The following is a 110,050-nucleotide window of genomic DNA, read 5'->3' on the forward strand; positions in this document are numbered from 1 at the left end:
GGAACAGGACATTCCCAACCTGTTTCGGCGTTTCGCGAGGCTGTCGGAGGACCGGCCGGGCAGTGGACTGGGGCTCTACCTGTGCCGCCAGATCGTGAGCGCCCACGGGGGAACGATCGGCCTGCACAACCGACCAGGCGGCGGCGCCGAAATTGAGGTGCTGTTGCCTGACGCCTCCATCGCTGCCGACATGGAGGGAGGCTGAACCCATGCGCGCCCTGGTGGTGGAAGACGACGAACTGTTCCGGCTGGGGCTGGAGGTCACGCTGCAGGGCTTCGCGGCAATCCACACCGTGACAGCCGTCAGCGACGGCGAGCAGGCTCTTGATCTGCTGCGTCATCAGACGTTCGACGTGATCCTGCTCGATCTGGGCCTGCCGGGTCTGGGGGGGTTGGAGACCTGCCGCCGCATGAGCGCCGAGCACGCGCAGATTCCCGTGCTGGTGATCACAAGCCAGGACGAACCCGCCTGGTGTCTGCGGATGGTGCGGGCCGGCGCCCGGGGCTACGTGCGCAAGGGAGTGGCGACCGCAGACCTGCTGCTCGCCATCCAGACGGTGCTGCGCGGCGCCTCCTGGTGGGACGCGGACGCCACCACGGCCCTGCGGGAGCTGGGTGCGGCAAGGGCGGAGGCAGGGGTCGATGGGGACAGTGGCGAGGGAGACCCGCTGTCCATGCTCACGCCCCGGGAGCGGCAGGTGCTTGAGGCGATGGCCCGCGGGCTGAGCAACCGGGAGATCGCCACGGAACTGGGCATCACCCTGGGCACGGTGAGAGTCCATGGCCACGCGATCATGCAGAAGCTGGGGGTGGCCAACCGCACCCAGGCGGTGTTGAAGCTGCTTCCCATCCAGGGCTCCAGAGGCTCATCCCGCCCACCTCACAGAACGTGAGATGGATTCCCGCCGGGCCCAGTGTCACGGTTCGCCGTCGCTTGGGGTCATTCGGTTGTCCTTGCTACGGGAAGCACGCAGCGTCAGGCACATGCTTTTCGAGCCATATCAGGATTAACCATTGTCGATGTCAAGGATTCCAAACTCATATGGTGGACCCTCTGCCATTGAAGCCTTTGATCGCTTTCGAGCGGGGCTGGTCGGGGATGTGCAGAACCCTCAACTGCGCCGTTTCGCCGTCTTCCTGCTTGCCGCTGGAGCCGGCCTGGTGCCTCTGATGGCTGGATCAGCCCACGCGGCCCTCGCCAAGACACCCACCGACGGCGCCGACACACTGTTGATGCTAATGGGTTCGGCGTTGGTGTTGGTGATGACCCCTGGCCTGGCGTTCTTCTACGGGGGCTTCACCCGAGCCAAGAACGTACTCAACACAATGATGATGAGCTTCTTCTGCATGGGGCTCGTCGGCGTTCTCTGGGTGGTGATCGGCTACAGCCTCTCCTTCGGCACAGGCTTCAACAGCCCCTTCATCGGTGGCCTGGAGTTCATGTGGCTCAACGGTGTGGGTGGTCCCTTGGGGGATGCTCCTCTGGCGGATGGCTTTGCGATCAGTGCCACAAGCTTTGCCCTCTTCCAGGGCATGTTCGCGATCATCACCCCCGCCCTGATCAGTGGCGCCCTTGTGGAGCGCATCAACTTCAAGGCCTGGTTCTGGTTTGTGCTGCTCTGGAGCCTTTTCATCTATTGCCCGATGTGCAAGATGGTGTGGGGCGGCGGATTCATCGGACCCTTCGGCTCCATCGGTGCTCTTGACTTCGCTGGCGGCACAGTGGTTCACATCTCCTCTGGTGTGGCGGCATTGGTATCTGCGGCCCTCATCGGTCCACGCAACGTCTGGCCGGATAGAACCCGTCCCCCGCACAACGTTCCCTTCATTCTTTTGGGTGCTGGCCTGCTGTGGTTCGGCTGGTTCGGCTTCAACGGTGCCAGTTATTTCGCTGCCAAGGCTGCTGGATTCTCCTTCCTGACCACCACCACATCGGCATCAGCCGCCATGCTGACGTGGTGCCTGATTGAGTGGTTCAAGGGTGGCAAACCCACCGCAGTGGGCGCAGCCACAGGTGCCGTGGCAGGGCTTGTGGGAATCACTCCTGCTGCAGGATTCGTTTCAATGGGCTCATCAATCCTGATTGGAGCGCTTACTACCGTGGCCTGTTTCACCGCCATTCAGATCAAAGCCGCCATCAAGTTTGATGATTCCCTTGACACCTTCATGGTGCACGGCGTGGGTGGCACGGTGGGCGCTCTGCTCACAGGAATTCTCGCTGTCAAGGATTATGTGCCTGCAGATTATTTCCCCCTCTCAGCCAAGATCCTCGAAGAGGGTGGCAACTTCGCCTTGTTCATCGCCCAACTGAAGGCTGTCGTATTCTCTTACGTGTTCGTTGGCATTGGCACTGCCATCATCATCTGGATCATTGGAGCCACCGTTGGTCTCCGGGTCAGCGCTGAGGATGAAGAGCGCGGCATGGACATCGTCTCCCATGGAGAGGAGGCCTACGAGCCCATGACGAACTAGCATGTCTACGTAGGTTGTCTGGAGTGGGTTGTCATGATTGGCCAGAGCCAGCGCAAGCTTGGCTCTGGCTTTTTCTTCTAGAGCATCCTGCGCTTCAGCCAGAGTTCTCTTCAGAATTTGAAGCCCTAACTGCCTGCCGTAACCCATCACCACATTCTCAACCATGAAAAAAGTCGAAGCGATCATCCGCCCAAGCAAAATCGATGATGTGAAAACAGCCTTGGTGAATGCCGGAATCATCGGCATGACCATCACCGATGTGCGCGGCTTCGGCAGGCAGAAAGGCCAGGTGGAAACCTATCGCGGTGCGGAATACACCATTGAATTCATCAGCAAGGTGAAAGTTGAAGTGGTCGTCGAAGACGACAAGGTGGACACCGTGATCGCCGCGATCTCTGGCCCTTCCCGCACCGGCGAAATCGGCGACGGCAAGATCTTCGTCCTGCCTGTGGAGGCGGTGGTACGCATCCGCACCTCCGAATCAGGTGCGGCTGCGATCTAACGCTCTCCTCTAAACCTGAGCCTACGATCCCTATCTGAAAGCGTCTGAGCAGACCCTTGACCAAGGATCCACGCGGATCAGGCACCCAGTCGCTCAGACGCCTGCTGATCGGAGCTCCGCTTCCCACCAGCGCCCACGCCGAGGAACGGCTCACCAACGCCGAAGCTCTCGCCATCCTCAGCTCCGACGCCCTCTCCTCGGTGGCTTACGCCACCCAGGAGATCGTGCTGGTGCTGGGCATGGCCGGGGCCGCCGCCTTGCAATACACGCTGCCGATCACTGGGTTGATCGTGGCCCTGATGCTGGTGGTGGCGATCAGCTACAGGCAAACCATCAAGGCCTATCCCCATGGGGGTGGCTCCTACCGGGTGTCGCACGACAACCTCGGGGTGATCCCCGGCCTCTGTGCCGCCGCTTCTCTCTCGATCGACTACACGCTCACCGTGGCGGTGAGCACGGCGGCAGGCATCGCCGCCCTCACCTCCTATTTCCCCCTGCTGGACGCGCTGCGCGAACCATTGTGCCTGGTGGCGGTGGCCCTGCTGATGCTCGCCAACCTGCGCGGCGTGCGCTCCACGGCCCAGCTGCTGAGCCTGCCCACCTTTCTGTTCATGGGAACGGTGTTCACCCTGGTGGTAGCTGGCCTGATCCAGTGGAGCCAGGGGTCACTCACCGCTCTGCCGTTGGCCGAGCAGAGCCAGCTGCTGAACGGCGCTCACGGCGCCTCGCTGGCGGCGCTGGGGCCGGTTCTGCTGATGCGCGCCTTCAGCTCTGGCTGCGCCGCCCTCACCGGCATCGAGGCGATCAGCGACAGCGTGATGGCGTTCAAGCCGGTGGAGTGGCGCAATGCCCGCCGCGTGCTCACCGTGATGGTGATCCTGCTGGCGTTGATGTTCAGCGGCATCAGCGCCCTGGCCACCGAGCTGGGGCTGGTAGCGCAGGACACCGGCCCCACCCTCCTGTATCAGCTGGGAGAGCGCATCTTCGGCAATGGCCCACTGCTGCTGTTGCTGCAGCTCACCACCCTGCTGATCCTGCTGCTGGCCGCCAACACCGCCTTCGCCGACTTTCCCCGCCTGGCCGCCTTCCTGGCCCAGGACGGCTTCATGCCGCGCCAGCTCGCCTCCCTCGGCGACCGACTCGTGTTCACCAACGGCATCGTGCTGCTGAGCAGCTTCGCGGCGGTGCTGTTGCTGGTGTTCGACGGCAGCGTGACCCGGTTGATCGCGCTGTATGCCGTGGGCGTCTTCGCCAGCTTCACGCTCTCCCAGGCCGGCATGGTGATGCATTGGTGGAGGGGGCGCAGCGCCGCCGAGGGCTGGCGAGGCAAGGCTCTGGTGAACGGGCTGGGCTGCCTGGTCACAGGTTTGGTGTGCGGCGTGCTGCTTTTCAGCAAGTTCACCGAGGGGGCCTGGCTGGTGGTGGTAAGCGTGCCGCTGCTGGTGAGCCTGTTTGTGGCGATCAAGACCCACTACGGCCGCATGGCCCTCCGCCTCGATCTCAGTCCTGGCGCCCCGCTCAGCCTGCCGCCGGCCCCCGCCCAGGGCGGCACCCCGGTGGTGGTGCTGGTGGGCGCGCTCAACCACGGCAGTGCCGATGCGGTGCGCTATGCCCGCAGCATCGCCGGCCCCCTGGTGGCGGTGCATGTGGATCTCGATGGCAGCGGCGCCGAAGCCTTCCGCCGGCAATGGAGCCAGCGGCTGCCGCAGGTGCGCCTGGTGGTGTTGCCCTCCCCTTACCGCTCCCTGGTGGATCCGATCACCTCCTTCGTGCACCGCTTCGAAGCGGAGCACAGCAAAGATCCCGCCAGCTTCTGCACCGTGGTGCTGCCCGTGTACGTCACGCGCCGCCCCTGGGAGAAGTTGCTGCACAACCAATCAGCGCTGAATCTGCGCCGGGCCCTGCGCAACGGCGGCACCCGGGTGGTCACCACCGTGGGCTTCTATCTCTGAGCCCACTCTGGGTGTGCCGGAATCTCCCTACCCTCTGCAGCAGCGCGCTCAGGCGCTTGATCCCATCACCTCTGCTTCCTTGCTCCTTCCTGCTCTGATCGCCCCCACCGCCCACCTCAGCCCTGGGGCGTTGTTCAGCCAGTCGTCGCTGTTCGGTTTCGGGATCGCCTTCAGCCCGCTGCACATCGCCGTGGTGGCGCTGCTGTTGCTGGGCCCTTTCCCGCTGCGGCGTTCCTTCGCCTACGTGAGCGGCTGGGCCATGGCCAACGGCCTGGCGATCCTCGCCCTGATGCTGGTGGGCGATCGCTTGTCCCTGGCCCTCAACCATGGCGAACAGGGGCAGGTGGTGGTTGACCTGGTGGGGGCGGTGGCCCTGCTGGGCATCGGCCTGTTCCAGCTCACCCCGGCGGCCGAGCTGGGCCACGAGGGCATGGCGGTGCGGCTGCTCAACCAGCTGCCCGATGTGCGCACGCCCTTGCTGGTGCTGATCGGTGCCACCAGCGCCCTGCTCACGCCGGAAAACCTGGTGTTCTATCTCAAGGAAGCGGGCCTGCTGCTGGTGAACCAGCCAGGCGTGAGCCGTGATCTGGAGCTCACCGGCGTGTTTGTGCTGGTGGCCAGCTCCCTGCTGCTGCTGCCACCGCTGGCCTGGATCGCCACCAGTGGCGGCATCCGCGAGCCGCTGCTGCAGGTGGAAGGCTGGCTGGTGCACCGGGCCGAATGGGTGGTGGGCGTGCTCGCCCTGCTGATCAGCGCCTACCTGGCCTGGGAAGGTCTGCACGGCCTGTGGATGCTGCAAGGAGCTGCGCCGCTTTGATCGCGACCGAGCCGCTGAGCACCCTGTCGGCGGTGCTGGTGGCTCTGGCCCTGGTGATCGTGGTCTCGAAGCTGCTGGGGCGCCTGCTGGCCCGCTTCGATCAACCTGCGGTGATCGGCGAGATCCTGGGCGGCATCGTGCTGGGGCCCTCCTTGCTGGGGGTGCTTGCACCCCAGCTGCAGCAGGCGGTGTTTTCCGCGGCGGTGCTGCCCCAGCTCAACCTGCTCTCCCAGCTGGGACTGATCCTGTTCATGTTTCTGGTGGGGCTGGAGGTGAACCCGGAGCATCTGCACGGCCGGATGCAACTGGCGGCGCGAATTTCGCTGGCGGGCATCGTGCTGCCGTTGCTGCTCGGGGTGCTGTTGGCCGTTGGTCTCGAAAGCGTGCTGCCAGGTCTGTTGCCGGGCGATCGCACCCTGCCGGGCCTGCTATTCATGGGCACGGCGATGGCGATCACGGCCTTTCCGGTGCTGTCGCGCCTGCTCAAGGAACGGGGGTTGCTGGGGCAGCCGCTCGGCCAGCTGGTGATCAGCTGCGCCGCCATCGACGACGTGGTCAGCTGGGTGTTGCTGGCGGCGGTGGTGTCGTTCACCCGCTCCGGATCGGTACTGGGCGCCCTGCCGGCATTGATCGGCACCCTGGCCTGGGCGCTGCTGCTGCTGCTGGGCCTCAAGCCGTTGATGCACCGGCTCGAGGAGCACTACCGGCGCGAGCGGCAGCTGAGCCCGATTCTGCTCTCAGTGCTGTTCGCTGGAGCGATTCTCTCGGCCGTGATCACTGACTGGATCGGTGTGCACTACATCTTCGGGGCGTTTCTGTTCGGCCTGGCCCTGCCCCGCTACGGCCCGCTGCTGCGCCGCCTGCGGCTGCACATCGAGGATCTGGTGCTCACCTTGCTGCTGCCGGTGTTCTTCGCCATCAGCGGCCTCAACACTCGGATCGCGGACCTCGATCAGCCGCTGTTGTGGCTGGCTCTGCTGGCGGTGCTGGCGGTGGCGATCGGCGGCAAGTTCATCGGCTGCTGGGCAATGGCCCGCCTGGGAGGGTTGCCTCCCCAGCAGGCCCAGGCGGTGGGCTGGCTGATGAACACCCGAGGGCTCACGGAACTGGTGATCCTCAACGTGGCCCTGAGCCTTGGGGTGATCAGCACCACCCTGTTCACGATGATGGTGGTGATGGCCTTGGTGACCACCGCCATGGCCTCTCCCCTGCTCACCCGGCTGGGGATCAGCCCGGCAGCATCACCCGGTTGATCACGTGCACGATGCCGTTGTCGCAGACGATGTCGGCGGAGAGCACGGAGGCATTCTTCACCTCGAAGGGCTCGGCGCAGCGGATCGGGATCGGGGCGCCCTCCAGGCTTTCCCAGCTGGGCTGATCCACCAGCTCACTGCGGCTGAAGGCGCCGGAGAGCACGTGGAACTTGAGGATGCGCGCGAGTTGGGGCGGGTTGTCCACCAGGGTCTGCACGGTGCCGGGCGGCAGGGCAGCGAAGGCGTCGTCCACCGGGGCGAACACCGTGAAGGGGCCAGGGCTCTCCAGGGATGCGGTGAGGCCGGCCACCTCCACCGCTGTGAGCAGGGTGGAAAACAGGCCGGCGCCTTTGGCGGTTTCGATGATGTTGGCCATGGCTGGGAGTGTCTAGCGGTAGTCCTGGGTTTGCACATCCCGGAGGCGGGCCTCAGGGCGAAGGAAGCGATCCATCTGGGCCTCGAAGAAGGCGCGGTTCGCCTTGAGGTGCTCCGGATCGGGATCATCGAGAGGGAACAGGAGGGCGCAGCGCAGCGCCTGGATCACCGCTGAGGTGACGTTGTACATGGAGCGCTGAAAGGTGATGCCCAGCTGCACGAGGATGTCGTCTTCGCCGCGCTTGTGGTTGCGGTAAAGCTCCACCAGATAGGGCGGCAGGAAGTGGAGCATGTCCTGCATCAGCAGGGTGGGCGGGATGCCGGCCGAACCCACCGGGAACACATCGGCATAGAGGATGCCGTAGTGGAAATCCGCCTGCTCCGACGGCACCTGATCGGCCTGGGCGTTGTAGCTCTTGGTGCCGCGGAAGGGGGCTGTGCGATAGAACACCGCCTCCACATAGGGCAGAGCCGCCTCATACAGCCAGGTGAAACCTTCCGATTTGGGGATGATCTCGATGCATTCACCACCGATGTAAACGTGGTGATAGATCGGCCGGCCCGCCACTGCAAAAATGCCGTTCACCAGGAAATCCATGGCGGCTGGCACACCAGAGAAGCCCCCTTCATCGTAGATGTCGCTCATCTCGAAGAACACCGGCGCCATCACCTCCCAGAACAGGCCGAGATTGGCGTAGTAGCTCATCTTGCGCACCTGCTCCAGGAACATCTCCGGGAACAGCTTGTGCAGGCCCAGCATCAGCGGATTGCCCTTGAAGTAAGCGAGGATCGCCCGCTCGGCGTTGGCCTTGTAGGCGTCACTCTCCAGGTAGTCGTAGAAGCGGCCGCCCATGCCCTGGTGCCAGAACATGGCATCCATGCAGGCCTCCGCGAACTCCATGTTGATGCGGTCGTGCCAGAGGTGATGGAGCAGCTTCGGCAGCTTGCCAGCTTCGCCCTTCTCCATGAACTCCAGCAGCTCCGGGTGGGCCGTGGCCGGCCCGCGCCAGATGCGCAGCTTGGAATCGTCGCCCGCGTAGGAATTGGGCAGGTCGAGGTACTCCTGGCTCGGGAAATACTTGAACGCCGGCAGGGGATCGAGGAACACCCGCTCGGCGATGTAGAGGAGATCGCGCCAGTAGAAGTCCATCGGCACGGCATAGGCCTTGTAGATGCCGATGATCTGCATCAGGTTTTCCGGCGTGTCCGGCAGCATCGAGCCGCCGGCTTCGAGGCGCTGCACCACCTCAGCGAAGGGGTGGGTGGACGGGGGCAGGGCGGTGGCGGGAGTGGTGACGGTCATGGCCGGAGAGCCAGCGGGGTGAGCAGGTGCAGGGGCGCCAAGGAGGCGATCGGTGGCAGTGCTGCACTCGGGGCAGCCATCGCCAGGGCGTTGATTGGCGGGCGGGAGAGGGCAAGGCTCCTGGTGGTGTCCTCACTCCAGCCCAGCAGGATCTGGGGCCAGAGGCCCGCCAGGATCACCAGGAAGGAGAGGGCCAGGGCCGGCAGCCGCTCCACCCAGGTGGTGCTCACGTAGTCGGCGGTCTTGTTGTCGAGGCGGCCGAAGCCCACCCGGTTGAACAGGCGCACCGCATACACGGCCGTGAGGCCCGAGGCCAGGATGCAACCGATCGTGGGCAGCGGGAACACCGGCCAGCTGCCCTGGAACACCACCATCTCCGCCAGGAAGCCGGCCTGGCCGGGCACACCTGCCGCTGCCATCAGGGCCAGCAGCAGCAGGCCCAGGGTGAAGGGGAGGCCCCGGCTGGGATTCATCAGGCCGGAGAGGGCGGCGATCTCGGTGGTGCCCGTTTTCGCCTCGATCTTGCCGACCAGGCAGAACAGCAGGGCCACGATCATGCCCTGGGCGAGGATCTGCGCGATCGCCCCCTGCAGGCTCAACGGCGTGGCGGCGGCCAGGGCCAGCACCAGCAGGCCCATGTGGCCCAGGGCACTGAAGGCCACCAGGCGGCGCATGTCCGTCTGGGCGATCGCGTTGAGGGCCCCATACAGGGCGCTGACCATGCCCACCACGGCAATCCACGGCGACCACTCGGCCCAGGTGTCGCCCAGCATGCCGATGCCGAAGCGCAGCAGGCCATAGGCACCCAGCTTCGAGACCACCCCGGCCAGCTGCATGGCCACGGGCGTGGAGGCCTGGCTGTAGGTGAGCGGCTGCCAGCCGTGCAGCGGAAAGATCGGCATCTTGAGGCCGAAGGCGAGCAGCAGCAGGGCCAGGATCCAGCGCTCCGCCCCCTCCGGCAGCACCGCCTGGGCCATGTCGGCGTAGGCGAAGCTGAAGCCATTGCGGTTGAGCAGGGCCAGGGCCAGCACGCCCGCCAGCAGGGCCATCCCCGACACCGCGCCATACATCAGATAGCGGATCGCAGCGGTGGCACGCCGCTCGCCGCCCCACACCGCCACCAGCAGGGTGGTGGGGATCAGCGTGATTTCGTAGGCCAGCACGAACAGCAGGCCGTTGCAGGCCAGGAAGGCACCGGTGAGGCCCACGTTGGTGGCCAGCACCATGGCGTAGAAGAAGCGCCGCCGCGGCTGGCTGATCGGCGTGGCGAACACCGCCATGAAGGAAAGAAGAGCCGTGAGGCCGGCCAGCGGCAGCGACAGGCCATCAAGGCCCAGGTGAAGCTCCAGACCAAGCTGGGGCAGCCAGACCTGGCGGAGTTCCGGCACCGGGTGGCCCGCCAGCCACAGCAGCATCAGCAGTTGCACCGCCGGAGCGAACACCGCCACCCGACGGGGCCAGGGCCCCGGCAAGGGGGCGAGACAGAGCAGCAGCACAGCGGCCAGTGGAAGCAGCAGAAGGGTGAGCAGCATGGGAGATCTCGGTGGTCTGCTTCAGAGGGAGAGGAAGGCGGGCGTGTGGCGGGTGAGGATCCACAGCCCCATCAACACCACCCCCACCAGCACGGTGAAGGCATAGGCCTGCACCCGGCCGGTGGTGCTGAGGCTGAGGCGGCGCGCCCCCTCCAGGGCCAGGTCGCCGCTGCGGTTGCTGAAGCCGTCCACCAGGATGCGGTCGACCCAGCTGCTGGTGGCCGCGAGCGCCACCACCAGACCCACCACGGTGCGGCGGTAGAGGCCTTCAGTGTGCAGGTCGGCGGCCAGCCATTCCTGCAGCCCGGCCAATGGTCCGGACAGCTTGGGCAGGTGCTCGGTGGAGAAGAGATAGAGCACCGACCCGGCCGTGATTCCCAGCAGCGTGGAGGCGAGCAGCGGCAGCGCCATCGGACCCCACTCCGCGCCGATGCCGGCGCGGTTGATCAGGATCGGCAGGTGCAGCACCAGGCCGGTGGCCACCATCGCCGGCAGCACCATCAGCCACAGCACTTCGGCGGAGCGCTTGGTGAACACCGAGGGCTTGCCGCCCCAGATCAGCCCGAAGATCCGCACCAGTGCGGCGCTGATCAGGCCATTGGTGAGCAGCACCGCGGCGGTGAGCAACAGCGGGGCCTGGCTGTCCGAGAGGCTGGCGGTCATGGCGCGCAGGGCGCCGAAACCGGCCAGCGGCGGCAGCCCCACCAGGCCGGCGCCACCCACCAGGAAAGCGATGCCCATCAAGGGGCGGCGCGACCAGAGGCCACCCAGCTGGGTGAGGTCCTGGCTCACGTTGCTCGACACCACCGTGCCCAGGGCCAGCAGCACCAGGGCCATCGGCAGCGGATACACCAGCAGCATGCGCCAGGCGGTGTCTCCGGCACCGGCGCCCACGGCCAGGAACAGCAGCCCCAGCCAGCTGCTGACCAGAAAGGAAACGGCCCGCTTGATATCGATCTGGGCCAGGGCGATCAGGGCGCCCACCAGGGCGGTGGTGCCGCCCACGACCACCAGGACGGCCTGCACGGTGGGGCTCACCGAGAGCAGCGGCTCAAGGCGCAGCAGCACCCAGGCCCCGCCCAGCACCACCACGGAGTTGCGCAGCACCGTGGAGGGGAAGGGGCCTTCCATGGCCTCGTCGAGCCAGAGGTGCAGCGGGATCTGGGCGCATTTGCCCATCGGGCCGGCGATCAGGGCCAGCAGGATCAAGGTGAGGCCGGGGCTGGGGGTGGCCTGTTCGGCCCAGGCATTCAGGGCGTTGATGTTCCAGCTGCCGGCCACCGGCAGCAGCGCCACCAGGCCGGCCAGCAGAACCAGATCGCCTACCCGCTTGGTGAGAAAGGCATCGCGTGCCCCCTTCACCACCAGCGACTGGTTGAACCAGGTGCCCACCACCAGGTAAGTGCCGAGCGTGAGCAGCTCCAGCACCACATAGGCGAAGAAGAGGGAATCGGTGAGCACGAGAGCGCACAAGCCCGCCTCAAACACACTCAGGCAGCCGAAGAAACGGGGCCATCCCCAGTCCATCTCCAGGTAACCGATGGCATACACCTGGGCCAGCACATGAATGCCGCAGATCATGGTCATGGCGATCAGCACGGGCGTGTTGATCGTGGCGTCGAAGCGGATCGAGAGGCCGGCGGTATCCAGCCATGGCCAGCTGCGGGTGAGCGCAGTGCCGCTGAAGGCGATCCAGGCCGCCAGGCTGTGCAGGAACGCCACCAGGTTGAACAGGAGGTTGATGTAGCCGGCGGGACGTGGACCGGTACGGGAGATGAGCCCGGGCACCCAGAGCAGGGAGAAGAACGCTCCCAGCAAGGGATACAGCGGAATCAGGAAGGCCGTCTCAACGAGGGACGTTGCAAAGGAGGCCGTCTCGGGCGGGGGGACGGTCATCTGATCGCGAGGCTTCCGGGATGATCGCGAACAATAGAGAGTGACCGTTAGCGGTTGGGGGGTGGATGAAGAGGTATTGCCAATGCCTGCGCCAAGCCAGCGTGATGAGTGGGCCAGCTGATGCGTGAATCGCTGGATCAGCGAGCAAGTTGATCCGCGGGCCCGATAACAGTCTCGGTATTTGTACTTAACGGGTTAACGGAGGGTGAAGGCAGCGAAGGCCTGCCACAGCGCCGCCGCCCCCAGTGGGAGGCCTGGCACCATCCCGGAGAGCAGAACGGCGGCCAGCATCAGCAGGATCAGCAGCAGGCGGGGATCCAGCTTCACCAGCCGCGCCTGGGGCGGCAGCAGCGGCGGTTTGGCCTAGACGCCTGGATCAGCCGGCGACGCGGCGCAGGCCGACGGCCGCCTGCGGTACCTCATGGCGGCTGATCTCGGTGTGGGAGGTATCCATCAACTTCAACATCCGGAGGCGCTGGAACCATTGACGGGTGGTGGGTGCGGTGTGCCCCCACCACAGAAACGTTGTGCCCCTGTTCCACCGCCTCTTCCACCGCGTTCTCGAGAGCCAGTGCCGCCGTGACATCCAGGTGGGACACAGAGCCGAGATCGAACACGATGCTCTTGCAGTCGGTGATCGCGTTGTGCTCCCGGGCGATCGCCTTGGCCACGACGAAGATCACGGCGCCGTTGAGCTGGAAGAGCAGCACCTTGCCTTCGCCCTGATCCAGCAGCACCTTCTCCTACGGGGTGAGATCAAGTTCGCCGTCGCCTGAGCCGATCGCCATCACACCCCTGGATGGCAGGGCATTCATGCTCTCGATGGTGAGCCTCAAGCGGCCTCTGCCCCCGAGGCCACCTCGAAGGCGAGCGCCATCGGCAGGGCGATCACGGCAGCGGTGACCCCACCGAACACGCCACCGCGGACGTTCTGAAGACTGATCCGGTTGGTGATGGCCACGCAGGAATTTCATTCTCTAAGCCATAACCGCAGGCCAAGGGCAAGGCTCCGGCTCCGGCCTGGGCCGCAGGGCATAATTGCGCCCTCAATCCGGTGTCCTCAGTGCTCAGCGTCGTCGAAATCATCGTGGGCATCCTGCTGCTGTTCGGCGGTGGCGAGCTGTTCGTGCAGGGGTCGGTGGCGCTCGCCCTGCTGCTCGGCATTCCGCAGCTGGTGATCGGCCTCACGGTGGTGGCCATGGGCACCAGCGCTCCGGAACTGTTCGTGAGCGTGCTCTCCACCATCCAGGGCGCCGACGACATTGCGGTCAGCAACATCGTCGGCAGCAACATCTTCAACGTGCTGGTGGTGCTTGGCTGCAGCGCCTTGATCCTGCCGCTGCGCGTTCACAGCCGTCTGATCCGGCGCGATGTGCCGATCCTGCTGGCGGTGTCGATGGCGGTGTGGGGCATGGCCTCGCCTGGGCGCATGACCTGGCAGGCGGGTTTGGCGCTGCTCACCGCCCTGGTGATCAACACGATCTGGGAAATCCGCACCGCCAAGGAGGAAGGCGACGCGGATGGCGAGATTGATGCAGACGAAGCCAAGGGCGGCTACCTTCCGGCCGGCATCAAACTGGCCGCCGGCCTGGGGCTACTGGTCTGGGGCTCCCAGATCCTTGTCAAAGGGGCCACGGCCATTGCCCTGAGCCTGGGGGTGAGCGAAACCCTGATCGGCCTCACGATCGTGGCGGCCGGCACCTCCATGCCCGAGCTTGTCACCTCGATCGTGGCGGCCTTGCGCGGCAAGGCCGATCTGGCAATCGGCAACGTGATTGGCAGCAACCTGTTGAACCAGCTGGTGATCCTCGGGCTCTGTGCCTTCATCTCCGGCAATCGCGGCCTCAGTGTGGATCCGGTGATGATCCACCGCGACTTCCCGATCATGGTGGCCACCACCGTGGCCTGCCTGCCGATCTTCTTCAGCGGCGGGGTGATCACCCGCCTGGAGGGCGGCATCCTGATCGGCCTCTACGGCCTCTATCTGGTTGAGCAGATCCTCCCGTATACCTACCCCGGCCTTGACGGCCCGATCGAGCGCTTCACCCTGATGGCCTTGATTCCTGCCCTGATCGTGCTGCTTGGCTGGCAGTCCATGAGCCACTGGCGCAGCACACGTCGCCAGCCCGGCTGAGGCCGGGCGGAGATGCGGCAGAGCTCAGCCGGCACTCAGCAGAACTGCGGGGGCACCCACGAGTGATCAGGCGGGATAGCAGCCCTTAAGCGGCTGTCCTGGTGGGTCCGGCAGGTTGGCGGATCAACCAGAGCTGGTCGCCCTGCACCCACAGCAACAGCAGCCCTGCGGGGGAGTGCACCGACACAGCGTGCGGCTGGCTGAGGCCCATGGCCTGGGCAGCCGCCAGGGGCAGGCGGCGCAGTTCCACCCCCTGAGGCAGGTCGGTCAGGCTGTCGGGCCTGTTGCTGGCCATCACGCCGGTCTCCCAGAGCAGCCGGTAGGGGCGATCGGCGTTGGCACCAAGCCGTAGGTGACGCCTGGCCAGGGCGGCGCTGGCAGCCTTCTGGCCCTCGTCCATGGCCGGGCGTTCCGCTGCCGCCGGCGGGGCGGCTGCGTCTGCGGCCGCGGCGTTTGAACCAGCAGCAGTTGGCGCAGCGGCCGCCCCGGCCTTGGTCTGCAGCTGGGCGACAAGTTCCAGGGCGGAGGCGGCGCTGGCCGGAAGGCCGGCGGAGGCAGCCGGCGGGACCCCCCAGGCCAGGCCGCCGCGGCCAGCGCTGCCTGCAGCGGTGCGGGAAGCCGGCAGCACCGGAGTGGCGGAACGGCGCGGGGTCGTTGGCCCGGCCTCGAGCGGCGGCGGCGGGGGCGGCAGCGGCAGGCTGTTGCCGAAGGGCAGATCGATCGTGCTCAAGCTGGCTGCCAGCGCCACGGGCTGACGGGCACCTCTGCTGAAGCGCAGCAGCTCCGGGGTGTTGTCGGTCACCGGCAGGCGCGGGGCCGGTGGGCGGGGACGCACCGTGAGGTTGCTGCTGGAGAGCCAGAGGGCATGGGCTCCCACGGCGATACCCACCGGCAGCAGCCAGCGGGAGGTGCCGATCGCCGCCAGCCAGCGCCGGTTGGCGCCCGCCCGCGCCCAGGCGGGCAGCGGGAGGCTGCGGCCTGCGGCAGGGGCCCGGCCTTCAGGAGGCAGGGGCTTGGGACGGGGAGGGAAGTTGAACGTCAAAGGGAAGCGCACTGGCATCGAGCAGGGGAAGAAATCGCTGCACCAATCCCCAGGAGGTGGTGGGGGAGGGAATCAGCCGCACGCGGGCCTGCGCGTTGATGCGGCGGGCCTCCTGCAGCAGGGCGGGCAACTGGCCCGGGTTGACCGTGCGGTTCCAGAGGCGCAGCCGCCCATCGGCCTCGAGGTGCAGCACCACCAGGCCGCGGTGGGCGGGCGCCTGGGCGAGCTGCTGAGGCAGCAAAAGCAGCGCCATGCTGAACAGGCCGAGGGCCGCCCCAAGCAGCGCCAGCCAGAGGCCCTGCTCACCGGCCGTGATCGGGCCGGCCGTCCTGATCCGCCGCACCGCCAGGGCTGGTGAAAGCCCCGAGAAGGGGTTGGCGCGCTCTGCTGGTCTCATAGTGGGCCCGGCAGGCGGTCGATCCACACCGGCTGGCGGCTGTGGCGACGCAGCCAGGCCAGGTCGCTGCTCACCTGCCTGCTGGAGCGGGCATCGGAGGGCAGAAAACGCACACCCTCTGGGTTGGTGGCGCCACCCAGCTGAGCCACCAGAGCCACTTCACTGATCGCGGCGCCATCGAGGTACCAGCTGCCGCTGGCGGCGCGGACCAGCAACCAGTGGGGTTGAAGGCCCTGAGAGGCGGTGGCGCGATGGCGCGGCTCCGGCTGCCGCAGAACAACGGGCAGGGCAGCCACGGCGGTGAGGGCGATCAGGTTGAGACCGGTGATTGCCAGGAGGCGGAAGGTCATGGGGCCTCGGCCGCAGCGCGCAGGCAGGCCAGCTCCAGGCGGCTGCGTTGCCATTGCCGCAAGCCCTGATTGGTGCGCAGCAGCACCGCAGCGATCAGGGCTACCACCAGGCCCAGCCAGGTGCTGACCAACACCTCGCCGTAACCCTGCACGCTGGCGCCGCTGGGCAGGGTCAGGTCGGGGCCGAGCTCAGCGAGCACACGCATCAGACCGCTGACGGTGCCGATCAGGCCCAGCAGGGGGCCGATCAAGGTGGCGGCTTCAAGCACGGGCTCACCCTGGGCCATCGCCAGCTCCAGCTGGGCCAGCTCAAGGCCTTCCCGTTGCTGGCGACTGACGCCTGCGGGCGAGGCCGAAAGGGTGTCGAGCAGGAGGCGCTCCTGGCGGGTGGAACTGAGACCCCAGCGCTTCCAGTAGCGCAGCCGCTCCACACCGATCGCCAGCACCACGATCGAGAGCAGCAGCAGGGGAACCATCACCGGACCACCGGCACGCAGCGCCGCGAAACCCATGCCGCCGCCCAGTTTCCCTTCCTTTGCAATGGCGAAACTAAGGGGCCGGGGGGCCGGGGCTGTGTCGTGCCAGAACTTGACAAAGGTGTGGGAACCCTTTACGCCTTTGGCGTGGGTTCCGCCTCATCCGGGAGACCTCTAGGCCGCGCTGGCCTTGCTGTTCGGAGGCTTGGGCGCGGGCTGGGCGGCGAGCTGTAAACGAGGACGCACAGGCTTCGAGCCAGCTGGCCCTCTTGCTGCCAGGCTGCTCTTATCCAATTGATGTTCCAATGACCACGATCTTCGCCGACAGCAGCTTCAGCATCGGGCGCACGCCGATGGTGCGGCTCAACCGGGTGGTGGGTGACAGCAAGGCCACCGTGCTGGCCAAGATCGAGGGCCGCAACCCCGCCTATTCGGTGAAGTGCCGCATCGGCGCCGCCATGATCTGGCAAGCGGAGAAAGATGGCCTGCTGGGAGTCGGCAAGGAGCTGATCGAGCCCACCAGCGGCAACACCGGCATCGCCCTGGCCTTCGTGGCGGCGTCCCGCGGCGTTCCGCTCACGCTCACGATGCCTGAAACGATGAGCCTGGAGCGGCGCAAGCTGCTGGCGGCCTACGGCGCCAAACTCGAACTCACCGAGGGCCGGCTCGGCATGACTGGGGCCGTGGGCCGGGCCCGCGAGATCGCCGCCTCCGACCCCGACCGCTACGTGCTGCTGCAGCAGTTCGCCAACCCGGCCAACCCTCAGATCCACCACGACACCACCGGTCCGGAGATCTGGACCGACACCGATGGCGCCATCGACGTGCTGGTGGCCGGTGTGGGCACGGGCGGCACGATCACCGGCGTCAGCCGCTACATCAAGAACACCCTGGGCAAGCCACTGGTGTCGGTGGCGGTGGAGCCGGTGAGCAGCCCGGTGATCAGCCAGACCAAAGCAGGCCAGCCGATCCAGCCCGGCCCCCACAAGATCCAGGGCATCGGCGCCGGTTTCGTGCCCGACAACCTGGACGTGGCACTGGTGGACCGGGTGGAGACGGTGAGTGATCAGGAGGCGGTGGCGATGGCCCGGCGACTGATGCGCGAGGAGGGAATCCTGGCCGGCATCTCCTGCGGTGCAGCCACGGTGGCAGCCCTGCGCCTTGCTGCGGAAGAGGCCTACGCGGGCAAAACGATCGTGGTGGTGCTGCCCGATTCCGGCGAGCGCTACCTCAGCTCCGTGTTGTTCGAAGGCGTGTTCGACGAGGCCGGGCTGGCGATCGCGGGCCGCTGAGCGGCAGCTGGGCCGGCGATGCGGGCGGCTTCCCGCCACCAGGCCCAGGCCTCGCGGTTGATCAGCAGGCCGATCAGCACCAGCACCACCATCAGCGCCACCTGATCGGGGCGTGAATCGGGCACGAGGATATCGGCGATCAGGTGCGGCAGGTTTGAGACGGTGTACACCACGCTGATCCAGAAGTGCAGCCGCCGCCATGGTCGCCAGCGGGCCGGATGGCCCGGATCACTGGCGGCATAGGCGATGGTGACCAGGCAGGCGAGCGGCACCAGGAAGTAGGCGAGCATCGCCCCGAACAGCAGCGGCAGCGCCGCCACCGGCACCTTGCTCTCTATTTCTGGTGACAGGCCATGGAACAGGGGCATCAGCCCCAGGTCGACATGGAACAGCATGGCCAGCAGCCAGGCCAGCCATAACCAGCGCAGACGCATGGAGCGGTCCACTGCGGGGAGCCGATCAGCCGGAAAAGAAAGTGGGGGCAAGGAATGCGCTGGGATCAGCAGCTTGCCATCAGGGGTGCTTGACTCGGCCATCGTCATCGCTCCCATCGCCGTTGTCAGCATCGCCATTCCTGGCCCATGCGGCCGCATGGGCGCCTTGGTTCGCAATCAGACCTGGCGCAGCGGTAACCAACGGCATGGCGTGGAGGTCTGAGCCATGAGCGCCTTTCTCACCGTTGCCTCAGAGCCGGCCGGTCTGATCACACTGCTGGTGTTTGCCGGCGCGATCGTGCTGTTCATCACCGGCTGGCTGGCGCCGGAGGTGACCGGTCTGCTGGCAGCTGCCCTGTTGGTGACCTTCAAGGTGCTCAAGCCCGATGAGGCGGTCCAGGGGTTCGGCAGCCCGGCCCTGATCACGCTGATGGGCCTGTTTGCCGTGTCGGCAGGGTTGTTCCGCAGCGGTGGCCTCGATCGCCTGCGGGCCTTGATCGGCTCCGATGCGGTGCGCAGCCCGAAGCGCATGGTCGCGCTCATGGTGGGCGTGGTGGCCCCGATCTCGGCCTTCGTGCCCAACACCCCGATCGTTGCCACGCTCCTGCCGGTTCTGGAGGGCTGGTGCCACCGGCGCGGCATCTCCCCCTCAAAAGTGCTGTTGCCCCTGTCCTTTGCCACGGTGCTGGGGGGCACCATCTCCCTGCTCGGCACCTCCACCAACCTTCTCGCCAGCGATGTGAGCCGCCAGCTCGGCTATGGCTCGCTGGAGCTGTTCAGCTTCACGGCGATCGGGATTCCGATCTGGCTGATCGGCTCGGCCTACATGCTGTTCTTCTCGGAGCGCATGCTCCCCGATCGGGGATTTGAAGGCGACGACCTGCTCGGCTCCATGGCGCGCGAAGGCTACTTCACGGACGTACTGATCCCGTTGGAATCGGAACTGATCGGACAATCGCTGCACAACAGCCGGCTGCAGCGCCGCTTCGACGTGGACGTGCTGGAGCTGCATAGGGGCAGTGAGAGCTTCACCGCCCCGCTGGCGGATCTGGTGCTTCAGGCCGGCGACCGGCTAATGCTGCGCTGCAATCGCGACAACCTGCTGCGCCTGCAGCAAGAGCACACAGTGACCCTGGCGCCGATCACCGATCTGGACGAAGACATCCAGGAACTGGCCGGGGCTTCCAGCACCTCCCCCCAGCGCGTGGTGGAAGTGCTTCTGCCTGATGGTTCTGCGATCGTCGGCTCCAGCGTGCGGGATCTGCGCTTCCGCCAGCGTTACAACGCCACCCTGCTGGCGGTGCGGCGCGGCAACCAGGTGCTGCGCGAGCTGCTGGGGCGCGTGCAATTGCAGGCTGGCGACGTCCTGCTGCTACAGGCCCCGCTCGATGCGATTCGCGGCATGCAAGCCAACAACGACCTGGTGCTGCTTGACGAATTGGAGAAAGACCTGCCCACCACCAGCCGTAAGTGGGTGGCGGTGGTGATTTCGGCACTCGTGATCCTGTTGCCGATGTTCAAGTTGCTGCCGCTGATGGCGGCGGTCCTGCTGGCGGTGGTGGCGATGGTGGCCACCGGCTGCCTGCGTCCCGGAGAGCTGCAACGCTCGATCCGCTGGGATGTGATCCTGCTGCTGGGCTCGCTCACCAGCTTCAGCGTGGCGATGCAATCCACCGGGCTGGCCGAAGCGCTCGCCACCGACCTGTTGCGCTCGATGCAGGGCTGGTCGCCCTATCTGGTGCTGCTGTCGGTGACGGTGCTCGCGCAGATTTTCACGGAGGCCCTCAGCAACGGAGCCACCGTGGTTCTGCTGATCCCGATCGCCACCGAGGTAGCCAAAGGGTTGGATCTGCCGCCGATGGCCTTCATCTTCGCCGTGATGTTCGCCGCCAGCCAAAGTTTCCTCACGCCGATCGGTTATCAGACCAACCTGATGGTGTTCGGCCCCGGCCGCTACCGCTTTCTCGACATGACCATCTACGGCCTGCCGCTCACCCTCACCCTGGCCGTGACGATGCCCTGGCTGATCTGCCGCCACTTCGGCATCTGAGCCCACACTGGAGGGAAGCGCCAAACCCTCCTGTGCTCAGCAAGCTGAACGAACGTCTGCAGCGCTGGGGCTTCAGCTGGAGCGGCTGGCGTGACAACCGTCGTGGTGAATGGTGGCTGGTGGCCCAGCTGCTGCTGATCGCCGCCCATCTGCTGCCGGCCACGCCAGCGCCCAGCCGCCTTGGCATCGACTGGCCGCTGCCCTTGCGGCTGGTGGGCCTGGCCCTGTTGGTCGTGGGTCTGGGGCTGGCCCTGCAGGCGTTCCTGAAGCTGGGCGACAGCCTCACGCCGCTGCCCGAACCGATGCCCGGTACCGCCCTGGTAACGGGAGGGCCCTACGGCCGCTGTCGCCATCCGCTGTACCAGGCAGTGTTGCTCTGCTCGCTGGGGATGGTGATCGCCCTGGGCAGCCTGCTGCACCTGTTGCTGCTGCTCGGCCTGGCCGCCGTGCTGGGGGGCAAGGCCCGGCGTGAGGAACGGGCCCTGTGCGACACCCATCCCGACTATCCCGCCTACCGGGAGCACACGCCGGCGATCGTGCCCTCACTCCCCTGGCTCGACTGGCGCTGAAGCGGTACGCAGGGCAAGACTCTCGCCTGCACCAGGTTTCAGGGCATCTCCGCCTCCGCCTGCAGGCGGGCGATCCCTCAACGGCGCCGCCAAACCTATCAGCCTAAAGCTGTTGTGCCTTTCTCCACATAAGTGTCAACATGCGACAGGATGTGCATGACGATCGGACTCTCCAGTTCTTCGTCCTGTTCTCACGCACTCAACAGGTGCGTCACCCACGCCAAAACGGCAAACATGACGCCATGATGGTTGGCGTTGCTAGGTATTTTGCGGAATGAGTGCTGCGGCCGATGGGCTAGTTGCAACCCCCCAGCTTCTGGAAGAACTCAGCCAGTTCTTTCGCCTCCTGAGTGAGCCGGCGCGGCTGCAATTGCTCTGCCTGTTGAAGACGGGCCCCCAGGATGTGGCTGCCCTGATTGCCTCCACCGGCTTCAGCCAGTCCCACATCAGCCGCCAGCTGAGCCAGTTGCAGCGGGCGGGGCTGGTGCGCTGTGAGCGGGAGGGCACCCGCTTGATCTACACCGCCGACGAGCCGCTGGTGGACGATCTCTGCATGTTGGTGATGGGCCGCCTGCGGGAACGGCTTGAACAGCAGCTTGAGCACCTGCAGGCCGCCTGATTCGTCGCCTCAGACCAACCGCGACCCGCTGGCCTTCAGTCGCTGGCGGGGATCAAACACCGCAGCGATCGTACGGATCAACCAGCGTCCTTCCGTGCTGACGCGGAAGCCATTGGGCTCCAGCTTCAGCAGGCCGTCGGCCTCCAGGGCCTGCAGGTCAGCCCATTCTGCCGCGAACCGCTGGGGGCCGTTGAGCGGCTCTGCTCCACCATGGGCGTTTATAGCTTTGCCGGTCTGATCCGCGCCGCCAAGGTGGGCAAAATCGACGCGAAAATCGCACATCAAGCGCTGAATGATGCGACGCCTGAGCAGTTCATCAGGATCCTCCACCACCAGCCCCCGCTCCACCGGCAGTTCGCCGGCATCCAGCGCCTTCAGATAGGCCCGGAGATCTCGCTGGTTCTGGCTGAACAGGGTGGGGTACTGGCTGATCGCCGTGACGCCGATCGCCAGCAGGTCGAGCTCCCCACCGGTGGTGTAGCCCTGGAAATTGCGATGCAGGCGGCCAGCCCGCGCCGCCACGGCCAGGCTGTCCTCCGCCAGGGCGAAGTGGTCCATGCCGATGGCGTCATAGCCGTGGCTGGTGAAGGCGTCATAGGCGCCCTGCAGCATCTGCACCCGCTCGCGCTGGCTGGGCAGATCATCAGCAGCGATCTTGCGTTGCAGCGGCAGTTGCTCGGGCAGGTAGGCGAAGCTGAACAACGACACCCGATCGGGCCGCAGCTCCTCCACGAGCGCGATCGTGGCGGCGAAGCGTGCGGGCGTCTGCAGCGGCAGGCCGCAGATCAGATCCACGTTCACGCTCTCGAAGCCCGCCTCCCGCATCCAGCCCATCGCCCGCCGCAGCTGATCGGGCGGCACCACCCGGTTCACCGCCGCCTGCACTTCAGGATCGGCGTCCTGAATGCCGAAGCTGATGCGGTTGAACCCGAGGCGGCGCAGGCCCAGCACCTCGTCACGGCTGAGAAATTCCGGATTCACCTCGATCGAGGCTTCCAGGCCGGGGTCCAGATCGAAATGGAGGGCGATCAGCGCCCAAAGCTCCGCCTGCTCGCTCACGCTCAGGTAATTGGGAGTGCCACCACCCCAGTGCAGCTGGCTGAGGCGCCGGCGCTGGCCCGAGGCCCGCTGGATCAGCGCCAGCTCCCGGCCCAGGGCCTGCAGGTAGGGGCCCACCACCTTCGAGCCGGCCTGGGTGGTGATCCGGTTGCAGCCGCAGTACCAGCAGGCATGGCGGCAGAAGGGGATGTGCACGTAGAGCGACAGGGGCTCGCTGCTCGGCCGGGCCAGCTCCGCCGCCAGTTCACCAGGGCCCACACCGGTATGGAAGCTGGCGGCTGTGGGGTAGCTGGTGTAGCGGGGCACGGGCTTGTCGTGCTTCAGCAGCAGCTGCAGCGGTTCGAGGCGGGCAGGAGCGGTGGTGGGCATGGGACGGGGGGGGCGCGCAGGAGAGGGTGAAGAAAGAGGGGAAGAATGGAAGAGGCAGCAGCCAGGGGCAGATGGCGCGGCGGGAGGGCCTGAGGCACGACATCCAACCGCCAGCTTTCGGGCTCAGGCGGCGCCCAGATCGCCCAGTTCGGCCAGCAGGCGCTGGGTGTCCTGGAAGGCCACCACCGCTTCTTCAAGCAGCTCGCCTTCTTCCGCCTCGCTCAGGTCGAGTTGCTCAAAGGCGTCGTGCAGGGCGGCCTTGAGCACCGGCAGCGGCTGATCGAAGGCCCAGAAGCGCACGGCAGGCAGGCCATGGGCCGCCAGGATGGCGTTGGCCTGCTGGGCCAGCTGTTGGCCGCCGGAGAGATCGCCGCCGTAGCGCACGTAGACGTGGGCCAGAAAGCGGTGCGGAGCCTGCTGGGCCAGGTCCTGCAGATGCTCGAGCCAGAGGGCGGCAGCGGCGGAGCGCGGCGTGGCGGGCGCTGCCGCCAGGGCTGCCGCATCGGCGGCGAGGGCAGCACTGCGGGCCAGCGCCGCCCAGGGGAAGTCGATCGCGCCAAGGGCCGCGGCCAGCTCAGGGCCCTGTTGCTCGATCAGGGCGTAGCCGGGGCCCAGCGCACGGATCAGGGCCGCCAGCTGCAGCGGGCTGGCCTGGCCGTCGAGCAGGGCGCGTGAGAACTCCATACCTTCGGCCTGGTGGTGGGCGGCGCCGATGCGGCCATGCAGACGGCGCACCCGCGGGCCGAAACCCTTGCGGGCCGCCAGGTCGGCGGGGCTGGCGTGATCGGAGAGGTCGCTCGGGGAGGTAGCGGGTAGGGAGGCGGACGCGGGGGCGAAGGCCGCGGCGGGGTGCGTGGTGGTCATGGCGAAGGCAACCGGGGCGGGGCCTGATGAGGCCGAACCAGCTAACGGTATCGCGCTACCGTTATGTCGTTGTTTCGTCGTTGCAGATTCGTTGCAACGTTCAGCACCCATGGCTGCCACCCCCTCCACTCCCCAGGTCTGCGGCGCAAGGCCGCTGCAGCTGCTGCTGGCTCCCAGCGGCCAGCTCAGCGACGACGGCCAGCTGCGGGAACTGATCGCCGAGCGGCGCGACCGGCAGGGCGCCAACGTGGAGCTGTGGTATCTGCGCCCGGCGGTGCTGGCGGCCCTGCTGCCGGAGCATGGCGCGGGTCAGGAAGCAGTGGTGGCCGCTGATCCGGCGGTGATCACCTGGTTGCAGCTGCGCTTCGGCGGCAGCGTGAGCACTGCCGTCCTCGATCCCCAGCAGCTGCACAACCGGGCCGGCGGGCTGCCGCCGCGGGCGCCGCTGGCGGCGGTGACGCTCTGAGGTCTCCGTTCAGGACCTCCACACCGAGGTGTCCAACGCGACAGCCAGACCCACCGGGCCGCTTCAGGGTCTGGTGGTGCCGCTGGCCCCTCGCGCCCGGATTCCGCCGACCGCCAGCCCCACGCCGTCTTCGCCTCACTCCTCCCTGGTGACCAGGGCTTCCGTCATGACCCTCAGCCCGCTCCGGGGCCCCCGCCAAGGGGTTCTGATCGATCGGCTCCGCCACTGGCTCGATGGCATCGGCCCGCGTTCCCTGCCGCTGGCCCGCCTGCTGGTGCGGCTGATTCCTGCCCGCTGCCCGTTCGAGCGCACCGTGGTGATCGCGGGCCACACCGTGCTGCACATCCCGCCGCTCTGCCAGATCAACCCCCTGTTCGATGAGCTGATGGCGCTGCGCTTCCGTGCCCTCTGCCGCCTGGAGGCCCACCAGCAAGGCCAGCAGGAACGGCATCAAGACCGCCAGCCTCAGGCCCGGCGGCAACACTCCTGACCCTGGCGAGGGCCACCGCGCTCAGCCTCAGGCCACTGGATTCACCCGCAGGCCACCGCCGCCAGGCGTGCGGCCAGGCGCGTGGCCTGGCGTGGGGCGAAACCGACCGCCTCCAGCGCCGTGCCCAGGCAGCCCATGAATTCCCCCACCAGCGCACTGGGATCGATGCCGATCACTTCCAGATCGCCGTGCACCTCCCGCAACATCGCCATCGCCACCGGCACCGCCCGCTCACACCAGCGGCTGAGCGGCGCCGCCACGGCAGGGAAGCGGGCCGCCAGCTGGCGCTCGCCGTAGTCGAGGTGTTCGGCCTCATCGGCCAGCACCGCCGCCGTGATCGGTGCGGCGTAGGCATCGGCCACCGGCAGATAGCAGCGGTAGGCGGCCACGGCAAAGCTTTCCACGATCAGGCACTGGATCACCAGAGCCCCCACCGTGTCCGTGGTGCTGAACGCCTCATTGAACAGGGCGCGCAGCGGCGCGAACAGGCGGCGCGCCAGGGGGAGATCGGGGCGAATCGCCAGCTGGCGGCCGCAGCCCACGAAATCCACGGCGTGACGGCCTTCCATCGCCGCCAGGCGCCGCAGCTCGTCGCCGTCTTCCGGCAGCAGCTGGGCCAGCTGGCGGAAATGGTGATCGGCCAGGCCCTCGCCCACGATCACAAGACCATTGATCCGCCCATAGGCATCGCGATACGCAGGGGTGAGCGCGGGAGCGGGCATGGTGACCTCAGGTGATGGAAACGGGAAGGGGGTGATGGCCAACAGGCTGCGCCTCGGGGGCACCAACAGCCGCCGGCTCTGGGGAACGGCCACCGACAGGCTCCGGCACAACAACAGCCGCCGGCTCCACCGGCAGCGGTTCGTTCATGGCGGCGCGGGCCGCCAGCCAGCGGTCTGAGGCGGGCATGGTCAGGCAGTCGTCGAACCAGGGGCCGCCCAGCGTGTAGTGCAGGATCTTTGGGGCCGCCGGCAGGGGCTGCACCCCCACCAGCACGTTCCATTCAGGCCGCAGCGCGCCGATCTGCTCGTCGGCCAGCCAGTGGAACTGATGCAGCTCCAGGCCCGAGGCGCTGTTCACCAGCTCCGGCGTGAGCGCCATGCAACGCGCGCAGTTGAAGAGCATCACCGACGACCAGTTCTTGCGGCCGTAGGGCGTCTGGGGCATGCCCTGGAACTTCAGCCCCTGCTCACACACGTGCTGGTGCTTCACCAACTGCACCGCATAGCGCTCGTCGCGCAGGGCCCAGAGCTCGGCGAGGTCCGCCAAGCAGAGCATGTCGGCATCGATGAACAGGGCCCAGCCCCGGTAGCCCGCCAGCCAGGGCACCAGGAAACGGCTGAAGGAGAAATCCGTGCTCTGGCGCGGATCGCGTTCCCGCTGGTACACCCCCGCCAGCTGATCGAGCCGCACCTGACCGATCAGCAGCGGCAGGCTGGAGCGGGCCTGAAAGGAATCGGCGAGCACGTTCACCGCCACCCGTTCCCGCGGGTCGTAGCCGATGAACACGCGCGGGATCTCGAAGCCGGCGGGTGTGTGGGTCATGCCCCCTCCGCCGGCACCATCGGCTGGCAGAACTGCCGCAGCAGCAGCCCGGCAAAGCGCAGCTTCAGGCCCAGCCTGCGCAGCAGTGCGCCCGGCTCCGTCTTGAGCGCCTGCATCTGCTGGAAGCAGGTGACCAGGCGGTCGCGCAGCTCCAGGTAACGGCTCTGCTCGAGGTCGAACACCCAGGGGAAGGCGCGGCGGGCGGTGCGGTTGGTCTGGCGCATCACCTCGGCATCGAAGCGGCGGGGATCCATGCCCAGCAGGCGGTAGAAATCGCCCCGCTCACACACGGTGAGGCTGTGGGTGAGAAACACCGACCAGAGGAAGAAACGGCTGAGCAACTTGCCGCGCAGCCCCTGCTTCAGACCGGGCCAGCAGCGGATCAGCAGGTTGAAGATGTCGCCGTGGCGGTTCTCGTCCTGGCACCAGGGCTCGAAGAAATCGAACAGCGGCGCAAAGGCGTTGTCGGGGTTGGCCTTGAGATGGCGGTCGATCAGGATGTAACGCCAATAGCCGATCTTTTCGGACAGAAACACGGAATAGAGCACCCAGCTGAGCGGGAACCAGGTGATCGGCCGCTTGGTGCTCAGCTTGGGCAGATCGAGCTCGATCCCTTCCGCCACCAGCGCCCGGTTGAGGAAGCCGGCATGGCGGGCTTCATCGCGGGCCATCAGCTGGAACAGGCGGCCCAGCTCCTGGCGTTCGGCCTGGAACAGGCGGCGGGAGAGCTCCTTGAACAGCAGGAAACCGGAGAACTCCGACACGCACGACCGCACCAGATAGCTCTCGTAAGCGGTCTTGGCTTCCGGGCTGAGAGCGCGCAGACGGTCGAGCGGGGCCTTGCGGTCGAAGTGGTCGCGGTTGTGATCGGCCTCCATCTCGGCGAGCATCGCCTCGAAGGCAGGCCGCTGCTGCTCCAGGTCGGTGCGGGCCGCCTTGTCGATCTCCGTGGTGTAAAAGCGGGGCGTCAGCAGGTCTTCGCGCAGGTGGGGGGCGGCCGGGGTGGCAGCGGCGGCGGGCTGGCGGATGGTGGCGGTCATCGGGAGGCGCTCGAGAGGGGGACAGGGGCGGCGGCGGCGCGGGCATAGGCGACGGCATCGGCGCCATGGCGATGCAGGTGGAACCACTCCTGCAGATCGAGCAGCCAGCCGAGCCGCTCGGCGCTGCCGGCGGGGGTGCAGCCTGCGAGCTCGGCGGCCTCGCGGTGGCTGTAGCGATGGCCGGGGCAGAGGCAGCCCACTTCGGCGAGCCAGCGCTCCTCCAGCCGCAGATGCAGACCCAGTGCCCGCACCAGCTGACGGCAGCAGGCAGTAGAGGCCTCGCCGTCGATCAGCTGCTCCAGCAGCGCCTCGATGCGGCTGTGCTGCCGTTCCAGCAACCGGCTGCGCTCTGACCAGAGCCGCGGCCAGGGCCGGTTGCGGCCGCGCCGCTGCCAGCGAACACGCTGCCGGGCGGCCGGCAGTGCTTCGGGGGCTGGCGGCAGGGGAGGCGCAGCAGGGGAGGGGGCGGGGAGCGTCAACACCAGTGGCATTGTTCAACGCTATAACGACATCGTGATACTAGAGGATGGCGGTCAGGCCGCAACCGTCCGGTTACAGGAGCCGGGGAGTCTCTGCACAGCAAAGATCGCGAGGAATGGTCAAGGCCGAGGGCGCCTGCTCTGGCCTGCGCAGGGCGTTCCGACAGCTCACGGCAGCGACGGCTACCGTCTGCCCACTCAGTCCCGGCAGACCGCCGGAAGACCCTGACTCCATGGCTCCCTTTCGTCTGCTTGAGCTGCTCATCCTGGGGGCGGTGCTTGCAGGTTTTGCGGGCTTGATGCTGCGCCGCAACCTGTTTCTCAAGATCCTGTCGATGGACGTGATGGGCTCCGCAGTGGTGGCCCTGTTCGTGCTGGTGGGGGCCCGCTCCGGCCTGCGCAGCCCGATCCTGCCGGCCAGCCGCACCGCAGCCATTGATCCGGGAACGCCCTGGGCCGACCCCATCCCCCAGGCAGTGATTCTCACCGCGATCGTGATCGGCCTTTCGATTCAAGCGTTGCTGCTGGTGGTGATCACCCGCCTCTCGCGCATTGATCCCAGCCTGGATCTGGCCAGCTTCGACACCGGTGGCCAGCGGTGATGCTCACCTTCATCCAGGGGCTGACGCTCACCTTGACGCCGCTGCTTACCACCAAGGCAATGGTGATCGCCTGGTTGCTGCTGCCGTTCCTGGCCGCCTTCCTGGCGGCCGTGCTGCCACCGCTGGCCCGTTGGCTGGCCCTGCTCTGCAGCCTGGCCACCACCGCGATAGCCGTGGCGATTCAGCTCGGCGGCCTACCCGGCAGCATCGAACTGCTCGGCGCCTACGGCGTGGCCCTGAACACCGATGCCGTCGCCGTGCCGTTCCTGCTGCTCAACGCCATGGTGTGCAGCGCGGTGGTGATCGACAGCTGGCGGCGGCCCCTGCCGGGCCCCTTCCTGTTACTGCTGATGGTGCTGCACGGCGGCCTGTGCACCGCCTTTGTGGTGACGGACCTGATCAGCCTCTACGTGACGCTTGAAGTGGTGGGGATCAGCGCCTTCCTGCTGATCCTGATCAGCCGTTCCGACCGCTCGCTGTGGGTGGCCCTGCGCTACCTGCTGATCGGCAACACCGTGATGACGCTGTTCCTGATCGGGGCTGCCCTGGTGTATCTGGAGCGCGGCAGCTTCCGCTTCGAGGCTGTGGCGAGCACCAGCAGCATCGCCGCCCTGGCCCTGATACTGGTGGGCCTGCTGATGAAGTCCGGCCTGTTCCTCTCGGGCCTGTGGCTGCCCGTCACCCATGCCGAGGCGCCGGCGGAGGTATCGGCCTTGCTCTCGGGTGTGGTGGTCACCGCCGGCATCGCCCCGTTGCTGCGCCTCAGCTACGGCGTGCCGGCCCTGGGCCCGGTGATCACGGGCGTCGGTCTGGCCAGTGCCGTGCTGGGCCTGATGTTCGCCCTCGCCGACGCCGATGCCAAGCGCCTGCTGGCCTGGAGCACCCTGTCGCAGATGGGGCTGGTGGCGCTCTCGCCGGTGGCCGGCGGCTTCTATGCCCTCAGCCACGGCACCGCCAAGGCGGCGATGTTCCTGGTGGCGCGCCGCTTCCCCGACCGCGCCCTGCAGGGCTGGCGGGAACGGCCCCTGCCTGCCGGGGTGTGGTGGCCGCTGTGCATCGGCTCGCTCTCGATCGTGGGCCTGCCGCCCCTGGCCGGCTTCACCGCCAAGGCGGGCCTGTCCGGTGCGCTCTCCCTGCCGCTCGAGGTGGCCGTGACGCTGCTGAGCATGGGCACGGCGGCGGCCTACGCCCGCTTCTGGGGCGCCCCGCTGATCCGCAGGCCGGCAAACGGCAGCAGTGCCAGCGGGGACACCCCTGAACCCGCCTGGTCTCTGGGGGTGATCCTGCTGGTGCTGGCGCTGGTGGTGATCGGCGCTGCGACCCTGACCTGGACCGACAAGCCCGTCAGCGCCATCGCCAAGAGCGCCCTGGTGCTGCTCGGCGGCTGGGGCCTCCACCAGCTGCTGGAAGGGGACGGCCTGCGGCTGCGGCTGCGGCTGCGGCTGCCCGAGCTGGAGGGCCTCTCCGACCTGCTCGGCGGTATCGGCGTGGTGGGCGCGGGCCTGCTCGTGATCCTGAACCGATGAGACGTCTCCTGCCACTGCTGCTGAGCACCGCCTTTCGGCTGGCGGTGTGGTGCCTGCTCACCAGTGATTTCAGCCGGCTCAACCTTCTGATCGGGGTGGTTGTGGCACTGCTGCTGCCGCGCACCCGCTCGCGGCCCCTGCCGCTGCGGCTGTTGCTGAAGGCAACGCTGCGCGCGCTGCTGGCGATTCCACAGGCCTACGCCGAGGCGTTCCGGCTGATGCTGGCGCCGGGGGTGGTGGAACGCGAAACCAGCGAACCGGCCACCGATCGAGCCCTGCCGCTGCTGGTGTTCCTCGATGTGTTCCGCATCACGCTCACCCCGTTCACGATCGTGCTCGGCCTTGAAGACGGCGGCCAGCGCTACCGCATCCACTCCCTTCTTCCTGCCGCCAGAGCGGAGGCCTCCGACCGATGACTGTGTTGCTGTGGGGCATGGTGGTGGCCCTGCTGATCCCGATCGCCGTGGCCTGCCGTCCCTCCGATGTGTGGGACCGGCTGGCGGCCTTCTCCAGCGTCTCGTCGAAGGTGGCGCTGATCATCCTGGTGGTGTCGGTGCTGCGCGACGACCGGATGCTGGGGCTGGTGGGGGCGATCGTGCTCAGCGCCGGCAACGCCGGCCTGCTGCTGCTGGCCAACCTGCTGCGGGAGGTGGAGCGATGAGACCGGACTCCTTCGCGGATCACGCCAGCCTGCTGCTGCTGGGCGCGGGCCTGGTGCTCTGGTTCTGGGGCACCTGGCCGCTGCTGGGCACGCACAGCTACCTGCGCAAACTCCACGCCCTTTCGGTGGCCGACACGCTCGGATCCTCGCTGATGCTGCTGGGCCTGCTGCTGCGTATCCCCGGGCAATGGCCGCTGCTCACCCTGGCGCTGGTGGGCCTGATCGTGTGGAACACGATTTTCGGCTACGTGCTGGCCGCCTGCTCGCTGCCGTCCCATCCCAGCCGCCCCACGGAGGAGGAGCCCACCCCATGACCGCGCTGTTCGATCTGGCGGGGCAGCTCGATCTGATCCTGCCGATCACCGCCCTGCTGCCGCTCACCGCCGTGCTGCTGGTGAGCCAGTCCAACCCCTACCAGACCCTGGTGCTGCGCGGCATTCTCGGTTCGGTGGCCACCTTGCTCTATGCCCTGCTGGGGGCGCCGGACGTGGCGATCACCGAGGCGCTGGTGGGCACCCTGCTCTCCACCACCCTCTATGCCGTGGCGCTGCGTTCCTCGATGGCGCTGCGGCTCTCGTTTCCCGATCGCGCGCCGCCGTCGCCCCAGTGCCAGCAGCTGTTGCGGGCCTGGCTGGAGCCCGCCGGCCTGCGGCTGCGACTGGTGCCGCCGGCGGAGGCGGCCCTCGCTGCCGCCGATGGCTGTCACGGCCGCCTCGAAGCCGACCAGCGGCTGGTGCTGGCGAACCCGCGGCTGCTGAAGCGCCTGCAGGCCCTGGAGGGCTATCGCGCCTGGCGCGAGAGCGGCGGCGCGCTCGACCTGGCGGACGCCCTATGACCTGGCTCTACCTGGTGGCCGCCACGGCCCTCTGCCTCTCCCCCCTGGCTTCGGCCCTGCCGCCGGCCGCCGATCTGGTGCCGCTGATCAACACCCTCGTCGAGCAGACGAACGTGCCGAATCTGGTGTCGGGGGTGATCCTCTACACCCGCCTCTACGACACGGTCACCGAGGTGGTGGTGTTCACGCTGGCATCGATCGGCGTGCGCTTTCTCTTTGCCGGCGAAACGGCCAAACCAAGCGTGCGCGCCCTTGCTGATGCTCCTTCAGTGGTGCTCTGCCAGCTGGGCGGCACGATCGCCGCCCTGATCGGTGTGGAGCTGGCCCTGCGCGGCCACCTCTCGCCCGGAGGCGGCTTTGCGGCGGGGGTGGCCGGCGGCACGGCGATCGGGCTGGCCCTGATCAGCGGCTCGGCGGAACTGTCCGATCGTCTGTACCGGCGCTACCGCGCCGACCTGTGGGAGAAGGGGGCGGTGATCGCCTTCGTGCTGCTGGCCGCCCTCACCCTCGGTGGCCTGCCGCCACCGCCCGGGGAATTCGGCAGCCTGGCGGGTGGCAGCTGGATCCCGCTGCTCAATGTGCTGGTGGCGATCAAGGTGACACTGGGCTCCTGGGCGATGGTGCAGCTGTTCGTGCGCCACCGAGGGCTGCTCTAGAAGCTGCTGCTCAGCCGCAGCGTGGAGCCGCGGTCGCCGGCGATCACCTCGATGCCGCCGCGGATGCGCTCGCGCAGGGCGCTCACGTGGCTGATCAGGCCGATCATGCGGCCGCCCTCGCGCAAGCGGTCGAGCTCGTCCATCGCCAGCTGGAGGTTGTCGGGATCGAGGCTGCCGAAACCTTCATCGATGAACAGGGCCTCCAGAGGCACCCCGCCGGCGTGGGCCTGCACCGTGTCGGCCACGCCCAGGGCCAGGGCCAGGGAGGCCTGGAAGGTTTCGCCGCCCGAGAGGCTGCTCACCTCCCGCTCCTCGCCGGTGTACGCATCCAGCACCCGCAGGCCCAGCCCGGCGTTGCGGCCGCCGTGGCCGCCCTCATCGGTGAGCCGCAACTGGTAGCGGCCGGAGGTCATCAAGGTGAGCCGCTGGTTGGCGTAGCCGCAGATGTCGGCGAGGTAGGCGGAGAGCACCCAGCGCTGCAGGGAGATGTAGGGGGCCGCCTTGCCCTGGCAACGGTTGGCCACGGCACTGAGCCGCTCGGCCCGCTCCTGCTTCGCCGCCAGGGCGGTGGTGCCGGTGCGGTGTTCGGCGGTGAGGCGGGTGATCTCCCGCTGGGCGGCCCGAGCTTCGCTGTGGCACTCCACGGCCCGGGTGCGTGCCCCATCCAGGCGGGCCACGGCCTCGCCGGCGGCGGCGGTGTCGGGCCGGGCTTCCGGCAGATCGGCCAGATCGGGGGCGGACAGGAGGTTGCGCTGCTCGATCACCGCCGCCTCGTAGGCCGCGATCCGCTCGACCAGCTTCAGGCGCCAGCTCTCCTCCTGCAGGGCCACCGCGGCATCCTCCGCCGTGGCGAAGGGTGAGGCGGCCAGCTCCTGACCCAGCCGCCGGGCCGCCTGCTCCAGCTCGCTGGTGGCACGGGTGTGGGCGCCCACACCGGCCACCAGGGCCTGGAGGGCGGACTCCAGAGGCCCGAAGGCCCGCAGCACCGCGCCTGGCTCCAGCCCCTCCCCCAGCTCCCGCGCCACCTGCTCCGCCAGGGTCCGCTGCCGCTGGCTGGCCTCGGCGGCGGCCCGGCGCTCCAGGGCGATGGCCGTGGCGGCCGCCTCAATGGCCTTGGCCAGCTGCTGGCGTTGCTGCTCCCGATCGGTGGTCTGCTGTTCCAGCGCCGGCAGGCCTTCGGCCAGGGACTGGGCCGCCTGGTGGGCCGCAGCGGCCGTGCCGGCGGCCTGGCGGGCGGGGAGCGGATCGACGCCGTCGCCCGCCTTCTCCAGCACGGCGGCGAGGGCGGCCTGGGCGTTGGCCAGGGCCACTGCGGCCGCCTGTGCCGCCTGGGTGGCCGCGGCCAGGGTCCGTTCGGCGGCGGCGATCGTCCCGTCGTCCACGGCATCGGCCGAGGGCCGGGCCGGCGCCGGATGGTCGGCGGAGCCGCAGACCGGGCAGGGGGCGCCGGCGGCCAGACCCCCGGCCAGGCGGGCGGCCATGCCCTCGATCTGGCGCCGCCGCAGCTCGTTGAGGCCGGCGGCCGCCGCGTTGACCTCGCGATCGGCGCCGTTCCTGGCGACCTCTGCCCCGTTCTGCCGCTCCCGGGCCGGGGCGATGGCTTCGGCGGCAACGGCGCGGCCATCAGCCTCCCGGGCGGCCCGCTGCAGGCCCTCGAGCTGGTCGCGGGCGCTGCGGGCCTTGGCGAGCAGCACCAGCTCCCGCTCCTGCTCCGCCGCCAGCCGCTCCTGCTGGGCGACGGCGGTGGCCCGCCCGGCTTCGGCCTCGCTGGCCCGCTGGCTGGCGGCGGCCGCCGCCCCCCCGGCCTGGGCAGCCTCCTCGGCTTTGCGGGCCAGCTCCCGCACCTCCGCCCCCCGGGCGGCCAGGTCGGCACCGGCAGCGGCGAGGGTTTCGGCGGACGGCAGGGCCACCAAATCCAGCTCCTGCACCGACGGCGGCAGCGCCCGCGCCCCTGCCCTGGCCTGGATCGTGGCGCGCAGTTGCTCCTGCAGCCCCCGCTCCACCAGGGCGAGGGCACGGCGGGCCCCCTGTTCCGCCACCAGGCTCGGGCGCAATGTTTCGGCCCGCTCCGCCTGGCTGAGCTTCTGGCGGAACTCCGCCACCGTCTCCTGTTTGGCCTCCAGCTCGCCCAGTTGGGCGCTGGCGGCGGCGCGCCGGTCCCAGCGGTCCGCCTGCGCCGCCAGGGTCGCCAGGGTCGTCTGGGCCGCCAGCAGGCTGGCGGAGGCCTCCCCCAGGGCGGCCTCGGTGCCCTGCACCACCCCGCCGATCCGCTCCACCAGCGCTTCGAGGCCGGCCTGGTCGGCGGGGGGCGGAGGCGCTTCCGCCCCCTCCGGCGGCTCGGGCGCCTGGGGGTCCCAGGCGTCGGCCGCCCGGCGCCGCAGCACCTCCTGCTCCCGGGCCTGATCCAGCGCCAGGTTCCGCGCCGTGCGGGCCTGGTCTTCGAGCCACCAGCCGGCCCGCTCGTAGATCACCGTGTCGAAGAGGGTCTTGAGCAGGGCTTCGCGCTCTTCGGCCTTGGCCCGCAGCACCTCGGCGAAGCGCCCCTGGGGCAGCAGGATCACCTGGCGGAACTGGGCGGCGCTGAGCCCCACCAGGTGTTCCACCTCCCGCGTCACCTCGGTGGTCTTCGCCGCCACGGCCTGCTCCGGTTTGCCGGCGCCCAGCCGGAACAGGAACGCCTGGGGCGCCTTTTCGGTGGTGCCCTGGCCGCGGGCCTTCGGGGCCGTGTGGGCGGGGACCCGCTCCACCCGGTAGCGGGCGGCGCCGCAGGAGAACTCGAGGCTCACCCGGGGTACGGCGCCGGGGGGGGCGTGGTCAGAGCGCAGCCCCTTGACGCTGCGGTCGCCCGACACCTCGCCGTAGAGGGCGAAGCAGAGGGCATCGAGCAGGAAGGTCTTGCCGGCGCCGGTGGTGCCGTGGATCAGGAACAGCCCCTCGGCGGCCAGGGCGTCGAAGTCGATCGCCACCGGATCGGCGTAGGGCCCGAAGGCCTCGATCGCCAGCCGGTGCGGCTTCACCGCTCCCCTCCCCGTTCCGCCGCCGCCAGGGCCGCCCGCAGCAGCTCGGCCTCGGGCTCGCCGGGCGGCTGGCCCTGCTGGTCGGTGAAGAAGGCGCTGGCCAGCTCCAGCGGCGAGCGGGCCTGGCGCACCTGGCGGTGGCGCTCGGCCTCGCCGGCGCGGGCCACCTCGGGGGGCTCGTGGCGCAGCTCGGCGATGTGGGGAAAGCGGGCCCGCAGCCGGGCCATGGCCTGCAGGGGCAGGGAGTCGTCGGTGAGGATCGCCCGCACCCGCGCCTCGCTGGCGGCGGCGTGGGCAGGGTCTGAGCAAAGCTCCTCGATGGCCCCCCGCAGGGTGCACAGGGGCCGGCCCACCTCCAGGGGCACCACTTCCACGCTGGGCGTCCCGTCGGCGGCCAGCTCCACGATCCGCACCGACTTGACGTGGTGCTCCTCGGAAAAGGAATAGGCCAGCGGAGTGCCCGAATAGGCGACCCGGGGGCCGTCCAGCTGCTGGGAGGCGTGCAGGTGGCCCAGGGCCACGTAATCGAAGCCCTCGAAGGCCGCCACGCTCACCCGGTCGACGTTGCCGATGGTGAGCTCCCGCTCCGACTCCGAGGTTTCGCCGCCCGCCACGAAGGTGTGGGCCACCAGCACCGAACGCTGGGGCGGCCGTTCGCGCCGATCGGCGTGGATCCGCTCGATGGCCAGCCGGGTCACCTCCTCGTGGCGCAGGCGCACCGGTTCGCCAGCCAGGGCCGGCCCAACCACCGCCGGCTCCAGGTACGGCAGGGGATAGATAGCCACGGGCGTGCCGCCGGCCCTGGGCGTCACCAGCACCGGCTCCTGGGCCCGGCCCACGTCGCCCCGCACCGTGATGTTGAAGGCGGAGAGCAAGGGGTCGTACACCGACACCCGCACATGGGAATCGTGGTTGCCGGCGATGGCCACCACGGCCGTGCCACCGGCGCTCAGCCGGGCGAGGGCGTCGTTGAACAGGGCCACCGCCTCGGCAGGAGGAATGGCACGGTCGTAGAGATCGCCAGCGATGAGCACCGCATCCACCTGGTGCTCCAGAGCGAGCGACACGATCCGCGAGATCGCCGCCGCCTGCTCCTCCAACAGCGAGACCCCGTGAAAGCTGCGGCCCAGATGCCAGTCGGAGGTGTGCAGCAGACGCATTGGGCCAAGGTAAGCAGGGGCGGACGCCTACGGCCCGCGCCGTGCCATCAGCTCATGGCAGGGACAAGCGCGGGCGTGACCGAAGAGGCGGAGCTGAGCAGCTTCTGCACGATGGCGATGCCGCTGATGGCCTGCCAGCCGAACAGGGTGAGCACGAGGCCGTTGGTGGTCACGTGCAGGGTGCGGGCCCAGTCCTTGCCTTTCTGCAGGGAGGGGCCGAGCGAGGCGGTGACGATCACCAGCGCCGCCACACCAAGGCCGACGAACAGGTGCGGACCGAGGATCAACTTGCCGTTCTTGAGATAGGTGGCGGCCATGCCACCGACGGCACCCAGCAGGGTGACCGCCAGGATCACCGGGCCGAGCCGGGCGTGCCGCGCGCCGTAGTGCTCCTGCAGCATGGCTTTGCGGTCTTCCGGGCTGGCCTTGCGGATCAGGCTGGCCTTGAAGCCCAGATAGCCCGAGTAGAGCATCAGACCCAGCAACCCCCACATCAGCACGGGGTGAACGAAGTTGAGCGCAAAGGGCATCGAACCTGGGCGACGGAACAGACGGAACCCGCAGCTGCGGCGTCACCTGCACCATGGCCACGATCGGGGGGCCTGAATCGGCAGCCCCCCTGACCATCTCTCAAGGTGAGTGCTTGTGCTGGGGCGGGCTCAGGGCGCCAGCCGCTCGATCAGCCAGGCGCTGCCGCTTTCACCACCGCTACCTGCCTCCGCCGCGCCACCTTCCCCCGCTTCCCCCGCCCGCCTGTAGCGGAAGCGATCGTGCAGGCGGTTGGGCCGGCCCTGCCAGAACTCGAATTCGGCCGGCACCACCCGCAGGCCGCCCCAGGCCGGCGGCAACGGCACCTCCCCACCAGCGAAGCGGCGTTGCATCGCCTCCCATTGCGCTTCCAGCAACGAGCGCGAGCTGATCACGGCGCTCTGCTGCGACACCCACGCCCCCAACCGGCTGCCGAGCGGCCGTGAGAGGAAATAGGCGAGCGATTCGGCCGTGCTGATCCGCTCGGCCCGGCCCAGGATCGCCACTTGCCGCTCCAGCCCGTACCAGGGAAACAGCAGGCTCACCTGGGGGTGAGCGGCGATCTCGGTGGCCTTGCGGCTGTCGTAGTGGGTGAAGAACACAAAGCCGCGCGCGTCGAACGCCTTGAGCAGCACGGTGCGGGCACTGGGACGCACGCCATCGCTGGTGCCCAGCACCATGGCGTTGGGCTCCTCCAGCCCGGCGGTCACGGCCTGATCGAACCAGCGGCGGAACTGCGCCACCGGGTCGTCCGCCAGATCAGCCCGCCGCAGGTCGGCCTGCTGGTAATGACGCCGCAGCTGGGCGGGATCGGTGGGGACGGGAGCGTCACTCATGGCGGCGGATCACAGAGGCGGTTCACCCCTTGGCGCTACAGCTTCGAACCACAGATTCAAAGCACAGCGGGGCGTCGTCAGGCCACCAGCACCACAGGCTCCGGATCGCGAAGAATCCAATAGAGCGAACCCGACAACAACGCGCTGAACAAGCACCACACCGAGGTGAAGGCGTAGCTGAAAGAAAGGTGCGACAGCAGAAACACCACTAGCAAAGATCCAGCGAACCCACGCAGCCGTCCCGAGCGGCTGAGTAGCAAGGGAGCGATGATCACCATGCCGTAGAGCGTGCTGCCGACACCGAGACTGATCCAGCGGCTTGCCAGCAGGGTCGTGGTGTAGCTGAGGGATCCGTTCACCACCACCGGCTCGAACAGAGCGCCATCCAGCAGCAGCGGCAGCCAGAGCCCGGCGCCCACCAGCAGGCCAAGCACCAGAGCGGTCTGCAGCAGGCGGTGACGCAGACCGGGCAGCAACTGCCGGTTCAGCCGCAGGGCGCACCAGGGAAACCAGGCCAGCCAGAAGGCGTAGGCAAAGAACAGATAGGCGAGCGCGGCGGGATGCACGAGCGCGGCGGCACCGCCTGGCGCCAGGCCAAGCCAGACCACACCCTCCAGGGTTTGTTGCACCGAGAAGAACAGCGGCGAGAACGCCAGGGGCAGCAGATCGCTGCGCTGGGCTTGCTGGCAATAGCGCACAGAGGCCACGCCCACGGGCAACAGCGCCGCCGCCACCACGAAGCTGGCGCTGCTGGAGAAGCACATCGGCGTGGCGCCGTCTCCGGCAGCAACTGATTGTCGTCAGCCTGGCGCGGCGAGGGGTGGCAGCGTCGCCTGAGGTTGCGGATGGCCCTGGCCTGGGCAGATCGCCTGGCTCCGGGAACGGCAGGCCTCACGTCGATGAATGAGGCCGAGATTTTGCATGGCATCGCTCGCCTGCCGGAGGGCCGGCGGCGGGAGGCGTTGCAGCGAAGCTGGGACACACTGCTGCCAGCCCCTTGCCACGAACGGGTGTGGGCACTCGATCGCGAAGCCGCGCATTGGCATGCGGAGGTACTCAGGCAGCGGGAACGCCTGGGCCGGCCGATGACCACGGCTAGTGCGGTGATCGCTGCCACCACCCTGGCCCGGAGTGCTCGCCTGGCCACCCGCCATGTGGCCGATTTCGAAGGGATCGGGATCGATCGGATCAACTCCTGGCAGGCACCATGAGCTTGTGGGCTCGATCACCACCTTGAACAGGCGGAGTTCTCACCCCTGGGCCGTGATCCTGCAGGCTTTTGGCGCGCATCGGGTGCCAGCGGAAAGCCGCCAGCAACGGCATTGCTGAAGACGGACCCATCGAATCCTGGAGTTCGTGCCACAGCCCCGGATCCGGAAACCGCCAAGGCTTGCTTGCGTCGCCACACTGGCGCAAACCGCAGATCCATCCCCTGACCCCGCCCGCTTCCCGCCCCTGTCGTGCCCTGCCGGCCGTTCTGGGCCTGGCGCTGCTGGCCCTGCCACCGCTGCTGCCTCGGGCCCTGGCGCAACCCCCGGCAGCCACGATCCCCCTGCCGGAACCCCAGGGCCAGACCCTGCTGCTGCAAAGCGCCGATCGCGCCGACTACGGTCCCCTGGCGGAGCAGTTCCTCACCCAGGCCAACCTGGCCTACTGCGGCGTGGCCAGCATGGTGATGGTGCTCAACAGCCTGGCGGTGCCGGCGCCGGCGGCAGCGGGCTACGGCAGCTACCGCTTCTGGACGCAGGACAACGTGTTCGAGGCCACCGCCACCCGGGCGGTGCTGAGCCCCGAGCTGGTGGCCCGCCAGGGCATGACCCTGCAGGAGCTAAGGGCGCTGCTGGCCAGCCATGGCCTGCAGGCCCGCGCCATCCACGGCGACCGGCTCAGCCTGGCCCAGTTCCGCCTGCTGGTGCGCAGCAACCTCGCCCGCGCCGACGACCGCCTGCTGGTCAACTACTTCCGCCCGTCCCTCGGCCAGGCCGGCGGCGGCCACATCTCCCCGCTGGCCGCCTACAACGCCAGCACCGATCGGGTACTGATCCTGGATGTGGCCCGCTACCGCTACCCGTCGGTGTGGGTGCCCCTCGCCGATCTCTGGCAGGCGATCCGCACCACCGACAGCAGCTCCGGCCTCAGCCGCGGCGTGGTGGTGGTGCGGCGGGGCTGAGGGAGGCGAGTTCGGTTCGGTAGCTCGTGGGCTTGACCGGCCAGGAAGTGACCTTGATCTGTTGGTGGATCTTGAACAAGGCCATTCCCTGCTGGAAGTGATCGCACTTCAGCAGGAGCTTGAATCCCTGCTCAACTGCCGTGTTGATCTAGCCGAACCCGATCAGCTGCATCCAACGATCGGCATTCAGGTGATCGCAGAAGCCAGGCCGTTGTGAGTAAAGACCTGCTCGATCTCGAAAGCATTGCTGAAGCTTCGAAAAGAATCCGTTGCTATACCCAGGATGGTCGCGCCAGCTTCCTTGAGTCAACACTCCACCAAGACGGTGTGATCCGCAACCTGATCGTGATCGGGGAAATGGAAAGACGCCAAGAGCGTCACCCTCAAGGAACACCAGGAGCGGACGTCGGCGGCAGGCTCCGAGTTGGTTGAGCCATCAAGGCCCTGATTCCCGCTCAGGGACCTGCCGGCACAAACACCCGTGGCGCCAGATTGAGCTGGCGGCTGCGCCGCACAAAGCCGCGATCATCAAACGACGCCATCGACGCGCAACTGCGGCAGCTTGCATGGTGGAGGGCATCAGCGAAGTCGAGCCCGTTGCGCACACCGGCCACGGCCTGCTCCAGGGCTGGCCGGTCTTCTGCCGTGAGGCCGGGATGGGCCAGCAGGTGGTCGAACACCTGCAGCAACTGCTCCAGCTCCAGAGCCACCGTCTTGGCCAGGAACAGCGGTTGGCCGGATTCGATCAGATCCAGGGCGGCCCGGCGCTGGCGTTCCGTGGCTGCATCGGCGTCGTCCTCCGCCACGAAGTAGCGGGCCAGCACATTGGTGTCCACACCAATCACGGGCGCAGCAGGCTGGCGGGGTCGAAGTCCGCCGGCACGGCTGGCCGGCTGGACCTGAGCAATCCGAACCCGCTCTCCGCCAGGGTCTGCTCCGGCTTCCAGGGGCGGAGCTCGATGTGATCCCCCACCAACGCGAAGCTCACGCGGCTGCCCCTGGCCAACCCGAACTGCTGGCGCAACGCCTTGGGGATGGTCACCTGCCCCTTGCTGGTGATCGAGCTGGTGACGGCATCGGCAGAGTCCATCGAAACGCACTCCCGGGGCTGGGTATTACCTGGTAAGGCTAGCTGCGGGCGGCTCGCACGAGTACGCGGCTGGATGAGGTGGTTCCTGCGCATCCTCGTGGTGCGGCTCTATGGCTACATCCACCTGGTACCGATGATCGAAACCGAAGGGCACCGGTTTCTGAAAACGATCATCCCCAACCGCAAGGCCAACCGCTTCTACAAAACGTCCGCGCCCGCTGGGCCTGCATCATGCCCATCCCCTCCTCACCTGAACTTGATCCTGCAGAGCAGCGAAAACGGGTACTCGCGGAATGCAAGGGCCGGTTTTTATGTGTCCAAAGTACGGACACTTATCCCCTTGGACCGCTCACATCACACGCTCTCTGGCGGTGACCTCCAACCCATCGGTGGCCACAACGGCTTCGCCCTCAATCCACATCCTTACCCTCACCCAACCCCCTTCCCACCCCGCAACCGCCGCAACGCCAACGCCAGCGGCATCAGCGATACATTCTCCACAGACAGCTTGTCGCCAGCGGCGAAGGGATTATCGAGATCGGTGATCAGGTAGAGCAGCTTGATCAGCAGGAAAGAGATCACGCCGATGAAGAACATCGATTCACTGAACGGTTCGATGTCGGTGAGCACCAGCCCCACGGTGAGCAGGCCTGTGCCCAGATAGGCCATGCCATACACCGACGGCACGAAGGTGGTTTCTCGGATCACTTCGATGCGATACACATGGCGGCGGATCGTGGCCAGTTCGAGCAGCAGGCGGGCCTGCAACGGAGCCGGGTTCCAGGCGCGCAACTGCTCGATCAGCTGCTGCAGAGCATCGAGCTGATCCAGCAACACGGCCACACCGCCGCCTTCCCGCATCCAGCCCAGCAGAGCCTCACTGAAGGCCGTCAGCGCCGCCAAGGCCGGGCGGATCTCGGCCTCGGGGTGCAGCACCTGCACAGCGCGCACTTCACTGGCGACGCATTCCATCGCAGCGGCCAGTTCCGCCGGCATCGTCTCGCCTTCCTTGTAATCCAGCAGCACCCCGTTCAGCAGGAAGCCCAGCAACACCACCTCGGAGGCCACCAGCGCCGGAAACAGCGGATTGGGGGCCAGCACCTCCCAGCCCAGCCGGCGCACCAGCAGCTTGGTGCCGCCGATGCCCGCCAGCACCAGGCACACCCGCAGGAACGCCCACAGCCGCCGCAGCTTCGGATCGCGCACCCCATCGAGCTCCGCCTGAGCGGCGGCGGTGTCCGTCACACCCTCACTCCCCCTTGGAGTCGGCTGAAGGCAGCGCAGACGGTGGCAGCACTTCCAGGTGCGGCGGGTTGGGAGCAGTCTCCGGGCCGATCAGATCGACGGCGGTGCGTTGCACCACCAAGCGGAAGCGCAACGGCGCCTGGTTCTTGTTGATGAAGGCCTGCACGCCCGCCACCTGCGCGGAGGTGGGCAGGGAGGGATCCGTGACCCGCACCCGGGCGCGGATCAGCGGCGGATTCTTCTGCCAGTTGATCGAGAGGCCCACCAGGTCGATGGCCGGATCACCGCCGAGGGTGATCGTGCTGCTGCGCAGTTGCTGCTCGATCACCTGCTCCACTTCCTTGGCCTTCGTCTCCTGCCGCGACTGGTTGAGCAGGCGAAAGAAGCTGCTGCCCAGCGGAATCACCAGCAGCGCCGTGAGCGCCACGCTGGTGAGGCCCAGCCTGCTGTGAAAGAGGCGGCTGCGGTACACCCGCTCCAGCGCGCCGAGCGCCGCCATCGCCCCCAACATGATGCCCAGCAGGTTGGTGGCGAACAGCAGCAGCGCCCCGTAGGCCTGGGCCCAGAACGAGGAGGCCAGCAGAATGCCCACCACACACATCGGCGGCACCAGGGCCACGGCGATCGCCAGGCCGGCCAGGGCCGAGATCGCGTCCTTGCGGAGCTTGGCGAACATCGCCACCGCCCCGGCCACCAGGGCCACGCCCAGATCCAGCAGGTTGGGGCTGGTGCGGTTCATCACCTCGCTGCCGAAGCTGGGGAAGGCCACCAGACGGCCCACCAGCATCGCCAGCACCACGCAGATCACCACGCCCAGCAGCAGGGTGCGCAGCGCGCGCAGAAACATCGGCAGGCGCCCCCGCAGGATCTCGAACGCCATCGCCTGCAGCGGCATGATCCAGGGGGCCACCACCATCGCGCCGATCACCACACCGGGGCTGTTGGCCAGCAGGCCCAGGGTGGCGATCAAGGTGGCGCCCACCGTCAGCACCACGAACACCAGATTGAAGCTGGCGTCCCGCTCGAACTCCTGGCGCAACAGCACAAGACGGCTGTCTTCCGGCTCGGTGATGGTGGAGGTCATGCGGGAAGCCCTCGCTTGGATCGGGCATCATCTTCGGCCGTGATCCAGCGAGGCGCCATGGCGCCCGGCGCCGCTGTGGCCAGATGCAGCCAGCCCCTTCTTCATGAACAATCCCTGAGACACCGGGGGCACTGGTCGAGGCAGCCGCTCCGCCCCCGTGGCCACCCGCGCCGTCTATTCATTCACAGGCTTTCCCGGCGCGCCGGTGCGCCACCTCTACCTTCACCACGACGGCTACCCCACCGGCGCCGCCTGGCGCTTCGCCATGGCGCTGCGGCAGCAGCAGCAGATGGCCGCCTTCCTGGCCGCGTTCCTCAGCACCCAGCCGGGCGCCGAAGCGTTGGCGGCCCCCGAGCAGGCCGCCGATGCCGACTACCGCTACCAGGTGCAGCTGCTCGCTGGCGACGTGGGCGGGGACGCTGCCTGCGATCCAGCCCGCGTAGAGGTGCAGTGCTGGCGGCGGCTGCCGGGCGGCAACAACTGGCAGGCCCGCTGCCGGCCGATGCCCCTGGCCCAGTTCATCCGGCGTTTCCTGCCCGGCGATCCGCTCTGAGCAATGTCCGGCAGCTTCAGCGCTTGCGCTTGATGTAGCGGCGGATCTGGGAGGGCCAGTCGCCAGGCAGATCCCCCTCCCGCAGGCTCGTGTTCGACATCGACACCACCAGCGGCCAACCCCCCAGTTGCAGGCTGCCTGCCACATGCACCAGCACCGCCAGGCCGATCACAAGCCAGGCCACCAGATGCAGCGAATACACCAGGTGGTGCAGTTCGCCGTCACGCAGCCAGTCTTCCTGCATCAACTTGCCGGTGGCCACCGCCAGCACCAGCGCCACCAGCGCCATCGCGTTGGTGGCGCGCCGCAGCCGCGCCTTGCCGAGCGTGAGCGCGTAGCCGGTGAAGGCCAGGCCCACGGGCAGCAGGAACCAGCCCACCTGGCCATGCAGATCGATCCAGCTGCCGCCTGGCACGAAAGGCAGCCGTCCCCAGCGGCCGTCGTAGCGGCTATACACGAACAGCCCGCTCAGACAGCAACCCAGCACCAGCACCGCCGTGAGTCCGTGCAGCAGCCTCAGCAGCGAGGGTTGGTAGGGGCGCCCCATGGTGTTGGTCAAACGACAATGTCCACAAGTTTGTCAGTCGGCTACTCCATGGCCGGCAAGAACAAGGCGACCGAGGAGACAGCTGGTCGATGTCTGGTGAAGATCCAGCTCATGTCCTGGTTCGCCATGCATGCGCAGTTGCCATTTCCGCTGCAGAGGGCGGCCTTCAGTTAACGCAGGCGTCAGTCAGTGAGTGCAGGGTCTGCACTTGGCCTGGCGACAGCGCAAAGCTCAGATCACCTGCGGAACTGACGACTGTCATCTCCATGGGCACGCCATCACTTGGGGTGGGGTTCAGACAACTGGCGTCGTACTGGGACGAAGCGACCGGGATGGCGCCATCGTTACTTGCCATCAGTTCTCCGCTGCGATTAGCCAGACTCCAATCCTGGCCACGCCCATCACTGAGCATGAGGGGACGGGCATGATCCAGTTTGAGCCCGTCAGACTCCGCCGTCAGTTTCAGTCGCAGACCAGCAGACGGATCGATGTTTGATCGTTCATAGAGCACTGCCCCCAGCCGGTGGCCCGAACCATCCTCAAGGTTCCAGTTGCCCGAGCTATCGACAGCCATGGCAACCGATGGGCTGCACAGTGTGCCGAGAGCAAACAGTGCAAAGCTCATCACCCAGAGGGTGCCATGAGCGGTAAAACGCTGAAGCCATGCAAAAACCGGGAAAGTGAAGGATGTCTTCATGGTGAAAACTGTATGTTTACGCTCTCAAGCTAGTCAGATCCGAGGCAAGAAACCGGCGAGAATCCCCTCTCCTGGCCAAGCGCGAACCTTGCTACACAAGGAGAGGTTTATACCTTCATTTCTCAACATCTTTCGCATTGTCGATAGATCTCTGGCGGGCTTCCCCAAGATTTCTGGCGCCGCCCCCCCGGCAGCTCACTGCCATCCACCGGCACCAGGACGTGGAGGGTCCTGCCCTTGGGGCCTGAGCGGAGAACTCCCTCAGATCAGCTCAGGGAAGTGAGCACGATGCGCTTGCACACCCCATCGGGCAGGTTGCGGGAGACCGGACAGAGCTTCATGCGCTCCTGGATGTAGGCGATCGCCTCCGCATCGGCGAGGCCCCGTTCCTGCTCGAAGGCGGCATCCAGCTGGATCCGGAAGTCGCCCTCCACCCTGGCCACGATCCAGTCGCTGCTTGTGGTGACGACAAAATCAGCCTCCACCTGCAGCAGCGGAATGGCCTTCTCCCTGGCATTGGCCACCAGATAGAAGTGCTGGCAGAGCAGCAGCGAAATCAGGTAGATCCGGAATCCCGGCATGGTGAAGCTGAGCTGCTGGGGCTCCCAGGCGCCGGAGTCGCTCAGGAACTCCACCACCAGATCGTGAGTGGCGCGATCTGGAGCGGGGTGGCTGCTGCGCAGCCGGAACTGGAAGGTGCGTTCATTCATGGCGCGATGGAAACGGCTGAGGATGAGGAGACGGGAGAGGCTGATCGGTGCGCAGCCTGCAGGCTCTGGCGGCTGGAAGCCATGGGAACAGCGGGCAGGTGATCGTGGCGACGCCAGACCTCGGCTCCGGTGAGCAGGGCCGATCCGATCAGAAGCGCCGAGAACCCCTGGTGCAGCCGCACCTCCGGCAGGTGAGGCGCGAGCCGTTGGCCGACCATCCCCCCAAGGAAGCCACCACCAAGCAGAGGCAACAGGAGCGGCAGGTGGGCCGTGGGCCAGTGGCCCAGTGCGGCAAGGGCGACCAGGGAATTGGTGGCGATCAGCAGCAGGCTTGTGCCACTGGCGAGCTGCATCGGCAGCCCCGCCAGAAGGACGAGGGCTGGCACGATCGCAAAACCGCCGCCCACCCCGGCGACGCCGGTGAGCAGGCCCACCACCACGCCCTGGCTGGCCAGCAGCACGGGGGAACCCGCAGGGCGTCCGTGCTGGAGAGGACGCTCTCTGGCACTGCGACGATTGAGCAGCCAGGAGGCCAGCAAGGCTGCGGCCGTGAAGATTCCCAGCTGCAGCGGCTCCGGGATCAGACCAGCCTTCACCAGGGTGCCGCCGATCCAGCTGCCGGCGAGGGCCGGCACCCCCAGCACCAGGGCGGGCTGGATCGCGATCTGGCGGCGGCGGATGTAAGGACCCACATTGCCGAGGGCCAGCAAGGTGACCACCAGCAGCGAGAGCGGAACCGCGGCCTTGGTGGGCAGGGCCGCACCGCTCACCAGCAGGGGCAACAATAAGATCGAGCCGCCGGCGCCGAGGACGGCGAGCAGAAAGCCGATCAGGGCGCCGCCCACCAGCAGCAGCGCCATGGTCGTGGCGCTCATTTCCCCCGTGATCCGATCGCCACCTGGTTCCAGGGCATCACAGCCAGCAGGCGCGCCATGCCGCAGAAGCCGCTGAGGCCCGCAAAGGTGAGGCCAGCCCCCACGAAACCGCTCAGCCAGATCCAGCCGGGAGCCACCGTCTGGCTCAGGATCACCCCCAGCAACACCAGGCTTCCTGCCACGATCTGCACCTGGCGCATCAAGGGCAGTGGCGCTCCTTTGAGCTTGCGCACGGAGAAACCAGCCTCCTGCCAGGCGGGAAGACCACCGAGCAGGTCGGCAACCGGGTGCGGGTGGCCCTTGTGCAGAAGCTGGGTCAAGGCCTTGCTGCTGCGGTTGCCGCTCTGGCAGACCAGCACAAGCGGTCCGTTCGGCAAATCGGCCTGGGTGAGGCGTGAAAGGGGAACGTTGAGGCTGCCGCTGATGTGGCCGGAGGCGTACTCCATCGGTTCGCGCACATCGATCACGCTGACGCCTTGGGCAGCCAGTTGGTCGGCCAGGTCATGGGCGCTGATGCGGTGGAGCTGTGCAGCTGAAGGGGTGGACGCCATCGGTGGAGAAGCAGAGAACGGGGCAATGCCGAAGCGGAGTCGGTGATCGAAGCGATCAGGGGCGCACCCCTCAGGCAGGAATGACGCCTTCCAGCGGGAAGCCCTCGGCCGCCCAACGGCTCAGGCCGCCGTGCAGGTTGGCCACCTGGGCATGACCAGCTTTCAGCAGTTGCTGGGTGGCCAGGGCGGAACGACTGCCTGAATGACAGACCACGACCAGCGGCCGACCGGTGGGGATCTCGCTGGAGCGGCCTTCAAGCTCCGGCAGGGGGATCAGCAGGCTGCCGGCCACCCTGCCATCGGGGCCGTTGAATTCCTCGGCAGAGCGCACATCGAGCACGGTGAGATCGCTCTGATGGGCGACCACCCAGGCCGGCGTGAGTTCAGGCAGGCCGGCGTAGCTGCGGGTCAGGGGCGCCCAGGCGGGAGCGGCCGCCAGCTGGCGTGGCTTGCCGGAGCGCATGTTGCCGGGCAGGGCTTCAGCGATCTTGTGGGGATGGGGAAGCTTCATCGCCTCCATGTGGCCGACGAAATCCCTCTCGGTGGCACTGCCGCCCAGCCTTGCGTTGAAGACCTTCTCCTCGGCAACGGAGGTCACGCTGCGGCCGGTGTAGTCGTGGCCGGGATAGAGCAGGCAGGCGTCGGGAAGAGAGAAGATCTGCCCCGTGATCGAGGTCCAGAGGGAGTGGGCGTTGCCCTGCTGGAAGTCGCAGCGGCCGCAACCGCGGACCAGCACGGCATCGCCGGTGAAGGCCATCGCCTGGTCATCGAGCACGTAGGTGAGGCAACCGTCGGTGTGGCCGGGGGTGGCGCGCACCTCCACGGAGCGCTCGCCGAAGGGAACCCGATCACCGTGCCGCAACGGCAGGCTCACGTGCTCGGCACCGACAGCAGCGGCAAGGCCAATGGCACTGCCGGTGGCGGCGTGCATCAGCCAGCTGCCCGTCACGTGGTCGGCATGGGCATGGGTGTCCAGGCAGGCCACCAAATCGATGTCCAGTTCACGGATCAGGGCAAGATCGCGGTCGTGCTGCTCGAAGACCGCATCAATCAGCAGACCCTGGCGGCTGCGCACATCGGCGAGCAGATAGGTGAAGGTGCCGGTGTCGCCGTCGAAGAGCTGGCGGAAGAGCAGGCAGCCGCCACCGGCGGCGGCTGCGAGGGAAAGAACAGACGCGGGAGCGACGGCCATGGGTGGTCCATCAGCAATTGCTATGACTTTAGCCGCATAGAGGGCTTAAAAACAACTCTCGCTAAGCCGCAAGCCGTCATTTGCTCCAGTTTCGGTGCATAATGCTGCAAGAGACATATTTGATTGTCATGGCTGCGCCCGTTGCCGGGTCCCTGCCGAGCCCCCAGCTCCTCGAAGAACTCAGTGGTTTCTTCCGTCTGCTGAGCGAACCGGCACGCCTGCAACTGCTCTGCCAGCTCAAACAACAAGGAGCCATGGATGTGGCCTCCCTGATCGAGGCCACGGGTTTCAGCCAGTCCCACATCAGCCGCCAGCTGGGGCAGCTGCAACGGGCTGGCCTGGTGGGTTGCGAGCGGGATGGGGTGCGGCTGATCTACACCGTTGCCGATCCCTTGGTGGATGAACTCTGCAATCTGGTGCAGGGGCGCCTGAGGCAACGGTTTGAGGAGCAGCTCCGGCAGCTGCAGCCGGTCTGATGGACACCATCCTTTTCGCGCGTCCGCAATCGTCCTGAACGGAACCCTCAGGCCTTTTTCATCGCCAGGCCCAGCGCCCGCAGTGGCAGGAGCAGATGGGACATGGGTGCTCCGGGGGTGGGGGTGGACGCGGCCAGATGGGGCCTGATGTGGCTGGTGGGGTTAACGAGGCTGGGTGGGGGTCAAAGTCCCACTAACCGATCGCTGGGGCGGTGAGGGCCACGGGGGTGCTGGAACTGGTGGCCAGATCCAGCGGAAAGTTGTGGACGTTGCGCTCGTGCATGGCCTCGATGCCCAGCCCACCGCGGTTGAGCACATCGGCCCAGGTGTTGATCACCCGGCCCTGATGGTCGATCACGGAGTGGTTGAAGTTGAGGCCGTTGAGGTTGAACGAGAAGCTCGCCACCGCCAGTGCCGCGAACCAGATGCCGATCACCGGCCAGGCGGCCAGGAAGAAATGCAGGCTGCGGCTGTTGTTGAAGGAGGCGTACTGGAAGATCAGACGACCGAAGTAGCCGTGGGCAGCCACGATGTTGTAGGTCTCCTCCTCCTGCCCGAATCTGTAGCCACGGTTCTGGCTTTCCACCTCAGTTGTTTCACGCACCAGGGAACTGGTGACCAGAGAGCCGTGCATGGCGGAGAACAGCGCCCCACCGAACACGCCCACCACACCGAGCATGTGGAAAGGGTGCATCAGCACGTTGTGCTCGGCCTGCAGCACCAGCATGAAATTGAAGGTGCCGGAAATGCCGAGCGGCATGCCGTCGGAGAAGGAGCCCTGGCCGATCGAATACACCAGCAGCACGGCGGTGGCGGCGGCCACGGGCGCCGAGTAGGCCACGGCGATCCAGGGGCGCATGCCGAGCCGGTAGCTCAGCTCCCATTCACGCCCCATCCAGCAGAAGATGCCGATCAGGAAGTGAAAGATGATCAGTTGGTAGGGGCCACCGTTGTAGAGCCACTCATCGAGGCTGGAGGCAGCCCAGATCGGGTAGAAGTGCAGGCCGATGGCGTTGGAGCTGGGCACCACCGCGGCGGTGATGATGTTGTTGCCATAGAGCAGGCCGCCGGAAACGGGCTCACGGATGCCGTCGATGTCGACGGGTGGGGAGCCCACGAAGGCGATCACAAAGCAGACGGTGGCCGCCAGCAGGGTGGGGATCATCAGCACGCCGAACCAGCCCACATAGAGGCGGTTCTCGGTGCTGGTGACCCAGTCCTTGAAGGACCCCCAGGAGAGACCCGGGAGGCGGCGTAGGGACGTAGTGACCATGGTGCCGAAACACGAAGGACGGGGGAGAAGCGACCGCTCGCCACAGGGACGACGGTTCACCGCCAACGGCGCTCAGAGAAGGAACCGGCTGTGCAGGCGCACAGACAGGCATCACGTGAGTGTAGTTATGCGGTTTAACGCTTAAACCCACATGCATGCTACTGCTGATCTCCATGCCCGCGCGTGCCTCCCCCTTCTGCGCCTATCGGCAGATCTGCATAGGGTCGAGAGGCCCGAAGCCTCTGCAAACCATGGCCTTTTCATCAGGGAGGGAGCCCAGGCTTCACGCCGTTGGAGCCGCCGCTGTCGTGCCAGGGAGACGGCTGGCTCGACTGCTGGGCGCGGCGCTGGCGGTGGTGATGTTCACAGCCGGCGTGTCGCTGCTGCCAGGGCCTGGCATGGCGGAGGGACAGGCCATGGCGGGGGCCTCTCCCCAGCGCTGGACGCTCAGTGATGCTTCCGGCCAACGCTGGGGCCTGGTGTTGTTCGAGCAACCCGATGACGCCGATCCCGCAGGCCCGCGCTTACGCCTGAATGCCCTGACGCCGGGCCTCCGGATCGATCACCTACGCCCCTTGCAGATCGACGATGGAGCGGGTCAGCAATGGCAACTGCCCAACCGCAGCGAGGAGCTGGTGGCGGCAGAAGAGACGGCACTACCACAGGGAGCCGCCCAGTTTGACGCGGCTGGCCTGGTGCCTGCCCCCAGCGACTTGCGGCCCCTGCGTCTGCTGGTGCCGGTGGCCAATGGGGGCGCCGATGTTGCGCTCATGCTCGGAGCGGATCCCACCAAGCAACTGGCCCGTCGAGCTGCCGATCTTTGACAGGCCACCAGCGCCCTTTGAACCGGCATGGCAAGGGCGGGATTCACACCACACCCCATATCACACCATGGGATTATGATGGTGAGAACACATCAATACGGAGGAGTGGGCCATTCAGGCAGTTTTTGAAATAGTCAGATTCTGATCAGATCTTGCCCGCAACCCTTCCAACATCTGGGAACACCCCACCCAACGACTTTGACGCAGGACCTGGTTTCTCCCTCCCGATTTTCCCGGTTGGGGCGTGGCCCTCCATCCGCATCAAGATGAAGAGGGCATGAATCCCTGGAATATTCTCTCAGTTAGCAGCGATCACACGTTATTCGTTGTGCATCACCCCCCTACTCCATGTTTAGGTCTGCCATGACTTCCATAACTCCCAACTCCAAGTCCGTACGCAATGCTTCCGAGACCACGAGCGAGCGTGTTCGGATCATGCAACGGCAGCCACGCCGCATCTCCATCACCATCAGCCATCAGGTGTATCAAACCCTCCTGAACCGCTCGGAAGAGGAGGGTCGCTCCATGTCCAATCTCTGCGCCTTCCTGCTGGAGGAAGTGCTCCACCAGCAAGCGCCCGCTCCTGCACACAGCCAGGCCTATGCTCAGCCCCCAAGCACCAGCGAAAGAAGCCAACCGCAGCACAGCCACTCGATGCCTGTGGGAGTGTCTGCAACGAACGGTGCTTATGTCTGAGCCGCCCCCCATCGCAGTGGTGGCAGTAATCCCCTATGCGCCTCTCAGGCCATCGCCTGCGTCTGCTGATGGGGAAGATCAAGGCAATAGCCCATGCCGTAGATCGTTTTGAGAAAACGGGGGCGGTGCGGCTCCGGTTCGATCTTGGTTCTGAGGTGACGAATGTGGGTGCGAATGCACTCAATGTCGTCACCGCTGGGGTGGCCCCACACCTCCTTGAGAATCACCCCCCAAGACACCGCCTGGCCATGGCGTTGCAGCAAACAGTGCAGCAGTTCGAATTCCAGCCTGGTGAGGCGTATCGGCTGGTCAAACCACTGCACCTCCAGCTGCTCAGGGCAAAGTGTGAGAGGCCCGAAAGAAAGGATTTCCGGTGTGACCAAGGCCAGCGGCGGTTCCAGCTGGTGGCGCAGCAGCGCCCGGATGCGGACGAACACCTCCTCCACCTGGAACGGCTTGGTCACGTAGTCGTCGGCGCCACAGTTGAAGGCCTTGATCTTGTCTTCCTTGCTGGCCAGTGCCGTGAGCACCATCACGGGCAAGCGGGCGGTGCGCTGATCACGGCGGAGGCGCTGCAATACCGAGAGGCCGTCCAGCTTGGGCAGCAGCAGGTCGAGCACGATCAGATGGGGCTGGTGCTCCATGGCCATGGCCTGGCCGTGGTAGCCGTCGCCGGCGTGCAAAATGCGCCAGCCCACCTGCTCCAGCAGCGGGGTGAGCATCTCGACCACCTCCGGCTCATGGTCGATGAGTTGGATCAGGGGTTGCACGCGCAACAGAAGGTACTGCAGGAAGAACTGGCTCAATGCTGCAGACCTTCATCATCAAGTGAGTGGAATGTCTTGATAAAGAAATACTGAAGCTCCTGATTTGCTTATGATTTCAATCAATTCTCTTTCGGTTTCTCAGCATCCGCCCTGCCTCGGCCCCAGTCACTGCCTTGGATTTGCCCCCGGCCCTGGCCTCAGTCACCCTTTTGCACCGTGTCCCGCCATGCTGCCGACCGTGGGTGCGTCCTCCCCGCTGCGCTCAGTTCGGCATCGTTACGAATTCCTCAGAAACGGTGGGGTGCAACGCCATGGTGCGATCGAAATCCGCCTTGGTGGCTCCCATGCCGATGGCGATCGCCGCCATCTGAATGATCTCGGCGGCGTGCTCGCCCACCATGTGGCAGCCCACCACCTTGCCGGTGGCCACCTCCACCACCAGCTTCAACAGGCAGCGGGGGCCGCTCTTGGGCAGGGCCTGCGCCATCGAGCGGAAGCAGGCCCGATGAATGCGGATGCCATCGGCGCCGAAACGCTCGATCGCCGCTTCTTCGCTGAGGCCCACGGTGGAAAGCTCCGGCTGGCTGAACACGGCGCTGGCCACCAGCTCGTGATCCACCTGGCGCGGCTTGCCGCCATAGACGCTGTCAGCGAAGGCGCGGCCCTCGTCCACTGCCACCGGGGTGAGGTTGATGCGATCGGTCACGTCGCCCACCGCATAGATATGGGGCACATTGGTGCGTTGATCAGCATCCACCGGGATGCGGCCCGCCTCGCTGGCCACGCCGGCAGCCGCCAGATGCAGCGGCTCCAGCCGGGGCCGGCGGCCGGTGGCCAGCAGCACACCGCCGCAGGCCAGCTGCTCGCCGTCCTGGGTGGTCACCTGCAGATCACCGGGAGTGCCACTGATGGCGGCAGGACTGTGGCTGAAGCGGATCTCGATCCCGGCCTCCTCCATCCCCTCGCGCACGGCGCCGGCCAGCTCGAGGTCAAAGCCCCGCAGCAGGTGATCGCCGCGCACCAGCTGAGTGACGGCCACGCCCAGGCCATTGAGGATGCAGGCGAACTCACAGGCGATGAAGCCCGCGCCCACGATCACCACCTGCTGCGGCAGTTCCTCCAGCAGGAACATGTCATCGCTCACCCAGGCCAGCTCGGCGCCCGGCAGCACCGGCCGCTGGGGCACGCCACCAGCGGCGATCAGCACCCGCTCCGCCCGCAGGCGGCGGCTGGCGGTGGTGGCGGCTGCCTCACCGGTGATGTCTTCACTGGCCACCACGTCCACGTGATGGGAGTCAGCGAAGCGGCCCCAGCCGCGCACGAGCTCCACGCCGGCCTTTTCGAGAAAGCCGATGTGCAGCCCATTGAGCCGGTCGACCTCGGCGCGCACATTGGCCAGCAGCCGTGCCGGCTCGCAGCGGGCGGCCTCCACCGTCCAGCCGAACGCCTCGGCGTCTTGAAGGATGTGGCGGTAGGCAGAGCCGTACACCAACAGCTTCTTGGGCACGCAACCGCGGATCACGCAGGTGCCGCCCACCCGATCGCCTTCAAGCATCGCCACCCGGGCGCCGTAGGAGGCAGCGCGCTTGGCCGCTGCCAGGCCGCCGGAGCCGGCGCCGATCACAACCAGATCGAAGCCGTCTTCAGCGGGTTGGGGGGAAGCAGTCACGGCTGATCGGAGCACGATGGCTTCAATCATGCAGGGCGGGGCGTGCCCCCGTGCCGGCCGGGCACTCAGCTCGGCAGCTCATCGAGCTGGCAGGTCTGCAGGTCGCAGCCGCTCAGGTCGGCGCCGCGCAGGTCGGCCTGCCGGAGATCGGCGCCATACAGGCAGGCCCCCACAAGGCGGGCCCCCTGCAGCCGCACCCCGGAGAGGCGGGCAAAGCTGAGGTCAGCGTCGGTGAAATCGGCACCGCTCAGGTCGGTGGGCTGATCCTGCCCGGGGCGGAAATCCGCCTCCACCAGCCGCGCCTGACGCCACACGCTGCCGGCCGCCGCAATGCCCCGCAGGCAGCTGCGATGCAGAGCAGCGCCATTGAATTCCGCACCCTGCATGCGGGCGCCGGAGAGATCGGCCTCCTGCCAGGAACTGCCGTGGGCCCTGAGCTGGCGCATGTCAGCGCCCCACAGCAATGCCTGCTGGAAACAGGCTCCTTCCAGCTGGCTGCCGCGCAGATCGGCGTGGCCGAGCCGGATGGCCCGAAACTGGCCGCCCCGCAGGTCGCAACCCGCGAGCACAAGCTCCACCGCATCGGCTTCAGGCAAGGCCAGACCTGGAAACGCCCGTTCTCCGGCCGCCAAGGAGAGGCGCAGGTCGTTGATGGTGGCGGGCAGCCGGGTAGGCATTCAGAGGCTGGTGGAGAGGGCGTCGAGTTGCTGGCGGCGGGCTGCGAGCAGGAGGTCCTGGCAGGCGGCGATCAGCTGGAACACGTTGGGATCAATCACTTCGTAGAACACCAGGCTGCCTTCCGGCCGCCGCCGAACCACACCGGCAATCATGAGCAGCTTGAGGTGCTTTGACACCAGCGCCTGGCTGAGGCCGGTCTTTTCAACCACCGCCGTGACGTTCAGGGGGCCGTGGCGCAAACATTGGAGCACGAGCAAACGACTGGGCTCCGAAAAGACCTTGAAGTGTTCTGCCAGAGCTTCCATCATGCCTTCACGCCCTTCCACCGCCTTCGTGTCCAGACGCTCACGTTGGGTGTGAGCTTACCTCTCGAAGGGATCAACTCCCGTTGCCGGGCTGGCGACCGGACAGGCGACAGGCTGCGCTGTTGAGACCAACTACGATAAGGGACGGTGGGGTACTTGAGCCGAGCGGTCGATAGCGAGGAGCAACCGAATTAACCGGAACTTCCGATAGTCCGGCGAGCAACCCTCAGCAGCAACCTCTTTACGTTACGCGTCTGCAGCCGGTTCAGATCAAGATGAACTACTCGGCCTTGTGCTGCTGTTCAGCGCCGGCTTGTTCGCGTTTTTCCTGATTCTGAACGTGGCGGCTCTTCTGGCGCTGAGAGTTCGGGAGCCCGTTTGGGTGTTGAGCGCCATCGGCTCCGTCTACGGCGCTGGCTGGCCCGCTGCCGCCGCCTGAGCCTGGCGGTGATGGTGGGCTTCCTGATGCGGCGGCCCAGCCGCAAGGAGCGTTCGGAGCAGCGGCGCCAGGAGTGGTTCGAGCAGCCAAAGCAACAGCGCCTCGACCGCGAACACGCGGTGGCGATGAAAAGCTTCCGGGAGATGGCTCAGGCCAATCGCAGGGCCACAAGACAGCGCAGTGAACCGCTTCCCAGGAGTCCGAACAACCCCGCAGCCATGGATCAGCCGACCGGGTGGCGCCGCTGGTGGCCGGCCGGGTGGAGTCAGAAGGCTGGGGACCCACGCTCTTGCCGGAGAGCAGCCGATCGACTCAGGCGGTGAGGGGCAGCAGGCTCTTGCTGGAGAGCAGCAATTCCTCTTCCAGTCCCTGGCGCAGGTCCTGAGTGATCTGTTGCATCAGCAACTTGAAGGCCGGCTGCTGATCGGCATAAGTGGCGCTGTAGACGATGCCGATCACGTCCTCATCGATGGGAACCTGATCCAGCACGCAATACGACTGCGGAGTGCCCAGGCCTCTGACCTGCAGCTGGTTGATCACCCGGGCCACGTTGTGCTCGTGGCTGCGCGGTTTGCGGATCGTGGCCGGGAGAATGCGGTAACCCTGAGTTTCCAGACGCCGTACCAGGCGGGGATGGTGAAGAGTTGGCTCCAGTGCCAGGCGTTCAAACCCCTTGGCTCCGATCTTCGCCGCCGCTTGCCGCGGTGCGACTCGCCATAGGGGCGTGCGCACAAGTGCTTCAGCCAGCATCGGCTGGCCCTGAAACTGCACAATCTTGCGGCCCCGCTCCAGCTCAAGCTCATACAGGGAGCCGATGAAGGCATCACAAACCCGCTCACCCAGCAGCTGAAGGCTGCGTGAGATGTCCGAGTGGGTGCGGGCCCAGCGCTCCAGCCGGAAGCCATTGATGCCAAGCGGAACGAAGGGATCGGCCTCCAGCCGGCACACGCCTTCAGCCGTACGGATCTTCTGTGCTGCGGTGCGAAGGGTGTCGAGCAGATCAAACAGGTGGCGGCTCTCTGCCTCGGCCAGCAACGCCTCCAGGCAGCGGTGGGCGCGATTGAGGGTGGCCTGGGAGTACCTGCAGTCAGCGGCGGCCCGGTTACAGCTTCCTGAATACGTGCACAGTTCGTAGAGGGGAAGCCACCGCATCACCATCCTGGTGTCGAGCCGTTCGTTCATGCGGGCGGGTAGCCAAACAAAACACCTGACACCACTCAACAGGTTGATGGGGCGTTTTTCGTATTATTGCTCAGAACATGACCAGCTTTAAGCGAGTATTCGGAAAATCGCCAATTCACGGAGTTTATTCATAATCGCAATGTGTTTGCAGCCTGCTAAGTCAAATGCTTTCACGCAGCTTAAGCCCTTCCACAGTGCACTGACAGCGCGGGAGCTGTGGCAGACGGGCTAGAAGCAAAAATGCACAATTCCGGGGCCCCGACTGCCAAAAACTTCGGCTTCAGGTGGTGCGCCTGTGGGGATCTAGCTGTCAGAACGCATAGAGCGGGACTCGGAGTACCCGATCCAGGCGTTCACGTCGCTACGTAGCAAATGATGCACGCATCTGTGCCATTTAAGAGGCTGAAGATTGCTGCAGTGGCTATTAGAGAATTTACCCAAAGTGTTGTCCGCGATGGATACCGGGCCCTAGCCAGCGAGCCAAGTCATCCGAGAGAACCGGCAGATCCTGCGTGCAGGGGGCTGGTCAGCCTCCTATGGCGCCGCAAGGTGCCGCAGTGGCGCCCCCCGCACGCTCTGACTGACCCTGCCCTCTACCGTTAAAGGCCGCACTCCACCACGTCCCTTGCCGGGCCCTTCCACCATTCCCTTTAGCTGGCCGGAGCTGGAAGCGCTGGCACCTGACTCCCCCGACCGGGTGGAGGGTCCGTGCAATGCCCAATCGCGGCTGCGATTGTTCGGGCAGCCGGAGAGTGCCGTGCGCGTCACCCTTTTCAGGGACCATCACGCCTGGTGCCCCTACTGCCAGAAAGTGTGGCTGTGGCTGGAGGAGAAACGGATCCCGTACCGGGTCCGCAAGGTCACGATGTTCTGCTACGGCGAGAAGGAGGCCTGGTACGGGAACCTGGTGCCCTCCGGCATGCTGCCTGCCGTCGAGCTTGATGGCCGCCTCCATACCGAGAGCGACGACATCCTCGCGGCGTTGGAGCAGGCCTTCGGGCCTCTCGGCGATGGGCTGCTGAATGCGCGCGTGCTGCCCTTGCGCCAGCTGGAGCGGGAGCTGTTCCGGGCCTGGTGCCTCTGGCTCTGCCGGCCCGGCCTCACCCCCCGCGCCGAACAGCTCGCCGCTGAAGCCTTCGATCGGGTGGCCGAACGGGTGGATGGCGCCCTCGCCACCACTGCCGGCCCCTATTTCCTTGAACGCTTCGGCACCGCCGATGTGGTGTTCACTCCCTACATCGAGCGCATGAGCGCCAGCCTTTACTACTACAAGGCCTATGCCATCCGGCAGCGGCACGGCGCCATCGCCCGCTGGTTCGAGGCCATGGAAACCCGGGAGACCTACCGGGGCACCCAGAGCGACTTCCACACCCACGCCCACGACCTGCCACCCCAGATGGGGGGGTGCCACCCCAGCGGCACGCCCGCCCAGCAGGCAGCGGCCGAGCGGGTCGACCATGGACCCTGGCCGCTCGGTGCGCCCGATCCGGAAACTTCTGTCCCCGAGCCCGCCGGTGCGGCAGCTGAAGCGCTGCAGCGGGTGCTGCGCCACCGGCACACCCTGGCCAGGGTGAATCCCGCCCCAGCCGAAGCCTTCGATCTGGCGCTGCGCTGCGCGCTCACAGCCCTGGCGCGCGACACGCCCTGCCCGCTGCCTGCCGCGATCGATCCCGCTGCCGTGATGGGTCTGCGCTATCTGCGCGACCGCATCAGCGTGCCGCGGGACATGTCGCTCCATGCAGCCCGGCGCCTGCGTCAGGCGCTCACTGCCACCGCCGACTGCGCCATCGTGGCGATGGCGGAAGGTACGGCCGCTGCCATTCCCGCTGCGCCGGCACTGCCGTTGCGCCACCGCCGCGACCAGAATCCCGCCGCCTTCCATCGCGACGCGACGCTCACCAGCGACAGCCGCAGCGTGGCAGGGCGGAACCGGCCATGACCATCAGCCTGGAGCTGCTCGCACAGCTGCCTCTGGCATTCACCCTGCCGGACATCAGCACCGAGCAGCTGCAGGGGCTGCTGAGCCGCTGGGGCTACCTGGTGGTGTTTGCCGGCATGCTGCTGGAGAACGCCGGTCTGCCGCTGCCCGGTGAAACCCTCACCCTGCTGGGGGGCTACGCCGCCGGCAGCGGCCAGCTGCAGGTGGGGGGTGTGATCGGCGCCGCCCTGGTGGGTGCGGTGATCGGCGACAACCTGGGCTATCTGGTGGGGCGCTGGGCCGGCTGGACGCTGGTGCTGCGGGTGGGCCGCCTGCTGGGCCAGCGGCCCGAGCAGATGGAAGTGCTGCGGCGCCGTTTCCTCCGCCATGCCGATGCCTCGGTGCTGCTCGGGCGCTTCGTCGCTGTGCTGCGGGTGATCGCCGGTCCCCTGGCCGGAGCCGTTGGCATGCCCTACGGACGCTTCCTGCTGTTCAACTTCGCCGGTGCCGCCCTCTGGTCCACCACGATGGTGTCCCTGGCCTGGCTGGGCGGGCGCTGGATTCCCCTGGATCGCATGCTCTCGAGTGTGGTGGGCTTCGGCCTCGGCGCCCTGCTGCTGATCGTGCTGATCCTGCTGTTGCCCCGCCTGCTCAGCCGGCTGGAATCGCCCCTGCTGGAATCTGCCGCGCCGAAAGCCGCAGTGCCCCCCGGCAATGCCGGCCCCAGCGACCCTGCCACCCCCTGAGGCGCTCCGCGCTCCGCCCATGCTCCATCCCACCCGCAGGCGCCTTGGCGTCCTCTCAAGCACCAGGCGATTCAGCGACAGCCAACGCCGCCTTGCGCCGGCAACGGGAGCGTTGGTGGGCCTGGCGCTGCTGCTCGCTGCCGCGCTGCCCCCGGCCACGCTTGAGCGCCAGGCAGCAGCGGTGGAAATCCGCGGCTCCACCTACTTCGTGAAAGCCCCGTTTCAGCTCAGCCTGATCACCTACAGCTCGAACGTCTCCCAACCCTGGCCGGAGTACTACCTCACGATTCCGATGCCGGAGCAGGCCGGTGCGGCGCTGGGTGCGCTGGAGGTTCAGCAGATCGGTGGTGCCGACTGGCAATTCGACTTCGACGCCAGCCGCACCCGCGCCTTCATCGGCAAGCCGCGCCGCGAAGGCAGGCCCGTGCCGGTGGAGGCAAGCTTCGATGAGGCGCGGCGTCAGTTTCTGATCCGCTTCCCCCAGCCGCCCATGCCCGGCGAAACCGTGACCGTGTCGCTACGGCCCGTGCGCAACCCGATCGTGGCCGACACCTACCTCTACACGGTGCGGGCGTTTCCGGTGGGGCCGCAGCCGGTGGCCAGCCCCGTGGGGGTGGGCCGGGTGCGCATCTACACCCCCGACTGGTATTGATCCGGCTGCGGCAGCAGGTCTTCGCTGCTCTGGTGCAGCTCGAAATCCTCGAAGCTGAAGCCCGGCGCCACGCAGCAGTGCACCAGGGTCCAGGCGCCGCTGCTGCGGGCCGCCTGCCACCAGCCGGCCGGGATCAGCTGAAACGGCGCCTGCTGCGGACGGTCCGGGTGGCGCGGGCCGAGTTCGAGCTGCTCTGTCGGCGCGATGGCGGGATCCTCTTCCCCACGCCAGAGCAGCAGCGGCGCTCCGGCCAGGTGATGCCAGCTCTCCTCGGCGCCGTTCACCCGGTGCCAGCGGCTGGTCACCCCCGCCGGCAGCAGGAAATGAATGACGGTGAAGGCGGCGCGCGCGGCGCCGTCCTCGCGGTGCACCTGCAACGGCGAGCGATGGATCTCCCGGTAGAAGCCGCCCTCCGGGTGGGGCAGCAGGTTGAGCTCGGCGATCAGCTCGTTCATCACGGCGGCAGGGGGGCAGGGGACGGGGCGGTTTCGCCCACCCGATCGAGGTCGGCCAGGCCGAGCACCGCCTCGGGATGGAGATACCACTTGAATTCCAGCCAGTTGCCGGCCGGATCAATCAGGAAGAAGCTGCGGTGCTCCAGCAGCTCGCCGGCAAAGCGGGTCTTGGCAGAGACCCCGAAGCGCAGCTGCTGCTGCCGTGCCCGCTGCTCAAGGGCCTCATAGTGGCTGGCGTCGGCAACAATCAAGCCGAAGTGGCGCGGGTAAATGCCCCGCTGCGGCGGATCAGACCCCTCAGCACCCTTGGCCGGCACCAGATGGGCCACCAGCTGATGGCCACCGAGGCCCAGCACCAGGGCCGTGGCGCTGCGGCGGCCGCGCCGGCAGCCAAGCCCCTCCACATACCACCGTTCGGTGGCGTCGAGGTCGAACGCCGGAAACGACAGATGGAACAGCGCCTGCGCGGTCATGAGGGGAAAGCGCCTGCGCGGTCATCACAGAGTGGGACGCACACGCTCGGACCAGCCTGGAGGCTTGCGTTCAGAGCCGGCGGCGGAAGCCTTCGCTGAAGCCCGCGTTGGAGGAACGCTCGTCGTCGCTGGAGCGGCGCAGTTGCCAGACGTTGCGGCCGATGCGCTCGGCCACCACACCGGCACGCCGTACCCGGGGAGCGCCGGGGCGGGCGCCCAGCAGCAGACCCACCTCATGGGTGGAGAGGGGAGCGCCGGTGCTGATCGCCAGCGCGATCGCTTCGAGCCGCCCCTTCAGCGACTGGAGCTGCACCGGGCTTTCCAGATCGAAGCCATCGGCCTGGGCCACCGGCAGGCCGATCGCCGCGCCGCCCATGCCGCGCATCAGACCCAGACCCACCACCGCCAGCGCCTGCTCCGGCTTGACGCCCTGATCGATCGCGCCGGCGATCCAGCTGGCGAACGACCCATCCCCGCCGCCGTTCGGGTCGCGCGGGATCGGCGTGGTGGATCCGGTGGTGGCAGCGGCGGAACTGGTGCGCTTGGTGGTCATGACCGGAAAGAGACACACGTGGCCGGAAATTACCGGTTCAACTGCGTCTCAACCAGTGGGGGGCGCCACTGAACCAGTCGCCGATGTCATCGTGATCGGGATGAAATGGGGCTGCAGGATCGGGATCGGCAAGATCCAGATCGCTCAGCAGGTGATCCAGGCCATCGTCTGCGTCGTGCAGACGCCGCCGCTCGGTTCGGCGCACCCAGCTGGCCACGGCGCCATCGCGGCTGGCGAACTTCTGGAGATAGATGCGTTCCTGCAGGGTCACCGGTTGGGCCGCTTCGATGCGGCGCAGGATGGCTTGCAGCTTCAAGCGGGTGGTGGGGGTGAGCATGGCGAGCGATGCAGCGGCAGGCCCCTGTGATAGCGGCGCTGGCGGCCGCTGCTGTAGCCCTTCCCACCGAGCCCCGCGCAGCCAGGCCCGGTGGGGGCTGAACGGTAGGATCCGCACCAATTGAACGCCCCACGTCCAGGGGAATCGGCCTGCGGTGCACAGGCGCGGCGGAGGCGAATCCAGCCGATTGCATCCCGTCCGCCGATCGATCCCACTGCCAGCGAACGTGTCCTTCAGCCCCGGCGACTCCAGAGCGCAGCCCGCCCGCCGGTCCAGCCTCACGCGTCTCACCGGCAGCCACAGCCCCTCGATTCAGCTGGGCGCGGAGATCGAGCTGAGGGCTTATGTGTTCCTCGATTCGCTGCAGCCCCAGCTGGCGGCCTACATGGGCACGGTGTCGCAGGGGTTCCTGCCGATCCCCGGCGATGCCTGCCTCTGGCTGGAGGTGGCACCGGGCATGGCGGTGCACCGCCTCACCGACATCGCCTTGAAGGCCAGCACCGTGCGGCTCGGCCAGAAGGTGGTGGAGCGGGCCTTCGGCTCGCTGGCGCTTTACCACCGCGATCAGAGCAGCGTGCTGCTCTCCGGCCAGGCGGTGGTGGATGCCATGGGCACCACGGTGGAGCGGCGCGGGCGCTGCGAGGTCACCTGGTCGGAGATCATCCGCGCCATCACCCCTGACCATGCGGTGCTGATCAACCGCCAGAACCGCCGCGGCTCGATGATCCAGTCGGGCATGAGCATGTTCATCCTGGAAACCGAACCGGCCGGCTACGTGCTGATCGCCGCCAACGAGGCAGAGAAATCGTCGAACATCACGGTGGTGGATGTGAAAGCCGTGGGCGCCTACGGCCGCCTCACCCTTGCGGGCCGCGAAGGCGATGTGGACGAAGCCTATGCCGCAGCCATGCGCGCGATCGAGGTGATCAACCGCTAGCTGCAACCCTGGCCGCAGGGTGTGCGCTGGTGATCCGCTGCGGCAGGCTCCGAAGCCGGCAGAGCTCAGACGCCCAGCAACCGGCGCAGCTGCGGGGCCAGCTGGCGGGCGGCCTTGGCGCGGCTGCCGAGCTTCTCAAGCTGATGGGTGCTCATCTCGGCCAGCGTGCAGCCGGCCTCGCGCACATGCAGCAGCGTGTTGTAGCCGTAGCCGGGGGCCTGCACCGGGCGGGTAAGGATCTCGCCGCGGCAGATGCCCTCGGCTTCCAGCACGGTGCGGCCGCTGGGATCCGCCAGCGCCAGCGCCGACACGATGGCGGCGCTGCGGTAGGGGGTGTCACCAAGCTCCTGCAACAGCCGGCTGATGCGCTCGGCATCGCTGGGGGCGTAGCGGGCCGAGTAGATGCCCGGCGCGCCGCCCAGGGCATCGACACACAGCCCGGAGTCATCGGCCAGGGTCCAGCGGCCGGTGAGGGCGGCCACGGTTTCAGCCTTGAGCCGGGCGTTCTCGGCGAAGGTGGCGCCGGTTTCCTCCACCTCGAGCCCATCGGGCTGGGGCAGCACCTGCAGACGCGCCGCCTCCAGCATCGCCGCAAGCTCGCGGATCTTGTGCCGGTTGCTGCTGGCGATCACAAGCACCGGCCCCCCATCCCCAACGGCGCGGATCACCGGCTGGCGGGAGCCGGGGCACGCTTCTGACGCGGCAGCGGACCGTCGCGGTCGGAGCGGAAGATCAGCTCCAGGCCGGCGGCATGCAGCGGCAGCAGATCAATCAGGGATTGCAGGGTCTGGCGGGTAAGCGGTGCGCCCTTGGTCATGGCTTCGCCGCTCATCAGCACCACATCCAGTTCGGGGCCATCCGACTGGGGCTGCACATCGGCGAACAGCTGCACCGCCAGGCCTTGGGGCGGCACGCGCAGCAGGCCACTCAGGTGGACGGGCCCCTGCTGATCGATTTCGGTGCCCAGCTGAACGAGCGCAGGCAGCAGAACGGGAATCAGATCCTGTTCCGCCGCCGGCCCGCGGGGCTTGAGAACCATGATCAATCGAGCCATGGGGGTCAGCGAATCCCCGCATCTTCGCTCAGCGTTCGCCCAAGCTGTCGCTGGCGCGGGCGAGCGGGGAGGCCAGCCAGAGGGCTGTGGCTCAGCCCGGAGTGGCAGCGGCATGCGGCGGCTGCGCAGGCCGACGCCTTCAGCGGTGCTCGATCAACTCCGCGGTGGAGTAACGGATCTTCGCCAGGCTGGCGTACTTGTCGTCGGCGGAGCGGTAGCCGGCGGCGCACACCACCGCGCTGCGGTAGGGGGAGGCTTCAAGCCCCAGCAGCCGGTCGTAGTCGGGGGGAGAAAAGCCCTCGATCGGGCAGGTGTCGATGCCGAGCAGCGCGGCCGCCGTCATGAAGGTCCCAAGGGCGATGTACAGCTGGTTGGTGGACCACTGATCGATCAGGGCGCTGCGGGGACCATCGAGCAGGTCTTTCTGCATCATCGAGCGATAGAACGCCAGCTGCTCGATCGGCTGCTCGCGGATCGTGCTGGTGGCCTCGATCAGGCGATCGAGATCGGCACCATCGATCGTGCGCTTGGCCAGGAACACCACCAGATGGGAAGCGTCGGTGATCTGCGACTGGTTCCAGGAGAAGGGACGCAGCTCACTGCGCAGGGCAGGATCCTCGATCACCAGGAACTTCCACGGCTGCAGGCCGTAAGAGGAGGGGCTGAGCACCAGCGACTGCTCAAGGTTGCTCCAGAGCTCAGCGGGAATGGTGCGCGCCGAATCGAAGATCTTGGTGGCGTAGCGCCAGTGCAGAGCCTCCAACACGGTGAGGGGGTCGGTGGCGGGAGTGGGAAGCATGCAAGCTGGTGCCGGGTTGAGGCGATTCTGGCCACAGCTGGTGGGTTTGGCCGGCCGTGATCGATAGGCTGAGCCAATGGAAAGGCCGCCTGGCTCTGATCGGGAGGCGCTAGGGCAGAAGCGCCAGTGGGAGCTCAACCGGGCCAACTTCGATGGCCACTGGCAAGGGCCCACCCGCTGGTATCTCCGTCAGCCCAGCGGCTTTGATTTCCAGCGGCCTTCGCTGGAAATTCCTCAGAGCACCTATGCCATTGCGTTCAGCGATGCCGACCACGGCACCTGGCACGGCACCGGCCTGCGCTTCGCCCCTGGCAACGAGCGGATCCTGCCGCTCAGCCGCAACACTTACAACAGCAGTGGCAGCTGCTGGCAATTCCCCGGGGCGGGAGGCCAGTCGAGCCTGACGATGACCAGTGACGTGGCCCGCTGCGGCCACGAGATCAACCTGTTCAGCGGCCGCTCCCGCTCGATGCTGATCGCTCTGTTTGAGCCGATGAGTGACGGCGCCGTCCAGCTTGAATCGGTTGGCGCCACAGCGTTCCGGTGCCAGCGGGGCGAGATTGATCCGCCCCGCGCCCCGCTCGCCTCCGCCGCCGAACTGCTGGAGTGGGTCTGCGGCTGGCCGGGGGAGCGGCGGGTGCTGGAACCGGGCGTCTGGCCGGAGGCCAGCCCTGCCGCAGAACCGATCGCTGGCTTCGAGCCGGCTGCATTCGCCCTCCATTGCCACACCGCCGCCTTCGACGACAACCTGGTGTGCTCGCTGCCCGATCGCCTGCCCGCCGGACCCTTTCAGCTCCAGTTCGGCTGCCTGCTGCGGGCCGATCACTTTGCGCAGGTCTGCCTCAGTTTTGACGCCGCCCATCACCTGAGCCGCTGGGAGTTGAGCCGGCACCAGCCACCGTGAGCGCAATGACCCACTTGGCGAACCCTGCAGCGCTGATGGGCTGAGGAGGTGGCGAAAACCGACCCTTCACGCCGCTTATCCGAAATGACTATGACTTAATCTGACCGTGACGACGCCCCCAGGCGTTGCAGCGATCTGTACGTTCCGCATTCCCTTTCATGGCTGTCATCGACCGTGTTCCCAGCGTGATCTTCAAGACACGCGTGCGCGACGAATCCGTGGAGGGCCCCAACCCCTTCCGCTGGCAGGATCTGAGCACCGACGACCTGTTCAAGGGCAAGAAAGTGGTGGTGTTCTCCCTGCCTGGGGCCTTCACCCCCACCTGTTCCTCCAACCACCTGCCCCGCTACGAGGAGCTCTCCGCCGAGTTCCAGGCCCTAGGTGTGGATCAGATCGTGTGCGTCTCAGTGAACGACGCCTTCGTGATGTACCAGTGGGGCAAGCAAGTGGGCGCCGACAAGGTGTTCCTGCTGCCTGACGGCAACGGCGAATTCACCCGCAAGATGGGGATGCTGGTGGAGAAGAGCAATCTGGGCTTCGGTCTGCGCTCCTGGCGCTATTCGATGCTCGTCAATGACGGCACGATCGAAAAGCTGTTCGTGGAGCCCGGCTACGAAGACAACTGCGCCAGCGACCCCTTTGAAGTGTCGGATGCCGACACCATGCTCGCCTACCTGAAGGGCACCCAGTCGCCCGGCGTGTCGGCACCGGTGCGTGCCTTCGTGGGCTGATCGCCTCAGCTGAGCTTCCGGGCTCACGTGTTCTGCTTGCCCAGCGCCAAAACCGCTGGGCTTTTTCTTGGCTGAAGGATGGTTGAGGACAACGATGGCGACCCGCGGAATTCTTGAATGCCGGGCTGAATCCTTGAGCGCCTGGTGGCACCTGTCAGCTGATCGACTCCGGCTCGGGAACGCTCTCCTTGCGGGCGCCACCGATCAGCTGCTCCACGAACAGCTTCAGCAGCAGTGATACCAGGCCGGCGCCGGCCAGCACCAGGGCCGCGCCATAGGCCAGTTCGGTGTTGTACTGCTTGTAGGCATCTTCGACGAACAGCGGCAGCGTCTGGGTCTGGCCGGCGATATTGCCGCTCACCACGGCCACTGCACCGAACTCGCCCAGAGCGCGCGCTGTGGTGAGGATCAGGCCATACACCACCGCCCAGCGCACCGAAGGCAACGTCACCTTCCAGAACACCTGCCAGTTGGAGGCGCCGAGGGTGCGCGCCGCCTCTTCCTGGTCCCAGCCTTCCTCCTCCAGCAGTGGAATCACCTCCCTGGCCATGAACGGAAAGGTGACGATGATCGTGGCCAGGGCCATGCCGGGCCAGGAAAAGATGATCTTCCAGCCCAGGCTGCTGACCACACCACCGAGCAGTCCTTTGGTGGGGCTGTAGAGCAACACCAGCATCAGGCCCACCACCACCGGTGAGATCGAGAAGGGAAGGTCGATCACACTGAGCAACAGGGCTTTGCCGCGGAACTGACGCCGAGCGATGGCCGTGGCCGCTGCCAGTCCGAAGATGGTGTTGGCCGGCACGGCGATGGCGGTGCAGCGCAGTGTCAGCATCACCGCCGAGCGCAGTTCCTCGGATTGAAAGTTCTCGATGAAGGGTGCCAGCCCCTTGGCGAAGGCGCCGGCCACCACCTCCAGAGCTGGCAGCAGGATGATCACCCCCACATACAGCATGGCGATCACGGGAATCAGGCTGGCAGCCTGAAACTTGGGCAAAGGCAGGCGCAAACCACGTAACGGTGAAGGCATCGGAATCTCAGGGGAAAAGATCAATTGCTGACTGGATTGAATGGGCTGAACGCAGCCAGGGGGCGAATCAGAGACAAGGAACTGATCGCAGTCAATGGGCCGTTCAGGCGCCGGTGGCTGGGTTGGCTTCCCAGTGGCGTCCCCACACCTGCAGGCCATTGATCATCAGCAGGCTCACCAGCGAGAAGCCGAGCATCACCATGCCGATCACGGTGGCGGCTTCGAAGTCGTATTCCTCCAACTTCTGGATGATCAACGTGGGGGTGATCAGATCCTTGAATGGCACATTGGAGGAGATCATCACCACCGAGCCGTATTCCCCCACGGCGCGGCTGTAGCCCTGGGCCACACCGGCCAGGATCGCGGGCATCAGCTGCGGCAGCACCACCTTGATCAGGGTCTGTCTGGGGCTGGCCCCCAGGCACCAGGCGGCTTCCTCCTGGTCGCGTTCCAGGGCCTCGAGCACCGGCTCCACGCTGCGCACCACGAAGGGCAGGGAGATGAACACCATCGCGATCGCCACCCCCAGCCAGGTGAACGACACCTTCAGGCCGAACAGGGCGAACAGCGGGCCGCCGATCCAGCCGTTGGTGCTGTAGATCGCCGCCAGGGCCAGGCCCGCCACGGCGGTGGGCAGGGCGAAGGGCAGGTCGATCAGGGCATCGAGCAGCCGCCGGCCGGGGAAGCTGCAGCGCACCAGGGCCCAGGCGATCACCAGCCCGAACACCCCGTTGAGCAGGGCGGCCAGCAGCGACAGGCCGAAGCTGACCCGGTAGGTGGCCAGTGCTTCGGGGGTCGTGGCAAGCCGCCAGAACTGATCCGGGCTCACGGAGGCGGCCTTGAGGGCCAGGGCTCCGAGTGGCAGGAACAGCACAAAGGCCATGTAGAGCCAGGTGATCCGCCACGACCAGCTCAACTGCAGCCAGCTGGGCAGCTCCAGTCGTCGGGCTCGGGCCAGCAGGACAGGAGTCATGGCGGAAGACGGCAGCGGTTGGCGGGACCGTATCACCGTTTGCCGATTAGTTCAACGGTACGCCGGTGGGAAATAGGGCTATTGCTGTAGCGTGCGGCGGTCGTTCACCGCCTCCCTCTGTCATGGGCATCCGCGTTGCCGGTGTGAGCAAGCAGTTCGGTTCCTTCCGCGCCGTCGACGACGTCAGCCTCGACGTGGAAACGGGTTCGCTGGTGGCTCTGCTGGGGCCGTCCGGCTCAGGCAAAAGCACCCTGCTGCGACTGATCGCCGGCCTTGAGGAGGCTGACGACGGCCGCATCTGGATCACCGGCGAAGAAGCCACCAGCCGCTCGGTGCAGGATCGGCAGGTGGGCTTCGTGTTCCAGCACTTCGCCCTGTTCAAGCACCGCAGCGTGCGTCAGAACGTGGGCTTCGGGCTTGAGCTGCGTGGCTGGAGCCCTGCCACGATTCGACGCCGCGTCGATGAACTGCTGGAGCTGGTGCAACTGCAGGGCTTCGGCAACCGCTACCCCTCCCAGCTCTCCGGCGGCCAGCGTCAGCGGGTGGCACTGGCCCGGGCGCTGGCCGTACAACCCCGTGTGTTGCTTCTGGATGAACCGTTCAGCGCTCTCGACGCCAAGGTGCGCAAGGAACTGCGCGCCTGGCTGCGCAACCTGCACGACGAGATGCACGTGACCACGGTGATCGTGACTCACGACCAGGAAGAAGCCATGGAGGTAGCGGATCGGATCGTGGTGATGAACAACGGCAGGGTCGAGCAGATCGGCTCCCCCGCGGAGATCTACGACCAGCCGGCCAGCCCCTTCGTGATGAGTTTCGTGGGAGCGGTGAACGTGCTGCCGGCCCATGTTCCGCTGGCCCCCAGTGGTGCCGCTGTTGCAGGCGGTGCCGCCGAGGCGGCCGCTGCTGCCGTTGCAGGCGAGCAGCAGCAGAAAGGCGATCTGTTCATCCGCCCCCATGATCTGGAGCTGCACCGCACCGCCCAGAGCGGCAGCGTGCCGGCGGTGCTGCGCCGGCTCACTCACATGGGCCGTGACATCCAGGCCGAACTGGTGCTCGGCAGTGGCGAGGTGGTGATGGCCCAGCTGCCGCGCGAACGCATCGACTACCACGACCTCAAGGCCGGCGATGCCCTGCACATCACCAGCCGGGAAGCGCGCACCTTCGTGTCCGACTTCGTGATCTGAGCCTCAGCTCCGGGCGGGCGTGGACTCACGGGGCCAGCCAGTGGCGCCATAACTGCCGTTGCTGACACTCGGGCGGGCGCGGTGGCAGCGCACCTGGCCGGGCCTGATGGAGCAGCAGGCGGGCCAGGCCCTGCTCCTGAACCAGCAGTGCGTCCAGCACGTCCTGGCGATCGCGGCTGTCGAGCTCGCCGTCGCGGCCCCAATGGAGGCACCAGGGTGGGGTGACGGCGCTCATGGCTGGCGGGGGATCAGCAGATCGTTGTCACCCACGGCGACGAGGCGGCCTTCGGCGCGAAAGCGGCTGAGCAGTTTGGTCACGGTGACGCGCGTGAGGCCGCAGAGTTCGGCCAGACCGCGGTGGGTGAGGTTGAGCTCACTCAACGACAGGCGGCAGCCATGGCGGTTGATCTGCCCATGGGACCGGGCAATCCAGGTGAGCAGCGTCAGCAGGCGGCGATCGCCGGCGCGGATGCGCTGGATGGTGAGCAGTTCGGCCAGCATCTGGCGTTCTCTGCGCAGGTGCTGCTGCTGAAGCCCGGGCTCAAAGGTGATGTGCTCCACCACCACGGTGGTGAGGCACTGCAGTTCGAGGGGCTGGATCGCGGGATCCTCAGAGGTGATCACCTCGCCAGGCCCCCAGAGGCCGAGGGCGAGGCATTCGCCTTCGAGATCCCAGGCCACAGAACGCACGTAGCCCTCATGCAGGCGCCAGCTCATCGCTTCGGGGAGCACGTCCTGAGGGTGGAGCGTCAGCTGCAAGGGGCTGTGGTGCAGGGAAGGTGTCACGGTGTCGGCGGGCGATGGGGTGGCGGTTCGGGCACGGCGAAAGCGAGCAACAGGGGCATTCGCGACGAACAGGCCATGGGGGGCAAGCAACTGCCGGAGACTATGACTTATTCCCGATCGAGGTACCGGTATTTTGAGGCACACCACCTCAGGCGTAGTCGCCATAACTTGTGCAAGTTCCCGATCGACGAACCGTGGTTGATTCTTCGACGCCGACCCCCTTGCGGCGCCGCCAGTTGCTGCTCACCGGACTGGCCCTCCTGCCCCTGACGGCCGGTGCCGCCGTCCACCTGCAGGGCTCCATCGCCCAGGCCCAGCAACCGCCCAAGCCGATCACGCTCACGGTGGTGTCGTATGCGGTGACCAAGAACGCCTATGACCAGATCTTCCGGCTGTTCGCCGCCGACTGGAAACAGAAGACCGGTCAGATCGTGACCTTCCGCGGCAGCTATGGCGGCTCCGGCAGCCAGGCCCGTGCCGTGATCGATGGGCTGGAGGCCGATGTGGTGAGCCTGGCCCTGGCCGCCGACACGCTGGCGATCGAACGGGCCGGCCTGATCAGGCCGGGCTGGCAGAACCGACTGCCCAACAATGCGGCACCGATCCACTCCACCGTGGTGGCCTTCGTGCGCAAGGGAAACCCCAAACGGATCAACAGCTGGGCTGATCTCGCACGCCCTGATGTGAATCTGGTGGCTGCCAATCCCAAAACATCAGGGGGCGCCCGCTGGAACTTCGTGGCCCTCTGGGGAGCCGTCACCCAGTCGCCGGGCGGCAGCGAGGCCAAGGCCAGAAGCTTCATCCGGGATGTCTATAAGAACGCCGAAGTTCTGCCAAAAGATGCCCGCGAAGCCACCGACTTCTTCCTCAAGCGCAACCAGGGAGATGTGCTGCTCAACTGGGAAACCGAAGCGATCCTGGCCAGGCGCAAAGGGGAGTGGAAGGAACCCTGGAAAACCTTCTCTCCCAATGTGCTGACGGCCCAACCTGTGGCCGTGGTGGACATGGTGGTGGACCGGCGCGGCAGCCGCAGGGTGGCGGAAGCCTTCACCCGGTTTCTGTATACCGCCCCAGCTCAGAGAGTGTTCGTGGACAATGGCTTTCGGCCCGCCACCGCAGCCGGCAAGGCCCTGGCCCGGGGAAAATTCCCAGCCTTCAAGGCCTTCACGATCGACACCTTCGGCGGCTGGCCTGCGGTGACCAGCAAGTTCTTTGCCAATGGCGCCATCTGGGATCAGATCTTCCGCGCCACCCGCTGAGCAGCGGCGCCAGTCCCAGTTTCAACTCCAGCCCCAGCCCACGCGGTCTGGGGCCCATGGCTTGAGCACAGTTTCCGATCGGATTGCCGTGGTATCTTCACGGCGAGTTTCCGACCGGAATACGTGGTTAAGTCTTCCCTGCGCCTGCTCGCCCTTTCCGCAGCAGGTTCCCTGCTGCTGCTGACCAGCTGCGCCGGCTCGACGCCAGCCCCGGACGCCGCTGGCGACGCGGCCGGCAGCGGCGGCGAACGGCAGGAGCTGTTGCTGGTCAGCTACGCCGTCACCAAAGGCGCCTACGACCGCCTGCTGCCGAAGTTCATCGCGTCCTGGAAGGAGAAAACCGGCCAGGAGCTCGCGATCAAAACCAGCTACGGCGGCTCCGGCACCCAGACCCGGGCAGTGATCGATGGCCTCGATGCCGATGTGGTGACCCTGGCCCTGGCCGCGGACGTGCACAAACTCGAGGCATCAGGATTTGTGGATCCCGGCTGGGAGAAGGAGTTCCCCAACGCGAGCATCATCACCAACTCCGCCGTGGCCTTCCTGGTGCGGCCCGGCAACCCCAAGCGCATCGCCAGCTGGGCTGATCTGAACAAGCCCGGCCTCACGGTGGTGACAGCCAACCCGAAAACCTCCGGGGGAGCCCGCTGGAACTTCCTGGGCCTATGGGGCTCGGTCACCCAGACCGGAGGCAGCCAGCAACAGGCCGAGAAGTTTGTCTCCAGCGTCTACAAGAACGTCGATAACCTGCCCAAGGATGCGCGCGAAGCCTCCGATGTGTTCCTCAAGCGCGACCAGGGTGATGTGCTGTTGAATTACGAAAACGAAGCGATCCTGGCCACCCGCAGTGGTGTGCTCAAGGATCCCTTCGTGGTGCCGGAGCTCAACATCCGCATCGAAGGTCCTGTGGCCGTGGTCGACAAGGTGGTGGAGCGCAAGGGCACGCGCAAGGCCGCCGAGGCCCTGGCCGCCTATCTGTTCAGCGAAGAGGCCCAGGCCGTCTTTGCCGAGGAGGGATTCCGCCCCACCAACCCCACGGTCTGGGCGCGCGTGAAGGGTCGCTTTGCCCCAGTGAAGACCTTCTTCACGGTGGCCGACTTCGGCGGCTGGCCCAAGGTGAACAAGGAGTTCTTCGGCGACGGCGGGCTCTGGGACCGTCTATTCGCCAACACCCGCTGAGCCGACCATGTGTGAGCTGCTGGCCCTGAACGCCAATACCCCCACCGACATGGGCTTCTCCTTCCGGGGGCTGAGCCGCCGCGGGGGCGCCACTGGCGAGCACGCCGACGGCTGGGGGCTGGCCAGCTTCACCCCCGATGGCCATGGCCTCACCGTGCTGCGGGAGGACGCCCCCGCCGCCTTCTCCGCCCTGGCGGATCAGCTGGCGGAGCGCTCCCCCAAGGCACTGGTAAGCATCGCCCACATCCGCAAGGCCACCCGCGGTGTGGTGGCCCTCGACAACTGCCATCCCTTCTCCCGTTCCTGGCAGGGCCAGCGCTGGGTGTTCGCACACAACGGGGATCTGCAGGGGGAGATTCCGCTGGGAGATCAGCACCGCCCCTGCGGCAGCACCGACAGCGAAGCAGCCTTCTGCTGGATCCTGGAGCAGCTCGATGCAGCCCAGCCCGACCCGGAGAATCCCGACGCCCTCTTCGAGTTGTTGCACCACTGCGCCGCCGTGCTGGCGCAGAGGGGCACCTTCAATGTGCTGATCAGCAATGGCCGCTGGCTGTTCGCCAGCGCCACCACCCGGCTGCACTGGCTCACCCGCCGGGCGCCGTTTGGCAGGGCCACCCTGGCCGATATGCCCCTGCAGGTGGATTTTTCCTCCGTCACCACTGCCAACGACGTGGTGACGATCCTCAGCACCGAGCCGCTCACCACCGATGAGCAGTGGCAGCCCTTCGCGCGCGGGGAATCGATGCTGCTGATCGACGGGGAAATCCGGCGCCGCCTGCAGCCCTGCAGGAAGGAATTGCAGAGCCTTCAGGTGTGAGCCAGGCGCTCAGGATTCACCACTATTCCCACAGCTCAGGCTGCTGATAGAAGCCCACAAGTCAGCAGCGAGCACTCAGATGAAAAACATCGGCTGGGGCTGGAGCCGTTTGTTTCGCTCCACCAGCAGATCGGCCAGGGTGGTGCTGGAGAGCAACGATGCGCGCGCCTCATCCAGCTTCTGATCCAATGCCTTGAGCACCTGAAATTCCGGGTCGTCGCGGGCGCCCTGGCGCTCATTGCTGGATTCACCTTCCAGGCAGATCTCCACCGCCGCAATGGTGATATCACCAGGCGGCCGGGCCAGCTGGAAACCACCGCGCGGTCCGCGGATGCTGGTGATAAACCCATCCTTGCGCAGGGCCGTAAGCATCTGCTCGAGATAGCGCACCGGAATGCCATGCCGGCGACAGATGTCACCAGTCTGCCGCAGTTCACCGGTGCCATGGGCATCGGCCAGATCGATCAGGGCGATCAGGCCGTATTCCGTTTTCGCGCTGAACGCCATGGCCCTTGTCACCGACGTTCCACTGTGCCAGGCAAAGGACACTTCACCAGTAGGAAAGCCTGCCCAGGCCTGAGCACGAGCTGGCCTCCGGGCTCAGAAGCAGAACGGCAGGAACTGGGTGCGGCAGGCGACGTAACCGTCGACGAGCGGACCGAGGCCGATCTGGTGAGCGATACCGGCGCCGGTGAGGGCCTCGGTGAGGATGCCGATCACGATGCCGAGCATGGCGGCGCGGCCATTGAAACGCTCGGCGCGCTGGAGCTGCTCCATGTGCAGCTGCTGCTCATCGCGCTCGGGGGCGTAACGGGCGTTGATGGGGGTGTTGGTCATGGCTGGAGGGGCGGGGGATCGGGTGAGCGGGAGAAAGAGAAACGCCAGCCTGGGTGCTGCAGGTCTGGCGAGGAAGAGAGCGTCAGCCTGAAAGCGGCCGTCAGTCGGAAGCCGGAGCGGGCTGGAGCAGGGCGCCCACCAACCAGGTGCCAAACAGAACGAGAGCGAGGCTGGCGGTCATTGGCTTTTCGAGGCGAGGTCGCTGGGGCGGGTGAGCATGAAGGTCACCATGCCGGTGAGCACCACCACGAGGGCGAAGACAGCGGCGATCGAAGCGGTGTAATCGGTGTCCATGACGATCAGGAGAGGCCGAGCTGGGAAAGGATGCCCTGACCGGTGAGCAGCTCGGTGCCGAGCCCGATCACGAAGCCGAGCATGGCCAGGCGGCCATTCCAGGTTTCGGCGAAGGCGACAAAACCGAAGCGGGAGGATTCAGCCATGGGGTGTTGCGGAATGTTTCATTGACTGTAACAGATTGTGAAGGAGCATGGGCGGCCCACCGTTTCCGTCGGCTGGGAGGTCAACCGAATCCTTGACCTCAGGGCTTCAGCAGGACGTGGGCTGGGTGGGGTCACTCAAAGCGTTGGGGGCGTCCGTTGTTGAGCTGCTGCATCTGCCAGGTCACGAAGGTGCCCACCGGGCTCCAGAGCAGATACGGCACCAGCAGCAGGGCCGCCAGCCCTGACATCTGCAACACCACCACGGTGAGCGCCAGACCCCACACCCAGCCGGCGAATCCCACAGCGGTGCCGTTGGCGAGGCGGCGCGTGCGGCAGATCAGCCAGGTGTAGCTCTGAACCAAGACCAGAAGCCCGAAGTAGCCCGCCATCAGCCCCCAGCTCAAGCTGGCGTTCCAGGCCAGCAGCGCCGAGGCATAGAAGCAGGCGTAGATCGCCACCCAGATCGCCGGAATCAGGCGCTCAAAGGTGAGCCAGGTGGGACGGCGCAGGCGGATGAACCAGGCGAACTGGTCCCGTCCGGGGTTGAGCAGCACCCCCACCGCCACCATCACCAGCAGGATCAGCAGGGCAGCGACCATGGCGCTCGAAACAGTCCGCTCCAGCCTGGCGCGCCCTTCGCCCCATGGGCCCCACCGCGACCGCTCAAGCTGGACCCGGAGTCTGTGGATGCTGCCGTGGCTGATGCGCCCTATCTGATCTGTCTGGCCCTGCTCGAGCAGGGAGGTCAGCGGGCCATGCCGCTCAATGGCCTCTCACAGAAGGAGGCGATCGCCCCAGGCTCAGGCCCGGGCGAGCCGGGCAAGACCCTGGCCCTGGAGCTGCTGGTCCGCCTATGGCAGCGCAGCGACGCACAGCCGATGAGCCGTTGCGGCGGCGACGCCAGCCTGCTGCTGCTGCAGCTCCCTCTGCCAGTGATGCAGGAGCAGCTGCCAGCGCTCAAGGCCCGCTGGATCCGCGATGGCGACACCGCAGTGCTGCTCGATCAACTGCGCCAACGGGGCGAAGGACTTTGGCGGCTGAGCCTGGCCCGCTACGAACCGCTCACCTTCACAGCACTGTGAAGGCTCAGAAGGAAGGGATGACGTTGGATGCAGGGGCTCACAGTGCTGGGCCTTGCTGTGCTGGGCCGTGGTGTGCTCTCAGCTGTATTCGCCAGGCACGTCGTTCTTGCGTACCGTCACCTTGTCGAATTTCTGGCCGGACGCCCGCAGCAGTTCGTCCCCTGAGAACTCAAAACCCAGCTTGATGGCGATCTGAGCCACGTCGTCGGCTGTGGAAGCCGCCAGCACCTGCTGCTTCAACGCCGCGTCGTTCTGCATGCGGAGGAGAAAGGCCTTGAGCTGTTCGCGCGACATGGGGCCCAAGCCAACCTGCCAGCATTGTCCCTGACGGCATGTTGACGGCATCTGACGGCAAGATCAGGTGCAGGCGGAAGCAGGGCTCGGTGCATGGCGCATCGGGCGCAGATCCTGGAGGGGCGCTGGCCATGGTGATCCCTAGTGCTCACAGGCGAAAGGTGTGAACGAAGGCAGGCAAAAGCAAACCGAAGACAAGGCCTACCTAGCAATCGTTGAGAGGATGGTCTGGAAGCTGTGACATTGGGGCTTGATAGGGGCGGGCTGGGTTGGATGTCACTGAATGTCTGATGTCTCAAGCCGGTGATGGCTCAGCGAGTGATGACGCAGCAGGTGATGACTCAGCAGGTGAGGCATTCTCAGTCGTTGCGTTGCTCGCTGTTGCACGTCTTGGCTGAGTACTCACTTGCTCAATACAACCTGGTCGTGTTCTTTTTGGCCGGGCGGCACACAATTCCTCAGCCACCCCTACAGTCGATCAGCGACTTGATCCATGCGCAACGCCATGGCAGACAGATCGGGAAAACCCATCCTCCTGTTGATCAATCTTCACTCCAAGCAGGGGCTTGAACGGTTTGGTGAGGTGGTGGCGGCCTTCAACTCTCTGGGCGTGAGATACATCATCGGTCAGGTGATGCGGTCAGAAGATTTTTCGCACTGCATTCGTTGGCACCAGGACGAGGTGTCTGCTGTGGTGATCGGCGGTGGCGACGGCACCTTGAACCTGGCGATCGATGCGCTGCTGGAAACAAACCTTCCCCTGGGCCTCCTGCCCCTGGGCACGGCCAACGACCTGGCCCGCACCCTGAATCTGCCTCTGACGCTGGCCGAGGCCTGCAGCGTGGTGGCCAACGGACATCGCCAGACCATCGACCTTGGCCGGGTGAATGGCAAGTATTTCTTCAACGTGGCCAGTTGCGGGTTGAGCATCAAGATCACAGATGCGCTCTCCAAAGACCTCAAGAAGCGCTGGGGAACCCTTGCCTATGCGATCGCGGCGGCGAAGGCATTGCTGACGCTGCGACGTTTCGATGCCGAGATCCATATCGATGGGGAGCAGATCCTCCATCGGCGTACCCTGCAGATCGCCGTGGGCAACGGTGTGTTCTACGGCGGTGGGCTCACCGTGGTGCAGGATGCCGCCATCGACGACCAGCGCCTGGATCTCTACAGCCTGGAAATCCCCCACTGGTGGCAACTCTTCTTCGTGCTGCCGGCGTTGAAGTCTGGACGTGGCAACTCCCGTTTCGGCATCCACCGCTGGCAGGGCAGAACCTTCGAGGTGCACACGCGATTGCGGAAGCGCGTCAACACCGACGGAGAGGTCACCACCAAAACCCCTGCCGTGTTTGAGCTGTGCCCCGCCGTGCTCGACGTGTTTGTGCCGGCGCCCACCTCGACGGCGGACGACTGACGCCAGCCGCTTACAGCTTCCGCCCCCAGCTGATCAGCATCAGCACGCCCGCGTAGGCCTCGCCGTCGCGGTAGTGCTCAAGCCAGTCCAGCGCCTCAGGTCGCTCAGCGGCGAGCTTGCGGGCATTGTCCTCAATGCCGAAGAGCAGATCCGATTCCGCGAATCCGTGGGTGGGCAGCCAGATCTCCTCGCGTTGCAGCTCGCCAACACCGGCAGCGCTCAGCAGCTCGGGCAGGGAGCGGCCGATCCAGGGGTTCTGGAACGAACGGATCCAGTCGTGCTGGATGCGCTCACTCACCCCGCTGTGGGGACCACCCAGCAGGAACGTGCCCCAATCGGGTTCAGCGCACAGCACCACCCCGCCCCGGCGGGTGACGCGGGCCATCTCCTTCACCACCAGTTCCGGCTGCGCGATGTGTTGCAGTGCCCGGTCGATGCGCACCGCATCAAAGCTGCCGGAGACAAATGGCAGGGCCTTGGCATCCGCCAGCTGGAAGCTGGCCGTTGTGGCGCTGTGGCGCGTCTGGGCGGCAGCCAGCAGCGTGCGGCTGCAGTCGGCGCCAACGGCACGCGCACCGGCAGCCACCATCTGGACCACATCGTCGCCGAGGCCGCAGGCCACATCGAGCGCGGCGCATCCGGGCACGAGCTGCAGCGCGGCGAGGGCGCGGGCCTTGTAGGCGCGGCCGGCCGGCAACTGGTGCAGGCAATCGAGGCAGCGGACGCACGCCTCCGGTGCAGTGGCATCCACATCCCGGAAGCCAATGGGCAATGGCACGGAGGGGGTGTCGGTCATGGCCGTCCCTCGTTGGGATCCAGCTGCTCACCCAGCCATGCCGCTGGCAGCAGCAACAGCATCAGCAGCGCGGTCAGGCACCGCGGCTCGAAGTGGAGTGGAACAGCTTCCAACGTCAAATGAAGACCTCCTGCTGGGGGTAGCCCACCCGGGAAGGAGGCCTGCTGCCATAGAGGGACTGAAGCAGCAGCATGATCCCCAATCGACCCACAAACATGCCCACCATCAGCACCAACTGGCCCCAACGATTGAGATTGGCAGTAACACCGACATCCAGTCCAACGGTGCAAAAGGCTGACATGCAGGTGAACAGCTTTTCAAGGAAATTGAAAGACTGAGCTGTTGGTTCTCCAGCCGTTGTTGGCCCGAGCCCGAGCAGCAGGGTCATCAGGATCACGAACAGGCCGGAAGCCAGTGCGACGCCAACGCATTTGAACACAATCGACGCGGGGATCTCATGCCGCCCAATGACCACATCCTTGCGGCCCTCAAGCATCGAACGGGTGGTGCCCATGAGCAGAACGAAGGTGGTGGTTTTGATCCCCCCACCCGTGCCTCCTGGGCTGGCGCCGATGAACATCAACACGATCATCAGCAGCAAGCCTGCATCCGAAAGTGTTTCCATCGACAGCGGCACGGTGTTGAAGCCTGCGGTGCGTGTGGTGATCGATTGAAAAATGGTGACCTGAAGCTTCTCCCACAGGCCGAGGGTCATCACCACACCATCAGGAGCAAACTGTTCGGTGAACAGCAGGCCCAGTGCCCCGATGGCGATCAGCAGCAGGGTGCTGCGCAGCACCAGCCGGGTATGGAGGGAGAGATGGCGGATGCGCCTGAGGCGGGAGCGGTTCTCCCACAGATCATTGGTGACCCGCCAACCGATACCGCCGACGACGATCAGGCTGCCAATCACACCGTTGACCACCGGATTCCCCTTGTAGCCCACCAGGTTGTCGGCCCACATCCCAAAACCTGCGTTGTTGTAGGCACTGATGCAGTGAAACATTGAGGCCCAGAAGCGTTCGCCAAGGTTGGTGATGTCGGTGAAGCCAAAGAAGAACAGAATCAGCGTTCCCACTGCCATCACACAGCCGGCTGTGATCAGGATCCGGTGAAAGGTGGGGCCGATGCCGCCCACCCCGAATTCATCCAGCATGCGTCCCTTGTCGAGGCGATGGCGCAGACCGGAGCGGCCCTGCACAAACCCTTGCAGGAAGGTGGTGATCGCCATCAGGCCAAGCCCGCCGGTGATGATCAGCCCTGCCAGGGTCATCTGGCCGAAGAGGGTGAGATCCTTGCCCACATCGATGATCGACAGTCCCGTCACCGTGATCGCCGAGGTCACGGTGAACAGCGCCTGCCAAAGGCCCACGTCGTCGCTGGAGCAGAGCGGCGAGGCCAGCAGCAGTGTGCCCAACGCAATCACCAAGCCGCCGGTCACCACCGTGAACTGTGGCACCGTGAGACGGTGCCGCCAGGCCAGCAGGCGTCCCCATAGCCGATGAACCGAATGCAGCATCACCGGCTCAGGGGGATTCAAGCGACGATCAACGTACTGGAGCGATCACCACCGAGGGAATCACCCCTCACGAAGGATTCTCAGCCGCCTTGCGCACGAAAGCCAGGCGGCGCTCCAGCAGCAGCAGGCCCAGCACCGTGGTGAGCGTCACCATGATCACCAGGGCAGAAAACTGAGAGGCGTTGATCACCCCGGCGCTGAGCGCCGTGGTGGCGAACACCAGCCCGGGCAGCCCTCTCGGGATCAACCCGAACACCACCAGCCAGCGGTCCACCCCGGCGGCGCGGTCAGCCGCAGTGACACCGAGACCGCAGAGCAGTTTGGTGAGCACCGCCATCACCACCAGGGCGGCAGCCAGGCTCCAGGCCTGGGGATCCAGCAAGGTGGCGGCCGGGATCCTCATTCCCACACTGATGAAATAGAGCGGCAGGAAAACATCCGAGAGCACCGCCAGGGTGCGGTTCATCTCCGCTTCCGGTGGGCTGAGGCGGGCCAGCAGCAGTCCGCCCCAAAGGGCCCCCAACAAGGAGGTGAGCCCACTGACCTCTCCCAACCACGAGAAACCGATCAAGACCAGCAGGATCGAGAGCGGTGTGGTGGGCCGTTCGGGGCGGCGACGGGCCCACACGCCCACCGCCAGATAGCTGACGGCGGCGGCAACCAGACCAAGCACCGGGCCCAGGCCCGCCAGCCCCGCCCCCCCCATCGGCACGCCTGCGCTGGCCATCGCCACCGACAGCAGGGCGATGGCCGGCAGATCGTCGAGCACCGACACCCCCACCAACAGGCGGCCCGAGGGGGTCTGAAGTCCCTTGCCGAGGGCCAGCACCCGCAGGGTCACCCCTGTTCCCGTGGCACTGAGCACCGCCAGGCAAAGCATGGTCTCGCTTCTGGCCAGCCCGAAAGCCTGGCTCAGGGGCAGATAGGCCAGCAGGGGAGCCAGAAAGCTGAGTGCCACCGTGCGCAGCACGGCGTTGCGCCGAGAGGACAGCACATCGCCGCGCACCTCCAGCCCCACCTGAAAGAAGAGGGTCAACACCCCCAGTTCGGTGATCCCGCTGAGCGGCCTGATGGCCTCGAACGGCAACACCGTGTTGCCGAGGAGAAAGCCAACCGCCAGCTCCAGCACGATGGCGGGCACAGCCCACGCCACCAGCCGGCCCGCTGACACGCGCGCCATCAGCACGCCCGTGAGCAGCACCAGCAGGGTTGTGAGCAAGGTTGGCATCGGCAAAACGGGCAGAAAGGCGTTTAGTGTCTTCGGCTGATCCCTTCATAAATCCCTTGAGCCGCACTAATTCACCTGCGTGGCACAGCCTCACCGTGGAGGACTGTCTCCAGCAGCTGGAGGCCAGGGCTGAGGGTCTGAGTACCGCCCAGACCGCCGAGCGGCTGGCCAGGTTGGGGGCGAACAAGCTGGAGTTGGCACCAGGCCGCAGCAACCTGCGCATTCTCTGGGATCAGCTCAGCAACGTGATGTTGATCATGCTGCTGGCGGTTGCCGCGGTGTCGGCCGCCATTGCGTTCTCGGCCCAGCGCTTTCCGAAGGACGCGATTGCCATTGTGCTGATCGTGGGGCTGAACGCCCTGCTCGGGTACCTACAAGAAAGCCGCGCCCAGACGGCGCTGCTGGCGCTGCGCGAGATGGCCCAGCCGTTGGTCACGGTGCGCCGCGATGGCCATTGGGAACGGCTCCCAAGTGAGCAACTGGTGCCTGGCGACCTGATCCGCCTGGAAGCGGGCGACCGCGTGCCTGCCGATGCCCGCCTGGTGGAGGTGGCCGAGCTGGGCCTGCGCGAGGCGGCCCTCACCGGTGAGGCCGAAGCGGTGTTCAAAAAAGCGGATCTGGTGATGGAGGCCGCCACGCCGGTGTTGGAACGGCAGAACTGCCTGTTCCAGGGCACGGAGGTGGTGCGGGGTCGGGGCACGGCTGTGGTCACTGCCACCGGCATGGGCACGGAGCTGGGCCAGATCGCTGAATTGATCAACTCCGCCGGGGGCGAAACCACCCCGCTGCAGGAACGGCTCGATGGCCTGGCCAATGTGCTGGTCGGGTCGGCGCTGGCGCTGGTGGCGGTGGTGGTGCTGGGTGGCTGGTTGCTGGGGCAGCCGCTGCTGGGGCTGCTGGAGGTGGCGCTGAGCATGGCCGTGGCGATCGTGCCGGAAGGGCTGCCCGCCGTGATCACGGTCACCCTGGCCATCGGCACCCAGCGCATGGTGCAGAGGGCCGCCCTCATCCGCCGCTTGCCTGCCGTGGAAGCGCTGGGATCGGTCACGGTGATCTGCACCGACAAGACCGGCACCCTCACCTTGAACCGCCAGGTGGTGGAGGAGCTGCGCTGCGGCAGTCAGTCGATTGCGGTCAGCGGCAGGGGCTATGAGCCCCACGGCTCCTTCACGGTGTCCGAGCTCGCGCCACCTGCGGGGGCTCTGCCAGGTATCACCGACGGAGCCCGGGATCTGCTCCTGGCGGCCGGCGTTCTCTGCAGCGACGCCGAACTCAAGAAAGAGGAAGACGGCGGCTGGGATGTGCTGGGCGATCCCACCGAAGGAGCCTTGGTGGTCGCGGCCGGCAAAGCCAGCCTCGATGGCTTTGCGCTGCGGAGCCAGTACAAACGCAAAGCGGAGATTCCCTTCAGTTCGGAACGCCAGCTGATGGCCGTGTGGGTGGACGACGCCACAGGCACCCTGCAACAGCCCCTGGGAGACGTTGGCAAGGGATCCGGCACGTTGTTGATCACCAAAGGGGCGCCGGAAGTGATTCTTGGCTCCTGCGACCGCTGGATCGGTGGGGATGGGGTCTCAGTGCTGAGCGACCCGCAGCGGCAGTGGTGGGTGGATCAGGCGCGTGATCTGGCGGCTTCAGGCCTGCGGGTGCTGGCCTTCGCCTGCGCTCCCCATCACACCAGCCCGGAGCAGTCGCTGGATCACCAAGTGTTGCTGGGGTTGATGGCCCAGCTCGATCCAGCCCGCCCGGAAGTGGCCGAGGCGGTGGCCCGCTGCCGGGAAGCCGGCATCCGGCCGGTGATGATCACGGGAGACCACCCGCTTACCGCCCGGGCGATCGGTCAAGGCATCGGCCTCGTGGATGCGAACGCCGAGGTGGTGCTGGGCCGGGAGCTTGAGCAGTGCAACGATTCCAGGCTCCAGGAGGTGGTGAGCCGCTGCAGTGTCTATGCCCGTGTTCCTCCCGAGCAGAAGCTGAGGATCGTGAAGGCACTGCAGGCCAATGGCCAGGTGGTGGCCATGACGGGTGATGGCGTCAACGACGCTCCCGCCCTCAAGCAGGCCCACATCGGCGTGGCGATGGGCATCACCGGCACGGAGGTGAGCAAGGAAGCCTCCGACATGGTGCTGCTCGACGACAACTTCGCCACCATCGTGAATGCGGTGGAAGAGGGAAGGTTGGTCTACGCCAACATCCGCCGCTTCGTGAAATACATCCTCGGTAGCAACGTCGGCGAGCTGATCACGATTGCCTCCGCCCCGCTGCTGGGCATGGTGGGCGTTCCACTCTCGCCGCTGCAGATCCTTTGGATGAACCTGGTGACCGATGGCGTTCCTGCCCTGGCACTGGCTTTGGAGCCCGGCGAGGAAGGGCTGATGCAACGGCCACCGGCCGAACCTGGTGAGTCCATCTTTGCCCGTGGAATCGGCAGCTACATCCTGCGGATCGGCGTCGTGTTCGCTGTAATCACCATCGTGCTGATGGTGTACGCCGCAGGTTCCGGAGCTCCGTGGAAGACCATGGTGTTCACCACCCTCTGCCTGGCGCAGATGGGCCATGCCCTGGCCGCCCGAAGCGATCTGCCGCTGGTGCAGATCAACCCTTTTTCCAATCCCTGGCTGATCTGGGCGGTGCTGCTCACCACCGCCCTGCAGATGGCCCTGCTTTACGTGCCGTTCTTGTCGAAGTTCTTCGAAACCACACCGCTCAGCCTGCAGGATCTGGCCATCTGCGTTGGCTTCAGCCTGATTTTCTTCTCCTACCTGGAGATTGAAAAGATGTGGCGGCTCTGGCGCCGCCGTGCCCATGCCAATGCCTGAGATTGATGGGATGGTGCAACCTGCCGCCAGTGGGTTGCACCGCTGGGCCGAATCCTTTCTGGCACTGATCGCAGACACAGCCGAAACCAACCCGCTGCAGGGGTATGTGCTCATCGCCCTTGTCTTGCTGCTGGAGAACGTGATCCCGCCCATCCCCTCCGAGCTGGTGATGCCACTCAGCGGGTTTTTGATTCAGCAGGGCAAGCTTGAGTTCGTTCCCGTTGTGGTTGCCGCCTTGATCGGCACGTTGCTCGGGGCCTGCTTCTGGTATGGGATCGGCCGCCTTGTGAATGAGCAGAGGCTGGAACATCTGATTGGCCGGCACGGCCGCTGGTTCGGGCTCAGGCCAGCGGATCTGGCCGCCAGCCGGCGCTGGTTTTCCATCCATGGGCCAGCTGTGGTGTTCTGGGGGCGGATGATCCCTGGGATCCGCCCGTTTGTTTCGATACCGGCCGGCATCGAACTGATGCCGCAGGGTGCGTTTCTGTTCTGGACCAGTGCCGGCAGCCTGATATGGATCCTGGTCCTGGTGAGCTCAGGGATGGTGCTGGGAGCGAACTACCGTCAGATCCTGCTATGGATCGCACCCATGGGCAGCTTCGTTGTCCAGCTACTGCTCGTGCTGATGGCTACCTTTGTGGTGTGGATGCTGGTCCGTCAACTGCGAAAAAACTCCAGGTGATCATGACGTCAGTAGTCACAAAGTAAGTGGTCACGAAGTGAGTGGCGTGAGTGTTCCGAGGGGGCACAGCCTGAATCACTCTCCCCTTGAGCGCTCCTTGACAGGTTCCAATTCCAGATCGCTGGAGACGCTGGGTTCAAGCCTGGCGGTGATCACCACCAGCGCCATAAGGAAGAGCAATAAAATACCGGCGGCTAACCAACTGCCCAGCGTCTGCCGTTGCTGGAGCTGAGCCACACGGTGACCACAATCCGCACAGATCAACAAGCTCTTCGCGTGGTTCGCTTTGGTGATCATGCGGCAACCGCAGCGTTCACAGGCCACGTAAACAGTTCAATCGCTGACTCAGTGTGGCAGCCCAATGGCAGCCATCGCAGCAGCAACCGTCACCACACAGCCCATGGTACGCCGCAGCACTAGAGGCGCGACAGAGGCCACACGCTTAGCCGTCAAGATCACCGGATGGATCACGGCCGGCAGGGGGAATCAATGGTGGCATCACGAGCACCTTGTCCACGCGGTTGCCGTCCATATCGACCACTTCAAAGCGGTAGCCCTGCCAGAGGAAGTGATCCGAGGATCTGGGAATCCTCTCCAGAACATGAATCACAAATCCCGCGAGGGTGTGATAAGTGGGCTGCTCATCGGAGCTGAGCAATTCAGTGCCGATGCGGTCATCAAACGCGTTGATGTCCAGGCTGCCGTCCACCAGCCAGGAGCCGTCCTCTCGCGTCACAAAGGAAGGATCCTCGTTGTCGTCGAGATCGGGCAGATCGCCCACGATGCCTTCCATCAGATCGTTGAGGGTCACCAGCCCCTCCACACCACCGTATTCATCGGTAACCAGTGCGATATGGATGCCCGCACGCTTGAACTGCTCCAACACGTTCAGAGCACGGCTCGATTCGGCGATGTAGAGCGGTGGCTGGCACAAGGCCTCGAGATCCAGCGGCTCACGCCCGAGCTGGGCGTTGAGCAAACTACGCACACGCACAATGCCGGCGCAGTCGTCAAGGCTGCCACGGCCCACCGGAAAGCGGGAGTGGTTCGAATCCTGTACGTCGGCGAGAATCTCCTCCTCCGTTGCTTCCAGATCAAGCCACTGGATGTCAGTGCGTGGGGTCATCATCGTCTTGATGGTGCGATCACCCAACCGCAACACCCGCTGCACCATGTCGTGCTCGGTGGGCTCGAACACACCGGAATCTGCCCCCTGGCGAATCAATGCCTTGATCTCCTCCTCGGTGATGTCGGGCTCGGTGCTGGCGGACACATGCAGAGCCTTGAGCAGGCCATCGGTGGAGGCACCAAGCAGATGCACAGCGGGCGCGCTCAACCGCGAAAGGGTGCGCATGGCCGGCGCGATGGTGCAGGCGATCCTCTCCGGATGGGTGAGGGCGATGCGCTTGGGCAGCAGCTCGCCGATCACCAGAGAGAGGTAGGTGACCAAAGCCACCACCAGCGTGACGCTCAGCCCTTCGCTGTAGGGCCGCAGAGCCGGAAGCTGATCAATGAAGGGTTTGAGCTTCTGCGCCACCGTGGCGCCAGCCACAGCACCACTGAGCACGCCGATCAGGGTGATGCCGATCTGCACCGTGGAAAGAAAATCGTTCGGCGTTTCCGCCAGGCGCAGGGCGATACGCGCCGGCCTGCTCCCCTTATCGGCCAGTTGCTGCAGCCGCACCTTGCGCGCCGAAACAATCGCGATCTCAGAGCCAGAAAAGATCCCGTTGGCCACGATCAGCAACAGGATGAACAGAATCTCCAGCGCCAAGCAGGGGGGAAAAGCTCACGATGGATCGATTCTACAGATAGGTGCATGGGCTTTGCCCGGATGGCCATGGCTTCCTGGCGCATCCAGGATGACCAGAATCACGCATCATCAACGCGATCAGAGAAACTGAAGGTTGCAGCAGAAGAGCAGGTTCGATCATTCCACAGGGATGCCGCACCTGAACAACCCAGCTGATCTGCGCAGCTTCTACCACCAATCGGATGCATGTCTCGTACTGGAACCCGACATCCAGGCGAACTCGATGACAGCCACCCGATGATGGTCAACAGTGCCCATGATCAACAGTGCCGAGGACCGAGTAAAGCGAGAGACAGCAACAGCACGTTGCCATCACCAGACCGTCGGCAACACCTTGGAAGCAACAGCAGACCGACAGTTAGAGCACACTCTCGGTAGCAAGTATCCCCTGGCAAACATCCCACAGCCCATGGTTTACATCAAAGTGCTCCCATCAGGGTATTGCTCATAGCAAAGTGCTCGCCTCAGGCCTTCGGCAGCCACACCCTTACCCAGTCCCTCAAGGCGCCTTCGCCATTCCTTCCAATGCTGTGGTGATGGTGCCCACGAACTCGTCGTCCAGTTCGGTGGCCGTGAGTTCATCGGCCACCAGATCCTGGATCAGGGGGTAGAAGCGCACATCAAACCATTTGCGGAACACCGGGTAGGTGCGCTCAGCTGGCCAGGCCCCGATGTCGCGGTGCCAGTAATCCAGCTCCGCTTCAAAGATCGCCTCGTACACCTCCGCGAGGATTTCCTCAGCCTCCTCCTGTGTGTCGTAATCGGGGATCAGGTACAGGCAGGGCTCCCGGGCTCCTGCCGCATCCACCTCCAGCTCCAGCCTCCGGGCCCAATCCAGCAATTGCTCACTGGGGTAGACCCCCACCGCGCAGCGGTTCACCACAGCCATGGCCACCTGGCGGAATTGCCTCAGGCTAGGCACAGCGCGCTAGGCGGGCACGGTCACGGGTGTACTCCAGCCAACCTGTGGCTCATGCCACAGGTGTGGTGGGGGCTGAGCTCAGCGCACCATCCGGTCCGCAGGTAACCGGCAGATGGCCGGTCTTCACCCAGATCGTGCAGCCGGTCTCACTCCAGGGCCTGTGCACACTGCCTGGGGGGTGGCGCAACCAGCTACCGGCCGGGTATGTGCCGTGCTCGTCCTGAAACACTCCCTCCAGCACGAAGATCTCCTCCCCACCGGGATGACCGTGCAGCTGGAACACCGTGCCGGGTGCCCAACGCACCAGGGCCACATGTTCGGAGCCGAACGCATGCAGTGGCAGCACCTCAAGCCCTTCCACAAGGCCAGGCAGCCAACAGGTGCTGCGGGTGTCGATGCAGACGCGCTGCTGATCGGCCGGATGCATCTGCTGCAGCTTCACCAGGATCGTGCAACCCGCCACGCTGAAAGGGGCATGGCTGGAGCCCACCGGATTGCGCAGGTAGCTGCCGGCGGCGTAATCGCCCAGCTCATCTGAAAAGGTGCCATCAAGCACCAGGAACTCCTCGCCGCCGCCATGGCGATGGGGGGGAAAGTGGCTGCCCGGTGCGTAACGCACCAAGGAGGTGGCCCGCGCCACTTCCTCACCCTGCCGGTCGAGCAGGCGCCGCTCCACCCCCGGCATCGGCGAGTGAATCCAGGGGAGGGCGTGGGTGTCGAGCACCACGGGCCGGCTCAGATCAGCATGGAGATCCATGGCCTGATTCTGCTGGATCCCGGCAGACGCCTGGGTGCCAACCCCCTCACCGGAACCCCCGTGCGCCACCAAGCCCACCCCGGCCAGCGCCTAACTCCCCACGCGGATGCCGCGCAGGTTATCCGTGAGGCCCAGCAGGTTGAGCAGCCAGATGACGACAGCAATGACAACAACAATGTTGAGAATGTTCTTGATCTTGCTATCCATCGGAATGTAGTTGTTAACAAGCCACAACAACACCCCCACAACGATGAGTGTAACGAGAAGCGAAATCAGCGTCATTGGATAGCTTTCCAGAGTACGAGCGTCATGAACAGAGCCGATAGAGAGCTTGCATTGCAAGAACCAGAGGCGGCTCTCCTTGCAGCTCCATCACCATGCCCAGTCCATCTCTAGCCATACCTTTGCCCGTTCAGTCAACGAAGCCAATGAAGAAGCGAGAAGCCAGGGGCTCAACCCCAAGAGGATGCTGCAGATAGGAGGCAAACAGGAGGCTGATGTGCAGCAGGCCAAAAAAAGGCGAGCAAGCCACGCTCGCAAAGACGTAAGCAAGGCACAGCACCTTTCCTTGATTCATGAGCTGAAGCCAGGCCTCATCAGGGTGACCCGAGGCTGCATGCTCCACCCACTGGCTTCACACTCCCCATCCCTCACAAGGGAAAGAAGAATCCGATCACACCTTGAATCCAACTCGCCGCTCGGATCTGATCACTGCATCAGTCTCACAACAGCAGCAGTCTGATAACGGCAGAGGCTGATCAACCAAGTGGATGCATTCGCAGCTGGATCCAAGAACAACACAGAAGCACTAACGGCATGGCCGCCGATCACTCACTGTTCAGAACCTCCCACAGCCGGGGTCTTTCATCGCTGCCCACCTCAGTCGCCGATCATGCTGACGTGACGGCTCCTTGTCGGCTCCAGCGCTCGCTGCACCTTGAAGTGTCCGCCAGATCGTTGGGGCCTGTGAAGCCTCCCGCAGCGCCTCACGGCACCACATAAAGCGCCCCTCAGCGCCGGTACAACCCAGCGCCTGGCGCCCTGATGCCAGCACCCGGGCGAACCCCGGCACCGGAAGCAGCCCCACCCAGCCCACCTCAGAGTGGCGGTGGTGTAGGCGATCATCTCCAGTCTCACCATCAGCGGCAGTTGCTGGCCGCTGGCCTTGAGTTCACGATCCAAGGCGCTGCTGCCGAGAATCCCCCATTCCTCCTGATCGAAGGTCACGACCCACACGGGTCGCTGGGCGGCACAGCGGCTCAGTGCCTGGCCAGCTCGATCAGGGCCGCCAGCCCAGGGGCGTGGTCGTCGGCACCGATCGAGTGCAGGGTCCCGTCGTAGTGGGACGCCACAAGCAGCGGGTCGAGCTCCGGGCGCTGTCCGGGGAACTTGCCTACCGTAATCGGCTCGCCAACGTCAGTTTCGACGACGAGGTGACGGTGGTGGCGCCCTCCATACCCGTGGGCGACCCCCAGACATTGTTCGCTGCGATCAACACGATCCACAGCGGTGGCTGATCGGCGCTGAGGTGGTGGATCTGCTCAACGAACTCACGCCCACCGGCGCCGGCAATCAGCAGCTCCCCGACCTGCGCGTCGGGGAGGAGCTCAACCTAAGCCTGCAGCTCAAGCTGCCCGGCTGGTTCCCAACCAGGAGATCCTCAGCATGCGGCTGGCCTGGGAGGCGCCCGGCAGCGGCGAACGCCAGAGCCTGGTCGAGCACCTGCACCTGCCGGTAGTGGGAAGCGAGGAACTCGATCGAGGCGATCTCGGCACCGCAACCCTCAGTCTGAGTAATCTGCGCGACAGCCTGTTGAAGATGCCCGCCTCATACAAAATCAACAAGGAACTGGAGATGGTTCACGAAAAGCTGTCACTGATGTTGAACGATCCCAAGCTGAGCCGCAAGCGCCTAAGCCGAGAGTGGCTGTGCTCCAACACCAACGTCGATGAGGGGGACGATGAGCAGTCCTGATGTGGTGGCGATCGGAGATGTGCATGGCTGCGCCTCCCTGCTCGAGCAGGAACTCACCCCACACCTTGACTCCGGCGTGGAGCTGATCTTCTTGGGGGATCTGATCGATCGAGCGCCCGAACCGGAAGGCGATCGGAAGGTTCTGGAGCGGGTCTGGCAGCTGCAGGACAACACGGCGGCCTACGGCCTGTCGGGTGTGACCCTGCTGCGGGGCAACCATGAGCAGATGCTGCTCGAGTCATTAGGGGAATCGAAAGCAGGGACGGCTTACGATCGATGGCGTTACAACGGCGGCGAACCCGCGCTCCTGCCTCTGGCGGGCGAACACCGGGAGTGGTTTGAGCAGTTGCCGGTCACGGCGATTCGCGGCGGCTGTCTGTTTGTGCATGCCGGTGTGCGGCCAGGGGTGCCGCTGGAGCGCCAGGCCTTCGAAGATCTGATCTGGATCCGCAAGCCCTTTCTCTCCAAGCCCCATGGGCTTCCATACACCGTGGTGCACGGCCACACATTCCGCCACGATTTCCAGATCACCCACCTGCCGCACCGCATCGGGATTGATACGGGGGCCTATCTGAGTGGCAGATTGACGGCGCTAAGGATTGAGACCGCCACTAACCCGTGCAGCCCCATGGATCAATCCGGTCAAAGGGGAAGCACAGGCATCAATAAAGACGTGGATCAGATTTGCACTGAAACCATTGATCTCACACCAGAGAGAGGACACCAAACAGCTGCCGCCAAGTCAACAGCGCGTCCAACAACCAACAGCTGGTCGGTAAGGGAAGCCGGCCGCAGTTCAGTTCTCGTTGCCGCCGCCTTCTTCGGCGTTGCCCTCCGCGGAGGAGCTGTTGCCAGCCTGGGGTGTGGGCTCCATCTTCACCCCAAGGTCGCGGCAGGTTTGCAGGGGATCAACGCCGGGTGCCAACCCCAGTGCCTTGCGCAGCGCGTCGAGTTGTCCGACGGATTGCAGGTCGATTGAGCTGGCGACCTGCTCGCAGGCCAGCTTCTGGAGAGCCTGACCATCTGGACGACCGCAGCCTGCAAGCAAGGCGAGAGGAACACAGACACTGACGGGGAGGAGCCTGGTCATGGACAGCTGTAGGGCGTTGCAAAGGTAGTACCACCAGTGGCCTGATGGCCGGATGGAAGACTGACATCAGCCAACGACCTCATCCCGTACTGGAGTGGGTGCCTTCGAGTGGACAGTGCCGGCCCCTCATATCGTTAACTCCGGACAGGAGGAAGTGGGGTCGTCCATTCCCAATCGTAGGAACCACGTCAACAGGCTTGCAGCGGCGGTTGCCATGAAAGGCCAGACGGACGCGGCTCTGGTCATCCAGCAAGCCCAGAAGATTCACAGTCGGCCAGCCAGCCTCTGGCCGTAGTGAAAGTCAATCTCTCAGAGGTGCTGCGGGAGATTGGAACACAGCAGTATTCGGGCGTTGATCTGTCCTCTGACCTTGGGCGCTCTCGACAGCGCGAAAGGAGGCGCTGCAGCCATAGTCAAACCGTTTGCGTTGCTCTCCTCTGGGATTGAAGTGCCAGCCATCAAGGCTCAGCCTCCGGTACACCAGTCGCCGGATCCAGAGCACATGGCTCCGGGGCAGCAGCGGCTCACGGATCAGCGCCTGAAGTTCTGCTGCTCGAAGTGTGCCTGCGAGACAGGGTGCCACTGGGTTTTGCGGCTATGGGATGCGAACAGACAGACGCGACATAGAAAGACGCTTGATCAATTTCAGGGGTTAGCTTCGCGGCCTAGCGTCGGATGGTCCGCCGGGCCTCCCTGGCTGCCGGCAGAGCCTTGCCTCTGAAGAAAACCAAGTGAGCTCATCGATCAGGCAAAACCTCTCGGCAGCAGCTGCACCTGCCGCAAGCGGAAGCCCTACGGGGGTAGAACCTATTGCGATTCAGCCAACCTGAACAGTCAGTTTTCCTCCTGAGCTCGCGGTCTGGCAGGTGTAGCCGTGTGAACTCAGCGAGCTCATCGCGGATACGCAGAACGTGGTGTTTAAAGCCCAGGTGGCCGCAAGCGGTGCGGCCCTGCCGTATCCGGCGGTGCAGGCTGCTGGGGTGAGGCCAAGGCGCTGAGTAGTGGTGTTGCAGGAAAGGAATCCACAGGTGCAGGCAGAGATCCACGGCCTTTGGTATCAACTGTGCGCTGAACCTGGCAGACGGTTCTGGTGGGTTTCGTCATCGATGGACCGTCTGGTGGATTTGGCGACACGCGTTGAGTCCGGACATCAAGACAGAGGGAAGCACATACCCAGCGAATACCTCATTGGTTGATGCGCTGTTGCCAAAGAGTACAAAGAAAAAGCAAGAGGTCAGATCACTTAAGATGGTTAGAGATATTCGCAGAGTCTAAGCACTGCCGGCTAGTCAGAAACCAAAAGAAACAGTGGCCACTGGCCGACTAACAACTAGGGAGTCGCAGAAACCAAACAAGGCCTGACAAGCCCACAGGCGAGCCTAGTGGTTACACTCATCGATGGCATCAAACAGCAAGTTGGATAACCGACTGATGTCAGCAGCGTCAGTGATTTGGAAAAGATTGTTGACATGAATAACAATAGAAAAGAATCGGAAATTGTTCCATAGGACCAGTGTGGCTTCGAGAACTAAACAATCGACACCGACCAGAGTTGACAAGAGATGATCGGAGATGATCAGTGGGCAATGGAGACTTACAGGCAGCTGAAGATCAGTGCTTAAAGAAAAAGGAGACTGCTCGGCCATAGAGCTTCGTCGACTGAATAGATAGTAAACAGAAAGACCGGAGGTGATGCGAAGCTCTAGAAACAAAAGGACTTCTGAGTGATGGGTACGAAAAGAAGGTACAGAAAGGCTTAAGCAACGACTCGGAAAGATCGAAAGACCACGGGGAGAGTAACATTCGAAGTTGAGTGCTATAGGTGCTGAAAACTAAAGACTACAACGAAAGAGCGAGAACTGTTACTCAGGCAGCTTATGAGTCTCAGGATAAAGAGAGAAGGAGAATCACGATATGGCGAAAGAAAGAGGAAGAGAATAGACAAAAAGCTTAATCAATCATACTTGGAGAATGGGTCATTTCTGCATAGGAAAGACAGAGAAGAGGACTACCATCCTCCGAAGTAATAAGTCCTTCATAATAAGCTTTACTAGTAATGGCATTGACCTCCACAATGCGTCCACTAGCTAAATAGTCCTTGCCGTGAACTGGAGCAGCATAGACATCGACAACAAGGCGATTAGGCAGAGCACTAGTTTGGTAGAGATCGCGAAGGATGATGAGACCCATCTGAAGAAGACCATCAAGCAGAGATGGATCAAGAAAACCTTCAGCAGGGGAATCTACGCCTAGTAGCCCACGGGTACCATGAGACTTCAAAGTGGAGACGATCACTTCAGTATCTTGGAAAATCAAGGAGGTACCACTAATGACAGTCATCACACCATCATGGAACAGATACCGTTCATAGGCATCACTCTGACTCACACTAAGAGGAGGTTGGTTATCATTGCTGGACCTAGATAGAGATGACAATAGGTTGCTACTGATGTCTGGTTGTGATACCTCTTCTACTTGAGTTCGGTACGAATAGCGCTTCGAACGATGATCCCTTAAGCTGCAGGTGAAAGGTTGATTATCTGCGGCGTTGGCTTCAAAGAGAAGCTGGCGAGGAGTAAATTCACTGAAGACGATTCCTGAGAGAACATCAGTGGTGATACGCAAGGCAGAACGACCTAAAGAGAGAGCACTCGACCCAAGGTGACGCTGATAAGCTTCAAGGGCAAATGTACAGGAAGACGCAGCTGGCAGAACAGGTTGCCCGAACTTTCGATGCGAGGAGATATAAGGAAGACTGTGAGGGTCAAGATAGAACTTATAAGTCTCCTTGAGCTGTCCTTGTTCTGTAGATGACGTGGTCGAAACAGAATGCTGTCCTAAGAATGGGTAAGACTTAGAAAGGCTCTGTATGTCAAAGTTGGAATGGGTAAACTTAGTAGAGTCATACAGGCCTGATGTGACCTCTAGGGGAAGCTCAGATTGATGGGTTAAGATTGATACAACACTATGTGCGCCAACGTCAAGAGGAATGGGAATGATGCCACGTTCGGCAAAAGCATCATTAACTTCTTGAGTCGCCATGCCCGATGAAGCCCATGGTCCCCAATTGAATGAAGTAACCGTGAGCCCAGGGTGAAGAAGAGCAGAGAGCCAGCCACCTGCGTTTAGAAGTTCATTGGCAGCAGAATAGTCAGCTTGACCATAGTTGCCGGCCTTGCCAGCAATCGATGCATAGTTCACTACGTTAGCAACTGGATGCTCTTCTAACACTTGAAAAGCAAGCTTCAGCGAATTCATCTTTGTTGACAGGACACGGCTAAAACTATCAGGCTTCTTCTTGCTGACCAATGAGTCCTCAATAATACCAGCTACATTAATAACAGTATCTACCCGTAAGCCCTGGGCGTTAAGTTCAGCAATAACTGACGCATGCGCATTAGAGTCAAGTAGATCCACTTTAATATAAATGACTGATGCATAGAGATCGGACAATCTATCGAGGGTTGCAATAGCTTCAACAGAAGAAGAAATCCTCCTCACTTCCTTTTCAATGGAGGCTGGGGTAAAGGTCTCACCTGAGTCTCTATGCATCTTTATCAGTTCAGACCTGATCTGAGATACGGAACTACCGGGAGAATACCATTGGGGAAGGGTAATATCAGACCTACCAGTTACTACAAGGGAAGCATTCCCTGATCCAAGTTGCTCTAAGACAGGAACTGCAATACCACGAGCACCTCCAATTGCCAAGATGCAAGAAGGATAAGATACGGGCAGTAAAGCACCTTCCGAAGTAGTGCTGGAAGGTTGGCAAGGAATCATCGTATGGACATGGAGGCCTTCTTCGTTGATTGAGTATTCCTTCTCAGGTTCATCAAGTGACAGGATGAAGTCGAGGTAAGAGTTTGTGGTATCAGAAAGAAGGACTGAATTAGAAATATCAACTACGGTGGTTTTAACGGATGGAAATTCGGACACAATTGACTTAAGCATTCCGGACAGAGCCGAAACATAGGTTAGGAAGAACGTTGGGGAGCTAGATGGAGTGTTGCTCGCAGATCGCCTGCCAAAATCACCTTGGCCATGATGTAGCAATACAAGGCGATAGACATTGCCAGGAAAGCTGAAGGAAGATAGAAGATTCCGGATATTATCAAATACTGTCCACAAAGAAGACACAGCATTGGATGGCTCAAAGTCAGCAAGACTAGTCAGCTTCTGCCCAAAGTCATCAAGGTGCAATATGATAGTCAGATCAGTAGAAGAGTCCGCATTCGTGGCACTTTCGGGAATCTTCTGATCGCCTCCAATGGAAACAGGAAGAGCCTGATCTGGAGATGTAACTGAATAATTGAATGCTGAAACGTGTCTTGAGTTGGCGAATAGATTTGAATAGAAGTCACGCTTTGAGTCAGGGACTAAGACAATGAACTGTCGGTCAGCCCTCTCAAGACATTGTCCAGACCTAGAGCAAGCTAGTCGGAAGGAAGTGCTTTCAAAATGGGAAAGACGAGGCTGTGAGGGTTCGTCCTTCCCGCCAACTACTTTCCCGGCTGGGTAGCCTCTGCTTCGACAACAGTGTTAATGCTTCCGTCCAGGATTGCTGCAATGTGGCCAGCCACCTCCCTGAGTGTTCTCAGATCTCTGGTCCCGGTTTGAATGCTCTGAAGAGCCTCAGGAGATACGTTTGGCAAGGTAGCCAACAGACCTCCCATCACCTCAATTCTCTTGATGGAGTCGATGCCAAGATCAGACTCTAGATCCTGATCAGGATCAAGCAACTCAACTGGGTAGCCGCTCTTCTCTGATAGCAAGGAGGTTAGTTGAAGCAAAATGGAGGATGCATCGGTGGCGCTTGGTACCTGCTTGGGCTCAGTGGTGGTCGCGCCATGGCCATTAGAAGGAGGTACCGGTGGGGTATCGACATGCAAACCATTGAGTGGGGGTTGTACAGCCTTGGTGGGTGTAGCTGCGAGAGCGTGGCCAATATCTCCGTTGCCACTAGGAGGTGAAACGGTGGCAGGCTCCTGAACTGGCTGCTGAAGAATCGTGCCAGAAGGTGGTTGAGAGATGCTTTGCACAGGGGGTGCAAATGCTGATGTGATGGTTTCGGAAGGAGCTGCCAATCCAACCACTTGCTGCTGTGTATAAATCGTCTCTGTACTATCCAACGAAGCTACACCATGGGAAGAATTAGAAAGGAATGCGGAAAAGACTTGGGTCTGAGAATTGATCATCATACGCAGTGTTTCGTGATAAGTCCGAAACGCTTCTAAGCGAAGATTGCTGATCTGGCTCGACTGATTGGGTTGGTTCATTGGGGTGAGCTGCGGTTGAGAAGGAGACGGTTGAATAGATGTTAGCAGGACTGGCTCTGCTAAATCTGCATGCAATATGGCTTCATCGCTGCGACTGACGTTCCCTGACAGAGCTTGATGAACCTTGTGCTGGATATTCTGCTGTATCTTATGTTGGGATTTCCAAACATGGGCACCATTAATAAAATAGCTAAATCCTGGCTTAGTGGCAGCACTTCCAGAAGCTTGGCTTGTCAGTGGTGCTACAGGAACCTGTAGCATTTCGCTTAGTTTGAGCCAATTAAGGGTTACCCCGTGGCTTGCTATCCGCATAATGGAGGCCAGAAAGTCCTCCGTTCCACGAGGTCCATCAAGGGAGACGGCGATAGAATCTGAAGAGCCGAGAGATGATCGTACAAGCTTCGACAGGACCTTCTTAGGCCCAACTTCAATGAAGAAGGTTGATCCAAGGGCTTCAGCCTGCCTAACAGACTCTATGAAGTCGACTCCTGAAACCATATGGGAGGCGAGCAAGTGGCTGATAGTCTGCTCAGAAACAGGACCAGATTGTGGTGAAGTGCTCAGAATTGCCTGACTGGAATTCGAATTCCCTGCTGAAAAGTTGAATGAGTTGAGAGCAGTCTTAAAGAATTCATTACAATCCTGCATAAACATTGAATGGAACGGATACAATGTATGCATTCTCTGTGTAGATATGCCATCCCGTAGGCACGCCTGTTCGATGATGTCCAAGTCAGCCAACTGACCTGACAAAACAACTTGCGTTGGTGAATTGATATTTGCGAGTGTCAATGATGACTTGGCTGCCTGAAGAAGTAAATCGCTAGCCTGTTGAGGAGAGCAGAAGAGTATCAACATGCCATATCCGGAATCAGCAAATCCGTTAATGGCATTCCCGCGACTTTGCAGAAGGGTTACTAAATCGCTCGAACTCAGCCATCCTGTCGCGTGCAGACTGACAAAGTCACCAAGGCTATGGCCAAGGCCAAGGGACCAAGGTACCTCGAGGAATGAAAGAATCTCTAGATAAGCAACCTCGGTGATCGCAAGCAAGGACTGCTTGATATCAGCAGTAAGACCCGTTCCGGGCTCAGAGTTACCGAAAAGGTACTTCGCGAGTACGTCGTGTCTTGAACGGGACTCTGGAAATAAGGTCAGCAGTAGCTCGTGGGTACGGAGAGACGTTGCAGACATGCATGTTGCCCCCATTCCGGGGTAATCAGATCCCTGCCCAGGGAAGAGTAGCGCAGTCTGCTCAGCAGTCTTATAGTCAATCTGCAACCCTGCTGATGAAGATTGAAGTACAAGCCAGTCGCGCATCGTGCTGGTGTAGTCAAGCCGTCCTTCAAGGACGGATAGAGCATCTTCAAGCTTGTCACCAATATCAGAACGAGACTGATCAACAAGAAGAATGAGGAAGTCTCCAGTCGCATCACGTGGGTGAGCAGATACGTCCTGGCTTTTAATTGTGTCAGCAACCAAATGATTGACGGATGTGGTGTAGCCATTAACAGCGCATTCGTGTTCAATCAGACGTGCGTGCTTCAAGGCCATTACGATACACTCCGAAAGGCTTCCACGCTCAGGGGTGAAGTACAGCAGTCTAAAACTGGTGGCGAGTCTGGGTATTAGGTCCGTGCAAGGTGTGTCCGCCACACGCTTAGGAATAAACTCTTGCAGAACAACATGGAAGTTAGTACCACCAAATCCGAATGCGCTGACACCAGCAGTCCGAGGGCCAAGGCTATCTGACTGCAGCCAGGGAAAAGTGCCGGCTGGAAGGTAGACAGTATTAGAAGAACTGACTTCATCAATAGGCTCTTCCTTTCTACTGTGCAATGGTATAGACTGATGCTTCAGGGCTAGCGTAGCCTTGAGAAGTCCAGCCAAACCAGCCGTACTCTTAGTATGACCAATCAGTGTTTTCACTGATCCAACCGCACAGTGGGTGGTTGGATTGTTCTGGGTTTCCAGGAATGTGGTCAAAGCCCGGATCTCAGATCGATCACCAACAGGTGTGCCAGTTCCATGAGCCTCATAATACCCAAGCATGGATGGATTCACACCAGCATCTGTATAGGCTCGAGCGAACGCCTGAACCTGGCCCTGATGTGACGGTGCCGTCATGGTTCGGCCTCGACCATCACTCGAGCTGCCAATTCCTTTGATCACTGCCAGGATTGAATCACCAGAGGCTTCAGCATCTTCAAGCCGCTTGAGGACAAGGATGCCTGCACCTTCGCCAAGGACAATTCCGTCGGCACTTTTGGTAAACGACTTGGCTTCACCAGTAGGAGAAAGCGCTTGGGTTTCTGAAAAACAGAAAAACGCAAAAGGTGACTGTAGTGTATCGATAGCACCAACTACAGCCATATTGGCGTCACCCTGTCTAAGCTTATGAACAGCAAGGTCCAAAGCAGCAAGTGAGGATGCGCAGGCTGCATCAATGGTGCAGTTGGTCCCACCGAGATTGAATCTGTTGGCAACTCTTCCAGCGGATACATTAGGAAGAATTCCAGCAAAACTATCACTCGTCCAGGTTGGTAACATATCCTCGACATTGCGCTGACGGCTCAAGATAGGAGCCAACTCAGCTTGCATGACATAAGCTTGACCAAGTTCTCCTAAACCGCCGCTGAAGCCAAGAACAACGCATGTAGATTCGCGATCATAAAGACAGTCCTCTGGATAGCCTGCATTCTGAAGTGCCTCTTTGACACATACAAGGGCTAAGAGCTGGGCTGGGTCAATTGAAGAGAGAGACTGTGGAGGAAGTCCAAACTCAATGGGATTAAACTGGACAGCATCAAGAAAAGCACCCCACTTGGAATGGATTTTATTAGTCTCCTTCGGATCAGCTGAATAGAAGTCAGTGATAGACCAGCGGTCCTCAGGGATCTCTTTGATCTGGTTCCTGGCTTGTAGAACTAAGTTCCAGAATTGTTCAGGGTCATTGGCATCTGGTAGCTTGCAAGACATCCCAATGATTGCAATGTCGTGCTGTCCTCTGTATTCACTGACAACACCAGCTGGCTGCGCCCTCTCAGAGATATCTTGCTGAGCTCGTCTGGCAGGGGTCTCCAAACCATTACGAATAGATTCATGTAGCTGATGAATCGTTGTCTGATCATTGATCAGGCAAACGGCTTCACCCAACATGTACATTCCCAGTTGAAGTTGATCATTTTCGGTAACGGCAACCAACCCCCCCTCTCCTCGTTGAAGCCCCTTGGACGCCAATCTCAGACGCCCGAGAATGAGTTGATCTAACCTGCTGGATATTTCGCGAACAGGTACCTGAGCTTTGACGAGCTCATCTCGCAAAGAATTAAACTCGCGGGAAAATGCTGTGTCAGCACATCTACTTTGATGACCGGGAGACGTCTCAAGAAAAACAGTGTTGGAGCATTGGAGTGAAACCTCTTGGTATGTACGGGTAATGGCCCTATCTTCAACAATTTCTCGCGTAGCAAGATAAGCCGAACCAACGAGTAAGCCACATGTCGCACCTGTCTTGACTAGATCCTGAACCATGTAGGCAGCGAAAGCAGCCGAAGCCTCATCATGGATACCTCCAGCTAGAACCAGACATACATCTCGACTCACAGCTTTGCTTTGGCCTAGAACAACTCTGATTGACCTCTCCCACAGATTCAGAGAACTGAGTGGACCGATATGTCCTCCGCATTCGCGACCTTCAAGGATGAAGTCTCTCCAGCCTTCCTTGATAAATAGGTCAAGCAGTTCTGGAGTTGGTGCATGAATAAACACCCTTAGGTGCTGGGAAGCAATTTCCTTAGCCTGAGCAGGAGTTCCACCGGCAAGAATACAGAAGCTTGCCTTTGAACGCTTTAGAACTGAGATCTGTGACTTTAAATGAGTTGAGTCAATGAACCCAAGCAACCCAACACCCCAAGGAAGGTACGGTATCAGGTCAGCCGTCTGTATAAGGATCTTCTCAAGTGCTTCTGCAGTGAGCATCGCCGCAGCGATGGTAGGCAGGGCACCTCCTCGCGCAACGCTTGCCGCAAACTCAGCCGTGTCACTAACCCGTGACATTGGGCCTTGAATGATTGGATACTTAACACCAAACTGGGTTGCGATTGTGTTGGGGTGGCTTGTAGCCGAAGTAGAATTAACCTTGATAGAGCGGTATGCTGAAATCAATCTACCGAGAGTTCGATACTGTTGCGAGAAATCCTTGGCAAGATCAATACCCTCACCGACAGGAAAGATCCAGTCGGAACTCCATGTGGCTAGTTCATTAAGCTGAGGGGCTTCAATTGTGCTGCCGAAGAGGTAGCCAGGAGAATCTTTACCTGGAAGACAAATGCACCTCACATCCAAGGATGGATCTGTCCCTGAACGTAGGACGATGGATTGCCTTCCGTTGACTCGGTTGAGAATCTTTCTGCTGCGAAGTGGAAGATACGAATCCTGAAGAAGCAGAGTTTGCTCATCTAGCAATATAGAGAATATCCCCTGACTATTCAGGGCGGAAAAGGAAAGAAGGCCAATGGGGCCTGATACGATGATCCTGCAATTACCAAGTGAACTGATAGCTTTCTGGAATAGAATATACTGCGAATCGCTCCCGCATAGACCACCGGATTCATAGCCTTCAATCAGCACAAGCCTATCTTCAGCCTCACCCCAAGGTGACGTCGAAAACTGCTCGACTTCCAAGATGGAACTCAGTCTTGGGATGGGATGCAAGCTTTTTAGCGCTTCAAGCTGGTCATGAGTGACTTTGCTAAAAGGAATGATGACACGCGGCGATTGAGCGGCGATCAACTGTTGGCTTGTTACTAGCGAGAGTATGGACTGTGCAACGGCAACGTCTCTGCAAGAGACGAATGAAATGCGGGATATCAGCAGTGAAAGTCCTTGATTCCAAAGCTCTTCTATATGATCTTCAATTCCAAAGGTTTCCAAACAGAGTGTTGCACCAGCAGCCAATACACGCTCCGATGCTCTAACCCAGTCTCCGAAGGGGCGAACCGTCACCAAAACCTGATTGGTGGTATTCATTACCTTGAGCACACCTGATCACATATTAACCCATAAGTCAAATTGTGCGACGTTTTTCGATCGGGTAAGCCACCATGCGGAGTTGCACACATAGGCCCGCCTAGTCAAGGGTGGAGGCCCCGCTGTGCTTAGCCAGTGAAGTTGACATAATGTATCACAGGGCACTAAGGCAATAGTGATGACATGATAGAGAGTATGAATGAAAGGCAAAGTGTAATCGAAAGACAAGAGTGTGCGCCACAGTTATGCAAACAAAGCAGGTTGGGCGCGAGTTCTTGATGCAGTCGTTCGATCACAACCTAAAACGTGCCGAGAAGTAGGGGTAATCCTGCGATGATCATGACGCAATAATGTTAATCAGCAAAAGACCAGGAATGAAGTGGGATCCGTATCGGCACAGTATATCTATAGCTGACGGTTCATACGGGAGCAATTCTCTCAGCCCACAGAAGTAAGGCCACTAAAAGGATGTAATGGTGTATGATACATGCTGTACTCTGTCAACCATTTTGAATATGAGTTGAGCTGGATTCAGTTTCCCTAGGGACGGGATAGAGACTTTTGAATCGTAGGGCGGGGGGATAGACATTGCTTGGAGCTCACTCTAGACATGGCGAGGCTGAATAGTCGCTTCAATTCAACCAACAGTGTCAAACTGCAGAAGAACCGTTGCTTGTCCTCGCGGACACACCAACAGATCGCGGATAAGCTCTCGCCAATGTGATCTAGACAGATGTTGTCATAGCAAACAAGTATGCCTGACCGGCTTATGCTGGGTAATTCAGACTGCTGGCAGTGATCTCTATTGTATGGAATAAAGGGAAACCATCGGAGGCGATGATCGAAGCAATGCCTATATCTTACAGATCGATCATCCGCACATCCAGAGAGAACTCCACATCAGAGCCTCTGATAAGCATCCTGATAGTGGTGGCCTGTAGCGCCTGCGTGTATGGCGACAAGGTGAAGAGTACCCTAAGGTGGATGGCAAAGGCTACTAATTGCGCGTGTCCGGTGACTTACGCGTCAAAACATGAGACGCGTCTGAAACTCACCGGATCGCACCTACTTGGCAAGGCGGCGTTGGCCAGATAGTCCATCATCCGGAAATTACAACTGTAGACATGCTCTAGCTCATTAGTAACGCTATTGGCTATGGAACCGCAGCGTTGCGTTGCAACCAGGTGTCGGCGAGATCAACTCGTGGATCAACTCTTGAATGGCGTCTCACTCTGGTGGGTGACGCTGAGTCGCGTATCTTCGTGAATTCTGACTTCCGAAGTTCGTTGTCTTCACGGCGACTTTGGTCATTTCTGTGAGCGTTCGAACTCAGTCTGGACCTGGCCGTAGCCGTCGGGCAGAGGAGAAGCAGTGATGGTCGTAAAATTGATTGCAAAGTAGGGAGTGCCATCCTTGGGCTCTCTCTGTTTCGGCCCCAAGCACAGATCACTGTCGCCCACGAACAGCTGTTTGTTCCACTAACTCATATGGATGGGATATACAGAAGGGCACGTCAGCGCTCAGCTCAATAGCCTGAAGTCTACCTATCGCTAACGTCAGAATCATAGAACCCCTCTACAAGAAGGGTGGACCTTCAGCAAAGACCCTGAAATCGAAGCTGAGGGGTGGAAATTGCTCAGTTCCATCAACGAGAAGTGCTACAAGCGTTGAAGAGCCAACAAGACCCAGGATTGAACGGAGATTGTTAGACAGCACGCCCATGCTCAGCCCACTAGCAGGACACCTTGTCTGGCGGATGTAAAACATCGCTGGCTGCCTAATGGACAGGAGGTCCCATACAGGAGTAAGAGTAGAATGAAGCAGGAGAATCAACATTGAGTAAGGTCAGTATGGCGATCGTTGGGAAAGAGGGTTAACGTGAAAACTGACAATTCAAAGAGTCGGATCAGTGTTGAAGTGGTTGTGAGTTAATAGGAAAAGCGTGCTCTATGAGCAAACCGTCAATCATCCTCTGTTCAATTCTTGAATACTGGCACGCTTGGCGTGGAAGATTGTATTGGGTTTGACTGAAGGCTTGTGTTCAGCCATCATTCTCCCAATGGGTAGACTGGCAGTAGATTGCCTGGAGCAGATGAACCGCCTGGACAGAAAGCCTGTGGCGCGTTCCGTGGATTCCATGTTAAGCTCAAGCAGAGTTTTCCCGACAATGCTACAAGAAGTTATAAAGGTCATTGGCGATTATTCAGAGAACAACGACATCTTCTATGATGATCCTCTCTCTGCAGATACCCAGCTTATAGCCGATCTTGGGCTAACTTCAGTCGACTTTGTATCGATCTTTCAGAAGTGTCAGTCACTTAGTCAGGACAGGCTATCATTCATTGAATTAGTCATGCCCGTCGAAGGGCAATATGTTTCAGACTTGAGCATCGGGGAACTTAGCGAGTATATAATCAAGCAGTCTGCTTCGATTGGCCCAAAAAGTACCACAGGCTCCGCTAGTAGTCAGGGTCAGCAACCGAAGGATGTTGAAGACAGCAAATACAAACGCTCCCCATTCAGCTCCATACAATTTGACGAGTTCAAGTCCTTGATACAGACGCCAACATTTTCAACGGACAATACCATCGACACGAGCTATAAACTTGTGTTTATTCTATCTTCTCCACGATCAGGGTCGACTCTGCTGCAAAGGATGCTAGATCAGCATCCAGAAATCGAATCTCCAGAAGAATTACATCTGCTCCATTATGATACATACGCACAGCGCCAGGCAGCCCTAAGCCATGCAGAGACTAAGCATTTGCTGGGTGGAACTGTCCGTCTTCGTGCAAAGGTCAATGGAATCAGCTTGGAAGGTTCAGCTCGTCTTGAAGGCGAACTAGTAGAGAGTGAAACGCCTGTTATCAGCTTCTTCAAGGAAATAGAAGACAGTTTTTCAAAAGAGTACCTTGTAGACAAGACCCCTTCTTATGCATACAGCAGACATACCTTAGAGCGTATTACAGCACAGTTTCCAGATGCGAAGTTCATCTATCTTGTTCGCCACCCATCAGCAGTGGTAAAGTCACTTGTTGACTCACAGCTCCAGGAAATCATTCCATTTGCACGCCGCTACACCGGCGATACATCAGCGATTCCAGAGATGATTTGGGCTTTGTGTCATGAAAATATTCAATCAATCTTGAAGGACATTGACAATAGTCGCATTCATTACCTCAACTATGAAGACCTTGTCACGAGTCCTGATAAGTCTATGGATGCATTACTCTCATTTTTAGACCTACCATTCTACGCCAGCTGTGCTAATCCCTATAGCGCAGAACAGAGTATGCAGATTGAAACGAATGAATTCGCTGGTGACCTCAAGTTTTTCCTGGAAAACAGAATCGTAGATAATCGTGCGGATATCTGGAAGTCGTTTCCAGCTCTACATTCATTGTCAGAGATTAGTGTAGGTCTCATGCGTAATATCCCAGGCTATGAGGTGCAACAGTGACAGTAGCCTTACACACTCGAATCAATCCAGTTCCTGTATGCGCCAATGGCTTTGGGGATCAATACAATGCCTATGCGTATTCGGCGGCGGTCTTCAAGGGTTCAATGTATATTGGCACAGGACGTGCCAATCTTGTCTTTCTTCGTTTTGGGATGCCAAATGTCCACATAGATATGTGGCCGGTTCCAATTGAATACAAGAATTACGAGCAGGCATTTGAAGACGATGTTTCTGCAGCAGAGATTTGGCGCTTTAGCCCGAATTCATCGACCCCGAAACGTGTCCATCAAGCTGATTGGTATCAACTTGAAAATGGAATCGCATTCAGACGCCACTACGGGTATCGTAGTATGTGCACCTATAGAGATGGATCTAGAGATATAGCTCTGTATGTCGCATCCACATCCCGGTCGAGAGGGGATGGTCCTGATCTCATGGTGAGCTATGACGGAGAGAGCTTTTCAAGACTGCCAAAACCTAGCATCATATCAGAGTTTTCTTCAAACGAGATCACGCTCACATCGATTAGGTCACTGCTTCAGTATGAAGAGCTCTTGGTCACAACCATTACAGGGGCATCCAACGGTAATGTGAACGGGGCTGGGATCACTACGATCTTCGCTACAGATGATCCAACTTGTGGACAATGGCATTCAATCAACGGCAAGGGTCTAGGTACCTTTCCAGAAGTTGTCGTGGTATACGAACTCTGCATCCATCAGGGATTACTCTACGCTGGAACAGGAGGAATCAATGGGTTTCAACTATGGAGGGGCAAGCGTTCAGGTAAATATGAATTCGTTTGGGAGTTAGTGGTTAAGGATGGTGGTGGAAGAGGAGCGTTGAATCAGGGGATAATCTCATTATGCAGTCATCGCGACTACTTATACATTGGAACAGGAATTCAAAATGGTGGGCATGATCGAACCAACAATGTCGGGCCAGCTGCAGCAGAAGTATTGCGACTTGCTCCCAACGATGAGCTAGAACTAGTTTGTGCCAACCCACGTGATGGCTTGTTGCCACTCAGTGGAAGAGGGCCAGGCTTCGGCAACTATTTTAACGCCTACATCTGGAAGATCGTGAGCATAGATGGTCGACTACTGCTGGGTACCATGGATTGGTCGGTATTTGGCTTATGGGCAATAAGGGAAGAACGCAAGACAAGATTTGGTAGACTTCTTGATTGGGAATCTATGCAGGTGTTTCTTTCTTCATACGGAGGGGCAGAGCTCTGGTCTTCTGAAGATGGAGTGGACTGGAACTGCATAACTCACAATGGATTCAACAATGTGTACAATTTTGGAATCAGGAACATAGTAAAATGGAATGGACAAACATATGTATGCACCGCAAATCCTTTTGGCCCGAAGGTTCTAACAAGAACATCAGATACAGATCCAGGTCAATACGAGCATAATCCAAAGGGTGGCTGTCAGATCATTGCACTATAGGCGTGTAGAGTTACTAGAAATGAGCTGAATATCTGGGAAAGAGTCATTGGTCATGTAGAGTCACGTCAATCAGCAAGTGGCCTACAATACTGAAGCAGAAGAAGACGTAGTCGCCTGGAATGAATGACGCCAAAAGCTACTTCGACTGAGCATTCGGTGTGCTAGCAAAACCGCCGAGTTTCTTCGCTGCAATAGGTCCATTTGGAAGCAGCTTCTCAAAATTTGAAAACAGCTTCATGGCCGCCGACGTAAGAGACAACTGCCTCTCCGCTTCTTTAATGGAGATTTCATTTAGATGGTCAATATCTTCATCAGATATCTGATGGAACTTATTGGGCAAAAGGTTGAGTTGCCGAACCATTTCAATATGGAATGATTGGTCCTCAGCCCCTTCGTGCGTCTCCATGCAGAGTAGTCAAACTTCAACTGTGATCCTACTGCACTTTTCAGCTCACACGGCAAACTGACCGAATGCACTGCAACAAGTGGCTGCATTCACTCGAGGCAATCAGACAGTGAGGCTTAGTTTGACAATTCAGCCGAATAGAAATGGGGTTACTGTGCAGAGGGAGCTAGTTGCATGGTTCATTGGGAAGGTCTGAGTTGGAGACTACCAATAGATGCCCCCCCCCCCCCACAAGGTGGTTCATGCGGTCAGATAACTGGCAATGTACGTGCTCGGGTTCAGAAGAATATGCAACTACTTGTAGTATGATTTGAAGATTGGCAGTAACGCCAACCTTTTAGTTGGGCTTAGCAGCATGACCGGTGAGAGTCTGCGTGGCACCTCCACCTCCGCACTTCGGAAGTCTGAGGTCTGAACTGGACTTGAGCGATAGCAGAGTGAGCGCTTCTTGAGCATTCATTGGCATCGACGCATCGGCCGTCATAGTACTCGGATGTGTGTAGACTGAGACGGATTGAAGCTAGGATCACGATTCGGGCGCAGCCCAGTTCAGCCATCGGAATGATCACGTAGACACCTTGGATTCTGCCCATGAAGCCGCCTAGGCAGGGGTAGGGTAGCTTGGTTATCATCTGTGACTTGATCTGGCCCAAATGACATCCCTACAGGCGAAGTAACTGCATGAGATTAAGACCTTGGAAATGCTTGGTCCGCATTAAAGAACTACTCTTGGCTAGCCCTAGTTCGAGTTCAGATATAAAACGCCTTTCTGACGTGTCAGTTCGGTCACATAGCGACATATGCTATGCTCCGATGCTAAGCACAGTTCATGATGCAAGGGTAACGCTTGATGCGTATCAACTTGTATCAAGCCCTGCCAAGGGCACTGTTATCTTTCTGCATGGGGGAGGCCTTAGAAAAGGATCGAAGCGTCATATTGGGGGAAAGGATCTATTCTTCAATAGCTTGGGTTTTAACTTCCTTTCCTGTAACTACCCCTTAGTTGCACAATGTACGGACTCTGTCATTGATGAGCAGTTGCTTGCTCTGAAATCGTTGGACCAATGGGTGAAGACTGAGCTACAGCTCCTATGTCCGGTCAATGAGAATGCGCCTATTATCTACTTTGGGCATTCAGCTGGCTCCTATTTGATTGCACTAGGCCTATCCAAGGGGCTTTTTCTCAATCAACACTCATCCTTTATCCTTATAGACTCAGCAGCTTATGACTTGTCAAAGCGCTATAGTGCTGCGAGGCCAAATGTAAAGCAGGAGATTGAACGCTTGGTTGGCTATCGAACGAACGACAGAAATGACCTTGACAATCTGATCAGAACCTATTCACCCGTGGATAACATAGCGAGTGTGCCGGTTGACTTGACAAGAATCAATGGTGGATGGGCGTATTTGGCCACGACGATGAAGCGTTTTAGCCGTGAGAGTTCACTGATTCTGGCCTCCCTTATTAGGCAAAGGCTGAAGATGGAAGCTACGGTAAAGTCATACCCATTTGGACACACAGATATATCACGTGAAATTGCAGATCCCAAGAGCCGGATTGGGAGAGATCTCACCATTCTATTGAGCAAAGCACTTGATGCTGATGCAGCATCAGCGATTGATGAGGTTCACTGACAATGTGTCATTGTGATGGGAAGGATTCCACCTCTCTTCACGCATGAGCTACGTTAGGTATTCCCTCTAGAAGAGTTGCAGCAACAACACATCTCAAAATTCCTGGGGGTGGTGATGGGCTAACGTCCAGGGACTTTCACGCCGCTCCATCCCGACCACTTTGTCCACCAGGGGCTTGATGGAGCAGAGCTTCAGTCGCTACAGCGAGGACGTCTCGCAGCAGGCTTGTGCGTAGCAACAGGCTTCGGTGAGGAGGCTGATGAGCTAGCACATCTCCAGTACGTGGCCAAGATCAACGGAGAACTGGGCATTCACGTGGGCAGCTTCGTCAAAGCGGAGGAAGGCCTGACACCTGCAAGGAGAGGTGGCCATGGCATCCAAATAGGTGCTTGAAGGCTGCGCAAGCACTGACAAGCTCAAGGTGGTGCTGGAAACCGCTGGGGTGCACCCGCAAAGCTTGTGGGTAAACGTACTCCACTGGGCTCCGCGCCTAGGAACCAGTAGGAAATCCAGCGGCTCAAGACAGGGCGTAGCAGGATCTCAGGTGGAAGCAGAAGGCATTGGCTGAAGGGGCAGCGCTGCTCAGCACCTCACTCAAGAATCAGGACTTGTGATGATCTTGATCACCGAAGAGGGCGCTAACGCCATCTGACCCATCGCTTCCTCGAAGAAGAGCGACAGCCAATTCAGTCTCGTTGCTGGCGAACTACAGTGTTCCACGCCAGTGGTCACACTCAACGGGTTGCTTCCTTGCTATCGGGAGTGGTGTGGATCGCGCGCTGCCGTAGGACATACACACCAAACCAGGTACCTTTACGATGGCCGTTTGAATGGAAGCAGTGCAGGCGTGGCATGGACGCTGGCAACAGGAAAGAGGCAGCCAGTAGTTACGTGTATCAGTGTGTAGCTAACCGGGAGGAGATAGGAGCAAAAGATAAAGCATGACACAAGTGATCACAACGATCTATGAGCTCACTATTCTCCACTAGTTGCTCCCAATACTCTGGAACAAGGCTACCTGGGTTAGAACAGTGTGAGATACTAGCAGAAGGATCGCCCCCCAAGGTGATATCCAACCACCACGACGACCTTCCCCGAATTGGCGAACTATAGTCAAGAGAACTAACTGGAAGCAGGCTCGAAAGAGTTCGACTCATTGACAACCTCCATTTAGCATGATCTTTATAGAACCTAGAAGATGATGGTCCTGCAAGTGTGGGCACAAGCGATGAGTAGTCAGATCGCATGAAATGCAACAAACGCTCGAAAGAATAACGACCAACGGATTCAGGGTGATTCAGGACACTGACAATGGTTTCCTTGCTAAGTTGAGCCTTGCATTCGAGTAGCTTCTCATTGATGCAACACCACATCACAAGTGGATCCATAGCAATGTCAGGATCTGACTGTCTAGCGATTGACCACCAAACTAGAAGTGAGTCTAAACCATGAATAGTACTCAGGATGGAAGAAGCATAGAAGAATGGATCCCTGAAGATATAGATAAACTGTGAACTCGGGAAACTATCCTGAAGCTTTAACACTTCATCAGGGTACAAAGACAAACTGAATGAAGGATCGAAAATGCGACTTGTGGTCTTAGCAAGAAAACGTCCGTAGGTGTCGGAGAATGTTTCCCTAGCATACATAGTACCAATGTCGTGGTACGCCGCTTCAAGCTGATAAGGTTCCAACCCACCATATACA

116 protein-coding genes (1 of these 116 only partly in view) are annotated in these 110,050 nt (G+C 63.3%); 48 read left to right on the top strand and 68 right to left on the bottom strand.

What is annotated here, in order from left to right:
• The 7 genes from KQ303_RS05280 to KQ303_RS05310 form a co-directional block, all read left to right on the top strand.
• Window positions 1-205: the end of a sensor histidine kinase KdpD gene (locus KQ303_RS05280; RefSeq protein WP_259729435.1), read on the top strand. The gene continues 824 nt to the left of window position 1, outside the view; only the last 205 of its 1,029 coding nucleotides appear in the window; the start codon falls outside the window, past its left edge; it ends in the stop codon at window positions 203-205.
• A gap of 4 nt (window positions 206-209) precedes the next feature.
• Complete coding sequence (locus tag KQ303_RS05285) at window positions 210-893, top strand: response regulator transcription factor (RefSeq protein ID WP_259729436.1); 684 nt, start codon at window positions 210-212, stop codon at window positions 891-893.
• A 127-nt stretch (window positions 894-1,020) separates the two neighbouring features.
• Entirely contained in the window at window positions 1,021-2,472 is a 1,452-nt protein-coding gene (locus KQ303_RS05290) for an ammonium transporter (protein ID WP_259729689.1), read from the top strand.
• A gap of 163 nt (window positions 2,473-2,635) precedes the next feature.
• Window positions 2,636-2,974 (top strand): P-II family nitrogen regulator, encoded by a 339-nt coding sequence (locus KQ303_RS05295; RefSeq protein WP_259729437.1) that lies wholly within the window; start codon window positions 2,636-2,638, stop codon window positions 2,972-2,974.
• A 56-nt stretch (window positions 2,975-3,030) separates the two neighbouring features.
• The gene (locus tag KQ303_RS05300) at window positions 3,031-4,926 is read left to right on the top strand and encodes an APC family permease (protein WP_259729438.1); all 1,896 of its coding nucleotides are present in this window, start codon (window positions 3,031-3,033) and stop codon (window positions 4,924-4,926) included.
• Window positions 4,927-5,005: 79 nt separating this feature from the next.
• Entirely contained in the window at window positions 5,006-5,743 is a 738-nt protein-coding gene (locus KQ303_RS05305; protein ID WP_259729439.1) for a GAP family protein, read from the top strand.
• Window positions 5,740-6,996 (top strand): cation:proton antiporter, encoded by a 1,257-nt coding sequence (locus KQ303_RS05310; RefSeq protein WP_259729440.1) that lies wholly within the window; start codon window positions 5,740-5,742, stop codon window positions 6,994-6,996. Before KQ303_RS05305 ends, KQ303_RS05310 begins: the two co-directional genes overlap by 4 nt.
• On the opposite strand, the gene KQ303_RS05315 is transcribed toward KQ303_RS05310, so the two are convergent.
• From KQ303_RS05315 to KQ303_RS05345, 7 genes are all read right to left on the bottom strand, one after another.
• Complete coding sequence (locus tag KQ303_RS05315) at window positions 6,971-7,372, bottom strand: fasciclin domain-containing protein (RefSeq protein ID WP_259729441.1); 402 nt, start codon at window positions 7,370-7,372, stop codon at window positions 6,971-6,973. The genes KQ303_RS05310 and KQ303_RS05315 overlap by 26 nt on opposite strands.
• Window positions 7,373-7,384: 12 nt before the next feature.
• Window positions 7,385-8,674, bottom strand: coding sequence for a CO2 hydration protein (locus tag KQ303_RS05320; protein ID WP_094510730.1), 1,290 nt, complete (start codon window positions 8,672-8,674; stop codon window positions 7,385-7,387).
• Window positions 8,671-10,206: an NADH-quinone oxidoreductase subunit M gene (locus KQ303_RS05325; protein ID WP_259729442.1), complete on the bottom strand. Its 1,536-nt coding sequence runs from the start codon at window positions 10,204-10,206 to the stop codon at window positions 8,671-8,673. Before KQ303_RS05325 ends, KQ303_RS05320 begins: the two co-directional genes overlap by 4 nt.
• 21 nt (window positions 10,207-10,227) lie before the next feature.
• Window positions 10,228-12,102 (bottom strand): NAD(P)H-quinone oxidoreductase subunit F, encoded by a 1,875-nt coding sequence (locus KQ303_RS05330; protein WP_259729443.1) that lies wholly within the window; start codon window positions 12,100-12,102, stop codon window positions 10,228-10,230.
• A gap of 195 nt (window positions 12,103-12,297) precedes the next feature.
• Complete coding sequence (locus tag KQ303_RS05335) at window positions 12,298-12,429, bottom strand: hypothetical protein (protein ID WP_259729444.1); 132 nt, start codon at window positions 12,427-12,429, stop codon at window positions 12,298-12,300.
• Between the two features lie 92 nt (window positions 12,430-12,521).
• Entirely contained in the window at window positions 12,522-12,839 is a 318-nt protein-coding gene (locus KQ303_RS05340) for a sodium-independent anion transporter (protein WP_259729445.1), read from the bottom strand.
• A gap of 95 nt (window positions 12,840-12,934) precedes the next feature.
• A complete protein-coding gene (locus tag KQ303_RS05345) occupies window positions 12,935-13,063 on the bottom strand; it encodes a hypothetical protein (protein ID WP_259729446.1) in 129 nt (42 codons plus the stop codon).
• Window positions 13,064-13,156: 93 nt separating this feature from the next.
• On the opposite strand from KQ303_RS05345, the gene KQ303_RS05350 reads away from it, so the two are divergent.
• Window positions 13,157-14,236, top strand: coding sequence for a calcium/sodium antiporter (locus KQ303_RS05350; protein WP_259729447.1), 1,080 nt, complete (start codon window positions 13,157-13,159; stop codon window positions 14,234-14,236).
• 85 nt (window positions 14,237-14,321) lie between these two features.
• Here the strand turns inward: KQ303_RS05350 and KQ303_RS05355 are convergent, their stop codons facing one another.
• Genes KQ303_RS05355 through KQ303_RS05370 form a run of 4 tightly spaced genes read right to left on the bottom strand, consistent with a single transcriptional unit; the run spans window position 14,322 to window position 16,537 of the window.
• Window positions 14,322-15,296, bottom strand: a complete 975-nt coding sequence (locus KQ303_RS05355) for a hypothetical protein (protein ID WP_259729448.1) — start codon at window positions 15,294-15,296, stop codon at window positions 14,322-14,324.
• Window positions 15,235-15,675, bottom strand: a complete 441-nt coding sequence (locus KQ303_RS05360) for a hypothetical protein (RefSeq protein WP_259729449.1) — start codon at window positions 15,673-15,675, stop codon at window positions 15,235-15,237. Before KQ303_RS05360 ends, KQ303_RS05355 begins: the two co-directional genes overlap by 62 nt.
• Window positions 15,672-16,025: a hypothetical protein gene (locus tag KQ303_RS05365; RefSeq protein ID WP_259729450.1), complete on the bottom strand. Its 354-nt coding sequence runs from the start codon at window positions 16,023-16,025 to the stop codon at window positions 15,672-15,674. The genes KQ303_RS05360 and KQ303_RS05365 overlap by 4 nt, the downstream gene beginning before the upstream one ends.
• Entirely contained in the window at window positions 16,022-16,537 is a 516-nt protein-coding gene (locus tag KQ303_RS05370; protein WP_259729451.1) for a MotA/TolQ/ExbB proton channel family protein, read from the bottom strand. The genes KQ303_RS05365 and KQ303_RS05370 overlap by 4 nt, the downstream gene beginning before the upstream one ends.
• A 269-nt stretch (window positions 16,538-16,806) precedes the next feature.
• Here KQ303_RS05370 and cysK point away from each other — a divergent pair, with 269 nt between their 5' ends.
• The gene (gene cysK, locus KQ303_RS05375) at window positions 16,807-17,793 is read left to right on the top strand and encodes a cysteine synthase A (protein ID WP_259729452.1); all 987 of its coding nucleotides are present in this window, start codon (window positions 16,807-16,809) and stop codon (window positions 17,791-17,793) included.
• On the opposite strand, the gene KQ303_RS05380 is transcribed toward cysK, so the two are convergent.
• Window positions 17,727-18,278 (bottom strand): hypothetical protein, encoded by a 552-nt coding sequence (locus tag KQ303_RS05380; protein ID WP_259729453.1) that lies wholly within the window; start codon window positions 18,276-18,278, stop codon window positions 17,727-17,729. The two genes, cysK and KQ303_RS05380, sit on opposite strands and share 67 nt — an antisense overlap.
• 175 nt (window positions 18,279-18,453) lie before the next feature.
• Between KQ303_RS05380 and KQ303_RS05385 the strand changes: the two genes are divergently transcribed.
• The 3 genes from KQ303_RS05385 (at window position 18,454) to KQ303_RS05395 (ending at window position 21,465) form a co-directional block, all read left to right on the top strand.
• Window positions 18,454-20,277: an SLC13 family permease gene (locus KQ303_RS05385; RefSeq protein ID WP_259729454.1), complete on the top strand. Its 1,824-nt coding sequence runs from the start codon at window positions 18,454-18,456 to the stop codon at window positions 20,275-20,277.
• A gap of 32 nt (window positions 20,278-20,309) precedes the next feature.
• The gene (locus KQ303_RS05390) at window positions 20,310-20,846 is read left to right on the top strand and encodes an isoprenylcysteine carboxylmethyltransferase family protein (protein WP_259729455.1); all 537 of its coding nucleotides are present in this window, start codon (window positions 20,310-20,312) and stop codon (window positions 20,844-20,846) included.
• A 274-nt stretch (window positions 20,847-21,120) separates the two neighbouring features.
• Window positions 21,121-21,465 (top strand): helix-turn-helix transcriptional regulator, encoded by a 345-nt coding sequence (locus KQ303_RS05395; protein WP_259729456.1) that lies wholly within the window; start codon window positions 21,121-21,123, stop codon window positions 21,463-21,465.
• A 9-nt stretch (window positions 21,466-21,474) separates the two neighbouring features.
• Here KQ303_RS05395 and hemN read toward each other — a convergent pair whose 3' ends face one another.
• Complete coding sequence (gene hemN, locus KQ303_RS05400) at window positions 21,475-22,893, bottom strand: oxygen-independent coproporphyrinogen III oxidase (protein ID WP_259729457.1); 1,419 nt, start codon at window positions 22,891-22,893, stop codon at window positions 21,475-21,477.
• Window positions 22,894-23,016: 123 nt separating this feature from the next.
• Entirely contained in the window at window positions 23,017-23,757 is a 741-nt protein-coding gene (locus KQ303_RS05405; RefSeq protein WP_259729458.1) for a biliverdin-producing heme oxygenase, read from the bottom strand.
• A gap of 109 nt (window positions 23,758-23,866) precedes the next feature.
• On the opposite strand from KQ303_RS05405, the gene KQ303_RS05410 reads away from it, so the two are divergent.
• Both KQ303_RS05410 and KQ303_RS05415 read left to right on the top strand, forming a co-directional pair.
• A complete protein-coding gene (locus KQ303_RS05410) occupies window positions 23,867-24,223 on the top strand; it encodes a hypothetical protein (protein ID WP_259729459.1) in 357 nt (118 codons plus the stop codon).
• Between the two features lie 166 nt (window positions 24,224-24,389).
• Window positions 24,390-24,713, top strand: a complete 324-nt coding sequence (locus KQ303_RS05415; protein ID WP_259729460.1) for a Mo-dependent nitrogenase C-terminal domain-containing protein — start codon at window positions 24,390-24,392, stop codon at window positions 24,711-24,713.
• 41 nt (window positions 24,714-24,754) lie between these two features.
• On the opposite strand, the gene KQ303_RS05420 is transcribed toward KQ303_RS05415, so the two are convergent.
• From KQ303_RS05420 to KQ303_RS05435, 4 genes are read right to left on the bottom strand one after another with little or no spacing between them, the layout of a single operon-like run.
• Window positions 24,755-25,477: a long-chain fatty aldehyde decarbonylase gene (locus KQ303_RS05420; protein WP_259729461.1), complete on the bottom strand. Its 723-nt coding sequence runs from the start codon at window positions 25,475-25,477 to the stop codon at window positions 24,755-24,757.
• Window positions 25,443-26,258 (bottom strand): hypothetical protein, encoded by an 816-nt coding sequence (locus KQ303_RS05425; protein WP_311134123.1) that lies wholly within the window; start codon window positions 26,256-26,258, stop codon window positions 25,443-25,445. Before KQ303_RS05425 ends, KQ303_RS05420 begins: the two co-directional genes overlap by 35 nt.
• The gene (gene acsF, locus KQ303_RS05430) at window positions 26,255-27,298 is read right to left on the bottom strand and encodes a magnesium-protoporphyrin IX monomethyl ester (oxidative) cyclase (RefSeq protein WP_094510750.1); all 1,044 of its coding nucleotides are present in this window, start codon (window positions 27,296-27,298) and stop codon (window positions 26,255-26,257) included. Before acsF ends, KQ303_RS05425 begins: the two co-directional genes overlap by 4 nt.
• Window positions 27,295-27,789: a hypothetical protein gene (locus KQ303_RS05435; protein WP_259729462.1), complete on the bottom strand. Its 495-nt coding sequence runs from the start codon at window positions 27,787-27,789 to the stop codon at window positions 27,295-27,297. The genes acsF and KQ303_RS05435 overlap by 4 nt, the downstream gene beginning before the upstream one ends.
• Window positions 27,790-28,010: 221 nt before the next feature.
• On the opposite strand from KQ303_RS05435, the gene KQ303_RS05440 reads away from it, so the two are divergent.
• The 7 genes from KQ303_RS05440 to KQ303_RS05470 are packed head-to-tail and all read left to right on the top strand — an operon-like array spanning window position 28,011 to window position 32,057.
• Window positions 28,011-28,379: a cation:proton antiporter subunit C gene (locus KQ303_RS05440; protein ID WP_259729463.1), complete on the top strand. Its 369-nt coding sequence runs from the start codon at window positions 28,011-28,013 to the stop codon at window positions 28,377-28,379.
• Entirely contained in the window at window positions 28,379-29,905 is a 1,527-nt protein-coding gene (locus KQ303_RS05445) for a proton-conducting transporter membrane subunit (RefSeq protein ID WP_259729464.1), read from the top strand. Before KQ303_RS05440 ends, KQ303_RS05445 begins: the two co-directional genes overlap by 1 nt.
• Entirely contained in the window at window positions 29,902-30,321 is a 420-nt protein-coding gene (locus KQ303_RS05450; RefSeq protein WP_259729465.1) for a Na+/H+ antiporter subunit E, read from the top strand. The genes KQ303_RS05445 and KQ303_RS05450 overlap by 4 nt, the downstream gene beginning before the upstream one ends.
• Window positions 30,318-30,566 (top strand): hypothetical protein, encoded by a 249-nt coding sequence (locus KQ303_RS05455; protein WP_259729466.1) that lies wholly within the window; start codon window positions 30,318-30,320, stop codon window positions 30,564-30,566. The genes KQ303_RS05450 and KQ303_RS05455 overlap by 4 nt, the downstream gene beginning before the upstream one ends.
• A complete protein-coding gene (locus KQ303_RS05460) occupies window positions 30,563-30,880 on the top strand; it encodes a monovalent cation/H(+) antiporter subunit G (RefSeq protein WP_259729467.1) in 318 nt (105 codons plus the stop codon). Before KQ303_RS05455 ends, KQ303_RS05460 begins: the two co-directional genes overlap by 4 nt.
• On the top strand, window positions 30,877-31,401 hold the full coding sequence (locus KQ303_RS05465) for a hydrogenase subunit MbhD domain-containing protein (protein ID WP_259729468.1): 525 nt from the start codon (window positions 30,877-30,879) through the stop codon (window positions 31,399-31,401). The genes KQ303_RS05460 and KQ303_RS05465 overlap by 4 nt, the downstream gene beginning before the upstream one ends.
• On the top strand, window positions 31,398-32,057 hold the full coding sequence (locus KQ303_RS05470) for a Na(+)/H(+) antiporter subunit B (RefSeq protein WP_259729469.1): 660 nt from the start codon (window positions 31,398-31,400) through the stop codon (window positions 32,055-32,057). Before KQ303_RS05465 ends, KQ303_RS05470 begins: the two co-directional genes overlap by 4 nt.
• On the opposite strand, the gene KQ303_RS05475 is transcribed toward KQ303_RS05470, so the two are convergent.
• From KQ303_RS05475 to KQ303_RS05495, 5 genes are all read right to left on the bottom strand, one after another.
• On the bottom strand, window positions 32,054-35,074 hold the full coding sequence (locus tag KQ303_RS05475) for an SMC family ATPase (RefSeq protein ID WP_259729470.1): 3,021 nt from the start codon (window positions 35,072-35,074) through the stop codon (window positions 32,054-32,056). The two genes, KQ303_RS05470 and KQ303_RS05475, sit on opposite strands and share 4 nt — an antisense overlap.
• Entirely contained in the window at window positions 35,071-36,234 is a 1,164-nt protein-coding gene (locus tag KQ303_RS05480; protein WP_259729471.1) for an exonuclease SbcCD subunit D, read from the bottom strand. Before KQ303_RS05480 ends, KQ303_RS05475 begins: the two co-directional genes overlap by 4 nt.
• Window positions 36,235-36,281: 47 nt before the next feature.
• On the bottom strand, window positions 36,282-36,764 hold the full coding sequence (locus KQ303_RS05485; RefSeq protein WP_259729472.1) for a DUF4079 domain-containing protein: 483 nt from the start codon (window positions 36,762-36,764) through the stop codon (window positions 36,282-36,284).
• A 129-nt stretch (window positions 36,765-36,893) separates the two neighbouring features.
• Entirely contained in the window at window positions 36,894-37,598 is a 705-nt protein-coding gene (gene pdxH, locus KQ303_RS05490; RefSeq protein ID WP_259729473.1) for a pyridoxamine 5'-phosphate oxidase, read from the bottom strand.
• A 77-nt stretch (window positions 37,599-37,675) separates the two neighbouring features.
• On the bottom strand, window positions 37,676-38,362 hold the full coding sequence (locus tag KQ303_RS05495; protein WP_259729474.1) for a DUF6629 family protein: 687 nt from the start codon (window positions 38,360-38,362) through the stop codon (window positions 37,676-37,678).
• A gap of 81 nt (window positions 38,363-38,443) precedes the next feature.
• Here KQ303_RS05495 and KQ303_RS05500 point away from each other — a divergent pair, with 81 nt between their 5' ends.
• The 3 genes from KQ303_RS05500 (at window position 38,444) to KQ303_RS05510 (ending at window position 39,985) form a co-directional block, all read left to right on the top strand.
• A complete protein-coding gene (locus KQ303_RS05500) occupies window positions 38,444-38,809 on the top strand; it encodes a type II toxin-antitoxin system VapC family toxin (protein WP_259729475.1) in 366 nt (121 codons plus the stop codon).
• 179 nt (window positions 38,810-38,988) lie between these two features.
• A complete protein-coding gene (locus KQ303_RS05505) occupies window positions 38,989-39,768 on the top strand; it encodes a phytochelatin synthase family protein (RefSeq protein WP_259729476.1) in 780 nt (259 codons plus the stop codon).
• Window positions 39,692-39,985, top strand: a complete 294-nt coding sequence (locus tag KQ303_RS05510; RefSeq protein ID WP_259729690.1) for a nucleotidyltransferase family protein — start codon at window positions 39,692-39,694, stop codon at window positions 39,983-39,985. The genes KQ303_RS05505 and KQ303_RS05510 overlap by 77 nt, the downstream gene beginning before the upstream one ends.
• A 238-nt stretch (window positions 39,986-40,223) precedes the next feature.
• Here the strand turns inward: KQ303_RS05510 and KQ303_RS05515 are convergent, their stop codons facing one another.
• From KQ303_RS05515 to KQ303_RS05530, 4 genes are all read right to left on the bottom strand, one after another.
• Window positions 40,224-40,604, bottom strand: a complete 381-nt coding sequence (locus KQ303_RS05515) for a hypothetical protein (protein ID WP_259729477.1) — start codon at window positions 40,602-40,604, stop codon at window positions 40,224-40,226.
• 5 nt (window positions 40,605-40,609) lie between these two features.
• Window positions 40,610-40,858: an AbrB/MazE/SpoVT family DNA-binding domain-containing protein gene (locus tag KQ303_RS05520; protein WP_158217421.1), complete on the bottom strand. Its 249-nt coding sequence runs from the start codon at window positions 40,856-40,858 to the stop codon at window positions 40,610-40,612.
• Window positions 40,859-41,287: 429 nt separating this feature from the next.
• Window positions 41,288-42,103 carry a hypothetical protein gene (locus KQ303_RS05525; protein WP_259729478.1) on the bottom strand — a complete coding sequence of 272 codons (816 nt, stop codon included), beginning with the start codon at window positions 42,101-42,103 and terminating at the stop codon, window positions 41,288-41,290.
• A gap of 4 nt (window positions 42,104-42,107) precedes the next feature.
• Window positions 42,108-43,187, bottom strand: coding sequence for a DUF389 domain-containing protein (locus KQ303_RS05530; RefSeq protein WP_259729479.1), 1,080 nt, complete (start codon window positions 43,185-43,187; stop codon window positions 42,108-42,110).
• Between the two features lie 157 nt (window positions 43,188-43,344).
• On the opposite strand from KQ303_RS05530, the gene KQ303_RS05535 reads away from it, so the two are divergent.
• Window positions 43,345-43,740, top strand: coding sequence for a hypothetical protein (locus KQ303_RS05535; protein ID WP_259729480.1), 396 nt, complete (start codon window positions 43,345-43,347; stop codon window positions 43,738-43,740).
• Window positions 43,741-43,756: 16 nt separating this feature from the next.
• Here KQ303_RS05535 and KQ303_RS05540 read toward each other — a convergent pair whose 3' ends face one another.
• The 6 genes from KQ303_RS05540 to KQ303_RS05565 form a co-directional block, all read right to left on the bottom strand.
• On the bottom strand, window positions 43,757-44,287 hold the full coding sequence (locus tag KQ303_RS05540; RefSeq protein WP_259729481.1) for a PepSY domain-containing protein: 531 nt from the start codon (window positions 44,285-44,287) through the stop codon (window positions 43,757-43,759).
• A gap of 166 nt (window positions 44,288-44,453) precedes the next feature.
• Window positions 44,454-44,984, bottom strand: a complete 531-nt coding sequence (locus KQ303_RS05545; RefSeq protein ID WP_259729482.1) for a DUF3122 domain-containing protein — start codon at window positions 44,982-44,984, stop codon at window positions 44,454-44,456.
• Window positions 44,985-45,250: 266 nt separating this feature from the next.
• Entirely contained in the window at window positions 45,251-45,694 is a 444-nt protein-coding gene (locus KQ303_RS05550; RefSeq protein WP_259729483.1) for an OsmC family protein, read from the bottom strand.
• Window positions 45,691-46,569 carry a sulfite exporter TauE/SafE family protein gene (locus KQ303_RS05555; protein WP_259729484.1) on the bottom strand — a complete coding sequence of 293 codons (879 nt, stop codon included), beginning with the start codon at window positions 46,567-46,569 and terminating at the stop codon, window positions 45,691-45,693. Before KQ303_RS05555 ends, KQ303_RS05550 begins: the two co-directional genes overlap by 4 nt.
• Window positions 46,566-47,120 carry a rhodanese-like domain-containing protein gene (locus KQ303_RS05560; RefSeq protein ID WP_259729485.1) on the bottom strand — a complete coding sequence of 185 codons (555 nt, stop codon included), beginning with the start codon at window positions 47,118-47,120 and terminating at the stop codon, window positions 46,566-46,568. Before KQ303_RS05560 ends, KQ303_RS05555 begins: the two co-directional genes overlap by 4 nt.
• A 70-nt stretch (window positions 47,121-47,190) precedes the next feature.
• Window positions 47,191-48,312, bottom strand: coding sequence for a rhodanese-like domain-containing protein (locus tag KQ303_RS05565; protein ID WP_259729486.1), 1,122 nt, complete (start codon window positions 48,310-48,312; stop codon window positions 47,191-47,193).
• A 128-nt stretch (window positions 48,313-48,440) separates the two neighbouring features.
• Between KQ303_RS05565 and KQ303_RS05570 the strand changes: the two genes are divergently transcribed.
• Window positions 48,441-48,788, top strand: coding sequence for a helix-turn-helix transcriptional regulator (locus KQ303_RS05570; protein ID WP_259729487.1), 348 nt, complete (start codon window positions 48,441-48,443; stop codon window positions 48,786-48,788).
• Window positions 48,789-48,981: 193 nt separating this feature from the next.
• On the opposite strand, the gene psbA is transcribed toward KQ303_RS05570, so the two are convergent.
• On the bottom strand, window positions 48,982-50,061 hold the full coding sequence (gene psbA, locus KQ303_RS05575) for a photosystem II q(b) protein (protein WP_094510831.1): 1,080 nt from the start codon (window positions 50,059-50,061) through the stop codon (window positions 48,982-48,984).
• Window positions 50,062-50,369: 308 nt separating this feature from the next.
• On the opposite strand from psbA, the gene KQ303_RS05580 reads away from it, so the two are divergent.
• Both KQ303_RS05580 and KQ303_RS14740 read left to right on the top strand, forming a co-directional pair.
• Complete coding sequence (locus KQ303_RS05580) at window positions 50,370-50,885, top strand: DUF3122 domain-containing protein (RefSeq protein WP_259729488.1); 516 nt, start codon at window positions 50,370-50,372, stop codon at window positions 50,883-50,885.
• Window positions 50,886-51,320: 435 nt separating this feature from the next.
• Window positions 51,321-51,581, top strand: coding sequence for a ribbon-helix-helix domain-containing protein (locus tag KQ303_RS14740; protein ID WP_094510833.1), 261 nt, complete (start codon window positions 51,321-51,323; stop codon window positions 51,579-51,581).
• A gap of 44 nt (window positions 51,582-51,625) precedes the next feature.
• Here the strand turns inward: KQ303_RS14740 and KQ303_RS05585 are convergent, their stop codons facing one another.
• From KQ303_RS05585 to KQ303_RS05600, 4 genes are all read right to left on the bottom strand, one after another.
• Window positions 51,626-52,351: a response regulator transcription factor gene (locus KQ303_RS05585; protein WP_259729691.1), complete on the bottom strand. Its 726-nt coding sequence runs from the start codon at window positions 52,349-52,351 to the stop codon at window positions 51,626-51,628.
• Window positions 52,352-52,610: 259 nt separating this feature from the next.
• On the bottom strand, window positions 52,611-54,017 hold the full coding sequence (gene gorA / locus KQ303_RS05590; protein WP_259729489.1) for a glutathione-disulfide reductase: 1,407 nt from the start codon (window positions 54,015-54,017) through the stop codon (window positions 52,611-52,613).
• Window positions 54,018-54,082: 65 nt separating this feature from the next.
• Window positions 54,083-54,694 (bottom strand): pentapeptide repeat-containing protein, encoded by a 612-nt coding sequence (locus tag KQ303_RS05595; RefSeq protein WP_094510835.1) that lies wholly within the window; start codon window positions 54,692-54,694, stop codon window positions 54,083-54,085.
• A complete protein-coding gene (locus KQ303_RS05600) occupies window positions 54,695-55,003 on the bottom strand; it encodes a metalloregulator ArsR/SmtB family transcription factor (RefSeq protein ID WP_311134124.1) in 309 nt (102 codons plus the stop codon).
• Between the two features lie 310 nt (window positions 55,004-55,313).
• On the opposite strand from KQ303_RS05600, the gene KQ303_RS05605 reads away from it, so the two are divergent.
• Entirely contained in the window at window positions 55,314-55,439 is a 126-nt protein-coding gene (locus KQ303_RS05605) for a hypothetical protein (RefSeq protein WP_259729490.1), read from the top strand.
• Between the two features lie 312 nt (window positions 55,440-55,751).
• On the opposite strand, the gene KQ303_RS05610 is transcribed toward KQ303_RS05605, so the two are convergent.
• Window positions 55,752-56,621, bottom strand: a complete 870-nt coding sequence (locus tag KQ303_RS05610) for a hypothetical protein (protein WP_259729491.1) — start codon at window positions 56,619-56,621, stop codon at window positions 55,752-55,754.
• Window positions 56,622-57,246: 625 nt separating this feature from the next.
• On the opposite strand from KQ303_RS05610, the gene KQ303_RS05615 reads away from it, so the two are divergent.
• The 3 genes from KQ303_RS05615 to KQ303_RS05625 are packed head-to-tail and all read left to right on the top strand — an operon-like array spanning window position 57,247 to window position 59,937.
• Window positions 57,247-58,560, top strand: a complete 1,314-nt coding sequence (locus KQ303_RS05615) for a glutathione S-transferase family protein (RefSeq protein ID WP_399232985.1) — start codon at window positions 57,247-57,249, stop codon at window positions 58,558-58,560.
• Complete coding sequence (locus KQ303_RS05620; RefSeq protein ID WP_259729492.1) at window positions 58,557-59,285, top strand: DedA family protein; 729 nt, start codon at window positions 58,557-58,559, stop codon at window positions 59,283-59,285. Before KQ303_RS05615 ends, KQ303_RS05620 begins: the two co-directional genes overlap by 4 nt.
• Window positions 59,286-59,304: 19 nt before the next feature.
• A complete protein-coding gene (locus KQ303_RS05625; protein ID WP_259729493.1) occupies window positions 59,305-59,937 on the top strand; it encodes a DUF2808 domain-containing protein in 633 nt (210 codons plus the stop codon).
• On the opposite strand, the gene KQ303_RS05630 is transcribed toward KQ303_RS05625, so the two are convergent.
• The 4 genes from KQ303_RS05630 to KQ303_RS05645 form a co-directional block, all read right to left on the bottom strand.
• On the bottom strand, window positions 59,916-60,392 hold the full coding sequence (locus tag KQ303_RS05630; protein WP_259729494.1) for a cupin domain-containing protein: 477 nt from the start codon (window positions 60,390-60,392) through the stop codon (window positions 59,916-59,918). The two genes, KQ303_RS05625 and KQ303_RS05630, sit on opposite strands and share 22 nt — an antisense overlap.
• Window positions 60,392-60,865, bottom strand: a complete 474-nt coding sequence (locus KQ303_RS05635) for a VOC family protein (RefSeq protein ID WP_259729495.1) — start codon at window positions 60,863-60,865, stop codon at window positions 60,392-60,394. Before KQ303_RS05635 ends, KQ303_RS05630 begins: the two co-directional genes overlap by 1 nt.
• Before the next feature lie 70 nt (window positions 60,866-60,935).
• Window positions 60,936-61,418 (bottom strand): hypothetical protein, encoded by a 483-nt coding sequence (locus KQ303_RS05640; protein ID WP_259729496.1) that lies wholly within the window; start codon window positions 61,416-61,418, stop codon window positions 60,936-60,938.
• A gap of 37 nt (window positions 61,419-61,455) precedes the next feature.
• Window positions 61,456-61,755: a hypothetical protein gene (locus KQ303_RS05645; protein WP_259729497.1), complete on the bottom strand. Its 300-nt coding sequence runs from the start codon at window positions 61,753-61,755 to the stop codon at window positions 61,456-61,458.
• Window positions 61,756-61,981: 226 nt separating this feature from the next.
• Between KQ303_RS05645 and KQ303_RS05650 the strand changes: the two genes are divergently transcribed.
• The gene (locus KQ303_RS05650) at window positions 61,982-62,692 is read left to right on the top strand and encodes a BMC domain-containing protein (RefSeq protein WP_094510844.1); all 711 of its coding nucleotides are present in this window, start codon (window positions 61,982-61,984) and stop codon (window positions 62,690-62,692) included.
• Between the two features lie 65 nt (window positions 62,693-62,757).
• Here KQ303_RS05650 and rdgB read toward each other — a convergent pair whose 3' ends face one another.
• From rdgB to KQ303_RS05665, 3 genes are all read right to left on the bottom strand, one after another.
• Window positions 62,758-63,360 carry an RdgB/HAM1 family non-canonical purine NTP pyrophosphatase gene (rdgB, locus tag KQ303_RS05655; protein WP_259729498.1) on the bottom strand — a complete coding sequence of 201 codons (603 nt, stop codon included), beginning with the start codon at window positions 63,358-63,360 and terminating at the stop codon, window positions 62,758-62,760.
• Entirely contained in the window at window positions 63,357-63,746 is a 390-nt protein-coding gene (locus KQ303_RS05660) for a hypothetical protein (RefSeq protein ID WP_259729499.1), read from the bottom strand. The genes rdgB and KQ303_RS05660 overlap by 4 nt, the downstream gene beginning before the upstream one ends.
• Before the next feature lie 139 nt (window positions 63,747-63,885).
• Entirely contained in the window at window positions 63,886-64,545 is a 660-nt protein-coding gene (locus tag KQ303_RS05665; RefSeq protein ID WP_259729500.1) for an NAD(P)H-dependent oxidoreductase, read from the bottom strand.
• 76 nt (window positions 64,546-64,621) lie between these two features.
• On the opposite strand from KQ303_RS05665, the gene KQ303_RS05670 reads away from it, so the two are divergent.
• Window positions 64,622-65,449: a hypothetical protein gene (locus KQ303_RS05670; RefSeq protein ID WP_259729501.1), complete on the top strand. Its 828-nt coding sequence runs from the start codon at window positions 64,622-64,624 to the stop codon at window positions 65,447-65,449.
• Between the two features lie 158 nt (window positions 65,450-65,607).
• The gene (locus KQ303_RS05675) at window positions 65,608-66,180 is read left to right on the top strand and encodes a peroxiredoxin (protein ID WP_094510848.1); all 573 of its coding nucleotides are present in this window, start codon (window positions 65,608-65,610) and stop codon (window positions 66,178-66,180) included.
• Window positions 66,181-66,334: 154 nt separating this feature from the next.
• Here KQ303_RS05675 and KQ303_RS05680 read toward each other — a convergent pair whose 3' ends face one another.
• Window positions 66,335-67,210, bottom strand: a complete 876-nt coding sequence (locus tag KQ303_RS05680) for a sulfate ABC transporter permease (RefSeq protein WP_259729502.1) — start codon at window positions 67,208-67,210, stop codon at window positions 66,335-66,337.
• Between the two features lie 103 nt (window positions 67,211-67,313).
• Window positions 67,314-68,183, bottom strand: a complete 870-nt coding sequence (gene cysT / locus KQ303_RS05685; protein WP_259729503.1) for a sulfate ABC transporter permease subunit CysT — start codon at window positions 68,181-68,183, stop codon at window positions 67,314-67,316.
• 122 nt (window positions 68,184-68,305) lie between these two features.
• Between cysT and KQ303_RS05690 the strand changes: the two genes are divergently transcribed.
• Window positions 68,306-69,370, top strand: a complete 1,065-nt coding sequence (locus KQ303_RS05690) for a sulfate/molybdate ABC transporter ATP-binding protein (RefSeq protein WP_259729504.1) — start codon at window positions 68,306-68,308, stop codon at window positions 69,368-69,370.
• A 25-nt stretch (window positions 69,371-69,395) separates the two neighbouring features.
• Here KQ303_RS05690 and KQ303_RS05695 read toward each other — a convergent pair whose 3' ends face one another.
• Window positions 69,396-69,605: a hypothetical protein gene (locus KQ303_RS05695; protein ID WP_259729505.1), complete on the bottom strand. Its 210-nt coding sequence runs from the start codon at window positions 69,603-69,605 to the stop codon at window positions 69,396-69,398.
• On the bottom strand, window positions 69,602-70,156 hold the full coding sequence (locus KQ303_RS05700) for a Crp/Fnr family transcriptional regulator (RefSeq protein ID WP_259729506.1): 555 nt from the start codon (window positions 70,154-70,156) through the stop codon (window positions 69,602-69,604). The genes KQ303_RS05695 and KQ303_RS05700 overlap by 4 nt, the downstream gene beginning before the upstream one ends.
• A 194-nt stretch (window positions 70,157-70,350) precedes the next feature.
• Between KQ303_RS05700 and KQ303_RS05705 the strand changes: the two genes are divergently transcribed.
• The 3 genes from KQ303_RS05705 (at window position 70,351) to KQ303_RS05715 (ending at window position 73,411) form a co-directional block, all read left to right on the top strand.
• Window positions 70,351-71,415 (top strand): sulfate ABC transporter substrate-binding protein, encoded by a 1,065-nt coding sequence (locus KQ303_RS05705; protein ID WP_259729507.1) that lies wholly within the window; start codon window positions 70,351-70,353, stop codon window positions 71,413-71,415.
• Between the two features lie 123 nt (window positions 71,416-71,538).
• A complete protein-coding gene (locus KQ303_RS05710; protein WP_259729508.1) occupies window positions 71,539-72,594 on the top strand; it encodes a sulfate ABC transporter substrate-binding protein in 1,056 nt (351 codons plus the stop codon).
• A 7-nt stretch (window positions 72,595-72,601) separates the two neighbouring features.
• Window positions 72,602-73,411: a class II glutamine amidotransferase gene (locus tag KQ303_RS05715; RefSeq protein WP_259729509.1), complete on the top strand. Its 810-nt coding sequence runs from the start codon at window positions 72,602-72,604 to the stop codon at window positions 73,409-73,411.
• Between the two features lie 75 nt (window positions 73,412-73,486).
• Here KQ303_RS05715 and KQ303_RS05720 read toward each other — a convergent pair whose 3' ends face one another.
• From KQ303_RS05720 to KQ303_RS05735, 4 genes are all read right to left on the bottom strand, one after another.
• Window positions 73,487-73,918: an Rrf2 family transcriptional regulator gene (locus KQ303_RS05720; protein ID WP_259729510.1), complete on the bottom strand. Its 432-nt coding sequence runs from the start codon at window positions 73,916-73,918 to the stop codon at window positions 73,487-73,489.
• A gap of 93 nt (window positions 73,919-74,011) precedes the next feature.
• The gene (locus KQ303_RS05725) at window positions 74,012-74,248 is read right to left on the bottom strand and encodes a chlorophyll a/b-binding protein (RefSeq protein WP_094510857.1); all 237 of its coding nucleotides are present in this window, start codon (window positions 74,246-74,248) and stop codon (window positions 74,012-74,014) included.
• A gap of 299 nt (window positions 74,249-74,547) precedes the next feature.
• Entirely contained in the window at window positions 74,548-74,688 is a 141-nt protein-coding gene (locus KQ303_RS05730) for a chlorophyll a/b-binding protein (RefSeq protein WP_094510858.1), read from the bottom strand.
• A gap of 131 nt (window positions 74,689-74,819) precedes the next feature.
• A complete protein-coding gene (locus tag KQ303_RS05735; RefSeq protein ID WP_259729511.1) occupies window positions 74,820-75,287 on the bottom strand; it encodes a TspO/MBR family protein in 468 nt (155 codons plus the stop codon).
• 96 nt (window positions 75,288-75,383) lie between these two features.
• Here KQ303_RS05735 and KQ303_RS05740 point away from each other — a divergent pair, with 96 nt between their 5' ends.
• Window positions 75,384-75,770 carry a hypothetical protein gene (locus KQ303_RS05740; protein WP_259729512.1) on the top strand — a complete coding sequence of 129 codons (387 nt, stop codon included), beginning with the start codon at window positions 75,384-75,386 and terminating at the stop codon, window positions 75,768-75,770.
• Window positions 75,771-75,848: 78 nt separating this feature from the next.
• On the opposite strand, the gene KQ303_RS05745 is transcribed toward KQ303_RS05740, so the two are convergent.
• The gene (locus KQ303_RS05745; protein ID WP_094510861.1) at window positions 75,849-76,064 is read right to left on the bottom strand and encodes a Nif11-like leader peptide family natural product precursor; all 216 of its coding nucleotides are present in this window, start codon (window positions 76,062-76,064) and stop codon (window positions 75,849-75,851) included.
• 505 nt (window positions 76,065-76,569) lie between these two features.
• Between KQ303_RS05745 and KQ303_RS05750 the strand changes: the two genes are divergently transcribed.
• Window positions 76,570-77,478, top strand: coding sequence for a lipid kinase (locus KQ303_RS05750; RefSeq protein WP_259729513.1), 909 nt, complete (start codon window positions 76,570-76,572; stop codon window positions 77,476-77,478).
• 10 nt (window positions 77,479-77,488) lie between these two features.
• Here the strand turns inward: KQ303_RS05750 and KQ303_RS05755 are convergent, their stop codons facing one another.
• The 3 genes from KQ303_RS05755 to KQ303_RS05765 all read right to left on the bottom strand — a co-directional run bounded on the left by KQ303_RS05755 (window position 77,489) and on the right by KQ303_RS05765 (window position 81,021).
• On the bottom strand, window positions 77,489-78,274 hold the full coding sequence (locus tag KQ303_RS05755) for a methyltransferase domain-containing protein (protein WP_259729514.1): 786 nt from the start codon (window positions 78,272-78,274) through the stop codon (window positions 77,489-77,491).
• Between the two features lie 115 nt (window positions 78,275-78,389).
• Window positions 78,390-79,793 carry a TrkH family potassium uptake protein gene (locus KQ303_RS05760; RefSeq protein ID WP_259729515.1) on the bottom strand — a complete coding sequence of 468 codons (1,404 nt, stop codon included), beginning with the start codon at window positions 79,791-79,793 and terminating at the stop codon, window positions 78,390-78,392.
• Window positions 79,794-79,860: 67 nt separating this feature from the next.
• Window positions 79,861-81,021, bottom strand: coding sequence for a cation:proton antiporter (locus tag KQ303_RS05765; protein WP_259729516.1), 1,161 nt, complete (start codon window positions 81,019-81,021; stop codon window positions 79,861-79,863).
• A gap of 26 nt (window positions 81,022-81,047) precedes the next feature.
• Here KQ303_RS05765 and KQ303_RS05770 point away from each other — a divergent pair, with 26 nt between their 5' ends.
• Complete coding sequence (locus KQ303_RS05770; RefSeq protein WP_399233000.1) at window positions 81,048-83,840, top strand: cation-translocating P-type ATPase; 2,793 nt, start codon at window positions 81,048-81,050, stop codon at window positions 83,838-83,840.
• 10 nt (window positions 83,841-83,850) lie between these two features.
• Window positions 83,851-84,522, top strand: a complete 672-nt coding sequence (locus KQ303_RS05775; RefSeq protein ID WP_399233003.1) for a DedA family protein — start codon at window positions 83,851-83,853, stop codon at window positions 84,520-84,522.
• Window positions 84,523-84,597: 75 nt separating this feature from the next.
• Here KQ303_RS05775 and KQ303_RS05780 read toward each other — a convergent pair whose 3' ends face one another.
• The 7 genes from KQ303_RS05780 to KQ303_RS14745 form a co-directional block, all read right to left on the bottom strand.
• Window positions 84,598-84,819 carry a hypothetical protein gene (locus KQ303_RS05780; protein ID WP_259729519.1) on the bottom strand — a complete coding sequence of 74 codons (222 nt, stop codon included), beginning with the start codon at window positions 84,817-84,819 and terminating at the stop codon, window positions 84,598-84,600.
• Window positions 84,820-84,964: 145 nt separating this feature from the next.
• Complete coding sequence (locus tag KQ303_RS05785) at window positions 84,965-86,296, bottom strand: hemolysin family protein (RefSeq protein WP_259729520.1); 1,332 nt, start codon at window positions 86,294-86,296, stop codon at window positions 84,965-84,967.
• 538 nt (window positions 86,297-86,834) lie between these two features.
• Window positions 86,835-87,230: a hypothetical protein gene (locus tag KQ303_RS05790; protein WP_259729521.1), complete on the bottom strand. Its 396-nt coding sequence runs from the start codon at window positions 87,228-87,230 to the stop codon at window positions 86,835-86,837.
• 76 nt (window positions 87,231-87,306) lie between these two features.
• Window positions 87,307-88,014: a cupin domain-containing protein gene (locus KQ303_RS05795; protein WP_259729522.1), complete on the bottom strand. Its 708-nt coding sequence runs from the start codon at window positions 88,012-88,014 to the stop codon at window positions 87,307-87,309.
• 90 nt (window positions 88,015-88,104) lie between these two features.
• On the bottom strand, window positions 88,105-88,356 hold the full coding sequence (locus KQ303_RS05800; protein ID WP_259729523.1) for a Thivi_2564 family membrane protein: 252 nt from the start codon (window positions 88,354-88,356) through the stop codon (window positions 88,105-88,107).
• A gap of 70 nt (window positions 88,357-88,426) precedes the next feature.
• Window positions 88,427-88,639 (bottom strand): hypothetical protein, encoded by a 213-nt coding sequence (locus KQ303_RS05805; RefSeq protein WP_259729524.1) that lies wholly within the window; start codon window positions 88,637-88,639, stop codon window positions 88,427-88,429.
• Between the two features lie 634 nt (window positions 88,640-89,273).
• A complete protein-coding gene (locus KQ303_RS14745; RefSeq protein ID WP_399233008.1) occupies window positions 89,274-89,519 on the bottom strand; it encodes a M28 family peptidase in 246 nt (81 codons plus the stop codon).
• A 160-nt stretch (window positions 89,520-89,679) separates the two neighbouring features.
• Between KQ303_RS14745 and KQ303_RS05815 the strand changes: the two genes are divergently transcribed.
• Both KQ303_RS05815 and KQ303_RS05820 read left to right on the top strand, forming a co-directional pair.
• Window positions 89,680-89,988 carry a hypothetical protein gene (locus KQ303_RS05815; RefSeq protein WP_259729526.1) on the top strand — a complete coding sequence of 103 codons (309 nt, stop codon included), beginning with the start codon at window positions 89,680-89,682 and terminating at the stop codon, window positions 89,986-89,988.
• Window positions 89,975-90,967 carry a metallophosphoesterase family protein gene (locus KQ303_RS05820; protein WP_259729527.1) on the top strand — a complete coding sequence of 331 codons (993 nt, stop codon included), beginning with the start codon at window positions 89,975-89,977 and terminating at the stop codon, window positions 90,965-90,967. Before KQ303_RS05815 ends, KQ303_RS05820 begins: the two co-directional genes overlap by 14 nt.
• 2,061 nt (window positions 90,968-93,028) lie before the next feature.
• On the opposite strand, the gene KQ303_RS05825 is transcribed toward KQ303_RS05820, so the two are convergent.
• On the bottom strand, window positions 93,029-95,032 hold the full coding sequence (locus KQ303_RS05825) for an SDR family NAD(P)-dependent oxidoreductase (RefSeq protein WP_259729528.1): 2,004 nt from the start codon (window positions 95,030-95,032) through the stop codon (window positions 93,029-93,031).
• Between the two features lie 548 nt (window positions 95,033-95,580).
• The gene (locus tag KQ303_RS05830) at window positions 95,581-101,388 is read right to left on the bottom strand and encodes a type I polyketide synthase (protein ID WP_259729529.1); all 5,808 of its coding nucleotides are present in this window, start codon (window positions 101,386-101,388) and stop codon (window positions 95,581-95,583) included.
• A gap of 2,092 nt (window positions 101,389-103,480) precedes the next feature.
• On the opposite strand from KQ303_RS05830, the gene KQ303_RS05835 reads away from it, so the two are divergent.
• Window positions 103,481-104,848, top strand: a complete 1,368-nt coding sequence (locus tag KQ303_RS05835; RefSeq protein WP_259729530.1) for a sulfotransferase — start codon at window positions 103,481-103,483, stop codon at window positions 104,846-104,848.
• Window positions 104,849-105,000: 152 nt separating this feature from the next.
• On the top strand, window positions 105,001-106,302 hold the full coding sequence (locus tag KQ303_RS05840; protein WP_259729531.1) for a hypothetical protein: 1,302 nt from the start codon (window positions 105,001-105,003) through the stop codon (window positions 106,300-106,302).
• 136 nt (window positions 106,303-106,438) lie between these two features.
• Here KQ303_RS05840 and KQ303_RS05845 read toward each other — a convergent pair whose 3' ends face one another.
• The gene (locus tag KQ303_RS05845) at window positions 106,439-106,708 is read right to left on the bottom strand and encodes a hypothetical protein (RefSeq protein WP_259729532.1); all 270 of its coding nucleotides are present in this window, start codon (window positions 106,706-106,708) and stop codon (window positions 106,439-106,441) included.
• Between the two features lie 813 nt (window positions 106,709-107,521).
• Here KQ303_RS05845 and KQ303_RS05850 point away from each other — a divergent pair.
• Entirely contained in the window at window positions 107,522-108,343 is an 822-nt protein-coding gene (locus KQ303_RS05850) for a hypothetical protein (protein ID WP_259729533.1), read from the top strand.
• The last annotated feature ends 1,707 nt before the right edge of the window (window positions 108,344-110,050 follow it).

Source organism: Synechococcus sp. CS-1333 (assembly GCF_025128015.1).
GTDB lineage: Bacteria > Cyanobacteriota > Cyanobacteriia > PCC-6307 > Cyanobiaceae > MW101C3.

Excerpts from the sequence above, each read along its gene's own strand:
- KQ303_RS05840 (WP_259729531.1), top strand. The coding sequence starts at position 105,001 with ATGCCAAATGTCCACATAGATATGTGGCCGGTTCCAATTGAATACAAG.
- KQ303_RS05695 (WP_259729505.1), bottom strand. The coding sequence starts at position 69,605 with ATGAGCGCCGTCACCCCACCCTGGTGCCTCCATTGGGGCCGCGACGGC.
- cysK (WP_259729452.1), top strand. The coding sequence starts at position 16,807 with ATGACCACGATCTTCGCCGACAGCAGCTTCAGCATCGGGCGCACGCCG.
- KQ303_RS05845 (WP_259729532.1), bottom strand. The coding sequence starts at position 106,708 with ATGGAGACGCACGAAGGGGCTGAGGACCAATCATTCCATATTGAAATG.
- KQ303_RS05290 (WP_259729689.1), top strand. The coding sequence starts at position 1,021 with ATGTCAAGGATTCCAAACTCATATGGTGGACCCTCTGCCATTGAAGCC.
- KQ303_RS05600 (WP_311134124.1), bottom strand. The coding sequence starts at position 55,003 with ATGATGGAAGCTCTGGCAGAACACTTCAAGGTCTTTTCGGAGCCCAGT.
- acsF (WP_094510750.1), bottom strand. The coding sequence starts at position 27,298 with ATGACCGCCACCATCCGCCAGCCCGCCGCCGCTGCCACCCCGGCCGCC.
- KQ303_RS05425 (WP_311134123.1), bottom strand. The coding sequence starts at position 26,258 with ATGACCCACACACCCGCCGGCTTCGAGATCCCGCGCGTGTTCATCGGC.
- KQ303_RS05445 (WP_259729464.1), top strand. The coding sequence starts at position 28,379 with ATGCTCACCTTCATCCAGGGGCTGACGCTCACCTTGACGCCGCTGCTT.
- KQ303_RS05610 (WP_259729491.1), bottom strand. The coding sequence starts at position 56,621 with ATGAACGAACGGCTCGACACCAGGATGGTGATGCGGTGGCTTCCCCTC.
- KQ303_RS05645 (WP_259729497.1), bottom strand. The coding sequence starts at position 61,755 with ATGCTCACCCCCACCACCCGCTTGAAGCTGCAAGCCATCCTGCGCCGC.
- KQ303_RS05680 (WP_259729502.1), bottom strand. The coding sequence starts at position 67,210 with ATGCCTTCACCGTTACGTGGTTTGCGCCTGCCTTTGCCCAAGTTTCAG.
- KQ303_RS05470 (WP_259729469.1), top strand. The coding sequence starts at position 31,398 with ATGACCTGGCTCTACCTGGTGGCCGCCACGGCCCTCTGCCTCTCCCCC.
- KQ303_RS05550 (WP_259729483.1), bottom strand. The coding sequence starts at position 45,694 with ATGAATGAACGCACCTTCCAGTTCCGGCTGCGCAGCAGCCACCCCGCT.
- KQ303_RS05500 (WP_259729475.1), top strand. The coding sequence starts at position 38,444 with ATGGCCCTGGCCTGGGCAGATCGCCTGGCTCCGGGAACGGCAGGCCTC.
- KQ303_RS05370 (WP_259729451.1), bottom strand. The coding sequence starts at position 16,537 with ATGGGTTTCGCGGCGCTGCGTGCCGGTGGTCCGGTGATGGTTCCCCTG.
- KQ303_RS05455 (WP_259729466.1), top strand. The coding sequence starts at position 30,318 with ATGACTGTGTTGCTGTGGGGCATGGTGGTGGCCCTGCTGATCCCGATC.
- KQ303_RS14740 (WP_094510833.1), top strand. The coding sequence starts at position 51,321 with ATGCAACGGCAGCCACGCCGCATCTCCATCACCATCAGCCATCAGGTG.
- KQ303_RS05765 (WP_259729516.1), bottom strand. The coding sequence starts at position 81,021 with ATGCCAACCTTGCTCACAACCCTGCTGGTGCTGCTCACGGGCGTGCTG.
- KQ303_RS05355 (WP_259729448.1), bottom strand. The coding sequence starts at position 15,296 with ATGCCAGTGCGCTTCCCTTTGACGTTCAACTTCCCTCCCCGTCCCAAG.
- KQ303_RS05635 (WP_259729495.1), bottom strand. The coding sequence starts at position 60,865 with ATGACCGCGCAGGCGCTGTTCCATCTGTCGTTTCCGGCGTTCGACCTC.
- KQ303_RS05325 (WP_259729442.1), bottom strand. The coding sequence starts at position 10,206 with ATGCTGCTCACCCTTCTGCTGCTTCCACTGGCCGCTGTGCTGCTGCTC.
- KQ303_RS05725 (WP_094510857.1), bottom strand. The coding sequence starts at position 74,248 with ATGACCAACACCCCCATCAACGCCCGTTACGCCCCCGAGCGCGATGAG.
- KQ303_RS05850 (WP_259729533.1), top strand. The coding sequence starts at position 107,522 with ATGCTAAGCACAGTTCATGATGCAAGGGTAACGCTTGATGCGTATCAA.
- KQ303_RS05415 (WP_259729460.1), top strand. The coding sequence starts at position 24,390 with ATGACCCTCAGCCCGCTCCGGGGCCCCCGCCAAGGGGTTCTGATCGAT.
- KQ303_RS05660 (WP_259729499.1), bottom strand. The coding sequence starts at position 63,746 with ATGGCTCGATTGATCATGGTTCTCAAGCCCCGCGGGCCGGCGGCGGAA.
- KQ303_RS05670 (WP_259729501.1), top strand. The coding sequence starts at position 64,622 with ATGGAAAGGCCGCCTGGCTCTGATCGGGAGGCGCTAGGGCAGAAGCGC.
- KQ303_RS05545 (WP_259729482.1), bottom strand. The coding sequence starts at position 44,984 with ATGAAGACATCCTTCACTTTCCCGGTTTTTGCATGGCTTCAGCGTTTT.
- KQ303_RS05555 (WP_259729484.1), bottom strand. The coding sequence starts at position 46,569 with ATGAGCGCCACGACCATGGCGCTGCTGCTGGTGGGCGGCGCCCTGATC.
- KQ303_RS05405 (WP_259729458.1), bottom strand. The coding sequence starts at position 23,757 with ATGACCACCACGCACCCCGCCGCGGCCTTCGCCCCCGCGTCCGCCTCC.
- KQ303_RS05780 (WP_259729519.1), bottom strand. The coding sequence starts at position 84,819 with ATGATCACCAAAGCGAACCACGCGAAGAGCTTGTTGATCTGTGCGGAT.
- KQ303_RS05640 (WP_259729496.1), bottom strand. The coding sequence starts at position 61,418 with ATGACCACCAAGCGCACCAGTTCCGCCGCTGCCACCACCGGATCCACC.
- KQ303_RS05665 (WP_259729500.1), bottom strand. The coding sequence starts at position 64,545 with ATGCTTCCCACTCCCGCCACCGACCCCCTCACCGTGTTGGAGGCTCTG.
- KQ303_RS05630 (WP_259729494.1), bottom strand. The coding sequence starts at position 60,392 with ATGAACGAGCTGATCGCCGAGCTCAACCTGCTGCCCCACCCGGAGGGC.
- KQ303_RS05720 (WP_259729510.1), bottom strand. The coding sequence starts at position 73,918 with ATGGCGTTCAGCGCGAAAACGGAATACGGCCTGATCGCCCTGATCGAT.
- KQ303_RS05410 (WP_259729459.1), top strand. The coding sequence starts at position 23,867 with ATGGCTGCCACCCCCTCCACTCCCCAGGTCTGCGGCGCAAGGCCGCTG.
- KQ303_RS05480 (WP_259729471.1), bottom strand. The coding sequence starts at position 36,234 with ATGCGTCTGCTGCACACCTCCGACTGGCATCTGGGCCGCAGCTTTCAC.
- KQ303_RS05495 (WP_259729474.1), bottom strand. The coding sequence starts at position 38,362 with ATGTGCTTCTCCAGCAGCGCCAGCTTCGTGGTGGCGGCGGCGCTGTTG.
- KQ303_RS05460 (WP_259729467.1), top strand. The coding sequence starts at position 30,563 with ATGAGACCGGACTCCTTCGCGGATCACGCCAGCCTGCTGCTGCTGGGC.
- KQ303_RS05760 (WP_259729515.1), bottom strand. The coding sequence starts at position 79,793 with ATGCTGCATTCGGTTCATCGGCTATGGGGACGCCTGCTGGCCTGGCGG.
- KQ303_RS05625 (WP_259729493.1), top strand. The coding sequence starts at position 59,305 with ATGCTCCATCCCACCCGCAGGCGCCTTGGCGTCCTCTCAAGCACCAGG.
- KQ303_RS05315 (WP_259729441.1), bottom strand. The coding sequence starts at position 7,372 with ATGGCCAACATCATCGAAACCGCCAAAGGCGCCGGCCTGTTTTCCACC.
- psbA (WP_094510831.1), bottom strand. The coding sequence starts at position 50,061 with ATGGTCACTACGTCCCTACGCCGCCTCCCGGGTCTCTCCTGGGGGTCC.
- KQ303_RS05365 (WP_259729450.1), bottom strand. The coding sequence starts at position 16,025 with ATGACCTTCCGCCTCCTGGCAATCACCGGTCTCAACCTGATCGCCCTC.
- KQ303_RS05755 (WP_259729514.1), bottom strand. The coding sequence starts at position 78,274 with ATGACCGACACCCCCTCCGTGCCATTGCCCATTGGCTTCCGGGATGTG.
- pdxH (WP_259729473.1), bottom strand. The coding sequence starts at position 37,598 with ATGAGTGACGCTCCCGTCCCCACCGATCCCGCCCAGCTGCGGCGTCAT.
- KQ303_RS05735 (WP_259729511.1), bottom strand. The coding sequence starts at position 75,287 with ATGGTCGCTGCCCTGCTGATCCTGCTGGTGATGGTGGCGGTGGGGGTG.
- KQ303_RS05730 (WP_094510858.1), bottom strand. The coding sequence starts at position 74,688 with ATGGCTGAATCCTCCCGCTTCGGTTTTGTCGCCTTCGCCGAAACCTGG.
- KQ303_RS05465 (WP_259729468.1), top strand. The coding sequence starts at position 30,877 with ATGACCGCGCTGTTCGATCTGGCGGGGCAGCTCGATCTGATCCTGCCG.
- KQ303_RS05825 (WP_259729528.1), bottom strand. The coding sequence starts at position 95,032 with ATGCTTAAGTCAATTGTGTCCGAATTTCCATCCGTTAAAACCACCGTA.
- hemN (WP_259729457.1), bottom strand. The coding sequence starts at position 22,893 with ATGCCCACCACCGCTCCTGCCCGCCTCGAACCGCTGCAGCTGCTGCTG.
- KQ303_RS05775 (WP_399233003.1), top strand. The coding sequence starts at position 83,851 with ATGGTGCAACCTGCCGCCAGTGGGTTGCACCGCTGGGCCGAATCCTTT.
- KQ303_RS05820 (WP_259729527.1), top strand. The coding sequence starts at position 89,975 with ATGAGCAGTCCTGATGTGGTGGCGATCGGAGATGTGCATGGCTGCGCC.
- KQ303_RS05295 (WP_259729437.1), top strand. The coding sequence starts at position 2,636 with ATGAAAAAAGTCGAAGCGATCATCCGCCCAAGCAAAATCGATGATGTG.
- KQ303_RS05530 (WP_259729479.1), bottom strand. The coding sequence starts at position 43,187 with ATGACCTCCACCATCACCGAGCCGGAAGACAGCCGTCTTGTGCTGTTG.
- KQ303_RS05320 (WP_094510730.1), bottom strand. The coding sequence starts at position 8,674 with ATGACCGTCACCACTCCCGCCACCGCCCTGCCCCCGTCCACCCACCCC.
- KQ303_RS05450 (WP_259729465.1), top strand. The coding sequence starts at position 29,902 with ATGAGACGTCTCCTGCCACTGCTGCTGAGCACCGCCTTTCGGCTGGCG.
- KQ303_RS05795 (WP_259729522.1), bottom strand. The coding sequence starts at position 88,014 with ATGGATCTCCATGCTGATCTGAGCCGGCCCGTGGTGCTCGACACCCAC.
- KQ303_RS05520 (WP_158217421.1), bottom strand. The coding sequence starts at position 40,858 with ATGGACTCTGCCGATGCCGTCACCAGCTCGATCACCAGCAAGGGGCAG.
- KQ303_RS05570 (WP_259729487.1), top strand. The coding sequence starts at position 48,441 with ATGGCTGCGCCCGTTGCCGGGTCCCTGCCGAGCCCCCAGCTCCTCGAA.
- KQ303_RS05560 (WP_259729485.1), bottom strand. The coding sequence starts at position 47,120 with ATGGCGTCCACCCCTTCAGCTGCACAGCTCCACCGCATCAGCGCCCAT.
- KQ303_RS05815 (WP_259729526.1), top strand. The coding sequence starts at position 89,680 with ATGCGGCTGGCCTGGGAGGCGCCCGGCAGCGGCGAACGCCAGAGCCTG.
- KQ303_RS05435 (WP_259729462.1), bottom strand. The coding sequence starts at position 27,789 with ATGCCACTGGTGTTGACGCTCCCCGCCCCCTCCCCTGCTGCGCCTCCC.
- KQ303_RS05835 (WP_259729530.1), top strand. The coding sequence starts at position 103,481 with ATGAACCGCCTGGACAGAAAGCCTGTGGCGCGTTCCGTGGATTCCATG.
- KQ303_RS05830 (WP_259729529.1), bottom strand. The coding sequence starts at position 101,388 with ATGAATACCACCAATCAGGTTTTGGTGACGGTTCGCCCCTTCGGAGAC.
- KQ303_RS05440 (WP_259729463.1), top strand. The coding sequence starts at position 28,011 with ATGGCTCCCTTTCGTCTGCTTGAGCTGCTCATCCTGGGGGCGGTGCTT.
- KQ303_RS05395 (WP_259729456.1), top strand. The coding sequence starts at position 21,121 with ATGAGTGCTGCGGCCGATGGGCTAGTTGCAACCCCCCAGCTTCTGGAA.
- KQ303_RS05745 (WP_094510861.1), bottom strand. The coding sequence starts at position 76,064 with ATGTCGCGCGAACAGCTCAAGGCCTTTCTCCTCCGCATGCAGAACGAC.
- KQ303_RS05690 (WP_259729504.1), top strand. The coding sequence starts at position 68,306 with ATGGGCATCCGCGTTGCCGGTGTGAGCAAGCAGTTCGGTTCCTTCCGC.
- KQ303_RS05285 (WP_259729436.1), top strand. The coding sequence starts at position 210 with ATGCGCGCCCTGGTGGTGGAAGACGACGAACTGTTCCGGCTGGGGCTG.
- KQ303_RS05675 (WP_094510848.1), top strand. The coding sequence starts at position 65,608 with ATGGCTGTCATCGACCGTGTTCCCAGCGTGATCTTCAAGACACGCGTG.
- KQ303_RS05385 (WP_259729454.1), top strand. The coding sequence starts at position 18,454 with ATGAGCGCCTTTCTCACCGTTGCCTCAGAGCCGGCCGGTCTGATCACA.
- KQ303_RS05595 (WP_094510835.1), bottom strand. The coding sequence starts at position 54,694 with ATGCCTACCCGGCTGCCCGCCACCATCAACGACCTGCGCCTCTCCTTG.
- KQ303_RS05715 (WP_259729509.1), top strand. The coding sequence starts at position 72,602 with ATGTGTGAGCTGCTGGCCCTGAACGCCAATACCCCCACCGACATGGGC.
- cysT (WP_259729503.1), bottom strand. The coding sequence starts at position 68,183 with ATGACTCCTGTCCTGCTGGCCCGAGCCCGACGACTGGAGCTGCCCAGC.
- KQ303_RS05330 (WP_259729443.1), bottom strand. The coding sequence starts at position 12,102 with ATGACCGTCCCCCCGCCCGAGACGGCCTCCTTTGCAACGTCCCTCGTT.
- KQ303_RS05540 (WP_259729481.1), bottom strand. The coding sequence starts at position 44,287 with ATGGGGCGCCCCTACCAACCCTCGCTGCTGAGGCTGCTGCACGGACTC.
- KQ303_RS05565 (WP_259729486.1), bottom strand. The coding sequence starts at position 48,312 with ATGGCCGTCGCTCCCGCGTCTGTTCTTTCCCTCGCAGCCGCCGCCGGT.
- KQ303_RS05750 (WP_259729513.1), top strand. The coding sequence starts at position 76,570 with ATGGCAGACAGATCGGGAAAACCCATCCTCCTGTTGATCAATCTTCAC.
- KQ303_RS05360 (WP_259729449.1), bottom strand. The coding sequence starts at position 15,675 with ATGAGACCAGCAGAGCGCGCCAACCCCTTCTCGGGGCTTTCACCAGCC.
- KQ303_RS05620 (WP_259729492.1), top strand. The coding sequence starts at position 58,557 with ATGACCATCAGCCTGGAGCTGCTCGCACAGCTGCCTCTGGCATTCACC.
- KQ303_RS05485 (WP_259729472.1), bottom strand. The coding sequence starts at position 36,764 with ATGCCCTTTGCGCTCAACTTCGTTCACCCCGTGCTGATGTGGGGGTTG.